We start from the raw sequence: 113,503 nt of genomic DNA, 5'->3' as shown, positions 1-113,503 counted from the left end.
GTGGGTGATCCCCTTGCCCATCGATCCGCAGACGGCCTTGACGTACAGGCCGCCGCCGATCAGCTCGCGCAGTTCCTCGCGGCTCCCCGGCGTGTACGCCCGGGGGGTCGGCACGCCCGCCTCGCGCAGCACCCGTTTCACCGCGAGCTTGTCGCGGGTGACGGCCACCGCCGCCGGCGGGTTGACGAACGACGCCCCGTCGAGCGCGGTGCCGACCCGGCCCAGGTAGTCCTTCAGCGCCTCGGCGTACGCCCGGGTGCCGTACACCGCGGGCAGCCGGCCCTCGATGGCGGCGTCCCAGTGGACGTACGGGAACCCGAGGAAGACGAGGACGCCCGGCTCCGGAGGGGCGGCCAGCACCTCCCGGTAGGTGGCCACCGGCCCGTCCGCCCAGGCCGGAGTGGTGTCCGCGACCAGCAGCGGAGAGGTCATGCGCGCACCCCCGCGACCAGCGAGAGCACCTTGCGGGCGACCTCCTCGGGCTCGCCGTCGCCGTCCACGACGACGCAGCCGGAGTCGGCCATGAGCCGGTCGTAGCGGGCCGCCAGGCGTTCGAGGTCGGTGAGCAGCTGACCGCGGTCCCAGTTGTCCACCGTCCAGTCGCCGCGGCACACCAGCCGCTCCAGCGCCACCGTCGGGGAGACCCGCAGGTAGCACAGCACGTCGGGCTGGGGGATGAACGCGGCGAACCGGCGATACCACTCCTCGTGCTTGCCGAGGTCGCCGCAGTACACCTCGTAGGTCGGCAGCCATCGGTCGAACAGCAGCCAGTCGTACTCGGCGTAGCGCGGCTGCCTGCAGCGGAACTGCATGATGGCGTCGACGATGTAGGAGGCGTACCGCACCTGCGACGGCACGACGTCCTGGTAGCGGACGAGCCAGCCGGTCGGCTCGTCGATGATCTCCCGGTAGACGTTGCCCATCTGCGGCGACAGCCGCTCCCTGAGCGTGAGTCCGGGAAGCGTCCGGTGGAGCGTGTCGATCAGCGTGCTCTTGCCCGCGCCGTCGATCCCCTCCACCGTGAAGATCTTGTACGGCCGGTCGTCTCGGCTATCCATACTGAGGGCTCTTCGCGAGAGTGGAGATGGCGGGGAAGGTCTCGTTGACCGCACGGCGGCCGGCGCAGGCGCCCACCGCGTACAGGCCGGGGATGGGCGTGCGGCCCTTGTCGTCCACCGGGATGGCGCCGGAGGCGGTGCGCGGCAGCCCGTCGAGCAACGCGCAGCGGGGATAGACGGGTTCGCTGCCGGTCGCCCAGACGACGGTGGTCTCCGCCGCCCGCCGCAGTTCGTGCCACGCGCCGTCGCCCAGTGGCAGCGCCTCGACGTGGTCGCACCGCGGCGGCATCGACCAGACGCCGAGCGGGTTGCGGTTGCGCTCTTCCCGGTAGGTGAGGCACACGTCGCCGTCCTCGATCGTGAGCGTGTCGTAGACGAGGTGCCGCACGCACGGGATCGGCACCCCCGAGCGGCACTCCCTGCCGCCCTTGACGACCAGTTCGCAGGTGAGCTGGGAGGGGGCCCGCCAGGCGAACCTGTCGGAGGTCTCGACGGGATAGGAGCCGACGTACCTGTTGGCCAGGACGACGACGTCGCGGGCGGCCGGGGCCATCAGCGCGGCGGTCTGCATGGCCGAGTTGCCCGCGCCCACCACCACGACCGAGCGGTCCCGCCACGAGCCGCAGTCGCCCTGCCGCTGCCGGAGGTAGACGTCGGCGTAGCTCAGCGCTCCGATCGCCTCCCACGCCGCCGGCGGGCGGCGCGGGGCCGAACCGGTGGCGAGGACAACCGACTCGGCGATCACGCGGTCGCCGCCGCGCAGCGACACCTCGAACTCCCCGTCCACCTGTCTGATGTCGACGACCGTGCCGGTCAGGAGTTCGCATCCGGCCCGCAGCAGGCGGGAGCGTACGTAGTCGTCGTAGACCGCCGCGCTCGGCCGCATGCCGCCGACCGGCAGCAGCCGGCCCACTTCTCCGCTGTCGGCGGAGACGGCCAGTTCGTGTGCGTAGGACTGGAGGACGGCCTCGCCAAGGAAGGCCATGCCGGTCCCCAGCCTGTCGCTGACGACGAGGATGTCCTCGGGCGGAGTCACCCCTTTGAGTACCTGTACTGCCGCGGCCGACCCTCCGCCTATGACGACCAGGGGCCAGCGAAATCGATCAGGCAAGTAGACCGTCCTCCGAAAATTGGATGAGGCCGTTTCCTGGACGCGAGAGCCGCGCAACAATTGTGAAACAAAAGGACGTTTTGGAATCTCGCGTCTGGTTCGAGAGTCTCCACAGTGCTCCCGCCGGACGTCCAGGGAGGCGAGCTGTCCGGATCCGGCACTGCCGAAAACGGCCAGCGCAATCCATGTACTACCTGTAGGTAATAAATAGAAGGGTGTCCCCTATCGGACACGCCGGTAACGGCCATAAGAAAATGCCGCCGGATCTTCTATACAGAAGGAGCGCATTTATATCTCATTATTTCCAGTTGAAGGCGGGAAATATGGCAGGAAGTCTGCGCATCGCCGTCCTGGCCAAGCAGGTGCCGCTGCACGACGACCTTTGTCTCGACTCGGACGGCCGCCTCCGGCGCGAGGGCCGGCCACTGGAGATGAATCCCTACTGCCGCAGGGCCGTCGCGAAGGGCGTGGAAACGGCCCGCGCGACCGGCGGCGCCTGCACGGTCTACACCCTCGGCCCGCCCGCCGCCGCGGAGGTGCTCAGGGAGGCGATCGCCTGGGGCGCCGACGACGGCGTTCTGATCACCGATCCCGTCCTCGCCGGGTCGGACACGCTCGCGACCGCCCGTGCGCTTGCCGCCGCCCTGCGCAGGGACGGGCCGTACGACCTGGTCGTCGCGGGCCTCGGCTCGGTGGACGCGGACACCGGGCAGGTCGCCCCGCAGGTGGCGGAACTGCTGGATCTCCCGCTGCTGACCGGGGTGCGCGACCTCACCGTCGAGGGGCGGACGCTGCACGCCCGCTGCGAACGGGACGACGGACACATGACCGCGTGGACCCGCGTGCCCGCCGTGATCAGCGTCGCCGAGCGGTCCTGCGACCCCTGCAAGGTGCCCCAGGACCGCCGCGCGGGCGACGACCGGATCACCGTGCTGACCTCGGCCGATCTCGGGCCGGGGCCGTGGGGCGCCGTGGGCAGCCCGACCCGGGTCGACGAGGTCCTTACGGCGGCGCCCCGCCGCGCGGGCGTGCGGCTGTCGGGCTCGGTGGAGCGCCAGGTCAGGAAGGCCGTCGCCCTGCTCGCCGCGAGCGGCGCGCTGTCGCGCCCCGCCTCCTTCCCGGGGCCCGGGGCCGCCACGCTCGCTCCCCCGGGCGGGACCGGCGTGGCGGGAGGTGTGGTGACCGTTCTCGCGGAGACCGGCCGCGAGCGGGTGACCCGCGAACTGCTGTCCGCCGCGGCGGCCCTCGGCGCGGACCGCACCGTGCTGCTGTGCGGGCGGCGGCCCGATCCGCACACCGCCTGGTCGTGGGGCGCGGACGAGGTCGTCGTGACCCGGCCGGAGGCCGAGGACCTCGCCACGGCCGCCGCGCTCCTGCTGGCGGACGCGGGGACGGGGACCGTGCTCGCGCCTGGCACGACCTGGGGACGGGAGGCGGCGGCGCGGCTGGCTGCCCGGCTCGGCGCCGGTCTCGTCGGCGACGCGGAGACGCTGGAGACGGCGGACGGGCGGCTGGTCTGCTGGAAGTCCACCGCCGCCGGCCTGGCCCGCGTCAGCGTGCACTCCCCCGTGCAACTGGCGACCGTACGGCCGGGCGTCCTGCCCGTGCTCCCGCCACGCGCCGCAGGCGCCGCCCCGATCACGACCGCGCACGTCGAGGCGCGGGGCAGGGTCACGGTGAGCGAGAGGGTGGCCGAGGACGACCCGGCGGACCTGGCCGCGGCCCGCGTCGTGGTCGGCGTGGGCCAGGGCGTGGACCCGGAGCGGTACGCCGAGCTGAAGCCGCTTCTCGACGTGCTCGACGCGGAGCTCGCGGCCACGCGCAAGGTGACCGACCGTGGCTGGCTGCCACGGTCCCGCCAGATCGGCATCACCGGCAGGGCCGTCGCACCCGCCCTCTACGTGCTGCTCGGCGCCTCGGGCAAGAACACGCACATGTCCGGCGTACGGCGGGCCGGGTTCGTGCTGGCGGTCAACCCCGACCCGCACGCCCCCGTCTTCTCCTGCGCCGACGCGGGGGTGGTCGCCGATTGGGCCGAGGCCGTGCCCGCGCTGGTGGGCGAGCTTCGGTCGTTGACCGGCTGATCCGGGCGGGTCCGGCCGTTACCGGCATGCCCGAAACGGCCACCGTACGGCCCTGGACGCCCAGGGGACGGCCTCACGAGACTCGCTCCATCCCCCCGCGCGATGATCTTCGATTCCCGCCCAAAGGATGTGATGTGACAGACGCCCTGCTGATCGCCGACCAGGCGCTGGCCAAGGTCGGCACCACGCTCGAGGAGCTCCGGCGGCACGGCGGCAGCCTCCTCACCACCGGGCCCGCGTATCTCGTGGGTTCGCTCGCGCAGGGATTCGGCAACCGGGGCAGCGACGTGGACGTCCACGTCTTCTCCCCGGAGGTGCCGAGGCCGGCGCCGCCCTACCTCTTCTTCATCGGCTCGCTGACCGTGGACGTCGAGCACTATCCCGCGACGTACGCCGAGGACGTGACGTCCCGCCTGCCGTCCGAGAGCGTCGTGACCAAGCTGGGCCGGATGACGCCGGAGGTGACGCTGGGCCATGAGGAGACGGGCCGGCTGACCCGCTGGTGCACCGCCATCCCCATCGACACGGGCACGCCCCCGATCCTGGACGACGAGCGGCGCCAGGACGCGCTGGCGTACCTGCTGCGCGTCGCGCTCACCGCCGTCGTGGCCGCGTGGGGCACGGCGGAGGTCGTCGCCCGCTCAGGCGCGGACGCTGGCCACCTGTGGCGCGTGTGCGGCAGGTCTCTGCTCAGCCTGTCCGCGGCGGCGGCGGGTTACCCGCCGATCGGCCGCAAGTGGCTGCCCGCCCGGGTGGCCAGGGCCCGAGTGCCCGAGGACTTCGTACGCGCCGCCATGTCCGCGGCCGGCGGCGGGGACGTGGCCGAACTGGTCGCCGGGCTCGGTCTCGACGGCCTCGACCCGCTTGCGCTGAGCCGCTTCGAGCCGGGGACGGGCACCGCGGACGTGCCGGTCGGCAGGCAGCTCCACCACCTCACCCCGCTCGGGCGGCTCGAACCCGGCCGCCGCCCGGCCAGCGGCCCCTGCGCCGAGGTCCTGGCCGCGACCGGCCCCGGCGAGGTCGCCGCGCTGCTCGGCGCCGGGCTGCTGCGGCTGACCGTGGACGAGCGGGCGCTGGCGGCGGCCCTGCGGGAGGTGGGCGCGTGACCACCACCGCGACCGGCTCGTACGACGCGCTGTGGTTCGCGACCCGGGCCGCCCCCGCCGCCTGGGTGTACGTGCTCGAAGTGCAGAGCTCGCTGGCCGACATCGAGGCCGCGCTCGCGGACGACGACTGGCCCACCTGCGTGGAGGCGGCCTCCGAGACGCTGCACGCGGTCGTCTACGCCCGCCTGATCCTCGCCGGTTATCAGGGCAAATGCCCAAGGGACGAGCTGGCTCTGCGCGTCTGCCTTGGCGACGTCGCGGAGGCCGCGCTCCTGCGCGACCTGCCCACGAGCTTCGGGGCGGGCCGGGCGGAGGCGCACGCGGCCAGGGAGACGGCGCTGCGCGCGGCGGCCGGGCTCGAAGGCGACCTGCCCATCAGGATGCCGGTGATCCGCACGGCCAAGGGCTTCTTCCCCAGCATCCGCATCGGGGCCGACATCGAGGCGCTGCGTACGCGTCTGGGTCTCGCCCCCATCGACTGGATGACGTGGCAGCTGTGAGGGGGCGGTCGTGAGGGGGCAACCTTGACCGGGCCCGCGGTCGCGAACGCGCAGGAGGCGACGGCCGGCCGCCCCCGCCTCACGCTCACGCTCATCCTGACCGTGACGGTGGCCTCGTTCGAGGCCACCGCGACCGCCACCCTCGCCCCCGCCGCGCTCGCCGAGATCGGGGGCCGGTCCCTGTACGTCCTGGTCTTCGGCCTGTTCGTGCTCGCCCAGCTCGTGGCGCTGGTGGCGGGCGGGATCCTGGCGGGAACGCTCGGGCCGCTGCGGGTCTTCGTCACCGGCGCGGCGCTGCACGGCGCGGGCCTGCTGGTCTGCGCCACGGCGCCGTTCGCCGGCTGGCTGCTGGCCGGGCGCGTCGTGCAGGGGATCGGGCACGGCCTGGTGTGGGTGTGCGTCTACGTCATCATCGGCCGCTACTACCCGAAGGCCCGCCGCGGCCGCCTGCTCGGCTGGCTGGCCATGGCGTGGGCCCTGCCCGCGCTGGCCGGTCCGCTGATCGCCGGCGTGGTGACCGACACGGTGGGCTGGCGGTGGGTGCTGGCGCCCGTGCCGGTCGTCGAGGCCGTCGCGCTGGCGCTCATCTGGCCCTCGATCGTGGGCCTGTGGCACGACCGGCCGGGCGCGCCCGGTGGGCTAGGCACGCTGCCCGCGCGCCTGGCCGCGGCGGGCCTGCTGGCCTGCGGCGTGGTGACGCTGATGAACCTCCGGCACCTGCCGCCCGCCTGGGCGTGGCCGGTGCTGGCGGCCTCGCTCGCGGCGGTCGTGCTCGGCGGGCGGCCGTTGCTGCCTCCCGGCGCGCTGCGCCTGGCTCCAGGCCTGCCCGCCGCCGTGCTGCTGCGCGGGCTCGCGGGCGGCCCGTGGGCCGGGCTCGCGTTCGTCCTGCCGCTCGCCCTGTCGGAGGGGCGGGGGCTGTCCCTGTCGGCCGCCGGGGCGGCGCTGTCGACCGGGATCGTCGGGTTCGCCGCCGGGGGCCTGCTGCACAGCACGCCGTGGCTCGCCCGCTTCGGCCGCCCGCACGTCGCGATCGCGGGGACCCTGACACAGGTCGCGGCCCTGGCCGTGACCGCCGCGGGCCTGGCCGGGCCGATCGCCCTGGTGTACGCCGGATGGGCGCTCACCGGCTTCGGCGCCAACCTCGTCATGATCGCGCTCAACGCGACGGTGCTCGACCTGGCGTCCCAGGCCGAGCAGGGCACGGCCTCCGCCGCGATGGCACTGGCCGACGCCGTGATGACCGCCCTCGCCACCGCCGCCGCCAGCCTCGCGCTGGCCGGCGCCGCCGGCCCGGCCGTCACCGGCCCGGCCCGGGCGCTGCTCGCCGGCTGCGCGCTCGCGTTGCTCGCCGTCGGCGCCGCCCTGACCCGCAGGAACAGTTTCGGCTAGGAGAGTGAAGATGCCCGTCGTGCGGACTCAGCACATCACCGACTGCCCGGTCGACCACGTGTGGAAGGTGTTACTCGACTGCGAGGCCTTCCCCGGCTACATGCCCGAGGTCCGGGAGATCGAGATTCTCAAGGAGGACGGCGAGCTGCGCTGGAGCCGGTGGGCGGTGCTGCTCAAAGGGTCGGAGCTGGAGTGGGAGGAACGCGAACGCATCGACCACGACGCCCACCGCATCGAATTCGAGCAGACCGAGGGCGACCTCGCCTACTTCAACGGCCACTGGCAGGTGACGGCCGGGCCTGAGGGGACCATGGTCGAGCTGAGCGTGGAGTTCGACATCGGCATCCCCCTGATGGCCGAGATGCTCAACCCGGTGGCCGCCCGCGCGCTTGAGGACAACTCCCGCGCCATCCTCGACCAGATCGGCCGCAGGGCCGGAGTGGCGGCATCGTGACGGGCGCCCTCACGACGGACGGCGCACGGACGGCGCGCGACCCGGGAAGGAGCGCGCTCGGCAACCCCGCGGGGAACGCCGCGAAGAACGCCTTCCGCCGGGTGCAGCGGCACTTCTCGCCCGCCGTCGCGCTGGCCGGGAAGTTCGCCGGGCAGGGCGCGGCCGAGGCCGCGGCGTCGGGCGCCGAGATCACGCTGACCGACGGCCGCAGGATGCTCGACTTCGGGTCGTACGCCGTGACGCTCCTCGGCCACCGGCACCCGGCCGTGACGGAGGCGGTACGCCGGCAACTCGACGCGATGCCGGTGTCGAGCAGGTCGCTGGTCAACCCCGTGACGGCGGAGGCCGCCGAGCGGCTGTCGGAGCATCTCGGCGGCTGGCTGCGGCGCGTCTACTTCGGGGTCAACGGCTCCGACGCCGTCGAGGTGGCCGTCAAACTGGCCCGGCTGGCCTCGGGACGGCCGCGCGTCCTCGCCGTACGCGGCGCGTTCCACGGCAAGTCGCTGGGCGCGCTGGCCCTGACCCACCACGAGCGCTTCCGCGCCGGGCTGGAGCCCGTCCTGCCGCACGCGACCCACCTCGACCCCCGCGACCCCGGCGCGGTGCTGCGCGCCTGCGCCGAGGGGGACGTGGCGGCCGTGGTGTTCGAGCCGGTCCAGGGCGAGAACGGCGTGGTGCCGCTCGACCCCGGCGTGCTGGCCCGGTGGTGCGAGGACGCGCACGCCGCCGGCGCGTTCGCGATCGCCGACGAGATCCAGACGGGCCTGCGCAGGGCGGGGAAGCCCTCGCTCGCGCTGCACGCGGGCCTGCCCGTGGACGCGGTGCTCCTCGGCAAGCCCCTCGGCGGCGGGGTGGTCCCGATCTCGGCCGCCGTCTGCTCCGACGAGCTCTACCGGCCGCTCCTCGACGACCCCTTCAGGCATAGCGCCACCTTCGCCGGGCAGCCGCTGTGCGCCGCCGCCGTGCCCGCCGCCCTGGCCGCGGTGGAGGGACTCGCCGGCCAGGGCGAGACGATCTCCGGCTGGATCCGCGCCGGGCTGGCCGAGTTGCGGCGCACGCACCCGGACGCCGTCACCGGCACCCGCGGGCGCGGCCTGCTGTGGGGGGTCGACTTCGCGAGCCCTGAGCTGTCGGGAGAGGTGCAGATCGGGCTGGCGCAGCGCGGCCTGCTGGTCTCCCCCTGCCTGAGCCGCCCGGAGACGCTCCGCCTCCTGCCTCCGCTCGTCGCCACCCGCGCCGACGTCGAGCGGGCGTTCGACGCGCTGTCGGCGGCGGTCGGGGCGGCGGCCGTGGAGGTGTCCCGATGACGACCGCGACCACCCGCACGCAGCCACCCGGCCTGTGGCCGGGCGGCTGGCCCGACACGAGCGCCTTCCTGCCAGAAGACGCCCTCGCGAAGATCGCGGGCCACGCCGCCGGGGCGGACCTGGCCGGGCGGCCCCCGATGGACAGCATCGCCCTCCTGAAGTCGCTCGGCTGGCCCGGCCTGCCCGTCCCCCGCGAGTTCGGCGGGGCCGGGCTGGGCCTGACGGAGTGCTGCGCCGTCCAGCGCGCGCTCGGCGCGGCCGATCCCGCGCTGGCCGTGGCCCTCAACATGCACCTGTTCTCCGTCGGCCTGATGGTCGAGCACTGGCGGCGCAGGACCGACACGTCCTGGCTGCTCATGGAGGCGATCGCCACCCAGAACCGGCTGCTCGCCTCGGCGTTCGCCGAGCCGAACCTGGGCGGGTCGGCCTCGCGCTCGACGCTGACCGCCGTCCCGGTGCCCGGCGGCTGGCAGGCCTCGGGGACCAAGCGGCCGTGCTCGCTCGTCAAGGAGGCCGACCTGGTCTGCCTCCAGCTCGCGACCGACAAGGGCGACGGGCCAGTGGAGGTGATCGTCGCCTTGCTCCCCACCACCGCGCCCGGCCTTTCCGTACGGGAGGACTGGGACACCCTCGGCATGCGGGGATCGGCGTCCAACACCCTGCTGCTCGACCGGTGCGTGATCCCCGACGAGCTGGTCTTCTACCGCGCCCCGGCCGGGGCCGAGGACGACGACATCCTCGCGGCCGGGGTGATCTGGTTCGCGCTCACCTCGACGGCCTGCTATCTCGGGCTCGCCCGGGCGGCGCTCGACGCCGGGGCCGGGCTGCTGCACCGCATGCGGATCGCCCACCTGGGAGCCGCCCGCGCCGAACTGCCGAGCTATCAGGCGACGCTGGGCGAGCACGTCGCCGCCCTGCTCACCCTGGAGGCGGGCTGCGCCGCCGTCGCGGCCCGCATGGACGCGGGGGCCGACCCGCAGGCCCTGCTCGCGGCGGCGCTGGCCGTCAAGCAGCAGGCCGTGCGTACCGTGCCCGACCTCGTCGCCGCCGTGGCCGAATGCGCGGGCGGCGTGTCGTACGGCAAGGGGGGCGTGCTGGAGCGCCTGTGGCGCGACGCGCAGGCGATCAGGTTCCACCCGCCCACCCCGGCGGCGGCCCGTCAGTATCTGGGGCGCCGCGCCCTGGGCCTGCGGGCCTCGCTCGACCTCGACGAACGCTCTCCCGGGCTGTGCGCGCCGGCCGATTCCCCAAGGAGCTGATGCTGTGGACCGCAGCGAGCTGTCGGCCCTCGTCCGGGCGAGGATCGCCTCGGTCATGGGCCTGCTGGAGACCGAGGTGACGGAGAAGACCGACCTCAGGGAGGAGTACCAGGTCGACAGCCTGGAGCTGATGGAGATCGGGGCCCGCCTCGAATCCGCCCTCGGCGTACGGATCAGGGTGGACGACCTGATGGAGATGAAGAACGTGGGAGACGCGGTCGACTCCCTGCACCGCCTGATCCTGGAGCGGGCGTGACCCCCCGGCGCCGCGTCGCGATCACCGGGCTGGGGGTCAAGTCGCCCGCCGGGCTCACCGTGGACGAGACCGTGGACACGCTCCTGGCCGCCAAGTCCACGGCGGCCACGCTGCCCGAGCTGGTCGAGGGGCGCTCGCCGGTCACCTTCGCCTGCCGGGTGCCGCACTTCGACCCCTCGGCGTACGTGACGGTGCGCGAGTCGCGGCAGATGGACCGCTCGGCCGTGCTGATGCTCGCGGCGGCGGTCGACGCCGTCCGGGCCGCCGGCCTCGACGACCCCGCCGGAGACGAGATGGGCGTGAGCGTCGGCATCGGCGCCGCCGGGCTGGACGTCGCCAGGGAGGTCGTGCTGGACCACGGCGGCGAGCCCGGCGAGATGCCCGTCTACACCGTGCTCCGGATCATGGCCAACGCCCCCGCCGCGCGGATCGGGCTGCGCCTGGGCGCCCGGGGGCCGTGCCTCACGTACTCGACCGCCTGCGCAAGCGGCGCGACGGCGATCGGCGAGGCGGCGCAGAAGATCCGCTCAGGGGAGCTGGAGCGGGTCGTGGCGGGAGGGGTCGACTCCGCGCTGTCCCCGCTCGTGCTCGCCGCGTTCTCCCGCATCGGCGCGCTGTCGCAGCGCGGCGACGACCCCTCGGCCGCCTCCCGTCCGTTCGACCGGGATCGCGACGGGTTCGTCATGGGCGAGGGCGCGGCGGCGATGGTCCTGGAACGCTGGGACCGCGCCGTGGCCCGGGGGGCGCCCATCCTGGGCGAGGTCCTCGGCTACGCCTCCACCTCGGACGCCCACCACATCGTCGCGCCCGTGCAGGACGGCTCGACCGCCGCGGCCTGCATGCGGCTGGCGCTGGCCGACGCCGCCCTGCAGCCCGCCGAGATCGGGCACGTGAACGCGCACGGCACCGCGACCGTGCTCAACGACCGGGCGGAGGCGCGCGGCATCGCCGCCTGCTTCGGCGGCGACATGCCCCCCGTGACGGCGAGCAAGGGCGTCACCGGCCACCTGCTCGGCGGCGCGGGCGCCTTCGAGGCGGTGGCGGCGCTGGCCTGCGCCTCGCGGGGGCTGGTCCCGCCGGTGGCGAACCTCGGCGGCGGGCCGGACGCCGACCTGCTCGACCTCGTCACGGCGGAGCCCCGGCGGATCGCGCCCGCGCCCGTGCTGTCCAACTCCTTCGGCTTCGGCGGCCACAACGCCTGCCTGGTGCTGGCTCCCCTCGCCTGGCAGGGCGGCGAGGGATGAGCGCCGCACGGGTCCTGTTGACCGGCGCGGCCGGGGTCGTCGGCTCCGAGACGGCCCGGCTGCTGGCCGGGCGCGACGGGATCGAGCTGACCCTCGCCGTACGCACGCCGCGCGAGCCCGGGCAGGTCGGGTGGTCGATGGGCGCGCAGCCCCCGCCGGCCGAACTGGCGGGGCCGTGGGACGTGATCGTGCACACTGCGGCGTCCACCCGGTGGACGATGACCCGCGAGGAGGCCGTGGCCGCCAACGTCGGGCCGACGCTCGGCGTGCTCGACCTGGCCGGCGAGGGCACCCACGTGGTGCACGTATCCACCGCGTACGCCGACGGGCGCGAGCCGGACGAGACCTTTCCGCCGTCGGAGTTCGGCCGCTACCGGAACGCCTACGAGTGGTCGAAGGCGCGCTGCGAACGGCTGGTGCTCGAACGGCACCGGGGGCCGGTGACCGTGGTGCGCCCGCCCCTCATCCTCGGCCGGCGCTCCGACGGCGCCATCGCGCGCTTCTCCGGCCCCTACACGCTGCTGCAGACGCTCGTGTCCGGGCTGGCCGCGGCGGTGGTGGGCGACCCGGAGGGGTACGCGGAGATAGCGCCGGTGGACCAGGTGGCCGAGGTGATCGCCGGCGCCGCCCTGGGCGACCCGCCTGACACCCCGGCGACCGAGGTCATCGCGGCTGGGGACGCCACCCTGCGCCTGGCCGCTCTCGTCGACGTCATCTGCGGCACGCTCAACGAGGTGCGCGCGGCGGCCGGGGCCGCCCCCATCGCCGCCCCGCCCTTCATCGCGACGGAGCGGTGGCACCGGTTCTTCCTGCCGCTGGCCCGCCGCCACCTGTCCCCGGTGCAGTCGCAGGCCGTCGAACTGCTCGGGATGTTCGAGAGCTACACGAGCATGCCCAAGCCGTTCACGCCCACCCGCCCGGTGCTCGACCCCGCCTCCGTGCTGGCCGAATCCGTCCGGTGGTGGGCCAGGACCCGCCCCAGGCTGGCCCTGCGCACCCCAGAGCCGTGGGGGCTCGTCGGCTGATCCCGGCCTCGACCCGCTGTCCACTAGGGGAAACGCCCCATCCGGCCAGTCGTACGGCGTGGACGGCGCTCGCGGGCCGCGGAAACAATCGTGATCGTCCGAAACCCCGGAGAGGAGGTGTGAGATGCACCTGACCACCGAGGAACTCGAGGGCCTCGCCGAGATCGTCGTGCGCGCCGAGAGCGCCGCGGACGACCTGCGGCCCGCGGTCGTCGAGTAACAGGGCACGCCGGGGTGCCGGGAGGCGCGCCTCCCGGCACCTCCCCCGACTGGCACCCGTGCACCCGACCCCGCTGGAGGAAGCGTGAGGCTCCGCCGGACGACACCGTTCCTTCTGGGTCCCGCAGCGGACCCGGCACTGCTGCTCGACCGCGCCGAGGTCCCCGCGACGGCGGCCGAGGCGCTGCTCGACAGGATCTCGCCCACCCTCGTCACCGGGGACGAGGCGGGCACGCTCACCGCCGAGGAGGCGCAGGCCCTGGTGCTCGGCCAGTACGAGGCCTGCCTGGAGCACGTCTACTCCCACCCCGCGTGGAGCGAGGTCAGGGCGGGCACGGCCGCCGCCTTCCTGCGGGCCTACCTGCTGGAGAACCGGCACTACCTGGCGGCGGCGCCGTTCCGGATGGCGCCCGGCGTCGGCGCGGGCCCCCGCCCCGACGCGCTGAACGAACTGCAGGCCAGGCACGTGGTCGAGGAGGCCGACCACGACACCTACTTCGAGAACGGCCTGGCCGCGCTCGGCTGCGACCGCGCCCTGGTCCGCGCCGCCCGGCCGTGGCCGGCCACGGTCGAGTGGATCCACCTGATGCGCACGGTCGCCGAGGCGGGCCCGCTGCCCGCCGCCCTGTGCTCCGGGCTGCTGGAGTTCACCGCGGGCAACCGGACCTCGGTGGCGGGCTGGCACGAGCACGTCGCCGCGAGCGGCCAGGTGGCCCCGGAGGCGATGAGCGCCATCTTCGAGCACGTCAAGACCGACCTCGGGCTCGGCCACGGCTCGAACTGGAAGGAGGCCCTCGAGGCCGCCGCGGTGGTGACGGCGTGGGACCTCGCCGACGCGCTCAACGAGATCACGCTCGTGGCCGAGGCGATCGTCCGCTGGCTCGACTCGCTGCACCGGGGCCTTTCCGGCGACCTGGTCGGGGTCATGCCGGAGCTGACCGCGGCCGGCGAGACGGCCCCCGCCGCGCTGGGCGGCGAGGCCGGCGGCCTGCCCGTGTGGCCCGCCGAGATCCTCCATCTCGCGGCGCACGGCGACCCCGGCCTCACCCCGGGGATGCGGGCCGCCGTCGCCACCGCGTACGCGTACGGGGAGGGCGTGCTCGACGACGCGCCCGAAGTGGCGAAGGCGGCGGCGCGCCTGGCCGCGCCGTACCGCCACAGGCCCGTGGACGGCGGCGGCGCGGCGCTGGAGAAGCTCGTCGGCACGTGGATGCGCGCCATCGACGGCCACCGCCTGTGGACGGAGATGACCGAGCGGCCAACGCTGCCCCTCGTGTACGGCTGGCTCGTCGAGAACCACCACTACGTGGCGGCCATCTGGCAGCACTGCGGGGCCGGCATCGCCGCCTGCCCCGACCCCCGGATGCGCCTGCACCTCGTGCACCACCTGGAGGAGGAGTTCGAGCATGGCGCGATGTTCCGCGAGGGCATCGACAAGGCGCGCGGGAGCGCGTTCGGCGGCCTCGCCGTCGAGCACATGCGCCCGCTGCCGAGCACCCGCGCCTTCACCGGCGCGCTGCGCGGCCTCGCCGGGCGCGACTGGAAGGCGTACGTGCTGGCGGTCGCCTTCCTGCAGCTCACGCTGCGCGCCGAAGGGGACGGCCCCGCCGACAGGCACGTGTCGTTCTACCGCACCGTCACCGAGCGGCTGCCGGACGCCCGGCCGCTGCTCGACGTGATGCGGCGGCACGACGCCGAGGACACCGACCTCGGGCACGCCCACGACGTGCGGGAGATGCTCGACCTGCTGGCGGAGCATCCGATCGGGCCGGACACCATCGCCTCCGCCGCCCTGGTGCCCCAGCTCACCTGGAGCTTCCTCGACGGCATCAGGGCGCACTACGCGTACGGCCCGGCCGCGGTGATCCAGCGCGTCGCCTGGCGCGCCGGCCGGTGACGCGCCCTGCCGCGCCCGGCGCCTCCACGGCGTCCCACGCCGGGTCCAGGCCCCGCGACCTGCCCTTCCTGCTGCTGTGGGGAGGGCAGAGCGTGTCCGCCGTCGGCGACGGCATGGCGCTGCTCGCGATCCCGCTGCTGGTGCTTCAGCAGACCTCCGACCCGGTGCTCGCGGCGCTCGCGGCCACCCCGCAGACGATCGGCTATCTGCTGTCGGGGCTGGTCGCGGGCGCGCTGGTGGACCGGCTCGACACCCGGCGGGTGATGCTGGCCTGCGACACCGCCAGGCTGGCCGTCTTCACGCTGCTCACCGCGCTCGCCCTGGCCGGCGCCGCCCCCGTCTGGGTCCTGCTCGGGCTGGCGGTGGTCGCCGCGGTGTTCGGCGTGCTGTTCGACACCGCGCACGCGGCCATGCTGCAGGGCATCCTCGCCCCGGCCCACCTGGTGGCCGGCAACTCCCGGCTGGAGCTCAGCACCCAACTCGGGGTGCTCGCCGGGCCCGCCCTGGCCGGGGCGATCGCCGCGGGCCCCGGCGCGGGCGTCTGCCTCCTCGTCAACGCCGCGTCGTACGGCGTCTCGGTGGTCACGCTGTGGCTGCTGCCGCGCGACGCCGTACGGCGGGAGCGGGGCAGCGGCCTGTCGGTGCGGCGGGCGGCGGGCGACCTGCGTGAAGGGCTGTCCTACCTGCGGCGGCACCGGCTGGTGCGGGCCGTGTGCGGGCTGCAGGTCGTGGTCAACCTGCTGCTCGCCGTCGAGACCCTGATCGTCTTCTTCGCCGTGCACACGCTGGGCGGCGGGCCGGCCGGGGCCAGCGTCGCGCTGGCCGCGGGCGCGGGCGGCGGGGTGCTCGGCGCCTCGATCGCCGGTCCGCTCGGCCGCCGCGTCGCCGCTCCCACCCTGATCTCCGGCGCGCTGCTCGTGCTGGCGGGCGCGCTGGCCGCCGCCTCGGCGGCCCCCTCGGTGGCCTGGCTGGCCGCCGCCAACCTCGTGATCGGGCTGACGAGCGTGCTGGCCACGGTGCACATCCGGGCCCTGCGCCAGCGGGTCGTGCCCCCCGAGCTGATCGGCAGGGTGACGGCGACGGCGCGCACGCTGGCCGTCGCCGCCTATCCCCTCGGCGCCGTGCTGGCGGGGCAGCTCACGGCCATGACCGGGCAGAGCCCCCGCGTGGCGTTCGCCGTCGCGGGGCTGCTCGGCGCCGGCGCGGTCGTCGTCGGCCACCGGACCGGGCTGCGGCCCGCCGCCCAGACCACCACGTGAAGGGAGCCGGAATGTACCCCGAGCCTCGGTTCTTCGGCGTCTTCGAGATGCTCCGCCGGATGCGCCTTCCGCTGACCGAGGTCATGCCGGTGTACACCGGCTACTTCGCCGCCCTCTACGACGCGCTCTCCCCAGGCGTACGAGTGGGACCTGGACGACTACCTCAAGCTGGCCGCGAACAGCCCGGGGCCGGTGCTCGAACTCGGCTGCGGCAGCGGACGGATCACGGTGCCGCTGGCCAGGCAGGGACACGAGGTGATCGCCCTCGACGCCTCGCCCGACATGCTCGCCCTGCTGCGCCGCCGCCTGGAGCGCGAGGACGAGAGCGTGGCCCGGCGGGTGACGATCGTCGAGTCCGACATGCGCGACCTGCGGCTGGACGAGCGGTTCGGCCTGGTGCTGCTGCCCGCCAACAACCTCGGGCTGCTCGCGGACGAGGCCGACAGGCACGAGGTCTTCTCCCGCGTCCGCGCGCACCTCGCGCCCGGCGGGCGGTTCGCGTTCGACAACGCCCTGGCCGAGCAGGACCGCCTGCTGGCGCAGAACGGCGACCTCGTCGCCTTCCCCGCCTCCTCGGGAGGAGAGGAGCAGTTCGTGCTGAGCGCCCACCGCTACCTCCCCGAGGAGGGCGTGCAGATCATGAACTACTACGCCGAGTCGGTCGACGCGACCGGGCGGACCCGGCGCTATCTCGGCGGCTGGACCAAGGCCGTGCTGCCCGACGCCGCCGTCGCCGGCCTGCTGGCCGCGACCGGGCTGCGGGCCGAGGAGACCCGGACGTACGACCTCGACTTCGACCGCCGCAGGATGATGCTCTACATCTGCTCCGCCGCCTGAGGGGCCCACAGGACCGGAGTGCCGGGAAAGTGCCGGGAAGCGCGGGACCGGCGCAGAGGAGAGCGCGGGACCGGCGCAGAGGAGAGCGCGGGCGCGGCGTGCGGGGGCACGCGGGGGCACGCCTGGCGGCGCGCTAACGTCGGAGCATGAGCACGCTACCCGTCCTCGGCGCATGTCCGCTCGACTGCCCCGACACCTGCTCCTGGGTCGTCGCCGTACGTGACGGCGAGGCCGTCGGGCTGCGTGGCAACCGCGACCACCCCTACACGCGCGGGGCGCTGTGCGTGAAGGTCAACCGCTACCTGGAGCAGGTGCGGTCGGCCGACCGCCTTCTCCACCCGCTGAAGAGGGTGGGGCCCAAGGGAGCCGGCCGGTTCGAGCGGATCAGCCTGGACCAGGCGCTCTCCGAGATCGCCGCCAAGCTGTCGTCGATCGTCGAGGAGCACGGCGGCGAGTCGATCTGGCCCTACCTGGGCACCGGCACGCTCGGCTTCGTCCAGGGCGAGTCTGGTCACGCGGGGCGGCGGTTCTGGAACATGCTCGGCGCGTCCCGCCACGACCCCAACATCTGCGCCAGGGCGGGCAACGACGGCCTCCGCTACACCAACGGCACGCCGGGCGGCATGGACCCGGAGAACTTCGCGCTCTCGCGGCTCGTCCTGCTGTGGGGCACCAACACGCTGACCAGCGGCCACCACCTGTGGAAGTTCATCCAGGACGCCCGTACGGCGGGGGCGTACGTCGTGGCCATCGACCCCATCCGCACCCGTACGGCCGACCAGGCGGACGAGCACCTGGCGATCAGGCCGGGCACCGACGCGGCGCTCGCCCTCGGCCTGCTGCACGTCGTGCTGGAGGAGGGCGCGGAGGACCGCGCGTACATCGAGGAGCACACGCTCGGCTGGGACGAGTTCGAGGCCGAGATCCGCAGGCATCCCCCGTCCCTGGTGGCCGAGATCACCGGGCTGCCCGAGGAGCGCATCCGCGCGCTCGGCGTACGGCTCGCGCACACCCGGCCGACCGGCATCCGGGCCACGATGGGCATCCAGCGGCACGAGGGCGGCGGGACCGCGATGCGGACGATCGCCTGCATCCCCGGCGTGACCGGCGACTGGCGCTATCCGGGCGGCGGCGTCGCCTACTCCACCTCGGCGTACGCGCCGCCTGGTCCCGACACCCGCGACGACCTGCTCCCCCACCCGGTGCGCACGCTGGCGATGACCCGGCTGGCCGACGGCCTGGACGAGTCGGTCAAGTGCCTGTGGGTCTACGGCGCCAACCCCGTGGGCTCCACCTCCGACCAGAACCGGATCAGGGCCGCGCTGACGCGCGAGGACCTGTTCACCGTGGTCATGGAGCACTTCCCGACCGACACCGCCGACTACGCCGACTACGTGCTGCCCGCCACCATGCAGATCGAGCACCTCGACGTGCACCACGGATACGGGCACATGTACATGGTGTGGAACGAGCCCGCCGTCGAACCGCCGGGCGAGTGCCTGTCGACGACCGAGACGTTCCGCAGGCTCGCCAGGAAGATGGGGCTGACCGAGCCGTCCCTGTACGACTCCGACCTCGAACTGGCCGAGCAGACGCTGGCCCAGGCCGGCGTCTCACTGGAGGAGATGCGCAAGCGGGGCTGGGCGCGGCTGCCGGTGGCCGAGCCCTTCGTGCCCTTCACCGAGGGCTTCCCGACAGCCAGCGGACGGCTGGAGTTCGCGTCGGAGCGGGCCGAGGCCGCCGGGCTGCCGCGTGTGGCGGGCTACATCCCCTCGCTCACGGCCCGTACGGCTCCCGCCGACCGGCCGTACCCGCTCGTGCTGCTCACCCCCGCCTCGCACACGTTCCTGAACTCGACGTTCGGCAACAACCCCGAACTGCGCAGGCGGTCGAAGGGGCCGCGGGTGCTGGTCAACCCGGCCGACGCCGCGTCGCGGGGCCTCGTGGACGGGCAGGCCGCCCGGGTCTTCAACCACAACGGCGAGTTCCGGGCGTACGTCGAGGTCAGCGACCGGGTGGCGCCGGGCGTGGTGGCGGCGCCGAAGGGGCACTGGCCGAAGTTCGCCGCGGGGGCCAACCCCAACGCGCTGGTGGACGAGCGGGACGCCGACATGGGCAGGGGCGCGGTCTACCACGACAACTTCGTCGACGTCGCCCCGCTGTCACAGGAGGAGCTTGAAACCCTCATGTGAGGCCGTGAAGCCGAGCGCGCCGTAGAAACGGTGGGCCTCGGTGCGGGCCTTGTCCGACGTGAGCTGCACCAGCGCGCAGCCGCGTTCCCTGGCCCGCTCGACGGCCCACCGCAGCATCGCCGTGCCGATGCCACGGCCGCGGAGCGGCACGGCGACCCTGACCGCCTCGATCTGCGCGCGCTCGCCGCCCCGGCGCGACAGCCCGGGAATGTAGGTGAGCTGCATGGTTCCGACGATCTCGCCGTCCGACTCCACGACGATCAGCTCGTTGCGCGGGTCGGCGTCCACCGCCTCGAAGGCGACGTAGTAGTCCGGCTCCACGGCGGATGACGGCCGCGAGGCGGTGACCGGGTCTTCGGTGATCATCGCCACGATGACGGGCACGTCCGCGCGCCTGGCCGTACGGAATTCGAGATCCATGCCGGGAGACTAACCGGGGCGGGTCAGGGGAGGGTCAGGGACTTCCCCGATGCCGCGGAACCGCCCAGAAGGGCACGCTTATGGCATGAACGAACTGACCCGAATGGACGAGATGTCCTTGGCCGGCGCGGCCCTGCGCGGCGCGCCCTGGCGGGCAGCGGCGACGTCCGGCGGGGCGGTCGCGGCCACCAGCTTCCTCCTGGGCGTCATCCTGCCCGGCCCGGCCGACCTGACCTGGGCCCTGTGCGTGGGCCTCACCGTGTTCACCCTGGTCGCGGCGATCGGCGCGATCTCCAAGCCCGACGCCGGCGACCGGGCGACCCGGCAGGCCCGTCTCTGGGCGCTGCGCCACCCCTGGCGCTTCTCGCTCTACCCGGCCCTCGGCGCGGCGGCGCTGATGTACCCGGTGCAGCTCGTGATCGACCGCGAGGGCGTCTTCGGCGCGGCCTGGGACGCGTTGCTGGGCGGCGCGCTCGTGCTGCTGATCACCGCCGTTCTCACGGTCTCGATGCGCGGGCGCGCCAGGGGCAACTGAGCCTCTACCCTGCGGACTCGGTCTTCGCTTCCCGCTCCGCCGCGCCGCGGCAGACGCAGAACTCGTTGCCCTCGGGGTCGAGGAGAGTGACCCAGCCCGCGCCGTCCGCGGTGCGGTGGTCCTCGTACGGCTTGGCCCCGAGCGCGAGCAGCCGCTCCACCTCCTGGTCGCGGGTGCCGTCCCCGGTCGGCCGCACGTCGAGGTGCAGGCGGTTCTTGACCGTCTTGCCGTCGGGCACCTGGATGAACAGCAGGTGCGGCGGGCCGTCCGGACGATCGAGCATGACCTCGTCGTCCTCCGGCTCCGAGTCGACGAGCGGCCAGCCCAGGGCCTCGCTCCACCACTGGGCCAGCTCGTACGGCCGGGCGCAGTCGATCGTCATCGTCTGGATCTCAATCATGGCGCCCACCCAATCGAGACACCGGCGAAGGTGTCAAGCGGGTTACGTGGCCGCCCGCCGGGGTCGCAGCGCCCGGAGGAGGCCGGCTCCGGACACCAGGGCCCAGACCCCCTCCAACAGCAGGAACCCCCAGTCGTCGTCCACGTACGCGAGCACCGCGAGCACCGCGGAGCCGGCGAGGTTGAGCACCAGGTAGATCTTCGAGCGGTTGTCGAGGACGTTCATCTGGGAGAGCAGGAACGCGCCGAGGATGAGGATGGCGCCGGCGATCTGCAGAACTTGGTCCATGTCCTTACGCCCACCGTCTTCGCTGGTCCGGGTACGGCGGGCACCTCGTCCGGGAAGGCCGCGGCTCGCGGTCTTCTCACAACGGGACTTTACCGTCTGTGCGTCACGAACCCGGCAATCTGTGGCCCAGGCCATGGATAAGTGGGGTTACCCATGGGTAGCATTCCTTTAGAGTTACCGACCAGTACGTTACCCCCGGGTTCGGTTCTAGGAGCGCACACAGATGGGTCACTACAAGAGCAACCTCCGCGACCTGGAGTTCAACCTCTTCGAGGTGTTCGGCCGCAGTGAGATCCTCGGCACCGGCCCGTTCGCCGACGTCGACGAGGACACCGCGCGAAGCGTGCTGGACGAGGTCAACCGGCTGGCCACGGGCCCGATCGCCGAGTCGTTCGAGGACGCCGACCGCCACCCGCCCGTATTCGACCCCGCCACCCACAGCGTGACCATGCCGGAGAGCTTCAAGCGCTCCTACCAGGCCTGGGTGGACGCCGAGTGGTGGCGCCTCGAACTGCAGCCTGAGCTCGGCGGCACGCCCGCCCCGCGCAGCCTCGTGTGGGCCATGGCCGAGATGGTGCTCGGCGCCAACCCCGCCGTCTGGATGTTCGCCTGCGGCCCCGCCTTCGCGCGCCTGCTGTTCGAGCTCGGCACCCCCGAGCAGAAGCGGTTCGCCGAGATGGCCGTCGAGCGGCACTGGGGCGCGACCATGGTGCTCACCGAGCCCGACGCCGGCTCCGACGTCGGCGCCGGCCGTACGAAGGCGGTCCGGCAGCCCGACGACACCTGGCACATCGAGGGCGTCAAGCGCTTCATCACCAGCGCCGAGCACGACATGGCCGAGAACATCTTCCACCTCGTGCTGGCCCGGCCCGAGGGCGCCAAGCCCGGCACCAAGGGCCTGTCGATGTTCCTCGTGCCGAAGTACCTGGTCGACCTGGAGACCGGTGAGCTGGGCGAGCGCAACGGCGTCTACGTCACCAACGTCGAGAAGAAGATGGGCCTCAAGGTCTCCACGACCTGCGAGCTCACCCTCGGCGAGAAGCACCCCGCCATCGGCTACCTGGTCGGCGACGCCCACGACGGCATCCGGCAGATGTTCATGGTGATCGAGCACGCCCGCATGATGGTGGGCGCCAAGGCCATCGCCACGCTCTCCACCGGCTACCTCAACGCGCTGGACTTCGCCAAGAACCGCGTCCAGGGCGCCGACCTCACCCGCTCGGGCGACAAGACCGCCCCGCGCGTCACCATCACCCACCACCCCGACGTACGCCGCGAGCTCATGCTGCAGAAGTCGTACGCCGAGGCGATGCGGGCGCTCGTGCTCTACACGGCGACCATCCAGGACCAGATCCAGATCGCGGAGTTCGAGGGCCGCCGCGACGAGGCCGCCGAGGCGCTCAACGACCTGCTGCTCCCGCTGGTCAAGGGTGTCGGCTCCGAGCGGTCGTACGAGCTGCTGGCCCGCTCGCTGCAGACGCTGGGCGGCTCGGGCTTCCTGCAGGACTACCCGATCGAGCAGTACATCCGCGACTCGAAGATCGACTCGTTGTACGAGGGCACGACCGCCATCCAGGGCCAGGACCTGTTCTTCCGCAAGGTCCTGCGGAACCAGGGCGCGGCGCTGGGATCGCTGCTCGGCGAGATCAACGAGTTCGCCGGCTCCGAGGCGGGCAACGGGCGGCTCAAGGTCGAGCGCGGCCTGCTCGCCGAGGCGGCGGTCGAGGTCAAGGCCATGGCCGACACGATGGCCGGGTGGGCGATCTCCTCGATGGAGACGCCGCAGGAGGTCTACAAGGTCGGGCTCAACACCACCCGGTTCCTCATGGCGCTGGGCGACCTGGTGCTGAGCTGGCTGCTGCTGCGCCAGGCCGAGGTCGCGCTGAACGCGCTGTCCGCCTCGGAGAAGGACAAGGCGTTCTACACGGGCAAGGTCGCCGCGGCCTCGTTCTTCGCGCAGAACGTCCTGCCCCGGCTGGCCGCCGAACGCCGAATCCTCGCCGCCACCGGCCAGGACCTCATGGACCTCCCCGAAGACTCCTTCTAATCCCCCACTTCAACCACCGTGATCTTGTAGTTTGTCGCAGCGACCCGCTCTGACCTGGGCGAAGACCCTGCGTGATCATGCAGATCTTGCCCAACTGCGCCACCTACCTGCAGAAACGCCCCCCGTGATCATGCAATTGCATGATCACGGGGGGCGTTTCTGCAGCTCAGACGGATATACGCACACCATCTGCATGATCACCAATGGTGTTTCCCCAGGCGGGAGGCCCTGGATGCGACAAACTACAAGATCACGCGGGGAGGGAATTGGACGGCGGCGCGGGCGGCGAGGATCGGGGCGATGCACTCGTCGACCACCGCCAGGTGGGCCGGGTGGTCCCGGTAGACCACGTAGTCCTCCGGGGAGTCGAAGTCGGCGACCACGGCGAAGGAGAAGTTGCCCTGGTTGACGCCCGCGTCCGGGCCGATCTGGTAGGAACGCAGCTCGGGGATGGCGTCCGGCAGCTCGCTCAGCCGCCTGGCCACCTCTTCGCGCTGCTCCTCGGTGGCGTCATCGGTCCACTGCAGCAACACGACGTGGCGGAACATGCTCTCCCCCTGGGATGGACGAAGCTCACGCGGCCTCCGTGGCCGCGCCGTTGACAGCGATCATCCTCTCATCCCCCACGCCGCGGATCGGATCCGCCGTCCCGCATGACGACTACTGCCAGTGCCACTCGACGGAGGCCCGCCTGCGCCGGGCGGCGAGCCATTCGCCGAACGCGGCCTCGCCCGCCGCGGCCAGCGTCTCCGCGTCACCGTCCCGCGCCGGCCGGCGCTCCAGCACGATCCCGGTCAGATAGCCCTCGCCGTACGTCATCGGGCCGACCAGGGCGCCGGGCACGGCGTGGCGCAGGGGCGCGGGCAGGTCCCTGACCCACCGTTCGCCCACGGTCACCATGGCCTCCCCGTTCCACACCAGGCCGTCCGGGCCGCGCAGCGACTCCCCGTTCACCGGCCGCGAGCCCGTCACCCACAGGGCGCGTACGCGGTCGAAGTCCGAGCGGTGGGCGGCGAGGTGGGCAGACGCGAGCTCGGCCTCCTTGCGCCGCCGGAAGCGCCGCCGCCGCGCGATCCCGGCGATGAACGCCTCGAACTGCTCGCCGGACAACGGCAGCTCCGCCAGCCGGGCCAGCGTGGACGCGCGGTCGCCCAAGCCGTGGCCGGCACGGAAATCCTCGGCTGCCGCCAGGAGTTCGGCGTCGTCGAGCGGTTCGCCGTCCTCCAGCGTCTCGTCCATCAGCAGGCACTGCTCGACGATCTCTTCGAGCGGGCAGCGCCCGGCACGGTCACCGTACGGCCGCCCGCGCACCAGCATGAGCGCGTCGGCGACGGGCAGGCGCACCCGGTCCACCGTGACCAGGTGACCTGCGGCCCGGAGGACCGGGCGCCCGTCCGGCGCGCGCACGCCCTCAGGCGACGGCCCGGGTACGGCCGTACGCCTGCCGAGCAGGCCACGCAGCAGTACGGCGGCGAACGCGGTGGCGGGCACGACGCTCATCGCGGCCCTGTCGGCGGCCCGGCGGGACATTCACTGTTGTCCCACCGGGTCGCGGGGACCTCCGGGCGCACGGTCTTCGGGAGGACGCGGCGCACGGTGACGTCCCGCCTGCCGCTCGGGATGAGGGTCACAGCCGAAAACCTAGGAACCGCCGCTTGGACCTCACTGGTCCGGATCTTGCAGTCGACTTGAGCGGGGCGATCAGCTCCAGGCGAGCATGCGGAGGGGGTCCTCCAGCATGGCGCCGACGTCACGCAGGACGTAGGAGCCGAGCTCGCCGTCGACCACGCGGTGGTCGAACGACAGCGCCAGGGTGGTGACCTTGCGGACGGCGAGCTGCCCGTCGACCACCCAGGGCATGTCCCTGATCTGGCCCACGGCGAGGATCGCCACCTCTCCGGGATTGAGGATCGGGGTGCCCGCGTCGACGCCGAAGACGCCCACGTTGGTGATCGTGATCGTGCCGCCGCTGAGCTCGGCCGGCTGGCACTTGCCCGTACGCGCCCGCTCGGTGAGCTCGCCGAGCGCCTTGGCGAGCATGGGCAGCGACATCGCGTCGGCGTCCTTGATGTTGGGCACGATCAGCCCGCGATCGGTGGCCGCGGCGATGCCGAGGTTCACGTAGTGCTTGACCACGATCTCGTCGCCGGTCCACGAGGCGTTGGCCATGGGGTGCCGCTTCACCGCCGTGATCAGCGCCTTCGCGACCAGGAGCAGCGGGGAGACCTTGACCTCGGCGAACTCGGGCAGCGTACGCAGCCGCCGCACCGCCTCCATCGTCTCTGTCACGTCGACCTGGAGCCACTCGGTCACGTGCGGGGCCGAGAACGCGCTGGACACCATCGCCTGCGCGGTCGCCTTCCTGACCCCTCTGACCGGGACGCGCTCCTCCCGTACGCCCGCCTCCCGGGTGGCGCTCGGGGCGGGGGCCGCGACCGCCGCTTCCACGTCCGCCCGGGTGATCGACCCCTGGGGGCCGGTGCCCGTGAGGGCGGCCAGGTCAACGCCGAGGTCCTTGGCGAGCTTGCGCACCGGCGGCTTCGCCAGGACGCGCACCCGTTCCCGCACACCGGAGCCGTTGCCCTGTGTCATCCCGGCACCTGGGGTTGTCCCCGCACTTGGGATCACCCCGGCAACCCGTACCGCAGAGACCGATGGAGCGGAAGGCGCGGGGGACGCCGGTTTGCGGGGACGGCGGCGGGTGGCGCTCGTCTTGACGCCGTATCCGACCAGCACCGGCTGACGCTGCTCCTTGGCGGGAGCCTGAGCCGACCCCTGCGCCGACCCCTCAGCCCGGGCGCCGTTCCCCACGTCGGGAACCAGGTCACCGGCCAGCGCCTCCTGACGCGAGCCGGCGGCATCGCCGCCCTCGCCGTCCTCCACGGAGATGATCGGGGCGCCTACGTCGACGGTCTGGCCCTCGTCGGCCATCAGAGCGGAAACGGTGCCCTCGTACGGGCACGGCAACTCGACGACGGCCTTGGCCGTCTCGATCTCCACGATCGTCTGGTTGATCTTCACAGAGTCGCCAGGGGCGACATGCCACCTGACGATCTCGGCCTCGGTCAGTCCCTCGCCCACGTCGGGGAGCCTGAACTCGCGCAGCATGGCAGATCCCTCCCCCTCAGTAAGCGAACGTACGGTCCACGGCGTCGAGCACGCGGTCCAGGTCGGGCAGGTAGTGGTCCTCCAGCCGGGACGGCGGGTAGGGCGTGGAGAACCCGCCCACACGCAGCACCGGTGCCTCCAGGCTGTAGAAGCAGCGCTCGGTGACGCGCGCCGCGATCTCGGCCCCGAAACCGGTGAAGACCGGGGCCTCGTGGACGACGACGCACCGTCCGGTCCGTGTGACGGACTCCGTCAGTACGTCCACGTCGAGGGGGTTGAGCGAGCGCAGGTCGACGACCTCGATGCTCCGCCCGTCCTCCTCGGCCGCCGCGGCGGCCTCCAGGCAGGTCTTCACCATCGGCCCGTACGCGACCAGCGTGACGTCACGGCCCTGCCGTACGGTGCGGGCGCGATCGAGCGGAAGGCCTGGGGCGGCGAGGTCGACGTCCGCCTTGTCCCAGTAGCGGCGCTTCGGCTCGAAGAAGATGATCGGGTCGTCGGAGCGGACGGCGTCCTGGATCATCGTGTACGCGTCCGCGGGGTTGGAGCACGCGACCACGCGCAGGCCCGCGGTGTGGGTGAAGTACGCCTCGGGCGACTCGGAGTGGTGCTCGACCGCCCCGATGCCGCCGCCGCAGGGGATGCGTACGACGACGGGCAGCTTGAGCGTGCCGAGCGACCGCAGCGGCATCTTGGCGAGCTGGGTGATGATCTGGTCGGCGGCCGGGAACACGAACCCGTCGAACTGGATCTCGCAGACGGGCCGGTAGCCGCGCAGGGCAAGACCGATCGCCGTCCCGATGATGCCCGACTCGGCGAGCGGCGTGTCGATCACGCGGTCCTCGCCGAAGTCCTTCTGCAGGCCGTCGGTGACGCGGAAGACGCCGCCGAGCTTGCCGACGTCCTCTCCCATCACGAGCACCTTGGGGTCGTCCTCCATGGAGCGGCGGAGGCCCTCGTTCAACGCCTTGGCGAGAGTCAGAGTGGTCATCGTTCGAACCCCGCCAGATAGGTCAGGTACTGCTCGCGTTCCTCGTCGAGAAGTGCGTGGGAGCCTGCGTACACGTGCTCAAAGATAGCCCCGGGCGGCGGGTCGGGCAGCGCCAGACACCGGCTGCGCGCGTCCTTGCCGAGCGCGTCGGCCTCGGCGTCGATCTTCTCGAAGAACTCCTGGTCGGCGAGCTGGTTCTTGAACAGGTACGCCTTGACCCGCTCGATGGGGTCCTTCAGCTTCCACGCCTCAAGCTCGTCCGCGAGGCGGTATCGGGTGGGGTCGTCCGAGGTGGTGTGCGCGCCCATCCGGTAGGTGAACGCCTCGATCAGCGTGGGCCCCTGCCCCTCGCGGGCGTTCTGCAGCGCTCGGCGGGTCACGGCGAGGCAGGCGAACACGTCGTTGCCGTCGACCCGGATCCCCGGGAACCCGAAGCCGGAGGCCCTTTTGTAGAGGGGGATCTTCGACTGCTTCTCCAGCGGCTCGGAGATGGCCCACTGGTTGTTCTGGCAGAAGAAGACGACGGGGGCGTTGAACACCGAGGCCCAGATGAAGGACTCGTTCACGTCGCCCTGGGAGGTGGCGCCGTCGCCGAAGTAGACGATCGTGGCCGCGTCGGCTCCGTCGCGCTGGACGCCCATGGCGTAGCCGACCGCGTGTAGGGTCTGGGAGCCGATGACGATCGTGTAGAGGTGGAAGTTGTGCTCGGCCGGGTCCCATCCGCCGTTGCTCACCCCGCGGAACAGGCCGAGCAGCTTGACCGGGTCGACGTCGCGGCACCAGGCCACGCCGTGCTCGCGATAGGTGGGGAAGGCCATGTCGGCGTCGGTGAGCGCCCGCCCCGAGCCGATCTGCGCCGCCTCCTGCCCGAGCAGGGACGCCCAGATGCCGAGCTCTCCCTGCCGCTGGAGCGCGACGGCCTCCAGGTCGATCCGCCGGACGAGGACCAGGTCACGGTAGAGGGAGCGGACCTCCTCAGCGGTCAGCTCGATGTCGTAGTCGGGGTGCTCGACCCGCTCCCCTTCCGGGGTGAGCAGTTGGACGAGCTCCGGGGGTGCGTCTACACCTCGAGGGGCGTCGGCTGTCACGTGCCACTCCTGTGCGTGTCGGGCCCCCCGCGGGAGGGGTCACCCCCGCAGCGAGGCCGGGTCGTGTGGCGTACGGCCGCTGGGGTGGACGACCGGGCGCATATGTGGACATCGTGGCAGAACTCGCACCCCCTAGCGCAAGCCCCGCCGTCTCGTCCACACTTCTCCGATTCCCGGACCACGAGACGCCACACCCGCGCCACCGGGGCCACAGGGGGCGCGACGGCGGGGCGGCACTAGGCTTGACCCAGGCGGACCCCCCGACACCGGCGGGCCATTTCGAACTGGAGGAACATCGTGGCGCGCGTGATCGTCGACGTCATGCTCAAGCCGGAGATCCTTGACCCGCAGGGCCAGGCGATCGCCCGGGCGCTGCCGCGACTCGGCTTCTCCGGGGTCGCCGGCGTGCGGCAGGGCAAGCGGTTCGAGCTGGAACTGGACGGCCCGGCCGACGAGGCCGCACTTTCGGACGTCCGAAAGATGGCCGAAACCCTGCTGGCCAACACGGTCATCGAGGACTTCTCGATCCACGTCGAGAGCTGAAGTGACGCATTTCACACCACTATTTCCGCCTCATATCAACCTCAAATGAGGCTTCGGTCCCTCTCGAACCCACCTATACGGCGCGCCCTGATTAACAGCAACGTGATTTTGCGGTTAGCCCTGATTCATCGGGGAAGCCTTCCTTGGTGACCTTCGACACCGGGAGGGGTCCGGTGGATATTGAGTTCTCACTGGCGATGCCACGGGACGCGATAGGCATCCCCATGGTGCGCCGGGTGGTGGGAGACGCGCTCCGGTCTCTCGGGGTGACCGAGGAGTGCGTGTCCGACATACTCCTGGCGACGTCCGAGGCGTGCGCGAACGCCGTACGGCACGGTGGTCCCGCCAACCGCTACGAGGTCATGGCGACCATCGGCAACGGCCGCTGCGAGTTGCGCGTCGCCGACGAGGGCGAAGGGCTGCACATGATCCCCCGGCAGTACCCGCCGGCGGAGACCGAGAACGGACGGGGCATCCTGATCATGCGGGCCGTCGTGGACGATCTTTCGTTCGACATCACGCCCGGGCGCGGCACCACGGTGCGCATGTGCAAGGAACTCGACTGGGACAAGAACGCCATCGCCCATCACCTCACCCTCGACCGTCACCTCGCCGGGGTCTGAGGACCGCCGAGGCACCGTTACCCGCCGGCCTCACCCGAGGCCGGCCTGGGCAGCCCTGGGGTCCCGCGCATCCCGCGCGGCCCTGATCCGGTCCCGCGCCCCCCGCCCCAGGCTTGCGAGAACCGTCGCGAGGCACCGCGCAGTGCCCGGGAACCCCGGCGGTGTGCGTGCGTGATCGGGACTGGCCGCCACGGGAGGAGCCTGTTTGGCGGCTCCGATACCCTGAGGTGTACCGCCACCGACCGCCGTCCGGCACATGAGACGGCGGCGTGCGCCTTGGAGGGAATACTGTCATGAGCGCTGCCCGGGTGGGCGTCGTCACCTTCCCCGGAACACTCGACGACCAGGACGCCGCGCGAGCCGTACGGCTGGCCGGAGCGGAGGCCGTGCCCCTGTGGCACGCCGACCACGACCTCAAGGACGTCGACGCCGTCTTCCTGCCGGGCGGGTTCTCCTACGGCGACTATCTTCGCTGCGGGGCGATCTCCCGGTTCTCCCCCCTCATGACCGAGCTGATCCCGGCCGCCCGGTCCGGGCTGCCCGTGCTCGGCACCTGCAACGGCTTCCAGATCCTCTGCGAGGCGCACCTGCTGCCCGGCGCGCTGACCCGCAACGAGGGCCTCCACTACATCTGCCGCGACCAGCGCATCCGGGTGGAGAACACGCGTACGGCGTGGACGGGGGACTTCACCGACGGCCAGGAGATCGTGCTGCCGATCAAGCACGGCGAGGGCCGGTACGTCGCCGACGCCGCCACGCTCGCGGCGCTGGAGAGCGAGGGCCGGGTGGTCTTCCGCTACGCGGGCGGCAACCCGAACGGCTCGCTCAACGACATCGCGGGCATCACCAACGAGGCCGGGAACATCGTCGGTCTCATGCCCCACCCGGAGCACGCGGTCGAGGAACTGACCGGCGCGCCCAGCGTGGACGGCCGCCACTTCTTCACCTCGATCCTCAAGAGGCTGGTGAACGCGTGATGCTCGACAGTGTGAGCCGTGCGCTGGAGACGCCGGACGAGCGCCAGCCGTACGCCGAGCTGGGCATGAAGGACGACGAGTACCAGCGCGTACGCGAGATCCTCGGACGCCGCCCGACCAGCTCCGAGCTGGCCATCTACTCGGTGATGTGGAGCGAGCACTGCTCCTACAAGTCGTCGAAGGTCCACCTGCGGCAGTTCGGGACCAAGGCGCCCGCGTCGGAGGCCCTGCTCGTCGGCATGGGCGAGAACGCCGGCGTGGTCGACATCGGCGACGGCTGGGCCGCCACCTTCAAGATCGAGTCGCACAACCACCCGTCGTACGTCGAGCCGCACCAGGGCGCGGCGACCGGCGTCGGCGGCATCGTCCGCGACATCATGTCGATGGGCGCCCGGCCGATCGCGGTCATGGACTCGCTGCGCTTCGGCGGGGCCGACCAGCCCGACACGCGGCGCGTGCTGCCGGGTGTGGTCGAGGGCATCAGCCACTACGGCAACTGTCTCGGTCTGCCCAACATCGGCGGCGAGGTCGCCTTCGACCCCTGCTACATCGGAAACCCGCTGGTCAACGCCCTGTGCGTCGGCCTGCTGCGCAAGGACCAGATCAAGCTGGCCACGGCGCCCGGGCCCGGCAACAAGGTCGTGCTGTTCGGCGCGCGGACCGGCGCGGACGGCATCGGCGGCGCGTCGGTGCTGGCGTCGGCCACCTTCGAGGACGAGTCGCAGGCCAAGCGGCCCGCCGTGCAGGTCGGCGACCCGTTCATGGAGAAGCTGCTGATCGAGTGCTGCCTGGAGCTGTACCAGGCGGACGTGGTCGTCGGCATCCAGGACCTCGGCGCGGCCGGGGTGTCGTGCGCCACGACGGAACTGGCCGCCAAGGGCACCGGCGGCATGGACGTCGACCTCAACCTCGTCCCGCTGCGCGACCCCACGCTGCGGCCCGAGGAGATCCTCATGAGCGAGTCGCAGGAGCGCATGATGGCGGTCGTCACGCCCGACGACATCCCCGCCTTCATGGCGATCTGCGACAAGTGGGATGTCCCGGCGACCGTGATCGGCGAGGTCACCGACACCGGCAGGCTCGTCATGACCTGGCACGGCGAAGTGATCGTCGACATCCCGCCGGGCACGGCCGCCGACGAGGGCCCGGTCTACGAACGTCCGTTCCACGAGCCCGCCGGGCAGGCGGCGCTCAACGCCGACGGCCCCGAGCGGCTGCCCAGGCCCGAGGACCTGCGGGAGACCCTGCTCACCCTGCTCGGATCGCCCAACCTCGGATCCAAGGAGTGGGTGACCTCCCAGTACGACCGGTACGTCCGGGGCAACACGGTCCTCGCCCAGCCCGCCGACGCCGGCATGCTGCGGATCTCCGAGGTCATGCCGGGCGCCCAGGAGACCACCCGGGGCATCGCGCTCGCCACCGACGGCAACGGCCGCTACGCGAAGCTCGATCCGTACACGGGGGCCCAGCTCGCGCTCGCGGAGGCGTACCGCAACGTGGCGGTGACCGGGGCGAAGCCGCTCGCCGTCACCAACTGCCTCAACTTCGGCTCGCCCGAGGACCCCGAGGTCATGTGGCAGTTCTCGGAGGCCGTACGCGGGCTCGCCGACGCCTGCCGGACCCTGGGCGTGCCGGTGACCGGCGGCAACGTGTCGTTCTACAACCAGACGGGTTCTACGGCGATCAACCCGACGCCGGTGGTCGGCGTGCTCGGCGTGATCGACGACGTGGCGCAGCGGGTGAGCTCCGGCTTCACGGCCCCCGGCCTGCGCGTCCTCCTGCTGGGCGAGACCCGCGAGGAGTTCGGCGGCTCCGAGTGGGCGCACGTCGTCCACGGCCACCTGGGCGGCCTGCCGCCGCAGGCGGACCTGGAGGCCGAGCGCTCCCTGGCGGCGGTGCTGTCGGAGGCGGCGGCCCGCGGGCTGCTGGAGGGTTCGCACGACCTGTCCGACGGCGGCCTCGCCGTCGCCCTGGCCGAGGCGTGCCTGGCCAGGGGCGTCGGCTGCACGGTGGCCCTGCCGGGCGAGGACGCGTTCGTCGAGCTGTTCAGCGAGTCGGCCGCGCGGGCGCTGGTGTGCGTGCGGCCGGAGGCGTTCGACGCCTTCGCCGAGCTGTGCGCCCGCCATGAGGTGCCCTGCTCCGGGCTCGGCCTCACCGGCGGCTCGGCGCTCACGGTCGAGGGCGTCCTCGACGTCCCGGTCGAGGAGCTCCGCGAGGTCCACGCCTCCGCGCTGCCGCGCGTCTTCGGCTGACCTCGAGTGATCTCGGGCTGATCCCGAGCGTACGAAGGCCCTTCCGGACGGATCGTCCGGAAGGGCCTTCTCATGTCACGCCGCCGGCGGCCGCCCTTCCGGGAGGGGGTGTCGGAAGGACGGCCGCCTCAACGTGCGTCAGTGCCGTCAGACGGCGTTGACGTGGCAGGTGGCGGTCATCGTCTTGGTCGGGTCGCTCTCGGAGGTGGCCGTGAGCTTCACCGTGGCGTGACGGCTGCCGCCCGCGGACTGCTGGGCGAAGACGGTGACGGTCTTCTTGGCGCCGAAGTCGACGGCCGCGAGGGCGTTGGGCGTGATCGTGGTCCAGCCGTTCCCCTCGACCTCGGCCTTCAGCCGGTAGACGTCACTGTTCAGGTACGCGCTGACGTCCTCGGGGTGCTGCGCGTCGGCGGGGGCGGCCTTGCCGGTGTTGGACAGCGGGAAGCTGCACATCGACACGCCCTTCTCGGCGGCGGGGACGCCGGCGCCCGGCAGCAGCTTCACGCCGCGCTTCTGCGGGCCCGAGCCGTCGAGGGACTTGATCGCCACCGTGTACGACAGGATCCCCTTGGCGTCGCGCTGCACGTCCGTGATGTAGAAGTGCAGGCGGTTGGCCTGGTCGACGTACTCGTACTGGCTGCCCGAGTCGGTGCCGGCGTGGAAGAGCGCGTCGGCGAGCTGCCGGTAGTCGCCGATCGTGATCGGGACCTTGGTGCCGTCGGGCAGGACGTAGTCGGTCATGTTGATGTCCTGCGGGTTGGCGTCGATCACCCACTCGAACGGCGCCCGGTCCTGGTTCTTGGTCTTGGCCAGGAGCACCCCGGAGTCGGGGGTGAAGGAGTCGGTGCCGATCCGGTCGACGACCTCCACGGTGTAGTTGTCGTAGGAGCCGCCGTCGCAGAGCGGGTCGGTCCGCTGGCTGCACGACCCGGTGGACTTGTCGCCGGTGTCGAAGGAGACGTTGACGCCCATCAGGCCGTTCTTGCCCGGCTGGATCGCGCGCGCGGTCACGTTGGCGACGACCACGCCGGAGTCGCGGAGCGCCTCACGCGACAGGCGCAGGACGTTCTGCTCGTCCACCATGTTCAGCTTGATCTTGTTGCGCAGCATGTGCTGGGCGCCCATCGACGCGCCCGCCGTCGGCGGGATCAGCCAGCGGCTGTGCGGGCCGCCGGGGCCGTTGAAGCTGCCGCGGCTGAGCATCTCCCAGACGCCGGTGTAGGCCCGGATCGGCGGGTTGCCGTACGGGTTGTTGTAGTTGTCGGCGATGCCCATGATGTGGCTGAACTCGTGGGCGAACGTCCCCATGCCGGAGCTCTCGGTCTGGACCGAGTCGACGCCGAAGCGCGCGTTCGGCCAGAACGACGAGCCCGCGGCCCACGACGTCCAGTCCACGTAACGCGTACGGGACCAGTTGGGCAGGTTCGGGTCCGGCGGGCCGAACTCGTCGGTGACGTCCTCCTTGGTGGGGAACTTCATCATGCCGAACTCCTGCCAGGTCGCCGACTCGTCCTGGCCGGCGCTCAGGTAGAAGACGAAGTCGAACTGACTCGCCACCTCCTGGCCGACGGCGTTCACCCAGGCGGTGTTGCCGTCCGTACGCAGGTCCCTGCTGCAGTTGTCCCCCGCCGGGCAGGCGTCCCGCTGATACTCCATGCCGTACTCGTACGACTTGCCCGGCATGGTGTACGGACCGAACGCGGTGAGGTCGACGCCGTACCGGCCGCCGGAGTCCTCCATCCAGTACTCGTGCAGGGTGTGGCCCTTGTTGAGCTGGTTGGGGGTGTTGAGGAAGTCCTGGTAGAACTTGGCGACCTTGTCACGGGGGATGTCGTGGGCCTCGGCGCTGGGGTTGCCGAACACGGTCGAGTTCTGCGGCTGGGTGACCACGAACGGCTGGTTGGGGTAGTCCACCAGCACGAGCGCGCCCTTGAAGGTCCGCGCGGAGCCCTTGACGGCCGGGTTGGCCCAGTCGGTGCCGGGGATCTTCTTGTAGTCCGACCACGTCATGTGGTCGGGGTTCTTCCAGTTCTGCGGATCGATCGGGGCGACGACCCGGGACGCGCGGCCGCGCAGGGCCTGCGCCTCGTCCGGCTGGTCGCGCTGCCAGGGCTGGGTCTGCGGCCAGTGGTCACGACGCCAGGGGAGACCGGGGTCCTCGCCGGGGGCCGCCGACGCGGGCGCCGCCGCCAGCGCGAGGGGGACGAGGGCGAGGAACGCCACGATGCCCGGGAACACCGTTTTTGAGAGTTTCACGAATTATGACGTTATAGAGACTCTTGACGTGGATCATCGGTCACTTGTAGGGAAGTCCGGTGGGCGCTTCTCCTACAAGTGTCGAATCGCCCACGTGGAGGCCGAGTGGTGGATCTGCAGCGAATCGTGGACGACCTCGCCCTCCGCCTCGAAAGACCTCTGCTGCTGGAGGACGGCCGCCAGCGCGTCGTCGCCTACAGTGAGCAGGACGGGCCGATGGACGACGTCCGCCGCCAGTCGATCCTGCGCCGCCAGACCACCTCCGACGTGCGCGACTTCCTGCGCGCCGCGGGCATCCACGAGGCGACGGCGCCGCTGCGCACGCCCGGCGCGCCCGAACTGGGCCTGCTGCCGCGCGTCTGCGTTCCCGTACGGCACGACGGCCTGTCGCTCGGCTTCCTCTGGTTCGTCGACGAGGCCCCGGCCATGACCGAGCCGGAGATCGCCATCGCGGCGGAGGCGGCGCCCACCCTGGCCCTCGCCTTGTTCCACGAGAGCCTGGTCTCGGAACTCGCCTCGCGGCGCGAACTGGAGGCCGTCACCGGACTGCTGCTCCGCGAGCCCGACGCCGGCAGGACCCTGATCGAGGCGGGCGCCTTCCCGCGCGGCGCGCCCGTGACCGTGGCGGTCGCCAGGGCCGCCGACGGCGAGGCCGGCGAGTCCCTGCGGCTGGCGCTGGAGCGCGGGCTGCTGGCCCTGCGGCGGCGCCTGTCCAGGCATCATCCCCTCCACCTGGTGCGCTACGACCACGCCGTCCTGCTCACCGCGGGCACCGGTGCCTTCCCCGAGGAGATGCACGCGGCCTTCGGGACGCCGGTCCTGGTCGGGATCGGCTCGCCACGCCCCTCGCTCTCCCTCGCGGCCGAGTCGTACGAGGAGGCGTTGCACGCCGCCGAGATCGCCGCGAAGGTGCCCGAGTTCGGGCGCTCGGCCGAGTGGGGCCGCCTCGGCGTCTACCGCATGCTGTCCGCGATGCCGCACGACCACCTCCACCCGGGGCTGGCACGGCTGCTGGACGAGGCACAGCACCGGCCGCTGCTGGAGACTCTGGAGGTCTACCTCGACCTCGCCGGCAACGCCCAGGCCGTCTCCCGCAGGCTCCGTCTGCACCGTACGTCGCTCTACTATCGGCTGCGGCGAGTGGAGGAACTGGCGGAGACCGACCTCAGGGACGGAGGGGAGCGGCTGAGCCTGCATCTCAGCCTCAAACTCGCCCGCCTCTCGGGCCGCTACCGCCGGTAGGACGGCCGGGGCGCGACCGGGCACCGCGAGGGTCGTGCCCGGCGGACCACCGCCGCTCGGGTGCCCGAACCGTGTCCGGCCGGTCACGGCCCCGTCCCCGGAACAACGAAGGCCCTTCCGGTAACCCCTCCGGAAGGGCCTTCGCCTCGCCGTACGCCAACGCCTCTTCGCGTACGGCAAGCAGGTGCGGCGCGCCGGCGGAGCCCCCACGGACTCCACCGGGACGCCCCTAGGAGGTCTTGGTGCAGATGGCGTAGACGAGACCGTTCCCGTCGCCGTCGCTCGCCAGCTCGACCCTCCAGCCGTTGCCGCTCATGTAGCTGCCCGTGACGGCCCTGCCGGAGCTGATCTTGAAGCCGCCGCCGGTGACCGTCTCTCCCGCCGCGCAGGAGACGGAGCCGATGTTCCCCGAGATGAACTGGCTCGCCATCCGCGAGCTCAGCGCGGGGGCGCCGCCGGAGCCACCCTGGCCCTTGAGCCACTGGAGGAAGTCGGCCTCGTCCTGGGCACTGCAGGCGCCCTCGTTCCAGATCTCGCAGGCGCTCTTGCCGTCCGTACCCGGGGCGCCGTCCTCGCCCGGGTCGCCCTTTGCGCCCTTTTCGCCCTGCGGACCGGCAGGACCGGCGGGCCCGGCAGGACCTTGAGGACCGGCGGGACCGGCGGGACCTTCGGGCCCGGCAGGACCCTGCACACCGGCCGGACCGGCGGGACCGGCAGGACCTTCGGGACCTTCGGGCCCGGCAGGACCTTCGGGACCCTGCGCACCGGCGGGGCCGACGGGACCCTGCGGGCCTGTCTGGCCCTGAGGCCCGGTCTGGTTCCACGACACCGCGGCCTCGGCCGGTCTGCATGCGGTGGGGGCGTCGACCAGACGCACGTCACCCGTGGTCTTGTGCGAACAGGCGTAGAGCACGACGTCACTCGCCGATGAAGCGGTGGCCGCGCCACCCAGGGCAAGGACCGACCCGGCCAGGGCACCGACCGTCATCAGACCGATAGTGCGCCCGCCCGGCAACTTGATAGCCACGGAACTTCCTTTCTGAGGCACACGAACTGCGTGGGCACGCAGGTTGTACGCATAAGACACGCATCACGAAATATGCCGGTTGTCATCCGGAAGATCACGTATGCGCATCTTCGCTACCGGTGAGTCCGAGTGGTCAAGAAAGGGCAGGACGCGAGCATGGCGGAGCCCCCACGGACTCCGCCATCCTCACCGGTCACGTCACAGGCAGAGCACGTAGACCGTGCCGCTGGCGTTCTTGCCCGAGACCTGCCAACCGGCCGGCTTGTTGTTCAGGAAGTACGGGCTGTTGACCGAGAGCTGCGCACTGGCGCTGCCGGAGGCGCTGTAGCCGCCGCCTGTGGCGACGCCGGTGGCGCACATGACGATCTTGGTGCCGCCCTGGCCGCCGAAGGAGAAGCTGTCCGACTTGTAGCTGGTGGTGGGAGTCCCACCGGAACCCGAGCCACCCGAGCCGCCCGGGTCGCCCTTGTCGCCCTTCTCACCCTTCAGCGACGCGAGGAACTGGGCGACCGACTTCCCGCTGTTGCCGGGCTGCGCCTTCCAGATCTCGTAGGCGCTCTTGCCGTCCTCGCCGTCCTTGCCGTCCTTGCCGTTCTTGCCGTCCGCGCCCGCCGGGCCGGCCGGGCCGGCCGGGCCGGCCGGGCCACGCTCGCCCTTGTCGCCCCTGATGCCCTGGGGGCCCGCAGGACCGCTCGCGCCGTCCTTACCATCTTTGCCGTCGGCGCCCTTCGCGCCCGGCGCACCGGGTTCGCCCTTCGGTCCCTGCGGGCCGATGTCGCCCTTGGGGCCCTGCGGACCGCGCATGCCCTGCGGACCACGCAGCCCCTGCGGACCCTGCGGGCCCTGGGGACCGGTGCCGCCGATGCCCACGGGACCCTGCGGGCCCGTCCTGTTCCACGAGACCTTCGTCTCGGTCGTCTTGCACTTGGTGGTCGCGTTCACCAGGCGCATGTATCGCGTGCTCTTGTTCACGCACGCGTAGTACACGGCATCGCTCGCCGACGAGGCGGTGGCCGCGCCGCCCAGAACCAGAACCGACCCGGCCAGGGCACCGACCGTCATCAGGCCGATGGTGCGCCCGCCCGGCAACTTGATAGACACGGGACTTCCTTCCTGAAGCACACGAAGCACACGGAGACAGAAGTTATTCATGTGATACACGCGCCATGCGATATGTCGGTTGGCACGTTAAACGTCACGGATGCGCATCTCCGCTATCAGTAGGGCGGCTTGTCAGAAAACCGCCGCAGCAGAGGGGTAGCCTGCGGCGATTCTCTAGTGGATACCTGGACAAACCATGACTTACTGCGCAGGCAAGAATCGACGGCATGGCCGACACCCCCCACGACCCCGGCTCCCCCGATCATGCGATGGCCCTCCGGTACGCCTGGAAGGTCTGCTCCGTCACCGGGCTCGGTCTCGTGCTCATCGGGCTCAGCTCCAGCACGCTGAACGTCGCACTCCCCTCGGTCGTACGGCACTTCGAGGCCGGGCCGCTGGCATCGAGCTGGATCCTGCTGTCGCACCTGCTGATCAGCACCGCGACGCTGGTGTTCTTCGGCCGCGTCGCGGACCTGCTCGGCAGGCGTGAGGTCTACCTCGTCGGTTTCGCCCTCTTCACCGGCGCGTCGCTGCTCGCCGGGATCGCGCCCGACGTCGGCGTGCTCATCGCCCTGCGGGGGGTCCAGGGGCTCGGCGCGGCCATGATCCTCGCCAACGGCACGGTGATCGTCACCGCCGCCTTCCCGCCCGACAGGCTCAGCCAGGGGATGGGCGTCTACATGGCCACGCTCTCGGTGGCCCAGCTCGCCGGGCCGACCCTCGGCGGCCTGATCGCCGACACGCTCGGCTGGCGGTGGATCTTCTGGATCAACGTCCCGGCGGGGGTCATCGCGCTCGTCTGGGGCGCCGTCGTGCTGCGGAAGGTCCCGGCCGGCCCCCGGCAGTCCGTGGACGCACTGGGCAACGTGATCGTGTTCGCCGCGCTGTCGGCCGTGCTGATCGCGATCAGCCAGGGCGAGCCGCTGCCCGGCCTGGTCGCCGCCGCGCTCGTCCCCGCGCTGTTCGCGGTGGAGCGCAGGGCGCGCAACCCGGTGCTCAACCTCACGTTGTTCGGCGGGCGCATGCTGATGTGCGCCAACCTCGCGTCGTTCGCCAACTCGCTGGCGCGCTCGTCGCTGATCCTGCTCGTCGGGCTCTACTTCCAGGCCGCGCGCGGGGCCGACCCGCTGTCCGCCGGCCTCGCCGTGCTGCCGGTCCCCGTGGGCATGACCCTCGCCTCTCCTCTGGCGGGCGCGCTCGGCCGCAGAGTGAGCCCGTACGCGCTGTCGGTGGGAGGGTGCACCCTGACGGCGGCGGGGCTGCTCGTCCTCACGCTCTCGTCCGGCCCCGCCACGCCCTACTGGGTGATCGGCGCCGGGCTCTTCGTGTGCGGATGCGGCAGCGGCGCCTTCCTCACCGGCAACACGACGCAGGTCATGGGCGCGCTGCCGGTGGAGAGCCGCGGGGTGGTGAACGGCTTCCGGGTGATGGTCATGAACGTCGGCATCGTGCTCAGCGTGGCGACCACGCTGAGCGTGCTGACCGCCTCGGTCGCCCCCGCGCTGCGGGACCAGGTCTACGCCGGGACGCTCTCCCAGGTGTCCCCCGGCGCGCTGCGGGAGCTCATGGCGGGGTTCCGCACCACCTATCTCGTGCTGTTCTGCGTCGCGCTGCTCGGCGTCCTCTTCGCGGCCATGGCCTCGACCCCGGACATCAGGAGATCCAGGCCGAACGCGTAGTAGGCGTCGACGTCGGGCTCCTCCTCCATCGCCCTCGCGTACTCGACGATGCGGGGGAACTGGCCGGCCGGGAGCGACTCCAGCGCCAGCCGCGTCTGGCGGCGCGACTCCGCCGCCTCCTCGGGGGTGCACGCCTCGGGGTGGCCGGGCTCGCTGTCCACCAGGGCCATGGCGCCGTGCAGCAGGTATATGGAGACGGAGTAGCCCTCGCTCAGCGTGAAACCCGCCTGGCACAGCAGGTCGAGCGCGGTGTCGGTGGCCCGCCTGAAGCTCGGCAGCTCCTGCTTCTCGACCATCGTGAACAGCCCCGGCATGTACCGGTGCCTGCGCATCACCCCGACCAGCGCCTCGACCATCACCCGCAGCCGCGCGTTCCACGGCGCGGCCGCGTCGAACTCGGCGGTGACCTCGGTCAGCAGATGGTCGGCGACGCAGACGAGCAGCTGGTCCTTGTTCTTGACGTGCCAGTAGAGAGCCATCGGGGTCACCCCCAGCTCCTGGGCGAGCCGCCGCACGGTGACCGACTCCAGGCTCTCGGCGTCGGCCAGCTCGACGGCCTTCTCGACCAGACTCAGGCGGCTCAGCCGCTCCGCGTTCGCCATGATCCGCAGCCTCCCCGCCTCCTCGGCACTTGACAACTATACGACGTACAAGGTCTCCTGTGCGAAGTACATGTACGCCGTACATGTACGACGTACATGAGGAGGACGCATGTCCGGACGGTGGTGGGCGCTGGTCGCGGTGTCACTCGCGACATTCGCGACTTACCTGGACAACAACGTGGTCAACGTGGCGTTGCCCACGATCCAGCGCGACCTGGCGCTGACGATCTCCGGCCTGGAGTGGATCGTGAGCGCGTACATCCTGGTCTTCGCGGGCCTCCTGCTCGCGGGCGGACGCCTGGCGGACGTCTTCGGCCCCAGGGCCGCGTTCTTCGGCGGCCTGGCGGTCTTCACACTCGCCTCGGTGGCGGCGGGCCTCGCGGGAAGCCAGGAGACGCTGATCGCGGCGCGGGCCGTGCAGGGGCTCGGCGCGGCGCTGGTGACCCCGTCGACGCTGGCCCTGCTGCCGCGGATCTTCCCGGATCCGCGCGAGCGGGCGACGGCCGTCGGCGTCTGGAGCGCGGTCGGCGCCCTGGCCCTCGCCATCGGCCCGCTCACCGGCGGGTTCCTCAGCGAGAACGCCCACTGGAGCTGGATCTTCCTGATCAACCTGCCGATCGGCCTGGTCGCGGCCGCGATCGGGCTGCGCTCGATCAGGGTCGAACGGGCCGCGCCCGGCCGGGTGCGCCTCGACCTGCCCGGCCTGGCCACCTCCGCCCTGGCGCTGTTCGCCCTCACCTACGCGCTCATCGAAGGCCAAGCGCGTGGGTGGACCTCGGCGCCGATCCTCGGGGCGTTCGCGGTCTTCGCCGTGGCCGCCGTCGCGTTCCTGGTCGTCGAGACCCGTACGGCGCAGCCGATGATCGACCTCACGCTGTTCCGTGAGCGGGTCTTCAGCGGCGGCCTGCTGGCGATGGGCCTGTGGTCGTTCGGCGTCTTCGGCATCTACTTCTTCACCGCGCTCTACCTGCAGAGCGCGCTCGGGTTCTCCCCGACGGAGGCGGGGGCTGGCTTCGTGCCCATGGCGCTGCTCATGGCGGTGATCGCGAGCGTCTCGCCGCGGATCGCCGAGCGCTTCGGCAACGCGGGCACGGTCGCCGCCGGGCTCGGCCTGATGGCGGTGGCCATCGGCGGGCTGTCGAGCGCGGGCGAGGGCTCCCACTACGGCGACCTGCTCCCCTGGTTCCTGCTGTACGGCGCGGGCGCCGGCCTGCTCGTCCCGCTGACCAACGTGGTGCTGAACGCGATGCCGCCCGCGAGAGCCGGTGTCGCCTCAGGCGTGCTCAACGTCTCCCGCGAGGTCTTCGGCCTGCTCGGCATCACGATCCTCGGCGCGATCCTCGCCGCCAGACAGAGCGCGGTGGGCGGCGCTCCGCTGCACGCCTTCCTCGATGCCTACCGGTTCACCCTGCTGATCGCCGCGGCGATCGTGCTGGTCGGCGTTCCCGTCAGCATCTACTCCCTGCGCCGCACCCGGGCCGCCGCCGCCGAGCCCGCCGAGCCCGGCGAACCCGCCGTCGCCGAGCCGGTCGCCTGACTCCCCGTACGGTGACGAGCACGCGGATCGGTGTCATCGGGTGTCATCGGGTGCCGTCGGGCACGAGCACGCATGGCTTCACCGGGTCGTTCATGAGGATCGTGCTGGTGCTGCTTCTGCCACCGGGCAGCGCGGTGACGGTCCAGACGAAGGTCTGGCCGGGCTTGAACAACCGGGTGTCGATGCGCATCTGCCAGCCATGCTTCGAGCCGGGAAGGTTGGTGGGCGGATAGTAGATGCCCCGGGGGACGTCCTCCACATAGGTGGCCCTCGGCTCTCGGCACTTCCTCCCGGCGGGCACGTAGTCGACGATGGCGGGGACGCCCAGGTCACGCAGTTGCCTCGCCAGCCCCGCGGCGTCGCGGAAGTCGCGGACCCTGACCCACACGACCCCGTCGGCGTCCTTGGTCAACGCGTAGGAGGGTGTGGTGAAGGGTCCGTCGTCGAGCAGGCTCGGGCCGACGACGATGCCCGTGGCGATCACGGCGGCGGCCGTCAGGCCCAGAGCCAGCCGGCGGGGGCCGCGACGCCTCGCCCGCGCGGGGACGGGCCGGCCGCCGCCGGGCGACTCGGCCGTGATCGAGGCCAGCAACGCCCGCGCCCCCGCGTCGGACGGGCGGCCACCCGGCGCACCGGGTTCGACCCGGGCCAGCGATCCGATCATCTCGTCGATGTCCTTCACAGCGACCTCCCCGACGGCGTCAGCCGGCTCTGTGACGTGCGATGGACGCCCGCCTCGGCGAGCGCGCGGGAAAAGCGCCTGCGGGCGCGGTGGAGCCGGATGCGTACGGCGTTGCGCGACAGGCCGAGCGCGGTGGCGATCTCCGCGCGGCCCAGCCCCTCCCATGCCACCAGCGACAGCAACTCACGGTCGTCGTCGGGCAGGCTCCGGAACGCCTCGCCGATCGCGGACAGTTCGAGCCCGCTGTCGGGAGAGTCCTCGTACAGGTCGGCGAGCTCGGCGTCGAGCCGCGCGCTGCGGGCCTGGCGGCGGACCTCGCCCCTGCGGTGGTTGGCCACCACGTTACGGGCCACGCCGTACAACCACAGGACGGCCTCGTCCCCCGCCGGTAACTCGTGCACCCGACGCCAGGCGACGGTGAAGACCTCGGCCACCACGTCGGCCGCGTCCTGCGGCGAGTCGCAGCGGCGCACGGCGTAGGCCGTGAGCCGGCCGTACGTCTCCCGGTAGACGGCCTCGAACCTGGCGGACGGTTCGTCATCCACGGGCGATTCCCATGATCGTTCCCCTTGCTCGATGCGACTGCGGACATCCCTCCCATGTACGGAGCCCGCCCATCATTTCCCGCGAGATCTCGACCGTCCGGGCGTTCCGCGTGGAGGGGGCGGCGCGGCGGATCCGGGACAATGGGCCGGTGCCGGCACGCAGACTCGACCCGGGGAAGATCAGAGAGGCGCTCGACGCCCAGCTCGCCGATCTCGGGAGGCCGCCGTTCGACGGCCCCGAGAGCGCGGCGGGGAACGCGTGCGTGCTGGCCGTGCTCGACGCCTACGAGGCCGGGCTCACGCCCGTCAGGGCCGCCGCCCGCGCCGCCGTACGGCACCTGCTGGAGGAGCTGGCCGCGCGGGCTCCCGGCCGGTCGGTGGAGGTGCGGGTCCCGCCGTACGCCGCGGTGCAGTGCGTGGAAGGGCCCCGGCACACCCGGGGCACCCCGCCCAACGTCATCGAGACCGACCCCCGCACCTGGCTCGAACTGGCCACGGGACGGCTCTCCTGGGCCGGGGCCACCGGCGCGGGGAAGATCTCGGCCAGCGGGGCCCGGGCCGATCTGTCGCCGCTGCTGCCCCTCTGGTGACCTCTCTGGTGGCCCTTCTGGTGGACGCCGTCCCGGCGGCTACCGGGGCCCGGTGAGCTTGTCCTCCACGCAGCGCTGCGCGTCCTCCTGCGTGGGGTAGCGCCCCCGGTCGAAGCACTCGCCGACGTTCCTCGTCTGGAACCAGCTGTAGAGGATCACGCCGACGACCAGGGCGATCAGCAGGGTCAGCGCGCTGAGCACCAGCCCGCCGATCGCCCTGCGCCTGTTGGAGTTCCTCGCCATCGCCACGATGCCGACGACGATCCCGGCCAGCGCCACGAGCGTGCCCGCGCCGCAGACCAGCAGCAGGACGACCGAGGAGATCCCGAGCACCAGCGCGGCGGTGCCGAGCCCGCCTCCCGGCTGCGGCCCCCATGGTCCACCGGGAGATCCGCCCTGTGCCGGAGGAGGCGGCAGCGGCCCCCCGTACTGCGGCTGTCCATACGGGGGCTGTCCGTACGGGGGCTGCCCATAGGGAGGCTGGCCGTACGGCGGGCCTCCTGGCGGTCCCCATGGCGCTCCGTACGGGCCCTCCCCGGGGGTCCCAGGGGGCCCGGACGGCTCTTCAGGCCGCCGTGGCTCGCCGGGTCCCGGCGGCGGCCCCTGTCCCTCAGGGCTCCCCTGGCCGTAGGGCTCCCGCGGCTGCCCGGGGTCCTGGGGTGTCGCCACGATGATCCCTCCCGTACCGATTCTGGGACCTGCCCGAAAGCTCAGACTCCCCCGAAATACGCGTGTGAGCAGGGACGACACGGCAAAGCGCGGGTGATGTCCCCGGCGCCTAACAGGCATCCCCCGGTTTGAGCAGCGCCAATGCCCAAATAGACTCAAGTACGTGTTGAAGGGCGACGGCCGGCTGGGCCATGACCTTGACCCCCAGGACCGCGCTCCGAAGGACGCCTGTGGCGTCTTCGGCGTATGGGCTCCCGGGGAGGACGTCTCCAAACTCACCTACTACGGCCTCTACGCGTTACAGCACCGTGGACAGGAGTCCGCGGGCATCGCGGTAAGCGAGGGCAGCCGCATCCTCGTCTACAAGGACATGGGCCTCGTGGCCCAGGTCTTCGACGAGTCGATCCTCGGCACCCTGCGGGGGCATCTGGCCATCGGGCACTGCCGTTACTCCACGACCGGATCGAGTGTCTGGGAGAACGCGCAGCCCACGCTGAGCTCGACCGACGGCGGCGGGCTCGCGCTCGCCCACAACGGCAACCTGATCAACACCGCCCACCTGGCGGAGCGCCTCGCGCCGGGCTCCACCCGCGCGACGACCGACACCGAGGTGCTCACCGCGCTGCTGGCGCAGGACTCCTCGCGGCCGGTCGACGACGTGGCGGCCGAGTTGCTCCCCGACATCAAGGGCGCCTACTCGCTCGTCTGGATGAACGAGACGACGCTGTTCGCCGCCCGCGACCCGCAGGGCATCCGCCCGCTGGTGCTGGGCCGGCTGGAGCGCGGCTGGGTGGTCGCCTCCGAGACCGCGGCCCTCGACATCGTCGGCGCGACGTTCGTCCGCGAGATCGAGCCCGGAGAACTGCTGACCATCGACGAGCGCGGCGTCCGCTCGCGCCGCTTCGCGGCGGCCGAGCCCAAGGGCTGCCTGTTCGAGTACGTCTACCTCGCCAGGCCCGACACCACGATCGCCGGGCGCGGCGTGCAGTCGACCCGGGTCGAGGTCGGCCGCGTGCTGGCCCGCGAGCACCCGGTGGAAGCCGACCTCGTGATCCCCACGCCGGAGTCCGGCACCCCCGCCGCCATCGGCTACGCCGAGGAGAGCGGCATCCCGTACGGCCAGGGCCTGGTGAAGAACTCCTACGTCGGCCGCACGTTCATCCAGCCGTCGCAGACGATCCGGCAACTCGGCATCCGCCTCAAGCTCAACCCGCTGCGTGAGGTCATCGAGGGCAAGCGCCTTGTGGTCGTGGACGACTCGATCGTCCGCGGCAACACCCAGCGGGCCATCGTGAAGATGCTGCGCGAGGCCGGGGCGACCGAGGTCCACGTGCGCATCTCCGCACCCCCGGTCGCCTGGCCGTGCTTCTACGGCATCGACTTCGCCACCCGCGCGGAGCTGATCGCCGGGTCGCTGTCGGTCGAGGAGATCCGCGCATCGCTCGGCGCCGACAGCCTGGGGTACATCTCCCTCGACGGGCTCACCCGGGCGACGACGCTGCCGGCCGACCGGCTCTGCCGCGCCTGCTTCACCGGTGAGTACCCCATCCCGATCGAGGACGACAGGGTGGGCAAGTTCGTGCTGGAGGCCCAGCGATGACCAGCTATGCCGACGCCGGCGTCGACATCGAGGCGGGCGACCGCGCCGTCGAGCTGATGAAGTCGCGCGTGGCGCGGTCCCGGCGCCCCGAGGTCGTGGACGACGCCAGCGGCTTCGCCGGGCTCTTCGACGCCTCGGCGTTCCTGCGCTTCCGCAGGCCGCTGCTGGCCACGTCGACCGACGGCGTGGGCACCAAGGTCATGCTGGCCCAGCGGCTCGGCAAGCACGACACGATCGGCATCGACCTCGTCGGCATGGTCGTCGACGACCTCGTGGTCTGCGGGGCCGAGCCGTTGTTCATGACCGACTACATCGCGTGCGGCAAGGTCGTCCCCGAGCGGATCGCCGACATCGTGGGCGGCGTGGCCGAGGGCTGCCGCCTCGCGGGCTGCGCGCTCGTCGGCGGGGAGACCGCGGAGCACCCCGGGGCGATGGGCCCCGACGAGTACGATCTCGCGGGCGCGGGCACGGGGGTCGTCGAGGCCGACGAGATGCTCGGTCCCGACCGGGTCAGGCCGGGAGACGTGGTGCTCGGGCTGGCTTCCAGCGGCATCCACTCCAACGGATACTCGCTGGTCAGGCACGTGATCAAGACCGCCGGGCTGGACCTGGAGCAGGAGTTGCCCGAGCTGGGCCGCACGCTCGGCGAGGAACTGCTCGAACCCACCCGCATCTACTCGCTGGACTGCCTGGCGCTCATCCGGGAGACCGAGGTGCACGCCCTGGCCCACATCACCGGCGGCGGGCTGGCGGCCAACCTCGCCAGGTCGCTGCCCGGCACGGTCGACGCCGTCCTCGACCGCGGCTCCTGGACGCCACCCGCGATCTTCGACGTGCTCTCCGGGCGCGGCGGCGTGCCCCAGGAGGAGATGGACAAGACGTTCAACCTCGGCGTGGGCATGTGCGCGGTGGTCCCCGCGGCGGAGGCCGACAAGGCACTCGCCCTGCTGACCGGGCGCGGCCTGCCCGCCTGGGTGCTGGGTGAGATCGTCCCCGGGGAGGGCCGAGCCCGTTTCCGCCAGTGAGGCGTGGGTTCGGCGGTCCCATCCATCCGGCTCTCGGCGCACGCGACGGCGGCATCGCCCCGGCTCACTCGCCTCCGTTACGCGCGCCGGGGCGCCTCGCCGGAGGGTTCACGCCCGGCTCATGTGCCCAAAGGAGAGCGGGTGAGTTCAGGGCCGGCTGCCTCCGGGAACGCGTGAAGGCGCCCACGGCACAGCCGCGGCGCCTCTGGCTTGACGCACCCCGTCTCTGGCCATATCCCCGCTGCCGCGCCCCCGTCGTCCGGCGGCATGACCGACAGACAATGACCACGGAACCGTCAGGTAACTCTCACGCGAGCGGTGAGGCTCATGGGAGCACCAGTCGCCGGACACAGGAGAGAGAACCCGGCGGGAACGTCCCCCGCCGGGTCTCACTTGGCGATCAGAACCGGGTCAACGCCGCCCACGGCGGTCGTCATCGCCACCGTCTTCGTCGTCGACGACCCCGTAATCGGCGTAGCGATCAGCCAACTCTTCGTAAGGGTCATGCTCGTCACTGTGGCCGGAATCGTCGGCGTCCACGACTCCGAGCTCCGCGCGCAGGCGCTCAAGATCCGTACCGCCGCTGTTGTACTTCAGCTGACGGGCGACCTTGACCTGCTTGGCCTTGGCTCGGCCGCGCCCCATTGGCTCGACCCCCTCATGCGGGGTCGTGCCCGACCCCTCGTCACTAACGCACCGCGCACTGACGCCACCTGACTCAGGCGTCAGTCTCTCGTTCGCCTATTACCGTACCTGGTTTGTGCGCCGCTCGGTACGTCGTACGAGCGGCGGCGGTCAGCGCCGGAGCCAAATACCCCTTAGCCGACCGATTTCCGACATTCTCCGCTCTGCAAGCCTATCCGCTGCGACCGCGGGAGGGACGCCTTCCTCCTCGGCGGAGCGGAAGATCTTCGAGGTCGTGTCGAAGATCCTCGCGGCCCGCGCCCGGGCCCGATCCATGTCGAAGCCCTCGATCTCGTCGGCCACCTGGATGACCCCGCCGGAGTTCACGACGTAGTCCGGGGCGTACAGAATGCCCCGCTCGGCGAGCTGCTTCTCGACGCCGGGATGGGCGAGCTGGTTGTTGGCGCCGCCGCACACGATCCTCGCCTTGATGCGGGGGACGGTCTCGTCGTCGAGCGCGCCGCCGAGCGCGCAGGGGGCGTACACGTCGATGTCGGACGCCGCGAGCGTGGCGGCGTCGGGCACGACCTCGACGGCGGGGTGGCGCTGCCGCACGCGTTCGACGGCCCGTTCGTCGACGTCGCAGATCACGACCTCGGCCCCGTCCTCGATCAGGTGGTCGACGAGGCGCCGGCCGACCTTGCCGACCCCCTCGACCCCGACCCTTCTGCCGCTCAGGGAGGAAGCGCCGTACGCGTGGTCGGCGGCGGCCCGCATGCCGTGGAACACGCCGAACGCGGTGAGGATGGAGGAGTCGCCCGCGCCGCCGTGGGCCTGCGTGCGGCCGGTGACATAGGAGCACTCGCGCGCCACCACGTCCATGTCCTCGCTGTAGGTGCCCACGTCGCAGGCGGTGTAGTAGCGGCCGCCCAGCGACTGGACGAACCTGCCGTAGGCCCGCAGCAGGGCCTCGCTCTTCCCGGTCGCGGGATCGCCGATGATCACCGCCTTGGCGCCCCCGTGGTCGAGGCCGGCCAGCGCGTTCTTGTAGGCCATGGCCCGCGAGAGGTTGAGCGCGTCGGCGAGCGCGGCCTGCTCGCTCTCGTAGGGATAGAACCGGGTGCCGCCGAGCCCCGGTCCGAGGGCGGTGCTGTAGATCGCGATGATGGCGTAGAGGCCGCTTCGCTCGTCGGAGCAGAAGACGACCTGCTCGTGTCGCACCGGCTGGACGGGGTTCGCGTCGTCGCCGGAGCCGGAGTCCTTGTGGGACAGCCCGAAAACGTCGGTCACGGTGGTGACTCCTGATCGTGTACGCCGCCTCGTTGCGGCGATCGGACCTCAGTTTATCCGATGCGCCCATAAAACGATCATGGAAAGCCGAGAGGGTGCTGCACAGGCGTCCTGCTCCGTGGCACGATTCTGGTGTGCTCCCCTACGCCGCCTATCTCCGTGTGTACGAGCCGCTGACCGCTTTCACCCCGCAGGATCAGGCTCGGTGGGCCCGCTACGCCGAATCACGCGACCGGCCGCGCCGGGCGCGAGCCCTCGCCGTCGAGCACGGCGAGGCGGTCCGCCGCCTGCTGCCGGTCCCGCCGCTGCCGGCCCCCGAGCGGGAGAGCCCCAACGCCTACCTGCGCCGGGTCGAGGAGACGTTGTACGTCTGCCCCTGGCAGAGCAGGCTGCGGTCGTGGCTGGCGTTCGCGTCGTTCCGCGGGAGCGTTCCGATGAAGCTGGCCTCCCGGTTCGTTCCCCAGGCGATCGCGGAGCAGACCGCCGACGACTTCGACCGCTTCAAGCGCGGAGAGCCGTCGCTGCGCACCCACATCCGTACGGGCGCCTGGCATGTGCCGATCTCGTGGTTCGTGCCGTTCGACTCGGCAGAGCGGTGGCTCGTGCTGGGCTCGGAGCAGCCGGCCGAGCCGGGCGCGCAGACCACCGCCGCCCCGCCCAGGAACATGCTGTACGTCACCTCGATGGCCCAGGCCCGCCGCCGGGTGGCGCGGGCGCTCGTGGTGATCCGCAGGCACGTGGGTCAGGTGGCGGCCCTCACCGAGGTCGAGGAGGTGGGCCGCTGGCTGGAGGAGTTCCACCCCCACTCGCTGGTGGAACTCGACTACGGCGGCCTCGTGCACCTCATGGACGACCGGACTCTCCAGGGCGACCAGTCGGTGGCCGAGGTCGCGACGGCCCTGGCGGGTTTGGACAACGGTCAGGAAGAACTTGCCTACGCGATGTATCAGCGGGTCATCCTCCGCTGGAGGTCGATCCGCGCCCTGGAATCGGCAAACTGACGGTCATGAAGACGACGTGACCTGCCGATTCTGGTCATGACATAGTCGATCTCACATCTACGAACTGAGTAGTTTGCCGTTTTCACTGCGATACCACGAAACGTGTCGCTAGAATCACCCAGCGTGACATCAACCCGTGGTCGAGACGTTGTGCCCTAAGGGCTCGCCAATCGCGCTACGTGGCTGTATGGTCACATCGGGTGATGCCGTAAATGGTCCTAGAAACCGCACGTTTTGGATCATTGAAGGACATCCGTGACAGTGCCATGACCGACAGGTTTTACCCGATCGGAGCGGTCCAGAGAGGTGCCCCACCAGGCGGTGGAGGAGGAGCCCGTAGCGGAGAGCTGCGAGCCCGTTCTCACCGCCGTCGGACGCCGCTCTGTGCGACGTGACGGGGAGCCTGCCGGCTTGTGCGCACTTGCGCCAGACAAGTCGCAGGATCGCTGCCGGCGGTCCACACGGAGGAGAGGCCGCACAAATGTCAGCTCGTACACCCGAGGCCGAGCCACTGCTCACCCCGGCTGAGGTCGCCACGATGTTCCGCGTCGACCCCAAAACCGTGACGCGGTGGGCGAAGGCGGGCAAGTTGACGTCCATCCGCACCCTCGGCGGACACCGGCGTTACCGGGAGACCGAGGTTCGGGCGCTGCTCGCGGGGATTCCGCAGCAGCGGTCCGAGTAGGACGTGGGCCGTCACGTCAGGGGGGAACAACGGCGCGCTCGCGTCGGGGATGTGAGCGCGTCCACCAACGGACACAGCGAGGGGATCGCCGGCCAGGACCGGCACGCGCTGTCCGCGTACGTCCCGTAGGGACAGCGGTCAGTGCCTTGCTCCTCTCGCCCGCTTCCGTCTGCCTCGGCCGGAAGCGACAGGCCGTCCCCCAGGGGACGGAGGTGTCACGCTCCCGTGGCCACTACCCCGTCACGGGAGGGTCTGGGGTCGGCGCCGCCCGCCCGGCGCCTCCCCGCCTGAACGACCATGTGGCGGTTCCCCCTTTCCCCACCGGTGCGCCTTGTCGTGCGTGCCCTCGGGCGTTCCCCGGACGCTCCCGAAGATCCGTCTCCCGGCTGATCAGGAAACGGCCTCACGGTTCGGTTCGGCCGGCAGGCTCTCCAGCAGCACCCTCACCCCGGGATCGTGCCCGCTCGCCGCCCGCAGGAGCGCGACCATCTGGTCCACCAGCAGGCGTTCCAGCTCGCCCCGATCCATGTCACGATGCTCCAGCCAGTCGAGGCCGGCCGTCTCCACCGAGGCGACCCACGACCTCAGCGTGACGCGCAACGCCGGGCCCGGCTCCTCGACCCCCATCTGGTGAACGATCATGCGCAGCATGCGCTGGCGCACCCCGTCGACGATCTCACCGACCTCCCCGGCACGGTTGGCCGGGCCTCCCCTGAGCAACGCCGCGAAGCCGGCCGCGTGCTCCTCGACGAAGTCGAAGTATCGCGTCAGTCCCGAGCTGAGCTGCTCCAGCGGCCCGCCCTCGCCCTGGGGCTGTAAGCGTGCCCGCAGTTCGGCCGCCGCGCTGCGCAGGGCCGCCACGTAGAGCTCCTGCTTGCCGCCGAAGTAGTGGTAGACGAGCGCCCGGGACGCCCCCGCGGAAGCCGCCACGTCGTCGATCGAGACGTCCTCCGCGTCGTGCCTGCTGAACAACTCGAGCGCGGCGGCGATGAGCTCCTCCCGCCGCCTGTCGACGCTGAGCCTGCGGCGCGCCGGTCGTGCACCGTCTTCCGCTTGGCGTGTGGCACCCACACTCCGCACCCTAGCGAATCGTCCCCAAACGATGGGGACCGGCCGGATCAAGGGTTTCTCCGCGAACCCCCTCCCGGCTCCACCGCCGTACCCGCCATAGGGCTAACCTTCCCAACGCCCGTTTAGAGGAACGATCGTGTCTTAGGACACTCAACCCGTACCCTCTGGGCAACTCGATCGTTTGGTGTGTCAGGTGCACGTCCACGCATCGTGGGGAGAACCATGTCAGGACCGTCCATGCAGACCACTGCCCGGAAAGACGTCGGGGTCGAAACCCCTGCCGGCGGACTGTCCGATGGGTTCAGCCCTCGGCCCCGCCCGACCATCCGCAACGTGGCCGAGCGGGCAGGAGTGTCCAAGTCGCTCGTGTCTCTCGTGCTGCGGGGCTCACCGCACGTGAGCGAGCACCGCAGGGAGGCCGTGCTCCAGGCCGCCCGGGAGCTCGGCTACCGCCCCAACGCGGTCGCCCGCAGTCTGGTCGAGGGGCGCACCCACCTGGTGGGCGCGCTCGTGGCCGACCTGCACAACCCCTTCTACGCGGAGTTCCTCGACGGCCTGCAGGAGAGCCTGCACGGCGACGGGCTGCGGCTGCTGATCGGCAGCGGCCGGTGGGACCCGGCGTTCGAGGACGAGGCCGTCGAGGCCTTCCTGGAGTTACGCGTGGACGGACTCGTCCTGCTCGGGGTCGCGCCGTCCAGCGACACGCTGGCCGAGGCCGCGGCCTACACCCCGACCGTGGTGGTGGGGGAACGCGACGTCGAACTCGAGGGCGTGGACATCGTCGTCGACGACGACCAGCTCGGCGCCCGCCTGGCCGTCGACCACCTCGTGGAGCTGGGGCACCGGCGCATCGCGCACATCGAGGGCGCGCCGTCGTCGGCCGCCCGGTGCCGCTGTGAGGGCTACCTGGTGGCCATGCGCCGCCACGCGCTGGCGCCGTACATCATGGTGGAGCACGGCGACTTCAGCGAGGAGGGCGGCCGGCGCGCGGCGCTGGCGCTGCTGAAGCGCGACCCCCGGCCGACGGCGATCTTCGCGGCGAACGACATGGTCGCCATGGGCGTGCTGACCGCGGCGAGCGAGCTGGGGCTGCGCGTGCCCGAGGACATCTCGGTCGTGGGGTACGACAACACGCACCTCGCGGCCGTCACCCACGTCTCGCTGACCAGCGTGGACCAGCCCAGGCGGGCCATGGGCCGCTCGGCCGCGGCCCTGCTCAGCGACCGCATCACCGAGCCGGGCAAAACCGCCAGGCTGCGGCAGGTGACCCCGCAACTCGTCGTACGGCGCAGCACCGGGCCAGTTCCAAGTAGTGGCCAAAGCTAGGTCAATGACCGACGTGTCCCCTCGCGGCGGGTGTTGACTGCAACGGTGGCGCCGGCCCCCGGCGGGTCGCGGAAGGGCTGCCCGCCGGCCGGCGACGTGAATCGGGGGGATTCATGCGTGATCCTGAGTTGGTCTCGTGCGCGCAGCGGGCCGCCGGCGAGCTGGAGCGGGCCTGGGCGCACTGGAGGGAGAGCCGGGGGCTCAACGGGGAGGACGTCGCCGAGTCGGTGGCGAGCTACGTCGCCCACTCGATCGACCACCCCTGGGGACGGCCCCGCGTGGTGCTGGGCCTCGACGCCGAGGACGCCCGTGAGCTGGCCGCTCTCCTGCACCGGCAGGAGGTGCCCGAGCCGGCATGGGCGGGCAGGTTTCCGGCATAACGGTCTGATCACAACGGTGTTCCGGTTAGGTTGGGGAGACCATACCTCCGGGAAGGGATTTCGACCGTGATCAGACGACCACTCGCCGCCGCAGCCCTGACCCTGTGCGGGGTCGGAGCCGTCGCCTGCGGCGGCGCTGAGGTCTCCGACACGGGGGCCTCCGCCCCCGCCACGCCCCAGGTGGGGCAGCCGGCCGCGACCCAGAACCGGGCATCCGGCACGTCGGAGCAGGGCGCGTCCGAGCCCGCCGGGTCCGAGACGGACATCACGACCGTCCCCGGCACCCGTACGGCCACCGCCTCCGCGACCGCCGCCGAGCCGCTGGCGGGCAGGACCGTCGTGATCGACCCCGGCCACAACGGCGGAAACTTCCGCCACGCCCGGGAGATCAACAAGCTCGTCGACATCTCCAACCAGAAGAAGGCCTGCGACACGACCGGCACGTCGACCAACGACGGCTACACCGAGGCGGCCTTCACCTGGGACGTGTCCAACAGGCTCGCGAAGCTCCTGAAGGCCAAGGGGGCCACGGTCAAGCTCACCCGGTCGAGCAAGACCGCGTGGGGCCCCTGCATCGACCGGCGGGCCGCCATCGGGAACGAGAACAAGGCGGACGCGGCCATCTCCATCCACGGCGACGGCGCGGCGGCGAACCTCCGCGGTTTCCACATCATCATGCCGAAGAAGATCGGCGGACCGGTCGACGCGGTGGTGGACAGGTCGGCGCGGCTCGGCAGGGACGTGCGGGACGCCTTCCATCAGGGCACCGGCCTGCCGTACTCGAACTACATCGGCAAGCAGGCGCTGAACTACCGCAACGACCTCGGCGGGCTCAACCTGTCGACGGTGCCGAAGATCTTCATCGAGTGCGGCAACATGCGCAACGCGACGGACGCCGCCAGGTTCAAGGACCGGGCGTTCCGCCAGCGCATGGCCGAGTCCCTGGCGCAGGGCCTCGAGAAATACCTCACCTCCACGCACTGACCCCCGTCGTCCGAGGGTCGTCCGGGGTCGTCCGGGGGTCGTCCGGGGACCGCCGCCCCGCCCTGACGGCTTCCAGGAGGGCTGTCGAGGGGTGGCGAGGTTGTCGGTGGGGTTTGGCATCATCGGCGGCATGGACCACCTGCTTCCCCGGCCGAGGCTGACCGAGACGGGCGCCGGGTCCGCCGAGATCGCGCCGGGTTCCGTCGTGTCGGGCCCCGCCCCGCTCGCCGACGCCGTACGGCTCGCGCTCCCCGTGCTCGGCCTGAGGCCCGGAGACGCCGCCACGGCGGCCGTACGGGTGGCGGAGGACCCCGGGCTCGGGCCGGAGGCGTACGCGCTGACGATCGCGGGAGACGGCGTCCGGATCACGGCCGCGGACCCGGCGGGGGCCTTCTACGCCGGGCAGACGCTGCGGCAGCTTCTGCCGGCAGAGGCGTTCAGGTCGGCTCTCGTGCCCGGAACGTCCTGGACGGTCCCCTGCGGCCGGGTGGAGGACGCCCCCGGGTTCTCCTGGCGCGGCGCCCACCTCGACGTGGCGCGCACCTTCCTGCCCAAGCGGGAGGTGCTGCGCATGATCGACCTGATGGCGGCGCACAAGCTGAACCGGCTGCACCTCCACCTGGCCGACGACCAGGGCTGGCGGGTGGAGAGCAGGGCGTTCCCGCTGTTGCACGAGGTGGGTTCGCACCGCCCGCGGACGATCACCAGCCACAGGGGCGAGGAACCGGCCTTCGACGACGTCCCCCACGGCGGCCACTACACCCTGGCCGACCTGACGGAGATCGCGGCGTACGCCCGGGCGCGGGCGGTCACGGTCGTGCCGGAGATCGACGTGCCGGGGCACGCCTCCGCCGTGCTGGCCGCCTACCCCGCGCTGGCCGCCCGGCCACGGGAGCGCTACGAGGTGCTGGACCGGTGGGGCATCTCGCCGGCGATCCTGTCCCCGCTTCCGGCGACCGTCGACTTCCTGACCACCGTGTTCGCCGAGATCTCCGACGCGCTGGGCGACGTGCCGTACTTCCACATCGGCGGCGACGAGTGCGTGCTCGACGACTGGGCGGCGTCGGCCGAGATCTCCGCCTACCAGGCCTCGCTCGGCCTGGAAAGCGTCGGCGACCTGCACGCGTGGTTCCTGCGGCGGCTCGCCGACGCGCTGGCCGGACGCGGCAGCCGTACGGTCGTGTGGGACGAGGCGTTCGTCAGCGGCGGGCTGCGGCCTGACACGATCGTCATGCCGTGGCGCGGCGAGCACGTCGGCCGCCGGGCCGCGGCGGCCGGGCACGACGTGGTGGCGACGCCGGTCTTCCCGATGTACTTCGACTACGCCGAGGCGGCCTCGCCGGAGGAACCGGCCGGTCTGGGCGACGCGATCACGGTGGCCGACGTGGCGGCCTTCGCCCCCGCGCCGCCGGCGTGGCTCGAGGAGGAGCGCGCCAGGGTGGTCGGCGTCCAGTTCCAGCTGTGGAGCGAGCACATCCCGGACGGGCGGGCGCTCGACTACCGCGCCTGGCCCCGGGGCTGCGCGGCGGCCGAGATCGCCTGGACCGGCGGCCCGGCCGCCGAGGACTTCTTACGCCGTCTCGACGCCCACCTCGCGCGGCTGGACGCGTTCGGAGTGGAGTATCGCCCGCTGTCCGGACCCCGGCCGTGGCAGCGGGGCGGCGCCGGATGGCGCCGCCACCGCCCCGGCGACGTCGCCGTGCAGGACGTGATGCGCCACCTGCACGAGCTCAGCCAGTCCGCCGACTCCACCCGCCCCAGCATGTGACGCCAGTCCACGCCCGCCGTCCCGCCATCCCTGAACCGCACCGTCCCAGCCGTCGCCTTCCGGTGATGTGCTCAGGTGACGCGTTCTGGTGTGCGGTGGGGCCGGTGTCAGGTTCCGTCGAGGACCTCGGCGACGATGGCGGCGGCGACCTTCTCCGCGTCCAGGCCCTGATGGGCGTCGATGACCTCGCGGATCCGCGTGGTCAGGCTCAGGTCGGCGGCCTCGGCGTCGCCGATGTGGCGGGCGGCCACCGCGACGGCGGCCGCGAATTCGTAGGCCTCGTCCGGGCCGAGACCCTGCGCGTCGGCCTCCACGAGAACGCGTGCGCCGTTCTTGGGCGAGACGCGGACCTTCCAGCGTCCGGAGGGGGCGGAGACCGACAGGGTGTCCTTCCGCAGGGCGGGCGGGAACAGGACGACGGCCATCCGGCCCGCCGCCGCGAGGACCCGCTCGGCGAGGCGGCGGGCGTCCTTCTTCGCGATGACGATCCTCGCGGAGCGGTTGACGATGCTCACGGAGTCACCGCTGTCCGCCACGGCGATCCGCTCGCCGTCGGCCTGGTCGTAGATCGCGCTCATGCGTGGGGGCCGCTCGCTTGACAGTGCTTGTCGGTGCGGGCCGTGCTGCTCCCGCCCCCGCATGATCTCGTACTTTCCACGCACATGAGCGGCGTGCCGTCAGCCCGGCCGGTCACGGCAAGGGCACGGCAAGGGCGCGGCCGGGCTCAGGCGAGGGTGTAGCCGGCCTCCTCGACGGCCTTGCGCACGGCGTCGTCGGCGACGTCACCGGAGACGTCGAGCCGGCCGCTGTCCAGGTCGACCTCGACGCCGGTGACGCCGGGGATCTCGCCGACCTCCTCCTTGACCGAGCTTACGCAGTGGCCGCAGGTCATGCCCTGCACGGTGTAGGTCTTCACGCTCATGGCGATCTCCATATCCGGGATGAGGGAACTCAGGCGGTGCGGCCGACGAGCTCGCGGACCGAGCCGTAGCCGTGCCGCCGCAGCCTGCGGGCGAGCTGGCGGTTGATCCGCGACGGCCACAGGGGGCCCTCGTAGATCAGGCCGGTGTATCCCTGCACGAGGGTGGCGCCGGCCAGCAGCCGCTCCCAGACATCGTCGACGTCCTCCACGCCGCCGACGGAGACCAGCGTGAGCCGGTCGCCCGCCTTCTGGCGCAGGCGGCGCAGCACCTCAAGGGAGCGGGCCTTGAGCGGCCGTCCGGACAGGCCGCCCGTCTCGGTGCTCTCGACCCCTTCGCGGCTGATCGTGGTGTTGGTCGCGATGACGCCCGCCAGCCCGAGCTCCACGGCGAGCTCGGCCACGGCGTCCACGTCCTCGTCCGCCAGGTCCGGCGCGATCTTCACGAGCAGCGGGGTGCGCCCGGCCGCCTCCTTGACCGCCGCGAGCAGCGGCCGCAGGCGGTCCACGGCCTGCAGGTCGCGCAGGCCCGGGGTGTTGGGCGAGCTCACGTTGACCACGAGATAGTCGGCGAGCGGCGCCAGCTCGCGGGCGCTGGCCACGTAGTCGCGCACGGCCTCGGACTCGGGCACGACCTTGGTCTTGCCGATGTTCACGCCGACCACGGCCGGAATGTGCCGCACCCTGCGCAGGCGCTTGGCGGCCGCCGCCGCGCCCGCGTTGTTGAAGCCCATCCGGTTGACGATCGCCCGGCTCTCCGTCAGGCGGAACAGCCGCGGCCGAGGGTTGCCCGGCTGGGCATGCGCGGTGATCGTGCCGACCTCGACGTACCCGAAGCCGAGCGCGGAGAGCGGCTCGGCGCATCCGGCGTCCTTGTCGAACCCGGCGGCGAGCCCGAACGGCGAGGCGAAGTGGACGCCGAACGCCTGCACGCGCAGCGACTCCGCCCTCGGCGCGAGCAGCCGGTGCAGCAGCCGCACGAGAGGCGGGAACATCCCGAGCAGGCGGAGCAGCCTGACCGTGAGATGGTGGACGGTCTCCGCGTCGAGGCGGCTCAGGACCTGCGTGAACACGAGTCGATACATCACGGCAAGACTATCGCCCGGTCACGCCTCGTCCGGGCCGCGGCCCGTCATGTGGCGTACCGCCGTGACGCGACGTACGCCCGTGACGCCACATACAGCCGGTCATGCGGCGTACGGCCGGTCAGCCGGGCCGGGGGCCGGCCTCGGCCGTGGGCTGGGGACGCGGCACGGGCGGCACCACGGGCGGCACCACGGGCGACGCCACGCGGACGGACAGCACCGCGTCGAACCCCAGCAGTCGCAGCAGCCGCAGCACGAGCGGGGCGGGGCGGACGAAAACCACCCCGCCGCCCCACTCCCGTACGCACGCGTCGGCCCACAGGAGGCTCCGCGCGCCCGCGCAGTCGAGGAAGCCGACGCCGGCCAGGTCGACCTCGACGCGCCCTGGCCGGTGCGTCTCCAGCGTCAGCCGCAGGCGGGCGCGGAACTCCGGCACGCTCAACGCGTCGAGGTCGCCGCTCACGGAGACGAGGATGCCGGCCTCAGACGACGTGGTCTGGATTCGCAAGATTCCTCGGGTTCTGCTCGCCCAGCAGCTCCGCCGCGAGCTCGGACACCTTCCGCCTGCTGTCCCTGGCCTGCTTGCGAAGCCCGGTGAACGCCTGCGAGGCCGTCAGATCGTGCTTGCCCATGAGATAGCCGACGGCCCGCTCGATCACGACGCGGTAGTCCAGCGCGTACTGGAGCTGGTCGGCGAGCACCGCCTTCTCGTCCGCCTCCATGGACGCCACGAGGACCTGCTCGATCACGTGGGCGTACGCGTGGAGTGCCTGGGTGTCGGTCTCCTGCCACTCGTGCGGCGCGTCCTGGTAGACGTTCAGGGTGCCCACCGGCACGCCGCCGAGCCTGATCGGCACTCCCGCGACGCCGCGCACCTCGGGGTGCAGCAGTTCGGGCAGGACCGGCCAGCGGCGGTCGGTCCGTACGTCGGACGACGTGACCGCCGTGTCGCCCACGTACGCCGCCACGCACGGGCCCTGGCCCGTCACCGCCTGGGCGCGTTCGAGGCTGCGGCCGCGTTCGTCGGTCGCGACGAGGTAGCGGAGTGTGCGGTCCTCCTCGGCGAACATCAGTCCGGCCCCTGAGTATCCGAAAAGCCGGTCGACCACCTGGACGATGCGCTCAAGGTGGTGCACGATCCCGGTCGCGGCCCTGTCCTTCTGCAGACGTCTCAGGCTGGTGAGCAGAGCCTCAGGATCGATATGGGTCATTCCGTATCCTCTCGTGAACCTCACCTCGCACCGCCGTGGCCCGTGGGAGAGGCGCCGATTCGGTCATCACAACTGCCCGGAGAGGGCTCGATCAGTCCTGCTCTCTGCCAGGACCCGGAGAACGATGACCATCAGCTCGCCGAGACGGGAACCGGCCTGCGTCTCCGACCGGCCCCAGACGCGCCCGTCACGGGCGTAGAAGTCGAGGACGCCGATGAGTTCGCAGTCCTCGATGAGCGGTACGGACAGGACGGCCCGGACCGGCGGGGCGTGGACGGCCACGTGCGGGAACCCCATCGGGCTCTCGGCGTGCAGATCGTGGATCGCGACGAGGCCGCCGCTGGCGGCGCTCTCGATGGCGGGACCGTCGCCCACGGCCTCCTGGGCGGACTCCAGCAGTACGCCGTCGTCGTCGGTCGCTCCGACCGCGCGGAGGCGGTCCTGACCGTCGAGCAGCATCAACGCGGCGCCGTCGACCCCGAACAGGCCGGCCATGCCGGTGAGGACGTTCTCCAGAACGGACAACGCGTCCGATGCCATCGCGAGCCCACTTTCAAATGATGAAGCGGCCGCGGACACAGGGCGGAGTGGTCCTAAGCCTAGTGGTCTCCGCGCGCTTTTGACGCGCTCCCTGATCCGAAGACAGACGAATCCGCCCTCCCGTACGGCTGACCGGAAGCCGTACGGGAGGGCGGATCGCGTGGAGAGGGAGTGGAGATGAGGTCATTCGCCCCGGAAGGCGCCGGCCTCGTGCTGGTCGCGGCTCGGCCGCGGTCCGGGACGCGCGAGGCGTCAGCGCTTGGCCTTCTTGCCCTCGGGCGTGACGGCGTACCACTCGCCGCCGAAGTCGTGCAGGTCCTGGCCGAGCACGTCGCCCGCCTTCTGGTCCTTCGCGTAGTAGTAGAGCGGGTGCTTGTTGTAGGTCACCTGAGTGCTGCCGTCCTCCAGCCGGATCGTCCCGAGGCGGTCGGCGCGGGTGCCCGTGCCGGCCTGGGGCGCGCCCGCGGTGAGCACCGGCGGCCACGCGGCGGCGCAGGCCTTGGTGCAGGTGCTGACGCCGCCCTTGTCCTTGGTGAACAGGTAAACCGTGCGGCCCTCCACGCCGACCAGCACGGTGCCGAGCGAGGTGGACGCGGCGTCGATGCGCGCGGGCCCCGAGGGGGACACCTGGATGGGGGAGGTCGGCGACGCGGGAATTCCGGCGGACGGCGTCGTCCCCGTGGGGGACTCGTCGGGCTCGGGCGTCTGCGACTCGTTGAGCTGGTTGTTGGCGACGCGGCTGGCGTCGTCGCCCGCACCGCCGCATCCGGCGGCCAGCAGGCTGATCGCGACCGCGCCGGCATACAGCAGTTTCCTCATGTTCTGCCTCCTGGTGAGTGAGCGAGTCGGCTCCCAGGAGACATGCGGCGACGCCGGCCCCGCCGCAGGACGAGAAGATGCAGGACAGGCCTTTGCCGTTTCGTGGGCTCGCCTGACGGACCTGTCGTCACCCTCTGGATATACGGCCGATTTGTCCGGATCTGCTGACGTACCCGGAGAATCCGGGAGCAAGGCGTACGGTGGTGAGGTTGCGTGCCGACACGTGAGCCGATCACGAGGGAGGTGCCGAGCCCACGGGCACGTGCGATGCGATGCTGGGCTGCGATGCGCCCGCCGGCGAAGCCGTCCGGCCGTGGAGAGGCGCCCGCCCGGCGAAGCGGACCGGCCGTGGGGGCGTGCCCGGGGACCGCCCCCGCCCGATCTCACGACAGACGTCATGGCACATCTCACGACAGGCAAGGAGCCTTCGGATGACCGAGCGCACGCGACCGCCCACCGTCGGAGCCGCCGAGCTGAGGCGCCGCCTCGGCCGTACGGGTGTGTGGCTGTCCTCGCTGGCGGTGACCCCTGCGGCCCGGGTCAGGAAGGCCGCCGCGGAGATCGAGGAACTCGGATATCCCACCCTGTGGGTCGGCGAGACCCCCACGGGACGGGAGGCGTTCACGCACTCCGCGCTGTTGCTGTCGGCGACCGAGCGGCTGGAGGTCGCCACCGGCATCGCCAACATCTACGGCCGCGACGCCGTCGCCGCCGCCAACGGCGCGGCGACCCTCGCGGAGGCGTGGGACCGGCGGTTCGTGCTCGGCCTGGGTGTGAGCCACAAGCCCATGGTCACCGGCCGGGGCCACGAATACTCCGCGCCGCTGTCGTACATGCGCGACTACCTCGACGCGATGAGCCGGACGTCCATCGACGTGCCGCTCGCCGAGACGCCGCCACTGCTGCTGGCGGCGCTGCGGCGCGGGATGCTCGAACTGGCCGCGGAGCGCGCTCAGGGGGCGCACCCCTACTTCGTGCCGCCGGAGCACACCGCGAAGGCGCGCGAGATCCTCGGCCCCGATCCTGTGCTGGCGCCCGAGCAGGCGGTGGTGCTCGAGACCGACGCGGGCCGCGCGCGGGAGATCGCCCGCGCGTACACCGCCGCCTATCTGTCCCTGCCCAACTACGTGAACAACCTCCGTGACCTGGGCTTCTCCGACGACGATTTCGCGGACGGCGGAAGCGACCGGCTCGTCGACGCCATCGTGGCCCAGGGCGATCCCGAGAAGATCGCCAAGCGGATCCGCGCCCACCACGACGCGGGCGCGGACCACGTGTGCGTCCAGCCGCTCGCGGACTCGGTCGACCTCCAGCTGGAGCACCTGCGGCTGCTGGCCCCCGCGCTCCTGGCGTGACGGCGTGACCGCGGCCGCTCCCGGGCGGGGGCCCGGGGAACCCGGCCGGCAGGACCCACTCGCGCCGCCGGACCCGACGGGCCTGGAGGCGTGGATACGCCAGGTGCTCGGCCTGGCCGGCGCCCGGGCCTCGTCGTTCGCGCCTCCCCTGCCCCCCGCCCCCGCCGCGGGACGGGGACACGGGGAGGAGGAGGCCGACGACCCGGGCGCGGCCGAATAGGCGCGGGTGGTCAGGCCGCCTGGCGCACCTGCTCGGCCAGCCGTTCGAGGCTCTCGTCCAGGGCCCGCTCGACCGTCTCCGCCGGGGGCGTGTGCCCCTCGTCGAAGAAGGACAGGTGGACCGTCACGTCGCTGCTGTCGTCGTCGATGCCGGCCACCTGCAGCCATCCGGCGTACCGGTCCACGTCACGCGTGCCCCACTCCATCCGCAGCTGCTCCCGCTCGGCCCGCAGCAGCGCGCGTTCGTCCTGCCCGGTCGCGTCCTCGTGGACGGTGACCGCCGGCGGCTCCTCCGCGTGCACGTGCAGGTCGCGGGGCATCCAGAGATCGAGTCCGCCGATGTCGGACGCCCGGCTGAAGACCTGGTCGGCCGGCGCGGGCATCCTGCGCGAACGCTCGAACTCGCTCATGGTCCGTCACTCCTCCCTCTGGTCGGCGTACGTCGCCCTTACCCGCGGCGGCCCGGTCCATCCGGCGCCGCGATGGGACGGCCCCCGCGCGGGCCGGACCGTCCCGGCGGCGTAGGGTCCGGTACATGACCGATCATTACGATGTCGTGGTCCTCGGCGCCGGGCCCGGCGGATACACCGCCGCGGTCCGCTCGGCCCAGCTCGGGCTCAGCACGGCGGTCGTCGAGGAGCGTTACTGGGGCGGGGTCTGCCTCAACGTGGGCTGCATCCCTTCCAAGGCGCTGCTGCGCAACGCCGAGCTCGCCCACATCCTGACGAACGAGACCAAGACGTTCGGCATCCAGGCGGACGGCCCGATCACCCTCGACTACGGCGCGGCGTTCCGCCGCAGCCGCCAGGTCGCGGACGGGCGGGTCAAGGGCGTCCACTACCTGATGAAGAAGAACGGCATCACCGAGTACGACGGCCGGGGCGCGTTCACCGGGCCGGACTCCATGGAGGTGCGCGGCGCGGACGGCTCCGTGCGGACGGTCACGTTCGACCACTGCATCATCGCGGCCGGGGCGACGACCCGCCTGCTGCCCGGCACGTCCCTGTCCGAGCGCGTGGTGACGTACGAGGAGCAGATCCTCAGCGAGACGCTGCCGGACAGTGTGATCATCGCGGGCGCCGGGGCCATCGGCGTCGAGTTCGCGTACGTCCTGCACAACTACGGCGTGAAGGTCACGATCGTCGAGTTCCTCGACCGGATCGTCCCGCTGGAGGACCAGGAGGTGTCGGCGGAGCTGGCGCGGCGCTACCGGCGGCTCGGCATCGAGGTGCTGACGTCAACCCGGGTCGAGTCGATCGACGACAGCGGCGACAGGGTGCGGGTAACGGTGTCGAGGAACGGCGAGACCTCCGTGCTGGAGGCCGGCAAGGTGCTGCAGGCCATCGGCTTCCAGCCGCGCGTCGAGGGGTACGGCCTGGAGAACACCGGCGTCCAGCTGACCGAGCGCGGCGCGATCGCCGTGGACGGCCGCTGCCGCACGAACGTGCCGCACATCTTCGCCATCGGGGACGTCACCGCGAAGCTCATGCTGGCCCACGCCGCCGAGTCGATGGGCATCGTCGCCGCCGAGACGATCGCGGGCGCGGAGACGATGGAGCTCGACTACGTGATGATCCCCCGGGCGACCTACTGCCAGCCGCAGATCGCGAGCTTCGGCTACACCGAGGCCCAGGCGCGCGAGCAGGGCTTCGACGTGAAGGTGGTCAAGTTCCCGTTCACCGCGAACGGCAAGGCGCACGGCCTGGGCGACCCGACCGGGTTCGTCAAGGTCCTCAGCGACGCGAAGTACGGCGAGCTCCTCGGCGCCCACCTCATCGGGCCCGAGGTGACAGAACTGCTGCCCGAGCTGACCCTGGCCCAGCAGTGGGACCTCACGGTGCACGAGGTGGCGCGCAACGTGCACGCCCATCCGACGCTGGGCGAGGCGGTGAAGGAGGCGATCCACGGCCTGGCCGGGCACATGATCAACATGTGAACGGGCACTACATCTACCAGCCGGTCCGCTGAACCGGGGGCGGCTCATGCGCGGGCGAGCAGACCGGCGAGGGTGGTCTGCAGGATCTCGCCGTACATGGTGGCGAAGTCCACCCGGGAGCCCGCGAGCCGGGGGTCGGACGTGGCCTCGACGATGGTCGGGGTCGGGTTGCTGAACGACCACAGGCCCACCAGCGCGACGACGGCGTACTGCGTCAGCGTGAGAGCGTCACCCGCGCCGAGGGCCGGCACCCGCTCCCTGACCAGCCCCGCCAGCCGGGTGCGGTGCTCCAGGTCGTTGAACTTGTAGGCGCGCACGGTGCCGGCGGAGACGTTCCGCTCCAGGACGGCCGGCAGCAGGCTCCACAGCTGGCACAGGACCGGCCGGGCGGCGAGCGAATCGGCCCAGGCCCGCATCACCTGGTCGGGCTCGCACGGCGGGGCCGGCCACTCGTCCGCCAGCGCGTCGAGCCAGGCCAGCCGGAGCCTCGCGAGCAGCCCGAGGAAGACGCCCTCGCGGCTCTCGAAATAACGCACCACATGCGTCTTGGACACCCCGAGCCGGCGCGCGAGCTCGCGGAGGCTGATCTCTTCGGCGGGCATCTCGGCCAGCAGCGCCTCCGCGGCGTCCAGGATCTCCTGCTTGCGGAGCTCCCGGTGCTCGGGCCGCCGGGCCCGCTGGAAGGACGGCGCCTCCACCTCGTCCATCGAACCTCCTCGCGCATCGCGGATCACGACTGCTCCCACATTAGCGGTCCATCGGACACTTGATACGTGTCCACTGGACCGCTATAGTCGTAAAGGTCCGGTGGACACCTATCCGAGGAGCGTTTCCGTGATCACTTACCCGAACCTGTACATCGGCGGCCAGTGGGTCGCCCCGGCCACCGCGGACGTCCTGGAGGTGCATTCCCCGCACGACCGCTCGCTGGTCGGGACCGCGCCGCACGCCGCCCCCGCCGACGTCGACCGGGCGGTCGCCGCCGCCCGCCGGGCGTTCGACGAGGGCCCCTGGCCCCGGATGAGCCCGCAGGAACGGAGCGCCGTCGTGGAGCGGTTCTCCAAGCTCTACGCGGTCCGCGCCGAGGAGTTCGCGGCCCTGGTCACCGCCGAGAACGGCTCGCCGCTGTGGTTCACCCGCTGGACGCACCTGCAGTCCCTCCCGGAGATGACGGAGGCGTACGTGCGCGCCGCCGCCGCCCTCGGCTGGGAGGAGGAGGTGGGCGCCGTCGGCGACGCCACGACGCGGCTGCGCCGGGAGCCCGTCGGCGTGGTGGCGGCGGTGATCCCGTGGAACGCCCCACACCAGTCGGCCCTGGTCAAGCTGGTTCCCGCGCTGCTCGCCGGCTGCACGGTCGTCCTGAAGGCCTCCCCGGAGACGGCGCTGGACGCCCTGGCGCTCGCCGAGGTCTTCGACGCGGCCGGGCTGCCCGAGGGAGTGGTGAGCATCCTGCCGGCGGGCCGCGAGACCAGCGAGTACCTGGTCGCCCACCCCGGCGTCGACAAGATCGCCTTCACCGGCTCCACCGCGGCCGGCCGGCGCATCGCCTCCGTCGCCGGCGAGCAGCTCAAGCGGGTCAGCCTGGAGCTGGGCGGCAAGTCCGCCTCGATCATCCTTGAGGACGCCGACCTGACGGCGGTCGTGGCCGGCCTGCAGGCCCTGTCGCTGGGCAACAACGCCGAGAACTGCGTGGCCCACACCCGCATCCTCGCCCCGCGCAGCCGCTACGAGGAGGTCGTCGCGGCGCTGGCCGCCATGATGGAGGACGTCCGGGTCGGCGACCCCTCCGACCCGGAGACCTTCATCGGGCCGATGGTCCGCGCCGACCAGCTGGAGCGGGTGCGCTCCTACATCGAGATCGGCATCGCCGAAGGCGCCCGGCTGGTCACCGGCGGCCTGGAGACGCCTGACGGGCTGGAGGGCGGGTACTACGTCCGTCCGACGCTGTTCGCCGACGTCGACAGCGACATGCGGATCGCCCGCGAGGAGATCTTCGGCCCCGTCCTGGTCGTCATCCCGTTCGACGACGAGGACGACGCCGTCCGCATCGCCAACGACTCCGAGTACGGCCTCGGCGGCGGCGTGTGGACCGCCGACCGGGAGCACGGCATCGAGGTCGCCCGCAGGATCCGTACCGGGTGGTTGACCGTCAACGGCGCCGCCCCGACCTTCGACGGCGCCTTCGGCGGCTACAAGAGCAGCGGCATCGGCCGCGAGTTCGGCGTCGCGGGCCTCGCCCAGTACGTCGAGTACAAGACCATCGCCGCCTGAAAGGGAGGACCATCATGCGCGAAGCCCGCATCACCCTCGGGCACACCGACATCTCCGTCCGGCCGATCGGCCTGGGCTGCATGGGGATGTCGCAGTTCTACGGCGACGCCGACGAGGCGGAGTCCATCGCCACGATCCACGCCGCCGTCGACGCCGGCATCGACTTCTTCGACACCTCCGACATCTACGGCGCGGCCGGCGCGGCCACCGGACAGTCCCAGAAGGGCTTCGGCCACAACGAGGAACTGCTCGGCCGCGCCGTGCGCGGGCTGCGGGACCGGGTGGTCCTGGCCACCAAGTTCGGGGCGCGGCCCTCGGACGGCGGCGTGGTCTTCGACGGACGCCCCGAGTACGTGGCCGCCGCCTGCGAGGCCAGCCTGCGCCGCCTCGGCGTCGACCACATCGACCTCTACTACGTCCACCGCCACGACACCACCGTGCCGATCGAGGACACCGTCGGCGCGATGGCCGAGCTGGTGACCGCGGGCAAGGTGCGCGCGATCGGGCTCAGCTCGGTCGGTCCGGACATCCTGCACCGGGCGTCCGCCGTGGCGCCGATCTCGGCCCTCCAGAGCGAGTACTCGCTCTGGGCCCGCGAGGTGGAGCAGGAGGTGCTGCCCGCCTGCCGCGACCTGGGCATCACCTTCGTCCCGTTCAGCCCGCTGGGGCGGGCCGCGCTTGCCGGCCGTTTCACCAGCCAGACCTCGTTCGACGGTGACGACTTCCGCTCGACCCTGCCCAAGTTCCAGGAGGAGAACTTCGCCGGCAACCTCCGCCTCGTCGAGGGGCTGAAGGCGTTCGCCGCCGAGCGCGGGCACGCCCCGGGCCAGGTGGCCCTGGCCTGGCTCCTCGCCCAGCCGTACGACATCGCGCCCATCCCCGGCACCAAGCGGCCGGAGTACGCGCGCCAGAACGCCGCCGCGACGGCCGTTCCGCTGAGCGCGGACGACGTCGCCTACCTGTCGGGCCTGTTCGACCCCGCGCAGGTGCTCGGCGGCCAGTATGGCGCGCTCAACGCGCGCCCCCAGCACTGATCCGGAAGGCATCACCATGACCGACACCCTGCGGGAACCCGGCTACGAGGCAGCGCTCGACACCGCCGCGCGCCTGCTCGGCGGGAGACTGGAGCCGTTCCTGGAACCCGGCCCGGGCGAGCCGGCCAACGCCGCGGACTTCATGCGCCTGGCCACCCTGCACACCTTCGGCGACGCGTGGCCGCGTACCGACGTCCTCGGCACCCGCACCCGCGCCCTCGTCTCCGTGACGATCGCCGCGACCCTGGGCACGCTCGAACCGCTGCGCGGGCAGTTGCGCATCGCGCTCAACAACGGCGTCACCCCGGAGGAGATCGTGGAGGCGTTCGTGCACATCGAGGCGTACGCGGGCGCGGCCCGGGCGTTCGACAGCTATCGCGTCGCCCGTGAGGTCTTCCAGGAGGCCCGCGGAGCGTGAGCCCGTTTACGGGGGCGGCCTCATGATCGACGCTGGCAGGTGATGGGACTTGGAGCGGGTCAGGTGTTCGTGCACCTGGCCCGTTCGCTTGCCACAGCCGTATGGCTCATCTAATGAGATACGGCGAGACCGCATTTCCCCAGGCCAAAGGCCATACGCCCGCGTCGCTGCAGGTCAGAGAAGCGCCCTGTCAATAGATCAACATGTAGGCCGCCGGCGCGAAGGAGCCCGGGGCGGCCGTCCCGATATCGCCCCGGGATTATGCGGCCCGAAATGCGGAACTGCCGATTACCGAACTGGTATTCGGCTTTTCGCGACCATTCATTGGAAACACTCCGCGCTGCGTTGTCGAATGCTCCGCTACTCTGACGACAAGGCCGTGCGCGAAACGCCGTGGCCGCGTACGGGCGAAACAATGCGAGGCGGCCCGATGGCGAGGGACGACGCGAATAACACCGGCTCCCGGGTCGGCGCGAGCACGCTGATGGCCCTCATGCGCGAACTGGTATTCCCTCCGTACGCGATCGAACGGTCCTCGGTGGTGCCGCAGGACGTCACCCGGCAGGAGAACGACGCGGAGCACTCCTTCGCCCTGGGCCTGGCCGCGGTCTGCCTCGCCCCGCTGGTCGACGAGACCCTGGATCCGGGGAAGATCGCCAGGTACGCGCTGGTCCACGACCTGCCCGAGGTCCACGCGGGGGACGTCTCGGTCTACGCCGGCCCGGCGGAACGCGAGAAGAAGGCCGTACGCGAGGAGGAGGCGCGGGAGATCATCAGCCGTGACTTCGGCGGGACGTTCCCCTGGCTGGTGGAGGACCTGTACGGCTACACGGCGCAGCACGACCCCGAGAGCAGGTTCGTCTACGCCCTCGACAAGCTGCTCCCCCACGTCAACGTGCTGCTGGCCGACCACCACCCGCTGCGGCCGACCTGGGCCGCGTACAAGCGCACCGAGATCACGGCCAGGCGGAAGATCCGCATGAGCTGCCCGGCACTGCTGCCGTTGTTCGACGAGCTGTGCCGGGAGTTCGCACGGCGCCCGCACCTGTTCTCCGGCGGGGTGTCACCGGCCGTGGGAGATGACGATGTTCGCGACGGCGAGCAGGGCCGCTCCGCAGACGGCGTACAGCACCCGCCAGGGCAGGTCGGCGCCCGGCCCGAGTATGGCGGGCAGGGCGACGAGGAAGGCCCCGGCGGCGCTGGCCGACACCCGCGTGAGGAGCCGCGACCGCGAGCGGCGCACGACCACGGGAAACCCGGCGCTCGTCGTCAGTGAGTCGCCCTCGGGAGCCGTGCCCGCCCTGGTGTCGACGGCCAGCCTGATCCCGACCCGCGCGAGCGCGTCGTAGGCCAGCGTCTCGGGCCTCAGCCAGAACTCGACCGTGTCGTAGCGCGACGCCACGTCGTAGGAGTCGTCCGACGCGATCTTCAGGAAGGTGCCGTCGGTCGCGCAGACGAGCCGTTTCTGGGCCGGCGTGTAGCCCTCGGAGTAGAAGCTGACCCGCATCTTCACCGTGTCGCCGTCGCTCAGGAGCAGGCGGCCCTCGGCGTCGAGCGCGCCCGTCCTGTCCCTGCCGAGCAGCGGTTTCTCGGTGCGGACGAAGCAGGAGGACCGGAAGGTGGGGTGCCGCGCGAGCCGCCGGGCCACCCCGAGCCATGCGACGGGGTCGTCGCCGGGTCTGTCGTGCAGGTGGAGGTCGGGGAACCTGGTGGTGGCCGGATACCAGCGCCCGCCGTTGGCCTCCGCGAGCCTGTCCACGAACCAGCCGCCCTTGGCCCTGATCTCCGCCTCGGCCAGCGGGAACTCCTCCAGGTTGGCGTAGTCGTCCACCCTGAGCCGGAACACGGCCATGTCGGCGACGCAGGCGGTCGTCACGACCGTGGCGAAACGCACGGGCACGACGAACGGCTCCGCCACGGGCGACTCCCGGTCCGCCAGGAAGGCCACGAGGCAGCGCCTGCCGACGGCGGAGCCGTCCGCGATCGCCTGTTGCAGGACGCCCGCCACATAGTCGGTCTCGTACCTGAACTGGATGATCGCCCCTCTGGGCAGGGCCAGCGCCGTCAGGACGTCCTCCGCGTACCTCCTCCTGCTGTCGGACGACAGCAGCAGCACCGAGGGCCTGACCCCGGCCGTGCCGGGAGGCCTCTCCGCGACCCGCGCCCTCATCTCTCGGCCTCCCGCAGCCGGTCCTCCATCGCCAGGAAACGCGGCCAGACCCGGTCCTTCGGCAGTTCGTCGAGGCGCAGGCGCGCCGCCGCCTCGTACCGCAGGCCCCGGCCGGCGAGCGCCCGGTGCTCGCCCAGGACGATCGGCTCGCGTACGCCCTCCGACTGGTCGCCGGTGAGGTCGAGGACGAACCGCCGGGGGTCGTGGGAGGGGCCGATCTCGACCCAGCAGTGGTGGCTCACGTCCTCGGCGTCGTCGCGGCCGACCCGCAGGCGCCCGTAGCAGTACACGGGTTCGAGCAGCAGGTCGGTGCGCAGCCTGCGGGCGAGCCAGACGGAGGTGACGCCGCACTGCCCCCGGGGGTCGCCCGCCGCGACCGTCGGCTCCTGATACCGGGGATGGGCCGTGCGGTCCGACCAGCAGGGCTCCAGGGTCCTGCGGTAGCCGAGCAGGCGCTCGGTCCACTCCGGCGCGGTGAAGTCCGTCTTGACGGGTCGCACGAGGTCGCCGCCGGAGTGGATCCGGTGCGACACCCTGATCAGGTCTCCGATCCCGGCGACGTTCCGCTTCGCCGCCGCGGTGACGCCGAGGACCATGAGCACGTTGTCCGGGGTGTCCAGGAGTTGGGGCACCGAATCACCGGATATCCGGCGTGTTTGGAAAAGGCCTTTGTCGTCGTAGCGATAGGCCACCGGTGAAAGGGCGATCGGCGTGAAACCCGACGCGAGAAACGCGGTGCCGTCGAATCCGAGCATCGGGTTGTATGCCGTGATGACATAATCCCCGGCGTTTTCCGCCCTGATCCGCCGGGCCGCGTGGGCGATCGTCAGGCTCATCAGGTTCGCCGGAATTCCCGCCAGCCCGTGCATTCTCGTCAGGACCATTATCCGGTCCGGACTCACGTCCAGCCCGTGCCCGGTGAGCGCGTCCAGGACGTACTGACGGTCGCAGCGCGAGAAGGCGACGTACGTGAGCGGCAGCGTCGCGCCCGGCAGGAACAGCCCGAACTGGGCGACGGTGTCGGCCCTCTCGCTGTGCAGGTAGTGCAGCCTCGACTGCACGAGATGGCCCACGCTCGGCCTGACCTCGGCGAAGCGCAGGCGGGTGCGGTAGCCGTCGGTGAACGACAGGCTCAGGTCGCGGTGTGCCTTGTGCACGTTGAGGAGCACGGAGGCGTGCGCCTGGTCCGCCGCGTCCTGCGCGGACTGACGCACCTGGGCCGCCCTGACGACGGCCTGCAGCCGTATCTCCTCGTACACCTTGTCCGGAGACCAGCCGGCGATGGCCGGCCTGCTCAACCGGGGCAGGTGCAGTCTTACCTGGATCTCCAGCGTCCGGAGGTCGACTCCGACCGTCTCGGCGTCCGCGCGGATGCGCGTCCCCATCATGCCGACGAAGGTCTCGACATCCGGATCACGAAGCCCGTCCACTCGCGCGCCCTCGCTTCGCGCTTTCTCCCTTCGCGGCGTACGCGTGGTTCTGGGCACTTTTTCTCCCGCAATCGCGAGAAGTCTGTCAGTGACGCCGTCAAGGATAGAACTCGAACCGAACCCTGTCAGGGCGCTCGCCGAGTTGGTATCACCTTCTATCGGGGCCGATCTCGAATTAAGGCCGCTTTTCATCATCAAAGCCGCGAAGGCGGCAGATAGAGGGCCGCGAGCGCCCGCGCGGTCGCCTCCATCTCGTCCCGCAACTCGGCCGGTTCCAGGACCTCCACCTCGGCCCCGAGCTTGAGGAACTCGGTCCGCGCGTGCGTCACCGACTCGATGGGCACGGTGGCGGTGACCCAGCCCCGCTCGTCCGGCGGGCCCGCCGTCCCGGCCACGGCGGTGGCGACCACCGAGCTCATGACCTCACCGAGCCGCTCCCTGCCCCGCTCGGACAGCCGGATCACCGCGTGCCCGCGCACCAGCCGCGACCGGAAGCCCGCCAGGTGCTCGCGCCAGTGATCCGCCAGGTCGAAGCCCTCCGGGCGCTCGAACGTCTCGCCGGTCACCGTGAGCGCGAGGATCTGGCCGACGCGGTAGGTGCGCAACGCGCCGTCGCACCGCGCCACGACGTACCACTTGCCCGCCTTCAGGACCAGCCCGTACGGCTCCAGCCGCCGCTCGACCTCTCGGGGCTCGGTCCAGCGGCGGTAGCGGACGCGGACGACCCTGGCGTTCCAGACGGCCTCGGCGACCTCCGGCAGGTGGGGCGACCGGTCGCCGTCGTAGTACCAGCCTGGCGCGTCGAGATGGAAGTGCTCACGCACGAGCCGCGCCTGCTCACGCAGACCGGCCGGGAGCGCTGCCTCGATCTTCAACTCGGCCGCGGCCAGCAGAGCGCCGAGGCCGAGGTCCGCTGCCGGCCCCCGGAGCCCGGCCAGGGACAGCGCGCCCGCCTCCCCCTCGGTCAGGCCGGTGAGCCGGGTCCGGAAGCCGTCCATCAGGCGATAGCCGCCCTCGTGCCCGGCCTCGCCGTACAGGGGGATGCCCGCCGCGTGCAGCGACTCGACGTCCCGGTAGATCGTGCGGACGCTGACCTCCAGCTCGGCGGCGAGCTGCCGGGCCGTCAGCCGGCCGCGCGACTGCAGCAACAGCAGGATCGACAGCAACCGGGACGCGCGCACAGCGCAACCATTCCACTGCCGGAAGGTGTCGTGAAGCGGGCCTGAGCGTGGGACAACGCCCTGCGCTACGCCTACGCGGTCGCGTCAGCGGGTGACGCGTAGCTTGGACTGCTTGTGCCGGGTCCGCTCCCAGTCGTCCATGAACCTCGCCGTGAGGCCGTACCGCGCGGCGAGGTCCACGAGCGTCTCCGTCCGGTAGTAGAAGTCCTCGCGCAGCACGTGGTGCTCGGCCTTCTCCGTACGGTCGAAGGTGAAGTCGAAGAACCCGTCGGGATGCAGGACGCGGCCGACGTGCCGGAGGCACTCGTCGATCACCTCGATCGGGCTGTGGGAGAACACGCTGTGCGCGTGGATCACGGTGAAGTGGTCGTCGGGCAGGAAGGCGAAGGTGAGGTCGTCCACCACGGTCAGGTGCGGCAGGCGTGACTGCAGCCCGCGCCGGGCGACGGTGTCCGCGGCGGCGAGCAGGATCTCGGGCGAGATGTCGACGCCGTAGTAGTTGCCAGGCTCCAGATACTCGATCAGCCGCCAGCCGAGGCGCAGGTTGCCACAGCCGATGTCGAGGACGCGGTCGCGCGGCGTGAGGCCGTGCGCGCGCAGGTAGTCAAACTGCATCTTGCCGATCCGCAGCCAGCTCTCCCTGCCGTGGCTGCCGATCGCGGCGTCCGCGCTCATCTCGGCGATGTCGGCGCGCATGACCTCGCGGTAGTAGGACACGTGATCCGGGGTCGTCATCCGCAGTCGCGCGTCACGGGTCATCCGCCGCAGGTGCGGCAGGACCCGGCCGGGGTGGCGCAGAGCGTAGGTCAGCTGGTAGGTGAGGCCTGACCGCCGCCGTTTCACGTAGGGCTGTCGCTGCATGCCCCAACCGTAGGGGGGCACACGCGGGGTCATCCGGATTCGCCCGGGGCCTCACAAAGACTTTGCCGAAACGGATCTCCAGGAGCGGACACCGCTCACGACGCAGGCGGCTTTTGCGCGATCGGGGCGGTTTGTTGCATCTGGCGGCATCGAGCGTTCGGCCACGACATGAGAGGCTTTATGGCAAGCGCCTGACCACGTCAGGCGCAACCCCGCGGCTCATCGCCATGAATGCCGCCCGGTGTGGTTACGGCGAAAACCGCTAGAAGCCCGCCCTCCTCGTCTTCCGCGACGAGGAGGGCGGTGCCCATTTCCCTGGCCATCTCGCCGCCCCCCGGAATGCGCGCGGCACCCAGCACGAGCAACACCACATGCCGGACTTATCATCAGGTGTCGCTTTCCGGAGCCAACCGGACGAGGCGCGGCGGGAAGGATGGTTCCGGGGTGGTGGGCGCGGAGCGTCGTGAACGTGTCACGAGCCGGTCGGGAACACGCGGCGGGTCCGGACGATGAGCGAAGCCCACCCGGGCGGGTCACGGCCCGGCACCCGCCGCATCGGCGTCCTCGTCACGGGAAACCTGCTCGGCGGGGTCGCGGTCGCCTCCGGCTTCGCGGTCGGCGGGCTGCTCGTGGAGCGGATCGGCGGCACCTCCGTCGCCGGGCTCGGCCAGGCCGCCGGCGTCCTCGGGGCGGCCGTCGCCGCGGTGCCGCTGGCCGGCGTCGCGGCCAGGCATGGGCGGCGCCGCTCGCTCACCCTGGGGTACGCCATCGCCGTGCTCGGCGGCGCGCTGATCGTCACCGCCGCCGTCGTCTCCCAGCTCGTCGTGCTGCTGGCCGGGTTGGCCATGTTCGGCGTCGGCCAGGCGGTGAACCTGCAGTCCAGGTACGCCGCCGCCGACGGCGCGGCCCCCGCCTCCCGGGCCAGGACGATGTCGATCGTCATCTGGGCCACCACGATCGGGTCCGTAGCCGGCCCCAACCTCAGCGACGCGGCCGACCGGTTCGGCAGCCGTCTCGGGCTGCCCGCCCTCGCCGGGCCCTACCTGGTCTCCGTCGTGTCCTTCGCCCTGGCGGGCACGGTGATCGCGCTGTTCCTCCGGCCCGCCGCACGGCCGTCCGCGCCGGCCCCTGCCGAGGCGGGCCACCGCCGTACGCGGACGGCGGGCGCGGCGACGGCGCTGCGGTGGGCCGCGGCCCATCCCGTGGCGCGGTTCGCGGTCGTGCTCGTCGCGGTCGCGCACGCGATGATGGTGATGGTCATGGTGATGACGCCGCTCCACATGCAGCACCACGGCATGTCGCTGCGGCTGGTCGGCGTCGTGATCAGCCTGCACGTGCTCGGCATGTACGCCTTCAGCCCGGTCTTCGGGTGGCTGGCCGACCGGCTCGGCGCGGTCAGGACCGCGTGCGCGGGAATGCTGATGCTCGTCGCGGCCGTCGTGCTCGGTTTCGTGGCCGCGTCCGACCCCGAGGGCAGCGCGCTCACCGCGCTCGCGCTCACCGTGCTCGGCATGGGCTGGTCGGCGTCGATGATCTCAGGGTCCGCGCTGCTCACCGGCGTCGCGCCGGACCACGTACGGGTGCCGTTGCAGGGCGCGACGGACGCCGGCATGAACTACGCGGGCGCCGCGGCGGCCGCGCTGGCCGGGCCGATCCTCGCCGCGGGCGGCTTCCGCGCGGTCAACGTCGCGGCGGCGGTCATCCTGGTGCCCGCCGTCGTGGCGGTGGCCGTCCTGCGCGGGGGCGGGACCCCCGCCGGCGGCGCCGGCGCCGGGGTTGGGGCCGGGGGACGGCAGGGCCGGGCGGTGGAGCGCGGCGCGCAGGGCGCCGACACCGGCTCGGGGTGACCGGCCGTCCCCGCGCGGCCGGTCTTCACTCACGAGATCAGGACTCCCGCTTCGGGATGATCCGCTTCACCGCCACGGCGGCCGACACCAGCGTGAACAGGCCCAGGGCGAACCATAGAGCGTTCCAGCCGACGAACGGCGCGGTCAGCGCCGCACCACCGAAGCCCGCAGCGACGCCCCCGATGGGCGGGTTGTTGTACATATTCACCATTTCCTTTCCCGACGCCATGCGGCGTCCCAGAAGGCTTTCGCCTGTGCTATTTGCAGGTAGACATCGAAGATCATTTCGACGAACAGCAGCCCGGCTATGGCCATCTGCCTGCCGCCCCTGCTGCGTACGGTCACGATCCGCTCGATCATGAAAATGACCGTGACCCCAAGCCAGAGCGGGTGGAGGTTGAGCGCGCCGGCCACCACGATCGACCATGCCGTGGCGCCCAGGTACGTGAAGATCACGATGATGCCGATCAGCGACAGGAGCTGCCGGCCCCAGTAGGGCAACGTGACGCGGGTCCAGCCGTAGTCGGTGAGGTTCTCCAGCGCCCCGCGCTTCCACCGCAGCCGCTGCTTGAACAGGTCCTTCCAGGTCTCCATGACCTCGGTGGTGAGCGTGCAGTCCGCAGGACACAGGATGCGGAACCTCAGGTGCAGCAGCGCCAGGGTGAGCTCGTTGTCCTCGGTCAGGACGCGTACGTCGTACACCTGGTCGCGGCCGGGGAGACGGCCGCCGCGGCGGGCCCTGACGACCTCCTTGAGCGCGTCCGCGCGGAAGAGCGTCGCCGTCCCGGTGAGGACCAGCGCCTTCCCGCGCAGCCGCCGCACGTCCCTGGCGTAGCGCGCGTACTCGTTGCGCTGGAACATGCCCACCAGCCCGCCGCCCGGCTTGCCGGTGAAGGTGCCTCCCACCGCGGCCAGCTCGCCGGTGGCCAGCCGGCGGACGGCGTTGTCGATGAAACCGGCTTCGAGCGCCGAGTCCGCGTCCATGACGAGCACGGCGTGCCGGGGTCCCAGCTGGGGCAGCAGGACTTCGAGCACCTGGTTGAGCGCGCCCGCCTTCTTGTGGCGGTTGCCGACCGTCCTGATCACCTCGGCGCCGTGCGCGGCGGCGATCTCCTCGGTCCTGTCGGTGCAGTTGTCCGCGATCACGATGAGGCGGTCGGGCCTGCGCCGCTGGCCGTGCAGGGAGACGATCGTCTCGGCGATCTGGTCCTCTTCGTTGTGCGCCGGGACCAGCACGGTGACGTGCATCCGCGCGGGGTCGACCGCCGGCAGGTCCCGCTTGCCGTCTCCGCGGATCTTGGCGCGGCGCCTTCCGGTCCGGGCTTGCGTGAGGGCTTCCACGGGGGCCTCCGCGGGGGCTTCCGCGGGGGCCGAGGTGCGCGCCTGGCCGGGGTGGGCCGGCCCGTGCCCGTCGTCATGCTGGGTACGCGGGGGTGTGCGCAGAGTTGACTGAACCATTGAAAAACCGTCCAGCTCCCTGCAAACTACCCCAGATGCCTAATAACCTCCTATAGGTTACATGGGTGACGGAGGGGGCCGTACTGCATCAACCTGCAATCCACTGTGATGATGGCCTCGTATACAGGACGTGATCGAATGGGTAAGGCCACCGTCGCCGTCCTGCTGGGCCTGACCTCGGTCGCCGCCACCGCCGCCGTCGCGGTCACGGTCGCCGCCGGCCTCGCGGGTGACGATCGGGCGGCGCCGCCGCCCGCTCCTCCCGCCAGTGTCTCGACCCCGCGCGCGCAGCCGAAGAGCACGACGCGGGCGCTGCCGCCGTCGCCGCCGGTTCTGCTGGAGATCCCCAAGATCGGGGTTCGGACCACGCTGATGAGCTTGGGAAAGAACCCCGACGGGACGCTGGAGGTCCCGCCGCTCGACCGGGTCGACGAGGCCGGCTGGTATCGGCTCGGGCCGTCGCCAGGCGCACGCGGTCCCGCCGTCATCGCCGGTCACGTCGACTCGACGAAGGGGCCGGGCGTCTTCTTCAAGCTGGGGGCCCTGCGGCCCGGCGACACGGTGCGGATCTCCAGGAAGGACGGCACGCGGGCGGTCTTCGAGGTGGACTCCCTGGAGAGCGTGCCCAAGGACAGCTTCCCGACCCGCAAGGTCTACGGGATGGTCAAGACCCCCGTCCTGCGCCTGATCACGTGCGGCGGCGACTTCGACAGGGCCGGCGGGCACTACCGCGACAACATCATCGTCTACGCCCGCCTCGTCGCCACCCACCGCCCGAAGGCCGTCGCGCCCTCCACCCGGTCGGCCTCGGGCAGATGACGCGGCCCCGGGTGCGCGTACGCAGAGACGGAAGGCCGCGGGGAGCGGCGACGACCGGGGACACGAGCGGGCCGGAGTCGCGGGGACTCCGGCCCACCGGGCTTACCGGCTACAGGGCTACTGGGCCGCCGGGGCCGGGTAGTCCACGATGAACTGCGGCGCGCCGACCTTGGTCGTGTCGGCCGCGTCGCCGACGCCGTTGACGACGTGGTCGATCGTCCCCGCGTCGAGGTTGACGGTCATGATGTGGTGCAGCTTCACGCCCGGCGTCCGCGGGACCTCGAAGCCGTTCTCGGTGTGGATCTGCGGATTGTTCCGGTTGTAGACGTAGACGCCCGCGCCGTAGAGCTGGTGCCTCTTCACCCGGTCGCCGACCTTGTAGCCGGCGTAGCCCTCGACGTCGCCGTTCATCCAGTCGGCCTGGGTGGGCGGGTCGTACGGCAGTTCGTTCTGGTAGAGGATCGTCGTGCCGTCCTCGCCGTTCCACACCGTGTTGTAGCGCTGGAAGTGCTCGACGAACAGGCCGGTCGCCGTCACGCGGTCGCCGTTGACGACCGCGCCGTAGCGGCCGATGTTGGTGTTCCAGCGCTCGGTGTCGGTGAAGCCCTCGACGCCGTGGTCGGCGCGCCACACCCAGGTGTGGTCGATCAGCACGTCGTCGCTGTTGACCTCGAGAGCGATCTCGGTCTTGCCGACGTGCGGGCCGCCGACGCGGAAGTACACGTCGGACAGGGTCGTCGGGTCGTTCCCCGGCGCCCGATGGCCGTGCTTGCCGCCTGGCCCACCGTGCTCCTTGCCCACCAGCAGCAGCACCGGCGACTTCTGCGTGCCCGCGTCGATGGTGACTCCGGCGACGACCGCGCCGGGGACGTCGGCGACGTCGACCGGGACCGCGCCGCCCACCGCGGTGAGCGTGGCGTGCCCGATGCCGAGGACCACCGTGCCGGGCCGCTTGACCTCGATGCTCCGCGCGACGTCGTACACGCCCGGCGTGAGCAGCAGGTTCTTGCCCCGCGCGAGCTGGCTGTTGATGACCTGCACGGAGTCGGACGGCTTCGCGACGAAGAAGTCCGACAGCGGGACCGTACGGCCCGGCGTCATGCCCTCGGCCCACGTGACGCCGCTCGTGTTCCGCGCGGCGGCCGGCACGCGGACGGCGAGCCTGCCCTGCGGGTCGGTGAACAGGAAGGGCTTCTCCCGGCTGAGCGGGGTCTTCTCGATCGTCGTGTACGGCGGGTCGGGGAAGCCGGAGTCGTCGGGCGCGCCTGTGACGCCCGAGAAGACCTGGTTCCACACGGCGTTGGACCACCCGGCGACCTCGGTGTTGCGGGTCAGCCACTGCTGCTGTGAGCCGTTGGTGACGGACGGCAGCCGGGAGTCGGCGATGAAGCCGCCACTGGCGTACTGCGGGCCGGCCGTGCAGTAGTCCATCAGCGACAGACTCCCGCCCGTGACGTTGAGGCGGCGCATGGAGACGGCCTGGGAGACGGCCCAGAAGTTCGCCGACTGGCGGCAACCGTCCTGGCCCGCCGCGTTGACGTTGATCGAGAGATTCGACAGCGTGCGCCAGAAGTTGACGAGCGCGAGGCAGTTGCCTGTGCCGTTGTTCTCCAGGCAGCGGTTGTAGACCTCGACCTTGCCGTTGATGACGACGTCGGTGGGCGAGGCGCCCAGGCCGGCGATCTCGGTGTAGTAACCGACCTTGATCTGGAGGGGGCGTTCGGCGGTGCCGTACGTGCCCGGCCTGAAGAGGTAGGCGTGCCGCTCGGTGCCCATCTCGTCGTCGACCCTGGCGGCGTGCGCCGCGTCCAGGGTCGCCTGGATCTGGTCGACCGGCATGCTCGGGTCGAAGACGGTGACGTTCGGCCCCAGGTCGACGGGTCCGTGGTTCCCCGGACCCCCCGGACCCCCCGGACCCCCCGGACCCCCGGGACCCCCTGGACCCGCCGGACCGGCGGGGTTGCCGTGCGCGCCTTGGCCGGCCTGGTCGCCGTGGCCAGGCGCGGCGCCGGCGGCCGTCGCTCCCGCCGTCACGACGGCGGTCGCCAGCACGAGACCGGCCGCGAACGCGCGACCGATCAGCCGGGGGCCGGAACGCCGCCTCGTTGGACTCCCAGTGTCAGGATTCCGGGTCGTCATACGGGTCGTCCTTTCCGCTGCGCACGCAGCGAGAGAGCGCTCTCTCGCGGGCCCGGCGTCTAACAGGGCGATGCGAGAGGTGTGGGACGTTTGTACCGCGCGAACCGGCTCCCGCGCTAGATCGTGTCCGACGAATCAGGCCCTCCCCCACGTTCCGGGAGGCAGCGCACCGCCCCGGAGCCTGCCGGCGTCCGGGGCGGTGCGGGAGCGGATCAGGCGGTCTCCCGCAGATACCGCGCGTGGGCCGCCGCCAGCCGGCCGCCGACCTCGGCGGTGCTGACGAGCACGGACATGTTCGCCCTGGACGACCGGCCCTCGGTGGCCGCGTCCACGGCGCGCATGAGGTACTTCGTGATCGCGTTGCCGCGGACCCCGTCCCGCTCGGCGGCGGCGATCGCGCCGGTGATGACGGCGTCCACCTCCGACGCGTCGATCGCGTCCTCCTCCCGCACGGGGGTGGTGATCAGGAAGGAGCTGTGGTTGCCCAGCGCCCAGTGGTTCTCCACCGCCCGGGCGATCACCGCCTCGTCGTCCAGCCGCTGCGGGCTGCGGATGCCGCTGGACACGCAGTAGAACGCGGGGAAGTCGTCCGACCGGTACGACACCACCGGCACGCAGTGGGTCTCCAGGAACTCCATGGTCAGACCCAGATCGAGGATGCTCTTGGCCCCCGCGCAGACGACCGCCACCTTCGACCGGGTGAACTGGATCAGGTCGGAGGAGACGTCCATCGTCTTCTCCGCGCCCCGGTGCACACCGCCGATGCCGGCCGACGAGAAGAACGGGATGCCGGCGATTTCCGCCGCCACCACCGAACTGGCCACCGTCAGCGCGCCGAGCCCGCCCTGGGCCAGGACCACCGGCAGGTCCCTGCTGCTGACCTTGGGGATTCCGGGCGTCGAGGCGAACCGCTCGACGTCCTCGTCCGTCATGCCGGCCCTGATCCTGCCGCCCTCGACGCAGATCGTGGCCGGGACCGCGCCCCCGGCGCGCACCGCGTCCTCGACCTTGCGCGCGGTGGCGGCGTTGTCCGGATAGGGCAGGCCGTGGGTGATGACGTTCGACTCCAGCGCCACCACCGGCCGGCCCTCGGCGAGGGCGTCCGCGACCTCCTCGCTGAACACCAGCGGGACGCGCCCGTGATTGCGAGTCATCGTCGCCCCTCAGTTCCCGGCCGGGCCGTAGTTGGGCAGCTTGTTCAGCCGGTGCTTCTGGTTGAGGATCTCCGGGATGTAGACCTTCTCGTCCCACAGCTCCTTCGCGACCGGCTCCAGGATGATCGACACCGAGCCCTCCTCGCATCCGAAGGCGCTCGTCATCGCCTTGGTCACGGCCGCGACCAGCTCGGAGTGCTGCTGCTCGCTGAGGGGCACGGGGAAGTGCTTGATGCTCACGTGCGGCATGATGATCTCCTTACGGTGGGTCCCGAGACGATCCCCGATGGCCTCGGCCAGCTCGTCGATGTCCGGCTCCCTGAGCAGGCCGTAGTGATCGGCTTCCAGGTCGACGACCACCGGCGGCGTCGCCGAGTAGCCGCTGCTGTTCTCCAGGAACGAGTAGTCGTCGCCCCTGGCCTTGAAGATGGTGATCGGCGCGGCGATCCGCCGCCTGGCCAGCTCGCGGAAGGTGTAGCTGAACTCGAACGTCTCCGCCACCACACGCGTGATCCGGCGCACCAGGTCGACGTCCAGTTCGGGGAAGTTGCGGTGGACGAAGGCCGCGAAGCTCTCCTCGTCCACGGCCTCGGCCAGGCACCGCTCCAGCAGCGGCCCGCTGATCGTGCCCGCGAAGACCGAGAAGAGGATCGTCACGTACGCCGGGTCGCCGAAGCCCGCCTCGCGCTCGTGCCCGGCGGCGCTCGCCGAGCCGACCTTCGGCGAGCCGGGCGCGATCAGGAACAGGTGGTCCACCCGCTCGCCGGCCTGCTCCAACTGGTGGGCGGCCTCGAACGCGACGCGCGCGCCGAAGGAGTAGCCCCACAGTGTGTACGGCCCGGACGGCTGCACCCGCCGGATCGCCTTGACGTCCTCGGCCGCCATCTCGCCGATGGTCGCGTACGGGACCTCCTCGGGGTTGATCCCGTACGCCTGGACGCCGTAGAAGGGCCGGGCGGCGCCCATCCTGGCGGCCAGCGTGCGCAGGTTCATCGTGTATCCGCCGAGGCCGGGCCAGCAGTAGACGGGCCGTCCCGCGCCCTCCCCCTGCAGCGGCACCAGCCGTGAGCACGCCTCGGAGCCGCCTCCGTCGACCCGCCTGGCGAGCTTCTCGATCGTGGGGCAGTCGAACAGCACCTGGAGGGGCAGCGAGCCGCAGAACTCACGGTTGATCTTGTTGATCAGCCCGACGGCGATGAGCGAATTCCCGCCCGCGGCGAAGAAGTCGTCCTCAATCGACACGGTCTCCCGCTTCATCGCCTTCTTCCACAGCTCGGCGATCCGGCGTTCCGTGAGAGTCCGCGGCGCGACGTACGGCCGGTCGTCGTTGTCCACGTTAGTCGCGTCGGAATCGGCCAGCGCCTTGGCGTCGATCTTCCCGTTCGGCGCGAAAGGGAGCCGGTCGAGCACGACGACCTTGTTCGGGATCATGTAGTCCGGGAGGAAGTTGATCAGGTCGTCCCTGATCATCTCCGCCGGTCCCTTCATGTGGACTGCGTCCTCCTTCATCCCCTCGCTCAACCGCTGCTCGTCGCTCACCCGGCCGCCGATGAAGAAGTAGGACGGGCCGACGGGCCGGCCGAGCGAGCGCAGGATGCCGTCGATCCTGCGGGCCGAGGGCAGGTCGTCGCCGGACTTCGAGCTGTATCCGGACGACATGAACCCGATGTTGACGTCGTTCATCGACAGGCGCTGCAGCACGCGGCCGAGGTCGATGTAGCGCAGCCAGTCCTCGTCGTTCCTGCTGACCACCGAGACGCCGATGGACGCCCGGTCGTAGACCTGCTGGTTGATCGCGATGACCTGCTTCTTGAGTATGAGCTCGTCGGAGATCAGCCGCAGCCGCCCGTTCTCGTAGGCGTACTGCCCCGCCCGCAGGTCGGGGACCTTGCCGGGATGCGCCTGGACGTAGAGGTCGACCTCGTCGGGGCGCGGCCCGGCGTACGGGACCAGTTCGAACGTGCCGAGGTAGTAGTCGTCGGCGGCGGCGCAGTCCAGGCGGTCCTTCGTGGCCGGCGCGTACTCCAGGGCTTCGATGTCCAGGCCGTGCGCGGGCAGCACGTCCTCGAAGAGACCGACCATGTGACCGGTCTCGATCTCCAGGACCTCCCGGATGTTGTTCTTGTAGACCGGTTCTATCGCCCGCTTCTTGCCGACGAAGTGCAGCTTCACCCGAGGCTCAGGGCCTCCGGCGGCCGGCCCGACCAGCACGAGCCTGTGGTGCACGGGGTGGTGGTAGTAGCAGCCGGACGGCAGGCCGTCCATCCCGGTGATCTCCAGGTACAGCTGCGTCGCGTACAACGCCCCGGGCGAGGCGTACGCGTACTTCGGCAGCAGCCGCTCCTCGCTGATGTGCTGGCCGAAGTGGCGCAGGATCTCGCCGAGCTCCGCCAGGCCGAGGGTGTCCAGCCCGCGGGACTCCGCGCCCTCGGCCCGCCTGGCCAGCAGCTTCAGGATGTCGCCCCGGCCGACCTCCCCTCCCTCGTAGAACCGGTAGGTCTTGCGGGCGAACGCGAGCGCGCGTTGCCGCGCGGTCGCCTGCCTGCCCGGCAGGTCGACGACCGGCCTGCCGTCGAGTTCGGCGGCGTCCCGGACTCCGGGGTTGGACAGCTGCGCCTTGACCTGGAGCCTGCTCGCCTTGGACTGGTGGTGCGCGCCGTGGTTGCCCTGGTCCATCAGGGCCGCTTCCTTGGGATTCAGCTCGACGCAGGCGATCAGGTTCTGGAATCCGGTGCGCGGGTCGTCCTTGACGATGACGGCGGCGTGCTTGACCCACTCGTGGGTCTCGATCGCCAGCTTGATCTCGTCCAGCTCGACCCGGAACCCGCGCAGCTTGATCTGGTTGTCCGCGCGGCCGACGAACTGGACGGTGCCGTCGGCGTTCCAGTACGCGAGGTCGCCCGTCCTGAACAACCTGCCCTCGCCGAACGGGTTGTCCACGAACCGCTCGGCGGTCAGCTCTGGCCTGTGCAGGTAGCCGCGGGCGACCTGCACGCCGCCGATGAACAGCTCGCCGATCTCGCCGACCGCCACCTCGGACCCGCCGAGATCGAGGATGTGGTAGGCGGTGTGGTCGACCGGCGCGCCGATCGAGATCGCGTGCGGGCCCTCGCCGACGCTCTCCCCGTCCACGGTGTACGCGGAGGAGTTGATCGTGCACTCCGTGGGCCCGTACAGGTTGACCAGCTCGCACCCGGGCAGTGTGTCGAAGAAGCTCGTCGCCAGCGTCTTCGACAGGACCTCGCCTCCGGTGAAGACCTGCGTCAGCGACGTGCAGCGGTGCAGTTCCTCGGTGTCCACGAGCGCCGTCAGCAGCGTCGGCACGCACTGCAGCGTGGTGACGTCGTGCGTCCTGATGACGTCGATGAGCCGCTCCGCGTCCCGGTAGACCCCCGGCGGGCCCACGACGACCACCGAGCCGCAGACCGGCGCGAGGATCTCCCACTGCGCCGCGTCGAAGCTCATCGGCGTCTTCTGCAGGATGGTCCTGCCGGGGCCGATGCCGTAGCCGGAACGCAGCCACCGCATCTGGCTGACGATGCTGCGGTGCTCGATCATCACCCCCTTCGGCTTGCCGGTGCTGCCGGAGGTATAGATGACGTAGGCCAGGTTGCCCGGCCGCAGGCCGGGGTGACGGTCGCCTCCCGGCGAGGTGGCGGACCGCGCCGCGTCCTTGAGGGTGACGATCCTCGTCCCCGCGGGCGCCAGCTCGGTCAGCCTGCCCGTGAGCTCGTCCTGCGTGACGACGACCCGCACGCCGGCGTCCTCGATCATGTAGCGGAGGCGCTCTTCGGGATACTCGGGGGACAGCGGGAGATACGCGCCGCCCGCTCGCAGGATGCCCCACACCCCGACCATCAGGTCGATCGACGGCTCGACGAACAGTCCCACGCATTCGTCGAGGCCGACGCCGAGCTCCCGCAGGTGGGCGCCGAGGGCCGCGCCGCCCTCCGCCAGTTCGCGGAAGGTCAGCCGCCGGTCGCCGCAGACGACCGCGGTCTCGTCAGGGCGCGCCTCGGCCTGTGCTTCGAGCAGATCGGGAAGGCAGACGTCCTCCTGTGATTGCCGCCTCGCCTCAGTGACTGAAGTGATGATCATTTGTTCCCCCGGCGTTCATCGCGTGATGTCCGTGCCGAAGTACCGGTCGCCGAAATCGCCGATGCCGGGGACCATGTAGGCGTTCTCGTTCAGCCGTTCCTCGACGGCCGACGTGACGATCCGCAGGCCGGGGTGGCGCGCGTGGACCGCCGCGATGCCCTCCGGCGCCGCCAGCAGGGTGACGAACACCATGTCGTCCACCTCGACGCCCCGGCCGAGCAGGACCTCGATCGCGGCCAGCGCGGTGCCGCCGGTCGCCAGCATCGGGTCCATCAGCAGCACCTGCCGCCGGTCGATGTCCGCAGGCAGCGCGGAGTAGTAGAGCCGCGGCAGCTTCGTCACCTTGTCGCGCTGGATCAGGATCTTGCCGATCGGCACTCCCGGCATGATCGCTCGCAGCTCGGGCTCCATGCTCTCCCCCGCGCGTACGACCGGCACGCCGCAGATCGCCGACGCGTGGCGCAGGCCGGGGTAGGTGCGGCCCACCGGGGTGGGGACATCCCACGGCTCGTACGGCAGGAGGTCGAGCGCCGTCTCCATGAGCTGGCGGATGATCCGGCCCGACGCCGCGACGAACTGCTCGCGCGCCACGTGCCGGTCCCTGATGATCGTGTGGAGCGCCCGGAGCTGGCGGGTCTGCGGCAGCAGGTGCACGGTGCCGAGCGCGGGCGCGGCCGTCATCGTCATGCCTTCTCACCCGCCCCCAGCTCCGCGAAGGCCCTGCGGGCCTCGTCGACGAACGTGCGCACCTTCTGCCGGTCCTTCCGGCGGGTGACCGGGTCCTCCAGGCCGGTGTGCGCGTCCACGGCGGCCGGGCGGACCTCGGCGATCGCGGCGGCGACGTTGTCCGGGTTCAGCCCGCCGGCGAGCATCAGCGGCTTGGGCGAGATCCTGACCAGTTCCGCGCTGACCGACCAGTCGTGCAGCAGTCCGGTGGCGCCCTTGGCGCCGGTGGCCGGGTTGAAGCTGTCGGTGATGAACATGTCGACCCACTCGGCCGCCTCGTCGACGATCGTCCGCAGCTCGTCGAGGTTGTCCTTCTTCACTACGAGGCTCTTGAGCACGTACAGGTCGGGCGCGATGCGCCGGAGGGTGCGCAGTTCCTCCACGGGCACGTCTCCGTGCAGCTGGATCGCGGTGACGCCGAGCTCCTCGCAGAAGGTCTTGATCTCCTCCGCGTCGGTCAGATAGGTGATCACCACACCCCTGTGCTCCGGCTGGATCTCGTCGATGATCGCCGCGGCGTCCGCCTCCGACAGGTCCTCGTTCTTGGCCGGCAGCCGCAAGGCGAAGCCGAGCCAGTCCGCGCCTTCCTCCCGGATCAGGTCGGCCTCGGCCTGATCGATGACACCGGCCACCTGGATAAGTCCCTGCATGTTGACCCGCCTTTCGAACCGGCCTGAGCGGCCTCGGTCGGAAACGAATTGCAATCGGCCATGAAACGATGGCATCGAGCTGCCCGCGACAGTGCGGCCTTTTCGCGCTGGAATTCGTATCGGCGCGAATTTCCCGGCCTTGCGAGGCATATTCAGAATTGGCTTCCGCGCGCTTTTCTCACAACCCCTGTCGGCCCCACAAGCATGTCAGGACAATCCAGGACACCTGAGGACTTTTCGGGTGCCCCGATCCGGGCGGGAGAAATAGCGCGGGCAACCCCGCCCGACCCCTACCGGAAAACGGCCGGCCCCCGGCGATTGACAGATTTCGTTGACCCGGCGAAAAACGCGGAACTAGCCTTCGTTTTCGGAGTGCCCGATGAGGCCGCCTCCCGCCGTCGCCGGCCGTTCGCCTGGCGCTCCCCCGCACGGACCCCCAGCCCACGCGCACAGGAGGAACCAGATGACCGTCATCGAGTCCGTCTCCGCCGGCACCGACAGACCGGATCGCGTGCCCATCAAGAACTGGCTCGCCGTGATCGCCGTCGCGCTGGGGACCTTCCTGGTGGTGACCGTCGAGAACCTGCCCATGGGCCTGCTCACCGCCATCGGCGGCGGGCTGAGCGTCTCCGACGGCGAGGTCGGCCTCATGGTGACCGTGTCCGGCCTGGTCGCCGCCGTCACCGCCCCGCTGCTGCCCGTGGCGATCCGCGGGCTGGACCGGCGGGTGGTCCTGCTCGGCCTGATCCTGCTGGCGCTGGTGGCCAACGTCGTGTCCGCGCTGACTCCCTCGTACGCCGTGCTCATGGTGGCGCGGCTGTTCGTGGGCGTCAGCATCGGCGGGTTCTGGGCGCTCGCCGCGGGGCTCGGCGTCCGCCTGGTCCCGGCGGCGCACGTCGCCAAGGCCACCTCGCTGATCTTCTTCGGCGCCATGGCCGCCAACGTCCTCGGCGTCCCCGCCGGCACGCTCGTCGGCGAGCTCACCGGCTGGCGCGTCGCCTTCGGCGCGGTCGCCGTGGTCGCGCTCCTGCTGGTCATCGCACTGGCCGTGCTGCTGCCGCGGATGCCGGCGTCCGAGCCGGTCAGGCTGCGCACGCTCGGCGAGCAACTGCGCACGCCCGCCGTACGGGTCGGCGTCATCGCCACGTTCCTGCTGGTGTCCGGGCACTACGGCGCGTTCACGTTCGTCAGCCCGATCCTGCAGGACGTCTCCGGGGTCGGCGCGACGTTCGTCGGCCCGCTGCTGCTGGCGTACGGCGTGGCCGGGATGGCCGGCAACCTCATCGCCGGCTCCTGGGCGGGCCGCGACGTGCGCGGCACGATCATCGTGGTCAGCGTCGCGCTCGCGGCCATCCTGGCGGCGTTCCCGTTCCTCGGCGGCACCCCGGTCACCGGCTCCGTCCTGCTGATCATGTGGGGTTTCGCGTTCGGCGGCCTGCCGGTGAGCGTGCAGACCTGGATCATCAAAGCGGCGCCGCAGGGCATCGAGGCCGCCACCGGGCTCAACACCTGCATGTTCAACCTGGCGATCGCGCTGGGCGCGCTGTTCGGCAGCGTCATCGTGGGGATGGTCGCCGTGACCGGCGTGCTGTGGGCCGCGGCGGCGCTCGTCGTCCTGACGTCGCTCGTGGTGTCCGCCGCCAAGCGGGTCTAGCCGGTTCGGACCACCCGGATTCGAGAAGGAGTGTCAGGCATGCGCATCACGGTGTTCGGGGCGACGGGGAACGTGGGCAGGCGGGTGGTCGCCGAGGCCGTGTCGCGCGGACACGAGGTGACCGGCGTGGCCAGGACCGCGGTGCGGCTGATCGGGCTGCCCGGCGAGGGGCCCGGCAGCCTGCGCGTGCGCGCCGGCGACGCGACCGACGTCGACGACGTCGTCGCGTCGATCACCGGGCAGGACGTGGTCATCACGGCGACCTGCCCGTCCCCCGGCGACGAGGCCGGGCTGGTCGCCGTCGCCACCACGCTGCTCACCGCGTCCGCCAAGACCGGCGTACGGCTGCTGCTCGTCGGCGGCGCGGGCAGCCTGACCGTCGAGGACGGCGGCCGCCTGATGGACCGGCCGGGCTACCCGCCCTTCCTGCTGCCCATCGCGTCGGCCTGCGTGGACCAGCTCGCGGCCTGCCGGGCCCACCCCACCGCGGACTGGTCCTACCTGAGCCCGCCCGACCTGCTCGTCCCCGGCGACAGGACCGGCCGGTACCGCGTCGGCGCCGACGAGCTCCTGGTCGACGCCGACGGCGAGTCCCGGATCTCGATGGAAGACCTCGCGGTGGCGCTGCTCGACGAGGCGGAACGGCCGCGCCACCACCGGACCCGCTTCACCGTGGCGTACTGACCGTCACGCCGCCATGAGTCCCGTTCGCCGGACTTCCGGTGGGTAGGGTCGGTTCATGAGGGCTACCACGAACACCGACGTACGCCGCGTGTTCGACCGGATGGCGGACAGGTACGACGGCGCCATGCTGGCCTGGGAGCGCCGCCTCTTCCCCGGCAGCCGGGAATGGGCCGTCGGCCAGGCGCGCGGTCACGTCGTGGAGATCGCGGTCGGCACCGGGCTCAACCTCCCCCTGTACGACGCCGATGCCACGGTCGTCGGGATCGAGTTGTCCGCGCGCATGCTGGAACTCGCGCGGCGGCGGGCGGCGCGGGACGGCCTCGGTGAGCGGGTGGAGCTGCGGCAGGGCGACGCGCAGCGCCTCGACCTGGCCGACGGCGTCGCCGACACGGTGGTGTCCACGTTCGCGATGTGCACGATTCCGGACCCGGCGGCCGCCGCGCGCGAGGCCCACCGCGTGCTCAAGCCCGGCGGGCGGTTCGTGCTGGCCGAGCACGGGCCGTCGAGCAACCCGGTCATCCGGGCCGGGATGCGGCTGGCCGAACCGCTGTTCCTGCGGTCCGCGGCCGACTATCTCACCCGCGACCCCGTGCCGTACCTGCGGCAGGCCGGTTTCGACGTCGAGTCGGTGACGCGCACGGCACGCGGGATCGGCTTCCGGGTGCTGGCCGTCCGGCCGTGATCCTGGCGGAACTCGTCCCCCGGCCCTGATCGCGCTTGGCCGGGTCGGTCACTGCGCCGGGAAGGAAGCTCCGCTCCCTCCACCCTGGTGAGCGTTGATGGACAGCGCAACTAGTCGAGCCAGAGCACGATGCCGGTCATGCCGGTGAGCACCGCCGTGACCCCGGCCCGCAGGGCACGCCCGGCGCGCTCGGGAGTGAAGCTGGCCGGGTCGTACGTCGAGGACATGCCGAGACCCTCGCCGCGGAACGACGCACCGGCCCAGTCGGCGGCGGTGACGTTCGCGGTGGGCTCGGCCAGTTCCGCGCCGACCACGAGGAAGCGCTGGTCGAGGTGGTTGGGGGTGACCAGGGCCAGTGCGTCGACGAGGTCCTGACCGGCGCTGACGATGAGGTCGGGCTTCATCTCCATCGCCCTGCCGATGCTCGGCACGTACTGGTCCGGCCGCGTGGCCGTGACGGTCCTGAGGCTGACGCGCTCCTCCTCGGCCCACTCCTTCACCGCGTCCACGAGCGTCCTGGTCTGGCGGTCCTCCCCCGCGGTGAGCAGCACCACGCGGTAGCCCTCCGGCGGGCGGACCCCGCTCCACGAGCCGGGCCCCGGTGTGATCGTCGCCTCCGGCGCGGGTGACGCGGCCGGGAAGAAGCCCGCGCCGGGGGTGCCGACGGCGGTCGGCTTCGCGTGCGGCCGCGACCAGTCGTCGCCTGAGCCGCATCCGCTGACCAGCAGGGTGGTCGCCGCCACTGCCACGGCCAGGGTGCGGGCAGGCAGAAGCCGAGAGCGCATGCGGATCGTCCTTCGAAGGCGGCTGCGGGGAACTGCGCCTATTTCCTACCTCATGTCCGATGCGCTGGCAGCGTCCGCCGGACGTGATTCGCCATGGGTTCGTGCCGGCGATACCGGCTGTTCACCCCAATCAACCAGATTTCGTACACCAATCCCCAAAGGAGTCATATGTCCCCCGCCGCTCGGCGTCGTGTTTGTGCTGCCATCGCCGCCGCAGCCGTGGCCGTCCTGTTCAGCGCCCTGTCCGCCCTGCCGGCTCTCGCCCACGGCTTCACCTCGACGGTCTACGTCGACCTCGCCTCGCCCGCGAGCGGGCACGTCCGCGCCGGCATCCAGTTGGAGTACGACCTGCTCGTCGTCTCGGCCGCCGACGCGGCGAAGGACGACCCGCTCTTCAGGGCCGGCACCGCGGCGTTCGACGCCGGTGACACCGCCCAGCAGGCCGCGGCGCTAGAAGCCCATGCCGGCTCGGTCGTCACGTACGTGACCCAGCGCTTCGGCGTCACCGCAGGCGGCGCGGCGTGCGCCCCCGTCAGGGATGGCGGCTTCACGATCGGACAGCGCGAGGGCGTCCCGTACGCGCGTGTGGTGCTCGACTACCGGTGCCCGGAGTCCACGTCGGGAGCGCACGAGGTGCGCAGCGCGCTGTTCCCCGGCTCCGAGGGCTACGTGCGCGACAGCAAGACGATCGTCACCTACGACCTCGACCTGACGTCGGGCAGCACGGCCCTCGACGCCCAGCACCGATCCTTCTCCACGCAGCAGTCGTGGTTCGAGCGGTTCTGGGAGTTCTTCCGGCTCGGGGCCGAGCACCTGCTCGGCGGGCTCGACCACATCCTGTTCCTGCTGGCGCTCATCGCGGGGTCACGCCGCCTGCGCGAGATCGTGCTGGCGGCCTCGACCTTTACGCTGGCCCACTCGGTGACCTTCGTCTTCGCCGCCCTCGGCCTCGTGGAGGTGCCCGCGGCGTTCGTCGAGCCCGTCATCGCCCTGTCCATCGCGGTCGTCGCGGGCTGGCACCTGTGGCGGATCTGGCGGCGCCGCTCGCACGCCACGGATCTCGAGACGACAGGGCACGGCCGCCTCGGCCTCGACCGCGCGGGCTGGACGCGGCTCGCGGTGGTCTTCTGCTTCGGCCTCGTGCACGGCCTCGGCTTCGCCGCGGCGCTGGGCATCGACCAGGCCTGGTCGTGGACGCTCCTGGGGTCGCTGCTCGTCTTCAACGTGGGCATCGAGGTCGTCCAACTGGCGATCATCGTGGCCGTCTTCCCGCTGCTCGCCCTGCTGCGTCACCGCCGGCCGATCGCGGGCCTGTGGGCGACCGGGGCGATCGCGGCGGGGGTGTCCGCGATGGGGCTTATGTGGTTCGTGCAGCGAATCCTCGGGGTTTGAGATCTTCCATCACGCGCAACGGTCCGCCTGCCCGCCGTTCATCTCCGTGACACCAAGCCCCGAAATCGTGCAAATCGCTCCAATACGAACAAACGGATGGGAAGCAATGAAGCTCGACAAGGGGACTCAAAACCCCGGGTACATCCTGCGCCGGGCAGCCCTCGGCGCCGCAGCGGCGGCCCTCACCGCGACCACCGTTATCGGCGGCGGCCTCTCGACCGCGGCCCACGCCGACTCCGGCGCGACGGTCACCGGCATCGTCCTCGGCGTCGGCGCCGACCAGGCGCAGCGGGTCGTGTCGTGGTACGCCTCGGCCGGCACCGCCCAGGTGGTGCAGGTCGCGCCGACCAAGCAGCTCGTGCGCGGGGAGTTCCCCAAGAACTCCGTCACCTTCCCCGCCACCGTGGCGGCGAACACCGTCAACGGCGGCTACAACGGGCACGCCACGATCGACGGCCTGAAGCAGAACACGGAGTACTCCTACCGCGTCGGCACCCCGGGCGCCTGGTCCGCGACGTACTCCTTCACGACCCAGAACTTCAACGGCAACAACTTCGACTTCCTGTTCTTCGGCGACCCGCAGATCGGTTCGTCGGGCGACGTGGCGAAGGACGGCGCCGGCTGGGCCGACACCCTGAACGTCGCCCTCGCAAGCACCCCGAAGGCCGAGCTGCTGGTCTCGGGCGGCGACCAGATCGAGAGCGCCAACAACGAGACGCAGTGGAACGCGTTCCTCGCCTCTGACAAGCTGCGCCAGTATCCGTGGGTCGCCACCATCGGCAACCACGACGTCGGCGGCAAGGCGTACGAGCAGCACTTCTGGACGCCGAACACCGACCGCTCCACGCCGTACTACAACGGCGACGCGGCCACCCGGTCGGGCGGCGACTACTGGTTCAAGTACAAGAACATCCTGTTCATCGACCTCAACAGCAACGCGTACGCCAACGGGTCGGACGCCGCGCACATCAACTACGTCACCGACGTCGTCAACAAGCACGGCCAGGACGCCAAGCACACCGTGCTGATCTACCACCACGCGATCTACTCGCCCGCGAGCCACGCGAACGACGGCGACAACAAGCTGCGCCGCCAGGACTTCCCGACGGCCTTCTCCAACCTCGGCGTCGACCTGGTCCTGCAGGGTCACGACCACAGCTACTCCCGCAGCTACGTGATCAAGAACGGCCAGAAGGCGAACAAGGACGAGCAGCCGGGCGCCACCGAGGTGACCCAGGGCCCGGGTGGCGTCATCTACGTGACGGCCAACTCGGCGTCGGGTTCGAAGTACTACGACCTGACCGCTCCTGACACCACCAAGGACCCGAACTACGGTCCCGACCCGCTGAACCCCAAGAGCCACTGGGCCAACTCGGTCGAGAACCAGGAGCACGTGCGCACGTACGTGCGGGTTCAGGTGCGCGGCGACAAGCTCGTGGTCGAGAACATCCGCAGCGGCACCTGCGCCGCCCCCAACGCCGCGGTCGAGCTCGGCCAGGAGTCGTGGTGCGGCCCGGACAACGGCGCGACCGCCGCTCCGCCGGTCGGCTCCCTCGTCGACCAGGTCGTGATCCACACGAACAACGGCAAGCCCGAGCCCGGCAAGCCCGGTGAGCCCGGCAAGCCCGGTGAGCCTGGCAAGCCCGGTGGACCCGCCCAGCCCGGCAAGCCCGGCAAGCCTGGCAAGCCTGGCAAGCCGGCCGTGGCCGAGTCCGACTGGCTCCAGTAAGACGACCGAGGGCGAGTGGGGCCGGCCCGCTCAGCCGATCCGGCCCCACTCCCCCGAAACCACCCGAGGATCATGCAGATGCGCCCGCCGAGACCCCGTACGACAGCCGCAGCAGGCTCCCTGACCCGCGCCGTCGTCGCGGCGCTGCTCGCCGCGCTCGGCCTCCTCTCCCTGGGGGCGGCCCCTGCCGCGGCGGCGGACGGCGAAACCTCCTGGACGGTCACCACCGCCTCCAACGACTTCGGGTCCGGCCGGCCGAACTACAGCTACACCCTGGACCCGGGCGGGCGGATCCAGGACGGTCTCGTGATCACCAACCACGGCACGACCCCGCTCCACCTCCTCGTGTACGCCGCGGACGGGTTCACCACGGCCCAGGGCCGGCTCGACCTGCGCGGCAGGGACGCGAAGCAGGCCGGGGTGGGCACGTGGGTGCGGGTGGACCGGCCCGACGTGACCGTCCCGCCCGGCGAGTCGGCCGAGGTGCCGTTCGCGGTCACCCTTCCTGACGACGCCGCGCCCGGCGAGCACATGGGCGGCATCGTCACCGCACCGGCCTCGGCGGGAGCGGCGGACGGGCCCCGTCTCGGCATCCGCCTGCGGCTGCGCGTGGGCGGCCCGCTGAGGCCGAGCCTGTCGGTGGAGGACCTCCGCGTCGGCTATTCGGGCACGCCCAGCCCGCTGGGGAAGGGCGACGCCACCGTCACGTACACGATCCGCAACACCGGCAACCGCATCGTCTCCGCCCGGCAGGCGGTGTCCGTGGCCGGGCCGTTCGGCCGCTGGGGCGTCCGCGCGGAGGGGGTCGCCGATTCGCCGCAGTTGCTCCCTGGCGAGGCCTGGCGGGTCTCCGTGCCGGTCCACGGGGTGACTCCCGCGCTGAGACTGACGGGGACGGTCACCCTCGTCCCGCTGCTCACCGACGCGGCCGGTTCCGTCGCCCCGCTCGCCGCCGTGGAGAGCGCCACGGACGCGTGGGCCCCGCCGTGGGCGCTGCTGCTCGTCCTGCTCGTCGTCTGCCTGCTCGCCGTCTGCCTGCTCGCCGTCGCGGCCGTCGCCGCCCGGCGCCGGCGCGGGCCCGGCAGCCGTCCTGGCCGGATCCCGCGGCGTTCCGCCGTCGTCTCCTGACGGCGTACGGCGGGAGGCGCGGCCTCTGACCGGCGATCCCCCCTTCGAAGCCCCGGACGGGCAGGTGAAAACCTGTAGAGGTCCATCGGCCGACGGAACGGGGCCATCACCATGGGGGATATCGGTGCGGGGAGCCGTCGTAGCGGGACCGAAGACCTCGACCAGGCGGCGGCCACCTTCGAGAGCGTGCGGCCACGCCTGTTCGGCATCGCGTACCGGATCCTGAGCAGTTCCACCGAGGCGGAAGACCTGCTGCAGGACGTCTGGCTGCGCTGGCAGGCGTACGACCGCGACACCGTGACCGACCCGGCGGCGTTCCTCGCGACGGTGACCACGCGCCTCGCCATCAACGCCCTGCAGTCCGCCCGGGTCCGGCGCGAGACGTACATCGGCCCGTGGCTCCCCGAACCCGTAGCCACCGGCGACGACCCGCACCTCGGCGCCGAGCGAGGCGAAGCCCTCGGCTTCGCGGTCCTGCTCCTGCTGGAGAGGCTCACGCCCACGGAACGCGCGGCCTACGTGCTGCGTGAGGCGTTCGACTATCCCTATCGGCAGATCGCCGAGATCATCGAGACGAGCGAGGTCGCGGTGCGGCAACTCGTCAGCAGGGCGCGCAAGCACATCGCCTCCGGGCGCCGGGCACCCGTGAGCCGAGCGGAACAGCGCAGGCTGCTCACCGCCTTCGTCGTCGCCGCCCGCTCGGGCGACCTCGCCGCGCTGGAAGAACTGCTCGCGGCGGACGTCGTCAGTTACTCCGACGGCGGCGGCGCGGTCCGGGCCTCGCGCATCCCCGTGGTCGGCGCGTTCCGGGTCGCGAAGTACGTCAGGGCGTTCGCGGACCGGTTCTGGGCCGGGGTCGAGGTGGAGTGGGCCGACGTGAACGGGCAGGCGGCCGCGCTGCTGAGCCGCGACGGCGAACCGTTCACGGTCCTCACCGTCAACGCCTCCGGCGAGGGCATCGACCAGGTGCTGTGGCTGATGAACCCCGCCAAGATCGCCGCGTTGTCCTGAGCCGGCCCGTCCTCTTCTCAGACGGGGAACTCGACCCGGGCCAGCCGCTCGGAGACGGTCCACAGCCGGGCCGCGTCCCGCTCGACCTGGACCGACTTGTAGAGGGACAGCTCCGTCGGCCCACCGGTGAACTGGCCGAAGCCGTCGGGGCCGTAAAAACGGCCGCCCCGCGCCTGCGGACTGGTGGCCGCGTACAGGGCCGGCCGCAGCCCCGCGTCGACCGTCTGCACGAACAGGCCCAGCCGGAGGAGCCCTTTCATGATCTTTTCGTACGGTGCGGGGCGCGTGCGGCCCAGGTTCGGGCCGGACGCGTAGAGATTGGTCAGGGTCGTGCCGGGATGGGCGACGTTGCTGACGACGCCCCACCCGCCGGCCGTGCTACGCCGATCGAGTTCGAGCCCGAAGAGAAGGTTGGCCAGCTTCGACTGTCCGTACGCGCGGACCGGCGAGTATTTCCGTTCGCTCTGCGGGTCGGCCCAGTCGATGGCGGCGGAGCGGGCGGCGCTGCTGGACATCGTGGTGACCCGTGCCCCTCGCAGGCGCAGCAGCGGCAGGAGTCGTGCCACCAGCGCCATGTGGCCGATGTGGTTGGTGCCGAACTGCAACTCCAGGCCGTCCGCGGTGGTCTGCCGGGTGGCGGGGGCCATCACCCCCGCGTTGTTGACGAGGATGTCGATCGGGCGGGCCTCGCGCCGAAGGGTGGCGGCGAGCGCCTCGATCGACTTCAGCGACGCCAGGTCGAGCTCGCGAGTGGAGACGGCGGCCCCCGGCACCGCCGACTGGATTTGCTTGACGGCGGCGTCTCCCTTGGCGGGATTGCGGACCGGCAGCACGACCTCGGCCCCGGCTCGGGCCAGACGCGTGGCCAAGCCGAGACCAAGACCGTCGCTACCGCCCGTCACCACGGCCACCTTGCCGGTCAAATCGGGCACTCTTACGGCATCCACAGCACACCTCCTGGTCAACAGAGAGTTCCGGTCTGCCGACAAGACAGGACAGACCCCCCATCTGTGACACGCGCGAGCCGCCGACCAGCGACGTCGCGGACAGCCGCGCGCATGGAGCAGGAGAGAGTGAACTCGCGGAGCCGGCCCCGGCTACTCCACCAGTGCGCCGAAGACGTAGCTGCCGGGAGCGTTCGGGTTGTCGCCCGCCCAGAACTCCGTCCAGTGGGTGCGGAACTCGTCGCGGGTGAGGTGGCCGTCGCCGTCCAGGTCCAGGCGGGGGAAGATCTCGTCGGTCGCCGTCGGCGTGCCGTTCCACGTCTCGATGAGCGCGCCGTACTCCGAACGCGAGATCAGGCCGTCTCCGTCGAGGTCGACGGCCTCGAACATCACGTCGGCGGTGGCGGAGACGGCGTCCGCCCGCTCGTCGAGGGCGTCCACGACGACGAGCACCTCGTCGAGCGTGACCGCGCCGTCGCCGTTCCGGTCGGAGGCGGCCCTGAGCACCGGCCACCACCCGGTCATGACGGAGGCGAGCAGCTCCGGATCGGCGGGTCCCGCGACGGCCGTCCAACGGTGGGCGAGCGCCTGGAAGTCCGCCTCGGTCAGCCGGCCGTCGCCGTCCACGTCCATCGCCCGGAAGACTCCGCTGACCTTTCTCCGCTGGAACTCACTGGCCACATGCGTCTCCGTTCTCTCGGGGAGACTCCATGCTGCCGAGAGGTCACCGTACGCGACCATATACGTAGGGTGACTAATCCATTACGCCACCCACGTCCCATGACTACTCGTGGGGCAGCAGGTAGCGCCAGGACAGCACCACGACGGTCCCAGAACCGGTCGTGAAGAGCGACCGGCCATACTCCTGCCCGGCGGGAACCGCCTTGGTGATCGCATCCACCGCCGCCCCCTCGACGTCCTCCTGCCAGACCGGGTCCACCGCGCCGGGAGGCTCCGGAACGCCCACGGGCCAGGGCGACGGCGTGCCCTCCGCCGACGGGGCCCCTTCGGCGACGATCCGGACGCGACCGGCGACATAAGCGGCGCCCTCCTCGGCGGCCCTGGTCGCCAGGCCTTCCATCAGCTTCTTCGCGTCCACCAGCCCTTTCGGGTAGAAGTCCGCGAGCTGTTCCAGGGCGGGGACCCTGACCTCCAGCATCTTCCCGTCCTTCCCCCGCACGCCGAGGACGGTGTCCGGCACGTCCGACACCGAGGGAGCACCCGGCTTCGGCTCCGCCGTCGGCGGCTGCCCGGTCAGGTCCGTCTCCATCCGCGCGACCACCTCGCCCGCCTCGGCATCGGTGAGCGTCAACTGCCTGCTCGCGTCGACGACCACCAGGCCGTCGTCGTACAGCACCACCCTCGGCGGACGCAGCACGTTCATCGTCGCGGTCACGAACCCGCCTTCGGCGCCCCACAGGGCGACCGGCTTCGGCGGCCCGTCGTCCGCCGCGGCCGCCGACGTGTCCGGCTCCGCTCCTCCACAGGCCGCGGTCAACGCCATCACCGCCACGAGCAGGATCATCCGTAGTCTCATGCCCCACACCACGTAAGCACGCCCGCCTTGGTTCACCCTCGCGCGGATCGGCGTCGGGAGTGCCCACGCCCGCCTAAGCGGGACAGACCTGCTGGTAGCCCGGGTCTGTCCCCACGTGCTCGCGCCACTCCTCCGGTGTGAGCGGGCGTCCCGCCCGTTCGCACACGGAAGGGACGGCCTTCGCGGGGTCGACCGGCAGTTCCTGGAACGCGCCGTCGTGTCCTACCACGCGGAGGAGCGAGCCGTCGGCCGTGAAGGCGAGAGCGGGCATGAATTCGGCCGCCGCGTCCGGATCGAACGCGCCGGTGGTCACCGTCCAGCCGGAGCCGAGTTGGCGGCCCGCGGTTACGTCGAACAGCGTCACCCTGGTGTCGTGTGCGACGGCCAGGATCCGCCCGTCGGGGGAGAATTCGGCCCCCTCCACGTCTCCCGGCACCCGGAACACCCGGCCCGTCGTACGCCAGGTGCGGGTGTCCCACAGGACCACCGCTCTGCTGCCGTACGGTGAGGCGCCCAGCGAGCCCTTCGGCGCGAGCGTCATCCATCTCTCGGCCAGCGTCCCTGGGCCTTCGTCAGGGGGAAGGACCCTGCGGGCGACGAGGTCGATGACGTCGGCGCCTCCCGGGTCGGCGGTCACGAGGAACCTGCTGTCGGCACTGAAGGACAGCCGGCCTCCCGCGACGGAGCCGAACCGCATCACCTGCCGACGCCGCGCGAGGTCGGCGATGACGACGCTGCCCTGGCCGTAGTAGTCGCTGGGCAGTGCGTGACTGATGGCGAGCAGGCGTCCGTCCGGGCTGATCTGCATGTCCGCCCTTTCGGGCTCCGGGGTGAAGGGCACCTCGCCCAGCTTTCGCCCGGACTCCGCGTCCCAGATTGCGGGGCCCTTGAGGTCGGACGGGGAGAGGGTGACCACGGTCCGCCCGTCGGGGCTGACCCGCATGATCAGTGCCTCCCTGTCCCGTCCACGGAGTGCGAAGCGTTCGCCGAGCCGCCCGCTCTCCGTGAAGCCGGGCACCGACCATCCGCGCACGGTGTCGCCCGTCAGGGCGAACAGCGCGTCTCCCGAGGCGGTGAACCTCGGGTGCAGAGCATCGGGAGGCAGGACGCGCCGGGGTCCGGTCAGCCGGCTGACGTCGTAGGTGGTCACCCGGCCCGCGTCGTCCAGGATTCTCAGCGTGCGGCCCGCGGAGTCGAGCCGCGGGGATCCGATGATCCTGGAGGCGACGGTGAGCCGGAGGATCGGGGCCGCGTCCTCCAGCCGCCACAGCGTGAGGCGTCCGCCCGCCTCGTTCACGAAGGTGATCAGAAAACGGCCGTCGGGGCTGAAGACCGCGTCAGAGGAGAGCCCGGGGAGCACCCGCGGGTCCCACGTGCCGGTGGACAGGTTCCACAGCCTGGTTGCGGTGTCCTGCACGACGGCGAGTTCGCCGTCGGGGCTGAAGGCGTGGACCGGCCCCTGCAGGTCGCGGGGAAGCCTCTTGCCCGCCGGTGTTCCCCCGCCGGGAAACCTCCGCAGCACACCGTTGACGACCCCGAGGCGGTCGCCAGGCCCGAGCCGCGCGTCGCCCGGCCCGCCCTGGTTCTCCAGCGCCCGCCGAGCCACGTTCCACAGCGCCGTGTACGGCCCGCCGAGATTGTCCCGTACGACGATGTAGCCCCCGCCGGGGCTGAACTCCACGCTGTCAGGGCGGCCGTTGTCACCCCTCATCTCCTCCGGCCCCCACCGGCCGACGCCCAGCCGCTCGCCGGTCCGCAGGCTCCACAGCTCCATCGTCTTGCCTCGCGCGAGTGCCAGCGTGTCACCGTCCGGGCCGATCGCGGCGGTGACGGGCGCCTCGCCGATCCCGCCGAAGGTCCTGACGGGCCGTCCGGTCACCACGTCGTAGGCGGTCACCCGGCCGGCGCCGACGCTGACCAGCGTCCGGCCGTCGGGGCTCAGCGCCCGACCCTCGTTGGCCGGGGCGGGATCCACGAAGACCGACTGCTCCTGCTGGGCGAGCGAGCTCAGCACGGCGGATCCGGCCTCGGGGACCGGCGCGACGCGGTAGGCGGCCACGCTGAGCAGCATCGCCTTCGCCGGGTCCGTCCCGCGCAGCGCGTCCGCCTGCAGGGCCACCCGCCGGGCCGTGGCTCTTGCCCGCTCGTCGGCCAGGCTCCTGCCGGTCTCGTCGCTCCTGACCGACTGCTGCCAGGCCAGGCCGCCGGCGGTGAGCGAGGCGACGAGCAGCACCGTCAGGCCGGTGGTGACCAAATGGCGCCGCCTGGTCTGCCGCACCGACGCGGCCCTGCTCACCTCGACGAACGTCCGCTCGGTGGTGTTCAGCGTCAGACGCGTGGTGGCCGTCCACTCCAGCGCCTGGCGCAGCGCGGTGCCGCGAAGGAGGTCTTCCGTACGCCGGCCGTTCCGCGCCCACCGCCGGGCGGCCTCGCCCAGCTCGCGATGACGGCCGAGCGCCTCGCGGTCGCCGGTCACCCATGCGTGCAGCCTGGGCCAGGCGTACAGCAGGGCGGCGTTCCCGATGACGACCGTGTCCCCCTCGCGGCGGACCACCATGGCCTCTTCGAGTGCCGCGAGCACCCGCTCGGCGTGCCGCACCTCGACCAGTTCGTCCAGGGCGGCGACGCGCGGCGCCTCGTCGCGGTCACGGACGTCCACCAGGCGCAGCAGCAGGTCGCGTGCCACCTGGCGCTCGGACGGCGACAGCCCGGCGTAGCACTGCTCGGCCACCGCGCCGAGCGTCGGCTCGTCGGCCAGCCCACCCGGTGGCCGCACGACGGCGGCGGCCTGGGCGCCCTCGGCCAGCGCCGCGCGTCCACCGCCGTCCGCTTCACCACCGCCGCCTTCACCACAGCCGCCGACTTCGTCACCGGCCTCGTCGCCGCTTCCGGCGAGCAGGGCCAGCAGCAGAGCCTGCGCGGACGGACGCGCGGACGGGTCCTTCGCCAGCGCGGCGCGCACCAGTTCCCGCAGCCTCCCGGGCAGGACGTCGACGTCGGGGTCGTGGTTGAGCAGCCGGTTGATGACCGCGAACGTCGTCGGGGCGAGGAACACGTCGCGTCCCGTCGCGGCGAACAGGACCACCGCGCCCCAGGCGAACACGTCGGCCGCCGGCTCCGCGCGTCCTCCGGAGAACAGCTCCGGCGCCATGTACATCGGGGTGCCGGCCAGCTCCCCCAGCGAGGTCAACGACAGGCCCGCGGCCCTGGCGATGCCGAAGTCGATGACTCGTGGCCCGCCGGGCCCCAGCAGGACGTTCTCCGGCTTGAGATCACGATGAACCACCCCCGCCTGGTGGATGGCGGCCAGCGCGGTGGCGATGCCCACCGCCAGCCGGTGCAACGAGTCGCCCGAGAGCGGGGCCTCCTCCCGCACCGCCGCCCGCAGGCTAGGACCGGGGACGAACTCGGTGACGATGTAGGGGCGCTCGCCTTCGAGGTCGTGGTCCAGGATGCGGGCCGTGCAGAACGACGCCACCTGCCGCGCCGCGGCGACCTCCCGGGTGAAGCGGCGGCGCAGGAGAGAGTCGCCGGGCAGGTAGGCGTGCAGGACCTTGACCGCCACGCGGTTGGCCACCTCGTCGTAGCCCTCGTAGACGACGCCCTGGCCGCCCGCGCCGAGCCTGCCGGCCAGCCGGTAGCGACCCAGCCTCGCCGGATCCCCCGGGCGCAGCGCGTCTGCTGTCATGGTCCGTTAGATGGCGGATCACCGGATTCGGTTCTGCGGCGGGTCTCGACCGGGTCCGAGGGTTTCAGGGCGCCCCGCGGCGTGGCCGCCCGGGGCGTCCGCCGTTCACGGGCGACAGCGCCGCGACGACCGGCCAGCGGTCGTTCAGTGGTCGTTCAGTGGTCGTTCAGTGGTCGTTCAGTGGTCGTTCAGTGGTCGTTCGACCGGGGGTCTGCCACGTGCACAGGCAGACCCGGTTGCCCTCGGCGTCGGCGAGCACCCAGAAACTCGGCGCCTCCTCGTCGCTGACCAGCGTGCCGCCGCCGGCGAGCGCCGCGTCGATCCGGGACCGGACCTGCGCGGGGTCCACCCACACGTCGAGATGCCAGCGCTGGCGGGGCTCCTCGCCGCCTGACGTCTGGAACCACACGGTCGGCAGGACGCCGGCCGAGTCGCGGATCTCGTCTCCGGCGTCAGGGCCGGACGGATCCATCGCCAGCACCGCGGCCCAGAACGGCATGACCGACTCTCTGGCCGGGGTGTCGAGGGCGAGTTCGAGCCGGGACACGCTCGACGCCTCCAACCGCACTCCGGCGTCGGCCGCGATGGAGGAGACGACGCGGGCCAACCGGATGTCGCGTTCTGTGACCGCGTGCGCGTCGTGGCTGGTCAACCGGACGTCCACATGGGTGTAACGCAGGTCGAGGTCGGGATGGTGGTCCATCTCCTCGGCCGCCGCGCCGATGGCGTTGACGACAGAGAGCCCTGTCGCGAAGTTCTTCGTGTGGATGCGGGTCTGCAGGCCACCGAGCAGGTAGGCCCACCCGTCCAGCCCTTCGTCCGCGATCTGCTGTCCGGTCATCTTGCTCATGAGTCATCCTTACACGGCAAGGATCTCCCGCGAGCCGGTGCGGATCTCCCCCGGCAGCCGACGCGTCCGGGCCGGGCACAGGGTCCCCCGCGCGGGAGACCCTCCGCTTCCCCGCGCCCCCCGGATAGGCGCGGGGAAGGGGATCACCTGGGTCCGGCCGGACCCGGCGGGGTCTTCGGACCGTGCGGGGAGGACTGCCGGCCGACGACGAGACGGTCGGGCCGGTAGCGGACGAAGGCGGCCCCGCCGAGGTTCAGCGACAGAGCGGAGCGCTGCAGGGCCGCGGGCTCTGCGACGTCGCCCCAGTGGCCGGTCGTGACCCGCTTGTCGATCGCCCGCACGCCCGCGACGATCTCCGCCGTGGTGAAGTTGCAGTGACCCTGGCGGGCGACGTACGCCTGCCGGAGCAGCCGCTCGTCACCGGCCGCCCTGATCCGTTCTGCGAACTTCGCCTCCTGCTCCACCGGGACGAGTTCGTCGGCGATCGTGTGCAGGTTGAGCAGCGGCACCGCGAGGCCCTGACCGGCGGTGGAGGACGCCTCCAGCCTGCGCCGCGCCTCCGGGTCGGCCTGCAGGGTGGCGCCGCGGGTCAGCGTGTCCAGGTCGGCGCGCAGGTCGAGTCCGGCCTTGCGATACAGGGCCCGCACCTGGGCGGCGTGCTTGGAGTCGCGCAGCAGCGCCGCGTAGTCGAGCCCGGCGTTCCAGGAGGTGTTGCCCCCTGCGGACCGCTCGATGGACCAGCGGCCATGCTCGATGAACCCGAGCACCCCCTGGGCGAGCCAGGCGTACTGCTGGGCCTCCTGCCCCTCGTAATCGTGGGGCGCCGGCTGACTCTGGCCGGGAGCCCAGTCGGTCTGGTTGAGGTAGGCGGCGGCGAGCGCGATCCTGGCCCGTCCCTGCGGGGTGGCCTGCGCGGCGATCACCGCGTCGGTCAGCCGCTGCGCCGTGGCGCCCGCGTCCGCTTCGTCGGCGAACCCGGTGAGCTTCACATCCTGGCCGGGCAACAGCAGCGAGGCGATCGTGTACTCGGCGTCGTACTGGTAGTCGTCCAGGTCGACGCCACCCGCGACGAGGCTGCACAGCCCGAGCGCCCCGTCGACGCGGCCGGCTCCGTCGCGGGCGATCTGGGCGTTGACCAGGCCGCCCATGGACAGCCCGACCGACAGGGTGCGGGACGGCCGGCGAACCGCACTGCTGAAGGCGTCGAGGGTGGCGAACTGGTCGCGTGCGGCGCTCTCCAGCGCCCACCACGAGCCCTGCGGGTCGAACGAGGAACCGGCGAGCGCGTAGCCCGCCGCGAGCAGGGCCGTACGGGCCTCGTCGGAAGGCGCGTTCTGCGCGACGAGCGGACCATAGCCGTGGCTGTACAGCAGGAGCGTGCCGTTCCAGTTGGCGGGCACGTCGGCGATCCAGGTGGCGCCGTCGGCGAGGGTGCCGGACAGGTGCGAGGGGATGGTGGCCGCGGCGGTGACGCCGGTCGCGGCCCGGGTGTCCGTCGCGGCCCCGGCGGTTCCGGTCAGGGTGACCGCGGCGAGGGCGAGAGAGCCGACGACGGCGGTCGGAATGCGAAGGAGGCGGCGTCGAGGCACGAAAAGCGCTCCGTTCCCGGGAGGGGGCTGGTCCTGTGAACGCGGAACCCCACGAAGCTATGGCACTGTTTTGACGATCGTCAAGAGAATGCCGAATGTCGGCGGCCCCGCCGAGCGGGTGGTCACTCGGCCGGCCTGTCGCGTTCCTTGTCGTCGCCCCGCCGGCGGAACGCCAGGTCGGCGAGCCCGCTGGGGAGCCCGCTGGAGAGCTTGCCCGTCACCGATCTGGCCCGGTCGAGGGTCTCGTTGCCGAGGTGGATGGCGGCGTCGACGCCCTCTGCTCCTGTTTCGAGCACCTTGTCCCGTACCTCCACGGCGGCGTCCACCCATCGCCTCGCCTCCAGCGACAGCCGATCGCGCTCGATCCCGAGCAGCCCCTGGAAGCCGACGACGGCGACGGCGACCTGGTCGCTCGACTGCACCACGGCCCGCGACGTGGTCGGATGCAGCAGCACCTTCGTGTTGGCCAGGACGGCGGCCGCCTCCATGCGGGCCATCAGACGTTCGGTGCTCCGTGAGATGAGCTCCAGCCGGTTCTGCCGTGCGGCCCGAAGCGCGAGGCGATGCCGGTCCAGTTCCTCCGGAGACTCGTCCAGCACCCGGTCGAGTTCGAGCACGGCGAGCGCGTCCTGAAGCTGGAAGCAGCGAGCGAGAACCGCGAGCCATTCCTGGATCCTGAGCTCGGCCTCCCTGGAGATCTTGGCCAGATCACCGATCCTCGTCTCGCGCTCCGCCTTCTCGGCAAGCGCGTCGAGCTGCCGCAACGCGTACGCCTGGGTTCGCGCGATCGTCATCGACGTGGCCTGCACCTTCGACCACGTGACATCGGAGACCCGGCCCACCCGCTCCCGGATGAGCATCGCCTCCTCGATCACGAGGTCCACTCCGATCATGTCCGCCAGCACGGCGTCCTTCTGGGCGCGGAGCACGTCGTCGACCTTCTCGTCGATCGCGGCGAGATAGTCGGTGATTTCCTTCATGGTCTGCTGCATCGCGAGCTGCGCCATGATGCCCGCGGCGCCGGCCAGAATCGCCGGGTTGGTCGCGATCGATCCAGGCGACTTCGCGAATTCGACGAACCCCTTGATCTGGCCGTTCTTTCCCTTCAGCACACCGGATTTGAGACCCGACTTCGAACTTTCCCGCAACCCGTACTTCTCGACGAGCTGCGCGGACTCCTTGGTCAGCTTCACCCAGCGACCCGAGTCGGCGGCGATCTCGGAACCCGCCCGTGCGACCCCGCCCCCGGCCTTGAGAACGAATCGAAGCCGCCGCAGACCGAGATCCTTCGACGGCAGCCCTTCGGAGACCAAAAAACGTTCGACAGCCGTCGGATGCCCGATGACCGCCAGTCCTTCGCCGTCACTGATCAGCTGAATCTCGTTGTCCATCGTCGGCTCCTGACGAGTGCGCCGTGGGCGGGCAAGCGGCTCTTAAGAGTTGGGGTTCGAGCCGGGAGCACGCGCGGTGGCGCGAGTGGGGGTGAGCCCCCCAGGATAGGAGTTCCCGCGCTTAACGTCCCGTGAAATAGATCAACGTTTCCCGGCGATACGGCGACATTTCGCCATTCGGGCAATACGCGGCAGACCGCTGCGACAGCCAATGGGGCGGCTCGGCAAAGCCGGCATTCCCTCCGGCTTCAGAGCCGCCTGCCCCGTTGGGCGGGCCCCAGCCACAGAAGGCCGGCACTCCGAAACAGGTGCGCGTTCTGGACCCGCCGTCGTGTCCGTTGTCGTTTTCGTCCAAGACGGCCGCCGCGAATGCCTCTAACGTGGACCCAGCAGTTCGCCTGAACGTGAGGAGACGGCACGATGCGTAATCTCGTTTACACCGGTTTCATGTCGCTGGACGGCGTCGTGGACTCCCCCGGCGGCGGGCCGGGGGAAGAGCACCGCAGCGGCGGATGGGTGTTCAAGGACCTCGATTTCGTCCCGGAGGCGTGGTCGCTGAAGGGCGAGGAACTCGCCGACACGACGGCGCTGATGTTCGGCCGCCGCAGCTACGAGGCGTTCGCGCCGGTCTGGCCCGGCTCGGAGGACCACGCCGACTACAAGGATCTGCCCAAGTTCGTGGTGTCGGCCACGCTGTCCGACGACGACCTCGTCGACGGGTGGGGGCCGACGACGATCCTGCGCTCGACCGAGGACGTCGCGGCACTCAAGGAGGGCGAGGGCGGCGCGATCTTCATCCACGGGAGCGCGGAGCTCGCCCGGCGGCTGTCCGACGCGGGCCTGATCGACCAGTACAACCTGCTCGTCTTCCCCGTGCTGCTCGGCGCGGGGAAGAGCCTGTTCGGCCGGGCCGACCGGGACAAGCACATGCTGACGCTGCGGGAGTCGGAGAGCTACTCGAACGGGATCCTGAAGCTGGTCTACGACGTCAGGCGTTGACCCAGGTCGAGGGCGATCGCGCCGCCCGAGCCCGCACGCAGTTGCCTCGCGGTGCGTCCGACGTAGGAGCGCAGCGCCCGGGCCAGGTGCGGCTCGTCGAAGTAGCCGAGCTTGGCGACGACGTCGGCGGCCGCGTCGCCCGCGGCGAGCAACCCCGCCGCCGTGCGGGCCTTCTCGATCCGCTGGATTTCGCCCCGCGTCAGTCCGGTCGCGGCGCGGAACCGGCGTTCGACCGTACGCCCGGAGACGGCCGGACGGTGGCCCCCCAGCACCTCGGCGACGAGCGGGTCACGGACCACCACCCCGGCCCGGACGAGACCGTCGACCAGGGCCTCCGCGTCGTCCAGACCTGGCATCTCCCAGCACGCGCCGTCCAGCAGGAACGTCCGGCGTGCGGTGCCGGTGGGGAGCCGAACGCCGCCGTCGACCAGCGCCGGCGTAGGCACGGCCCGCAACGAGACGCCCACGGCGAGATCGATGCCCATGAAGGTCGCGTCCTCCGGGACCGGGGCGGTGCCTGTCCGGGTCTCGGGACCGGTGATGCCGGCGTACGTCCGGCCGGCCTGTTCCCAGAACACCAGGCCGCACCACACCCCCGCGACGGACGTCATCGCGGTGACCTGCTCGCTCGTGCACGTCCACACGGTCTCGACCCACGGCGAGTCGGACCGGCGCGTCTCGAACCGCAGTCCCACGGGCGAAGGATACGCCGCGTCCCGTTCCGCACGCGCGCTGGGCGATGCGGCGGCCCCCCCACCTCGTCATCGAAAGGACATCCGTGATGCTCGACTCCGAGGCGACCGCCGGCCGCGTGCCGCTAGCCGCCCTGACCGTCCCCCGCAGGTCGGGCGCCGAGCCTTTCACGCGGGGCGGCGCGGCGGCCGGCGCCTCCCTGAAGGACTTCTGGGCGTGGGCGTGCTCCGACGTGATGAGCAACAGCCTGCGTGGTGTCCTCGCCGAGTACATCGTCGCGTTGGCCATGGACGCCGCCGACGGTGTCCGTACGGAATGGGACGCGGTCGACCTGCGGCTGCCCGGCGGGCTGGACATCGAGGTCAAGTCGGCGGCCTACCTGCAGTCGTGGAGCCAGCAGCGGCCCTCACGCATCGGGTTCGATGTCGCCCCGGCCAGGGGCTGGGATGCCCGTACGGACAGCGTCGCGGCCGTACCCGTCCGGCCGAGCCGCGTCTACGTCTTCTGCCTCCTCCACCACACCGACAAAGCGACGGTCGACCCGCTCGACCTGGACCAGTGGGAGTTCTACGTCACGCCGACCACGACCCTGGACGCGACGTTGGGCGCCCAGACGCGGGTGTCGCTGGCGCGGCTGCGGACCATCGTCCCCACCCCCGTGGCGTTCGGCGAGCTCAGAGCCCGCATCATCGCGTGCGCCGCGACGCCGCCCTGACCCGTGCCGTACGTCCGCGGCTCAGGTCAGGTGGCGAGGCGTGTTCCCGCTCGCCGCAGTGACGGTGAACGGTCGAGCGGCTGAGGCGATGGGGCGTCGTCAGGCTGCCGGACCGTCAGCGCGTCGAGCAGGGCGGACAGTTCGTCGATGCGGTCGGTCAGCGTGGTGCGCAGGTGGGCGGCCAGTCGTTCCCAGTCCTGACGTGTCGGCGGCTGCCCTGGCGGCAACGCGTCCAGGGCCGCACGGATCTCACCGAGGCTGAGCCCCACCTTCTGCGCCGCGCGGATCATCGCGACCCTGCACAACACGTCGGCGAAGAAGCGCCGTTGGTTGCCGGCCCTCCGCTCGTGGGGGAGCAATCCCTGGTCGGCGTACCACCGCACGGCCGACGGGGCGATCCGCATGTGCTCGGCGACCTGGCCGACGGTCAGTCCGGTGACGTGCCAGTCGAGACTCATCCGTCAATCGTGTCGAGTGCGGAGCTTGCCTTCAAGTGCACGTGAACCCCTAGCGTCCAGGACGTCCCGCGGCTGCGGGCCACCGGAGGACGGGAACGGGAGCTGATCGACATGACGAGCGAGCAGACGGTTTTGGTGACCGGGGCGACCGGTCGGGTGGGCGGACAGGTCGTCGCCCAACTGGCCGGTGCGGGAGACGTGCGGATACGTGCGTTGTCCCGCGATCCGGCGGCCGCGTCGGCGGCCCTCGGCCCGAAAGCCGAGGTCGTCGGCGGCGACCTCGCCATCCCCGACACGCTGAGTGCCGCCCTGGACGGCGTGGACGCGGTCTTCCTCGTCTTCCCGTCCGTGGCGGCCGACAGGGCGGCGCGCAACCTGGTGCCGACGCTGACCGCGCGTGCCCGGCGGATCGTCTATCTCTCCGCCCACGGCGTGCCGGACGAACCAGACCATCGTGCCGAGCCTGACGGGGGCATCATCGGCTCCCATGCCCATCTGGAGGGCCTGATCGCCGCCTCGGCCGCCGAGTACACGTTCTTGCGGTCGAGCGGGTTCGCCGCCAACACACTGGCCTGGGCGTGGCAGATCCGCCGGTCTGACGTGCTGCGCTGGTTTCTCCCCGATGCCAGGCGCGCCCTGGTGCACGAGGCCGACCTCGCCGCGGTGGCGCTGCGCGCCCTGACCGAGGACGGGCACCACCGCATGGCCTATCACCTGACCGGCCCAGAACAGCTGACGCAGGTCGAGCAACTCGCCGCCATCGGCGCGGCGCTCGGCCGAGCGCTGCGCTTCGAGGAGATCGACTCCGCCGAGGCCGCCGCTGAGCTGTTTCCCGGCCTGCCCGTGGAGATGGTCGCCTCCATCATCACCGGTCAGGCCGCTATGGTGGCCAATCCCGAGCCGGTCACCGACACCGTGGCACGGCTGACCGGCCGGCCCGCGTTGCCGTTCGCGCAGTGGGCCAGGGACCACGTCGGCGACTTCACGGAACCGGCGCGGTGAACCGTCAGCGGTTCTGGTTCTGATGCGGACGGCTCGGCAGGCAACGGTCACAAGACGCGCCTCCGGCGTACCGGTGGCTACCCGGTGAGCGACTGGGTGCCGAGCACGGTGAGCAGCGCGAGTCGCTCGGCGTCCTCGCTTCCGGGCTCGGCGGTGTAGACCATGACGCGCAGGTCGCTGCCCGCCACCGTGAGCACGTCGCAGTCCAGGGTCACGGGGCCGACGTCCGGATGGTCGATGGTTTTGCGTCCGGACTGGTGCTGCCCGACGGTGCCGGAGTCCCACAACTCGGCGAATCGGTCGCTGCGCGCGTGCAGATCCGCGACCAGCCGCCGCAACCGCTGGTCGGCCGGGTAGCGGTCGCAGGTCGCGCGCAGGTCGGAGACCAGGGCCGTCTCGAACGCCCGCAGCGACTCCGGGGTGTGCCGGGCCCGGCTTCCGGGGCCGAGGAAATGCCGCCACACCGCGTTGCGCTCGTCCCCGCGCCATCCGGACGGATCCCCCATCAGCGCGGCGTACGGCGGGTTCGCGATGAGCAGAGTCCAGCCCGCGTCGTAGACCGCGACGGGTGTGCCGGCCAGCCGGTCGAGCATCCGCTGCACGCCGGGGGTGACGTACGCCGGCACCGTCTCAGGGCCGGGCGGCGCCAGCCCGGCCAGCCGGAACAGGTGCGCGCGCTCGGCGCCGGACAGCCGCAGGGCCCTCGCCAGGGCCTCGACGACCTGCGCCGACGGGTTGGACGCGCGGCCCTGTTCGAGCCGCGTGACGTAGTCGACGGAGATCCCGGCCAGCATGGCCAGTTCCTCCCTGCGCAGCCCGGCCGCGCGCCGGTGCCCGCCGCCGGGCAGCCCGGCGGCCTTGGGTGAGGCGCGGTCGCGCCAGCGGCGCACCGCTCCGCCGAACTCCGTCGTCGCCATGCACCCAAGTCTGCACCGCCGGGCGCGGTCCTGCCTGGTACCGGAAGTCCCAGGAAGCGGGGGTCACTGGCAGGCCGTACGGCCCGGGCGGACGCTGGAGCCATGACGACAACACTGATCACCGGAGCGAACAAGGGACTCGGCTTCGAGACCGCCCGCCGCCTCGTCGCGGCGGGTCACACCGTCTACATCGGCAGCCGGAACGCCGAGCGCGGGCGCCGGGCCGCCGAACGGCTGGGCGCGCGCTGGGTCCTCCTCGACGTCACCGACGAGGCGTCCGTGGCCGCCGCCGCGAAGACCGTCGAGGCGGACGGCGGGCTGGACGTGCTGGTCAACAACGCCGGCATCGAGGAGCGCACGGAGACGAACGCCGTCACCGGCGCCGCGCGAACTACCGCCGACATGATGCGGCACGTGTTCGAGACGAACGTCTTCGGCCTGGTGCGCGTCACCCACGCGTTCCTGCCCCTGCTGGAGCGGTCCGCCGCGCCGGTCGTGGTCAACGTCAGCAGCGGCCTGGCCTCGCTCTCCGTCGCCGCGACCCCCGGCTCACCGGCGTACGCGTATCCGGGAGTCGCCTACCCGGCGTCGAAGGCCGCGGTCAACATGATCACCGTGCAGTACGCGAAGGCGTTCCCGGACATGCGGATCAACGCGGTGGAGCCCGGATACACCGACACGGACCTGAACGGGCACACGGGCACGCAGACCGTCGAGGAGGGCGCCGAGATCATCGTCCGCATGGCGCAGGTGGGCCAGGACGGCCCCACCGGGGGCTACTTCGACGCCGAGGGCCCTCTTCCCTGGTGAGTCGCGTCAACGCCGGCCCTGCCCGAAAGCCATCGCCGGAATACTGAGGTGCATGGCTGCGGAATCACGGCACATCAGCGAGCGAATCAACCGGCCGGCGGACGAGGTCTACGAATACGCGTCGGACCCGGCCAACCTCCCCACGTGGGCTCCCGGGCTCGGCGAGGCGGTGGAGAACGTCGATGGGCAGTGGTTCGTGGAGACCCCGTCGGGACGGGTCGGCTTCGCCTTCGTGGAGCGCAACACGTACGGCGTCCTCGACCATGAGGTCACGCTGCCCTCCGGAGAGGTCGTCCACAACCCGATGCGGGTCATCCCGGACGGCGACGGCTGCGAGGTGGTCTTCACCCTGCGTCGCCTTCCGGGCGTGAGCGACGAGGACTTCACCCGCGACGCGGGCCTCGTGCAGGCCGACCTCACCCGGCTGAAGCAGGTGCTCGAAGCGCCAGGCGCCTGACCCGGCGCCGGAATCTCGTCCGGCACGCGGGCTAAGCTCGCCGCGGCTGCTGTTCCGCGATGACCGCCCAGTCGTCCGCCCCGCGACCGTCGGCGATGGCCTGATCGAAGACAGTCCGCAGGAGTTCACCGATCGGGAGCGGAATGTCGTGGTCGTCCGCTGCGTCGAGCGCGAGGTGGACGTCCTTGCGGCCCAGGACCGTGGTGAATCCGGGCGGCTGGTAGCGCCGTTCGGCGATCATCGACCCGTAGCCGGTGTAGACGACTCCCGGGAAGAGCGTCGAGGTCAGCAGTTCGACGAACTGCTCCGAGTCGACACCGGCGCCTTCCGCGAGGCTGACAGCCTCGCCCAGCGACTGGATCGCGCAGGCGATCAGGTAGTTCCCGAGAATCTTCACGATGTTGACCTGCTCCGGACGGTCGCCGAGTCGCCAGGTCCGCGAGCCGATCACGTCGAAGAGCGGCTGCACGCGGTCGATCAGCTCCTGCTCGCCCGCCGCGAGGATGTTGAGTGCTCCGGCTTCGGCGACCGGAACACGGCCGAAGACCGGTGCCGCGACATACCCGACACCATGCTCAGCGTGCGCTGCGCCGGCCCGGCGAGCCAGGCCGGCGCTCACCGTCGCGAGGTTGACGTGGATGGTCCCGCCCGGGGCCTGAGCGAGAACACCGGAGTCGATGAACGTCTCGGCGACGGCCCGGTCATCGGCCAGGACCGAGAAGACCACCGGCGATTGCATGGCCTCCGCGACCGAGGCGGCTCGACGGGCACCGGCCGCGACAAGCTCGTCCGCGGGCCCGTCGGAGCGGTTCCACACCACGACGTCGTACCCGGCTCTCAAGAGGTTGCGTGCGATGGGCCGTCCCATCGCTCCCAGGCCGACGACCGCGATGTCACTCATGGGAGGACCCTCTCTGTGAACCACCTTAGACAGTTCCACGATGTCATGGGGATACCCTATTGTCGAACCGGCTAAGACGGTTCAAATGTGCTGTTGCTCACCCCGGAGGCTGGAATGACCGAGGACGTACGTCGCGTGTTCCGCATGGACAACGAGGTCCTGGCTTTCCGGTTCACCGCCACTGTCAGCGATCGCGCCGGCATGGCTCCGCGAGAGCGGCTGACCGACCCCGCACGACTGAAGATGTGGCTGCAGGCGACAGGGCTTGCAGTGACGGACGTGTCGCCGACCGATTTGAAGGACGCAATCGAGTTGCGCGAGGCGATCTACCGCATCGGATCGGCGATCGTCGCAGATGAACAGCCCGATTCGAAGGATGTCCGCACTCTCAACACGGTCGCGGCCGATGGGCACGCGAAGGCCGCGCTCGAAGGCGATCTCGCACGATGGCACCTGACCAAGACGACGCCTGTCGGTGACGCCCTCGGGATCCTGGCCACAGATGCCATCCACATCATCGGGGGCCCCGACCGCAACCGCATCAAGAGCTGCGAAGGCCCCGGATGCGCGGGGCTCTTCCTTGACACCAGCCGCGGAGCCAACCGCCGTTGGTGTTCCATGAACACCTGCGGCAACAAGGTCAAGAAGGCACGACTCGCCGAGAGTTGACCCAACAGCCCGTCCGACTACCGGCTACCTCTCGATCCGCCCTCGTCTCACGCCCGATAGCGCCGAGCGGGTCGTCCAGCCCAATGACTTCACCGACCTCGGCGCGGTTCAAAAGACGTTGCTGTCACTGTTGCTGTCAGCGCAAAACAAAAAGCCCCGGCCGTGATGGGCTCGGGGCGTTTGGGCTGTTCAAGGGTGGTGGTCAGGGGCAGGGTCGAACTGCCGACCTTCCGCTTTTCAGGCGGAGCAATCACCCTGCTCCCCCGGTCCGCGCCGAGGTCAGCGGTGCTGCCTGGATGCCGACGTGCGCTGGTGGTGGCCGACG

The 113,503-nt window shown here is 71.5% G+C and carries 106 protein-coding genes, 1 tRNA gene and 1 riboswitch (1 of these 108 cut by a window edge); of the genes, 54 read left to right on the top strand and 53 right to left on the bottom strand.

The window, feature by feature from the left end; all coding sequences use genetic code 11:
* The 3 genes in view from HHX31_RS30560 to HHX31_RS30550 are tightly spaced (each overlapping or abutting the next) and all read right to left on the bottom strand, a layout consistent with a single transcriptional unit that may run on beyond the window.
* Positions 1-432, bottom strand: partial view of a RimK family alpha-L-glutamate ligase gene (locus HHX31_RS30560; protein ID WP_169952719.1) — the beginning only. It extends 480 nt beyond the left edge of the window; the window shows 432 of its 912 coding nt (coding positions 1-432); it begins with the start codon at positions 430-432; its stop codon lies beyond the left edge, outside the window.
* On the bottom strand, positions 429-1,058 hold the full coding sequence (locus tag HHX31_RS30555) for a hypothetical protein (protein ID WP_169952717.1): 630 nt from the start codon (positions 1,056-1,058) through the stop codon (positions 429-431). Before HHX31_RS30555 ends, HHX31_RS30560 begins: the two co-directional genes overlap by 4 nt.
* A complete protein-coding gene (locus HHX31_RS30550) occupies positions 1,051-2,169 on the bottom strand; it encodes an FAD-dependent oxidoreductase (protein WP_169952715.1) in 1,119 nt (372 codons plus the stop codon). Before HHX31_RS30550 ends, HHX31_RS30555 begins: the two co-directional genes overlap by 8 nt.
* Before the next feature lie 323 nt (positions 2,170-2,492).
* On the opposite strand from HHX31_RS30550, the gene HHX31_RS30545 reads away from it, so the two are divergent.
* From HHX31_RS30545 to HHX31_RS30480, 14 genes are all read left to right on the top strand, one after another.
* Positions 2,493-4,253 (top strand): FAD-binding protein, encoded by a 1,761-nt coding sequence (locus HHX31_RS30545; protein WP_169952713.1) that lies wholly within the window; start codon positions 2,493-2,495, stop codon positions 4,251-4,253.
* A gap of 134 nt (positions 4,254-4,387) precedes the next feature.
* Positions 4,388-5,359, top strand: a complete 972-nt coding sequence (locus tag HHX31_RS30540) for a nucleotidyltransferase domain-containing protein (RefSeq protein ID WP_169952711.1) — start codon at positions 4,388-4,390, stop codon at positions 5,357-5,359.
* Positions 5,356-5,859 carry a hypothetical protein gene (locus HHX31_RS30535; RefSeq protein WP_169952709.1) on the top strand — a complete coding sequence of 168 codons (504 nt, stop codon included), beginning with the start codon at positions 5,356-5,358 and terminating at the stop codon, positions 5,857-5,859. The genes HHX31_RS30540 and HHX31_RS30535 overlap by 4 nt, the downstream gene beginning before the upstream one ends.
* A gap of 24 nt (positions 5,860-5,883) precedes the next feature.
* Entirely contained in the window at positions 5,884-7,248 is a 1,365-nt protein-coding gene (locus HHX31_RS30530) for an MFS transporter (RefSeq protein WP_169952706.1), read from the top strand.
* 10 nt (positions 7,249-7,258) lie between these two features.
* The gene (locus HHX31_RS30525) at positions 7,259-7,702 is read left to right on the top strand and encodes a type II toxin-antitoxin system RatA family toxin (protein WP_169952704.1); all 444 of its coding nucleotides are present in this window, start codon (positions 7,259-7,261) and stop codon (positions 7,700-7,702) included.
* Entirely contained in the window at positions 7,699-9,009 is a 1,311-nt protein-coding gene (locus tag HHX31_RS30520; protein ID WP_169952702.1) for an aminotransferase class III-fold pyridoxal phosphate-dependent enzyme, read from the top strand. The genes HHX31_RS30525 and HHX31_RS30520 overlap by 4 nt, the downstream gene beginning before the upstream one ends.
* The gene (locus tag HHX31_RS30515; protein ID WP_169952700.1) at positions 9,006-10,268 is read left to right on the top strand and encodes an acyl-CoA dehydrogenase family protein; all 1,263 of its coding nucleotides are present in this window, start codon (positions 9,006-9,008) and stop codon (positions 10,266-10,268) included. The genes HHX31_RS30520 and HHX31_RS30515 overlap by 4 nt, the downstream gene beginning before the upstream one ends.
* Before the next feature lie 4 nt (positions 10,269-10,272).
* On the top strand, positions 10,273-10,524 hold the full coding sequence (locus HHX31_RS30510; protein ID WP_169952698.1) for an acyl carrier protein: 252 nt from the start codon (positions 10,273-10,275) through the stop codon (positions 10,522-10,524).
* Positions 10,521-11,768, top strand: coding sequence for a beta-ketoacyl synthase (locus tag HHX31_RS35865; RefSeq protein WP_169952695.1), 1,248 nt, complete (start codon positions 10,521-10,523; stop codon positions 11,766-11,768). The genes HHX31_RS30510 and HHX31_RS35865 overlap by 4 nt, the downstream gene beginning before the upstream one ends.
* The gene (locus tag HHX31_RS30500; RefSeq protein WP_169952693.1) at positions 11,765-12,793 is read left to right on the top strand and encodes an SDR family oxidoreductase; all 1,029 of its coding nucleotides are present in this window, start codon (positions 11,765-11,767) and stop codon (positions 12,791-12,793) included. The genes HHX31_RS35865 and HHX31_RS30500 overlap by 4 nt, the downstream gene beginning before the upstream one ends.
* Before the next feature lie 304 nt (positions 12,794-13,097).
* The gene (locus tag HHX31_RS30495) at positions 13,098-14,909 is read left to right on the top strand and encodes a hypothetical protein (RefSeq protein ID WP_169952691.1); all 1,812 of its coding nucleotides are present in this window, start codon (positions 13,098-13,100) and stop codon (positions 14,907-14,909) included.
* Positions 14,906-16,168: an MFS transporter gene (locus HHX31_RS30490; protein ID WP_169952690.1), complete on the top strand. Its 1,263-nt coding sequence runs from the start codon at positions 14,906-14,908 to the stop codon at positions 16,166-16,168. The genes HHX31_RS30495 and HHX31_RS30490 overlap by 4 nt, the downstream gene beginning before the upstream one ends.
* Before the next feature lie 150 nt (positions 16,169-16,318).
* Positions 16,319-17,005: a trans-aconitate 2-methyltransferase gene (locus tag HHX31_RS30485; protein ID WP_283244681.1), complete on the top strand. Its 687-nt coding sequence runs from the start codon at positions 16,319-16,321 to the stop codon at positions 17,003-17,005.
* 146 nt (positions 17,006-17,151) lie between these two features.
* Positions 17,152-19,197, top strand: coding sequence for a molybdopterin-dependent oxidoreductase (locus tag HHX31_RS30480; protein ID WP_169952686.1), 2,046 nt, complete (start codon positions 17,152-17,154; stop codon positions 19,195-19,197).
* Here the strand turns inward: HHX31_RS30480 and HHX31_RS30475 are convergent.
* Positions 19,168-19,617, bottom strand: coding sequence for a GNAT family N-acetyltransferase (locus HHX31_RS30475; RefSeq protein WP_169952684.1), 450 nt, complete (start codon positions 19,615-19,617; stop codon positions 19,168-19,170). The genes HHX31_RS30480 and HHX31_RS30475 overlap by 30 nt on opposite strands.
* An 85-nt stretch (positions 19,618-19,702) precedes the next feature.
* Here HHX31_RS30475 and HHX31_RS30470 point away from each other — a divergent pair, with 85 nt between their 5' ends.
* Positions 19,703-20,152 (top strand): hypothetical protein, encoded by a 450-nt coding sequence (locus tag HHX31_RS30470; RefSeq protein ID WP_169952682.1) that lies wholly within the window; start codon positions 19,703-19,705, stop codon positions 20,150-20,152.
* 4 nt (positions 20,153-20,156) lie between these two features.
* Here the strand turns inward: HHX31_RS30470 and HHX31_RS30465 are convergent, their stop codons facing one another.
* Positions 20,157-20,552, bottom strand: coding sequence for a VOC family protein (locus HHX31_RS30465; RefSeq protein ID WP_169952680.1), 396 nt, complete (start codon positions 20,550-20,552; stop codon positions 20,157-20,159).
* Positions 20,553-20,594: 42 nt separating this feature from the next.
* Positions 20,595-20,840 carry a hypothetical protein gene (locus HHX31_RS30460; protein ID WP_169952678.1) on the bottom strand — a complete coding sequence of 82 codons (246 nt, stop codon included), beginning with the start codon at positions 20,838-20,840 and terminating at the stop codon, positions 20,595-20,597.
* Positions 20,841-20,845: 5 nt separating this feature from the next.
* A riboswitch (guanidine-III (ykkC-III) riboswitch) is annotated at positions 20,846-20,916 on the bottom strand.
* A gap of 147 nt (positions 20,917-21,063) precedes the next feature.
* Here HHX31_RS30460 and HHX31_RS30455 point away from each other — a divergent pair.
* Positions 21,064-22,887 (top strand): acyl-CoA dehydrogenase, encoded by a 1,824-nt coding sequence (locus HHX31_RS30455; protein ID WP_169952676.1) that lies wholly within the window; start codon positions 21,064-21,066, stop codon positions 22,885-22,887.
* A gap of 242 nt (positions 22,888-23,129) precedes the next feature.
* Here the strand turns inward: HHX31_RS30455 and HHX31_RS30450 are convergent, their stop codons facing one another.
* From HHX31_RS30450 to pdhA, 5 genes are all read right to left on the bottom strand, one after another.
* A complete protein-coding gene (locus HHX31_RS30450) occupies positions 23,130-23,435 on the bottom strand; it encodes a Dabb family protein (RefSeq protein WP_169952674.1) in 306 nt (101 codons plus the stop codon).
* Positions 23,436-23,547: 112 nt separating this feature from the next.
* Complete coding sequence (locus tag HHX31_RS30445) at positions 23,548-24,417, bottom strand: hypothetical protein (protein ID WP_169952672.1); 870 nt, start codon at positions 24,415-24,417, stop codon at positions 23,548-23,550.
* 171 nt (positions 24,418-24,588) lie between these two features.
* Entirely contained in the window at positions 24,589-25,995 is a 1,407-nt protein-coding gene (locus HHX31_RS30440; RefSeq protein ID WP_169952670.1) for a dihydrolipoamide acetyltransferase family protein, read from the bottom strand.
* Positions 25,996-26,011: 16 nt separating this feature from the next.
* Positions 26,012-26,986 (bottom strand): alpha-ketoacid dehydrogenase subunit beta, encoded by a 975-nt coding sequence (locus HHX31_RS30435; RefSeq protein ID WP_169952668.1) that lies wholly within the window; start codon positions 26,984-26,986, stop codon positions 26,012-26,014.
* Positions 26,983-28,074, bottom strand: a complete 1,092-nt coding sequence (gene pdhA / locus HHX31_RS30430) for a pyruvate dehydrogenase (acetyl-transferring) E1 component subunit alpha (RefSeq protein WP_169952666.1) — start codon at positions 28,072-28,074, stop codon at positions 26,983-26,985. The genes HHX31_RS30435 and pdhA overlap by 4 nt, the downstream gene beginning before the upstream one ends.
* 297 nt (positions 28,075-28,371) lie before the next feature.
* On the opposite strand from pdhA, the gene purS reads away from it, so the two are divergent.
* From purS to purL, 4 genes are all read left to right on the top strand, one after another.
* On the top strand, positions 28,372-28,617 hold the full coding sequence (gene purS / locus HHX31_RS30425) for a phosphoribosylformylglycinamidine synthase subunit PurS (RefSeq protein WP_169952664.1): 246 nt from the start codon (positions 28,372-28,374) through the stop codon (positions 28,615-28,617).
* Positions 28,618-28,790: 173 nt separating this feature from the next.
* A complete protein-coding gene (locus tag HHX31_RS30420; protein ID WP_169952662.1) occupies positions 28,791-29,240 on the top strand; it encodes an ATP-binding protein in 450 nt (149 codons plus the stop codon).
* A 293-nt stretch (positions 29,241-29,533) separates the two neighbouring features.
* Positions 29,534-30,217: a phosphoribosylformylglycinamidine synthase subunit PurQ gene (purQ, locus tag HHX31_RS30415; protein WP_169952660.1), complete on the top strand. Its 684-nt coding sequence runs from the start codon at positions 29,534-29,536 to the stop codon at positions 30,215-30,217.
* Positions 30,217-32,469, top strand: a complete 2,253-nt coding sequence (gene purL, locus HHX31_RS30410) for a phosphoribosylformylglycinamidine synthase subunit PurL (protein ID WP_169952759.1) — start codon at positions 30,217-30,219, stop codon at positions 32,467-32,469. Before purQ ends, purL begins: the two co-directional genes overlap by 1 nt.
* A 147-nt stretch (positions 32,470-32,616) precedes the next feature.
* Here purL and HHX31_RS30405 read toward each other — a convergent pair whose 3' ends face one another.
* Positions 32,617-34,725 carry a M6 family metalloprotease domain-containing protein gene (locus HHX31_RS30405; protein ID WP_169952658.1) on the bottom strand — a complete coding sequence of 703 codons (2,109 nt, stop codon included), beginning with the start codon at positions 34,723-34,725 and terminating at the stop codon, positions 32,617-32,619.
* 108 nt (positions 34,726-34,833) lie between these two features.
* Here HHX31_RS30405 and HHX31_RS30400 point away from each other — a divergent pair, with 108 nt between their 5' ends.
* The gene (locus HHX31_RS30400) at positions 34,834-35,967 is read left to right on the top strand and encodes a CdaR family transcriptional regulator (protein WP_169952656.1); all 1,134 of its coding nucleotides are present in this window, start codon (positions 34,834-34,836) and stop codon (positions 35,965-35,967) included.
* A gap of 229 nt (positions 35,968-36,196) precedes the next feature.
* On the opposite strand, the gene HHX31_RS30395 is transcribed toward HHX31_RS30400, so the two are convergent.
* Positions 36,197-36,955 (bottom strand): hypothetical protein, encoded by a 759-nt coding sequence (locus HHX31_RS30395; protein WP_169952654.1) that lies wholly within the window; start codon positions 36,953-36,955, stop codon positions 36,197-36,199.
* A gap of 237 nt (positions 36,956-37,192) precedes the next feature.
* The gene (locus HHX31_RS33905; protein WP_249347057.1) at positions 37,193-38,095 is read right to left on the bottom strand and encodes a collagen-like protein; all 903 of its coding nucleotides are present in this window, start codon (positions 38,093-38,095) and stop codon (positions 37,193-37,195) included.
* Positions 38,096-38,322: 227 nt separating this feature from the next.
* Between HHX31_RS33905 and HHX31_RS30385 the strand changes: the two genes are divergently transcribed.
* Positions 38,323-39,774: an MFS transporter gene (locus HHX31_RS30385; protein WP_169952652.1), complete on the top strand. Its 1,452-nt coding sequence runs from the start codon at positions 38,323-38,325 to the stop codon at positions 39,772-39,774.
* On the opposite strand, the gene HHX31_RS35420 is transcribed toward HHX31_RS30385, so the two are convergent.
* A complete protein-coding gene (locus tag HHX31_RS35420) occupies positions 39,681-40,376 on the bottom strand; it encodes a TetR/AcrR family transcriptional regulator C-terminal domain-containing protein (RefSeq protein WP_169952651.1) in 696 nt (231 codons plus the stop codon). The two genes, HHX31_RS30385 and HHX31_RS35420, sit on opposite strands and share 94 nt — an antisense overlap.
* 109 nt (positions 40,377-40,485) lie before the next feature.
* On the opposite strand from HHX31_RS35420, the gene HHX31_RS30375 reads away from it, so the two are divergent.
* Positions 40,486-41,913 carry an MFS transporter gene (locus tag HHX31_RS30375; RefSeq protein WP_169952649.1) on the top strand — a complete coding sequence of 476 codons (1,428 nt, stop codon included), beginning with the start codon at positions 40,486-40,488 and terminating at the stop codon, positions 41,911-41,913.
* 43 nt (positions 41,914-41,956) lie between these two features.
* Here the strand turns inward: HHX31_RS30375 and HHX31_RS30370 are convergent, their stop codons facing one another.
* Entirely contained in the window at positions 41,957-42,595 is a 639-nt protein-coding gene (locus tag HHX31_RS30370; protein ID WP_169952648.1) for a hypothetical protein, read from the bottom strand.
* Positions 42,592-43,140, bottom strand: a complete 549-nt coding sequence (locus HHX31_RS30365; protein ID WP_169952646.1) for an RNA polymerase sigma factor — start codon at positions 43,138-43,140, stop codon at positions 42,592-42,594. Before HHX31_RS30365 ends, HHX31_RS30370 begins: the two co-directional genes overlap by 4 nt.
* A gap of 149 nt (positions 43,141-43,289) precedes the next feature.
* Between HHX31_RS30365 and HHX31_RS30360 the strand changes: the two genes are divergently transcribed.
* Complete coding sequence (locus tag HHX31_RS30360) at positions 43,290-43,730, top strand: sterol carrier family protein (protein WP_311932339.1); 441 nt, start codon at positions 43,290-43,292, stop codon at positions 43,728-43,730.
* 39 nt (positions 43,731-43,769) lie between these two features.
* Here the strand turns inward: HHX31_RS30360 and HHX31_RS33900 are convergent, their stop codons facing one another.
* Entirely contained in the window at positions 43,770-44,063 is a 294-nt protein-coding gene (locus HHX31_RS33900) for a DUF4190 domain-containing protein (protein WP_211590543.1), read from the bottom strand.
* Between the two features lie 499 nt (positions 44,064-44,562).
* On the opposite strand from HHX31_RS33900, the gene purF reads away from it, so the two are divergent.
* Complete coding sequence (gene purF, locus HHX31_RS30350; protein WP_169952642.1) at positions 44,563-45,999, top strand: amidophosphoribosyltransferase; 1,437 nt, start codon at positions 44,563-44,565, stop codon at positions 45,997-45,999.
* On the top strand, positions 45,996-47,024 hold the full coding sequence (gene purM, locus HHX31_RS30345) for a phosphoribosylformylglycinamidine cyclo-ligase (protein WP_169952640.1): 1,029 nt from the start codon (positions 45,996-45,998) through the stop codon (positions 47,022-47,024). The genes purF and purM overlap by 4 nt, the downstream gene beginning before the upstream one ends.
* A gap of 411 nt (positions 47,025-47,435) precedes the next feature.
* On the opposite strand, the gene HHX31_RS30340 is transcribed toward purM, so the two are convergent.
* Entirely contained in the window at positions 47,436-47,669 is a 234-nt protein-coding gene (locus HHX31_RS30340) for a DUF3073 domain-containing protein (protein ID WP_169952638.1), read from the bottom strand.
* A 150-nt stretch (positions 47,670-47,819) separates the two neighbouring features.
* Positions 47,820-48,938 carry a Glu/Leu/Phe/Val dehydrogenase gene (locus tag HHX31_RS30335; protein WP_169952636.1) on the bottom strand — a complete coding sequence of 373 codons (1,119 nt, stop codon included), beginning with the start codon at positions 48,936-48,938 and terminating at the stop codon, positions 47,820-47,822.
* A 134-nt stretch (positions 48,939-49,072) separates the two neighbouring features.
* Here HHX31_RS30335 and HHX31_RS30330 point away from each other — a divergent pair, with 134 nt between their 5' ends.
* Both HHX31_RS30330 and bldC read left to right on the top strand, forming a co-directional pair.
* A complete protein-coding gene (locus HHX31_RS30330) occupies positions 49,073-49,939 on the top strand; it encodes a hypothetical protein (RefSeq protein WP_169952634.1) in 867 nt (288 codons plus the stop codon).
* 481 nt (positions 49,940-50,420) lie between these two features.
* Complete coding sequence (gene bldC / locus HHX31_RS30325; RefSeq protein ID WP_013133571.1) at positions 50,421-50,624, top strand: developmental transcriptional regulator BldC; 204 nt, start codon at positions 50,421-50,423, stop codon at positions 50,622-50,624.
* A 390-nt stretch (positions 50,625-51,014) separates the two neighbouring features.
* Here bldC and HHX31_RS30320 read toward each other — a convergent pair whose 3' ends face one another.
* On the bottom strand, positions 51,015-51,695 hold the full coding sequence (locus HHX31_RS30320) for a TetR/AcrR family transcriptional regulator (protein WP_311932338.1): 681 nt from the start codon (positions 51,693-51,695) through the stop codon (positions 51,015-51,017).
* Positions 51,696-51,917: 222 nt separating this feature from the next.
* Between HHX31_RS30320 and HHX31_RS30315 the strand changes: the two genes are divergently transcribed.
* The 4 genes from HHX31_RS30315 (at position 51,918) to HHX31_RS30300 (ending at position 56,153) form a co-directional block, all read left to right on the top strand.
* Positions 51,918-53,021 (top strand): LacI family DNA-binding transcriptional regulator, encoded by a 1,104-nt coding sequence (locus tag HHX31_RS30315; protein ID WP_169952632.1) that lies wholly within the window; start codon positions 51,918-51,920, stop codon positions 53,019-53,021.
* Positions 53,022-53,134: 113 nt separating this feature from the next.
* Positions 53,135-53,401 carry a hypothetical protein gene (locus HHX31_RS30310; RefSeq protein ID WP_169952631.1) on the top strand — a complete coding sequence of 89 codons (267 nt, stop codon included), beginning with the start codon at positions 53,135-53,137 and terminating at the stop codon, positions 53,399-53,401.
* Between the two features lie 66 nt (positions 53,402-53,467).
* Positions 53,468-54,385: an N-acetylmuramoyl-L-alanine amidase gene (locus tag HHX31_RS30305; RefSeq protein WP_169952629.1), complete on the top strand. Its 918-nt coding sequence runs from the start codon at positions 53,468-53,470 to the stop codon at positions 54,383-54,385.
* A gap of 130 nt (positions 54,386-54,515) precedes the next feature.
* Positions 54,516-56,153, top strand: coding sequence for a beta-N-acetylhexosaminidase (locus HHX31_RS30300; RefSeq protein ID WP_169952627.1), 1,638 nt, complete (start codon positions 54,516-54,518; stop codon positions 56,151-56,153).
* Between the two features lie 107 nt (positions 56,154-56,260).
* Here the strand turns inward: HHX31_RS30300 and HHX31_RS30295 are convergent, their stop codons facing one another.
* From HHX31_RS30295 to HHX31_RS30265, 7 genes are all read right to left on the bottom strand, one after another.
* On the bottom strand, positions 56,261-56,731 hold the full coding sequence (locus HHX31_RS30295; protein ID WP_169952625.1) for a hypothetical protein: 471 nt from the start codon (positions 56,729-56,731) through the stop codon (positions 56,261-56,263).
* 146 nt (positions 56,732-56,877) lie between these two features.
* A complete protein-coding gene (locus HHX31_RS30290) occupies positions 56,878-57,075 on the bottom strand; it encodes a heavy-metal-associated domain-containing protein (protein WP_169952623.1) in 198 nt (65 codons plus the stop codon).
* Positions 57,076-57,104: 29 nt separating this feature from the next.
* Positions 57,105-58,157: a quinone-dependent dihydroorotate dehydrogenase gene (locus HHX31_RS30285; protein WP_169952621.1), complete on the bottom strand. Its 1,053-nt coding sequence runs from the start codon at positions 58,155-58,157 to the stop codon at positions 57,105-57,107.
* Positions 58,158-58,278: 121 nt separating this feature from the next.
* The gene (locus HHX31_RS30280; protein ID WP_283244676.1) at positions 58,279-58,665 is read right to left on the bottom strand and encodes an STAS domain-containing protein; all 387 of its coding nucleotides are present in this window, start codon (positions 58,663-58,665) and stop codon (positions 58,279-58,281) included.
* Positions 58,640-59,368 carry a GAF and ANTAR domain-containing protein gene (locus tag HHX31_RS30275; protein ID WP_169952617.1) on the bottom strand — a complete coding sequence of 243 codons (729 nt, stop codon included), beginning with the start codon at positions 59,366-59,368 and terminating at the stop codon, positions 58,640-58,642. The genes HHX31_RS30280 and HHX31_RS30275 overlap by 26 nt, the downstream gene beginning before the upstream one ends.
* A gap of 66 nt (positions 59,369-59,434) precedes the next feature.
* Positions 59,435-59,908 carry a GAF domain-containing protein gene (locus tag HHX31_RS30270; RefSeq protein ID WP_169952615.1) on the bottom strand — a complete coding sequence of 158 codons (474 nt, stop codon included), beginning with the start codon at positions 59,906-59,908 and terminating at the stop codon, positions 59,435-59,437.
* Positions 59,909-60,160: 252 nt separating this feature from the next.
* The gene (locus tag HHX31_RS30265; RefSeq protein WP_169952613.1) at positions 60,161-60,727 is read right to left on the bottom strand and encodes a hypothetical protein; all 567 of its coding nucleotides are present in this window, start codon (positions 60,725-60,727) and stop codon (positions 60,161-60,163) included.
* A 431-nt stretch (positions 60,728-61,158) separates the two neighbouring features.
* On the opposite strand from HHX31_RS30265, the gene HHX31_RS30260 reads away from it, so the two are divergent.
* Together HHX31_RS30260 and HHX31_RS30255 are read left to right on the top strand one after the other, a co-directional pair.
* Entirely contained in the window at positions 61,159-62,082 is a 924-nt protein-coding gene (locus HHX31_RS30260; protein ID WP_169952611.1) for a TIGR03620 family F420-dependent LLM class oxidoreductase, read from the top strand.
* A gap of 4 nt (positions 62,083-62,086) precedes the next feature.
* On the top strand, positions 62,087-62,302 hold the full coding sequence (locus tag HHX31_RS30255; RefSeq protein WP_169952609.1) for a hypothetical protein: 216 nt from the start codon (positions 62,087-62,089) through the stop codon (positions 62,300-62,302).
* A gap of 10 nt (positions 62,303-62,312) precedes the next feature.
* On the opposite strand, the gene HHX31_RS30250 is transcribed toward HHX31_RS30255, so the two are convergent.
* Positions 62,313-62,711, bottom strand: coding sequence for an SRPBCC family protein (locus tag HHX31_RS30250; protein ID WP_169952607.1), 399 nt, complete (start codon positions 62,709-62,711; stop codon positions 62,313-62,315).
* Positions 62,712-62,836: 125 nt separating this feature from the next.
* On the opposite strand from HHX31_RS30250, the gene lpdA reads away from it, so the two are divergent.
* Positions 62,837-64,237: a dihydrolipoyl dehydrogenase gene (gene lpdA / locus HHX31_RS30245; protein WP_169952606.1), complete on the top strand. Its 1,401-nt coding sequence runs from the start codon at positions 62,837-62,839 to the stop codon at positions 64,235-64,237.
* Between the two features lie 44 nt (positions 64,238-64,281).
* Here the strand turns inward: lpdA and HHX31_RS30240 are convergent, their stop codons facing one another.
* On the bottom strand, positions 64,282-64,944 hold the full coding sequence (locus HHX31_RS30240) for a TetR/AcrR family transcriptional regulator (RefSeq protein WP_169952604.1): 663 nt from the start codon (positions 64,942-64,944) through the stop codon (positions 64,282-64,284).
* A gap of 127 nt (positions 64,945-65,071) precedes the next feature.
* Between HHX31_RS30240 and HHX31_RS30235 the strand changes: the two genes are divergently transcribed.
* The 4 genes from HHX31_RS30235 (at position 65,072) to HHX31_RS30220 (ending at position 69,236) form a co-directional block, all read left to right on the top strand.
* Complete coding sequence (locus HHX31_RS30235) at positions 65,072-66,508, top strand: aldehyde dehydrogenase (protein ID WP_169952602.1); 1,437 nt, start codon at positions 65,072-65,074, stop codon at positions 66,506-66,508.
* A gap of 14 nt (positions 66,509-66,522) precedes the next feature.
* The gene (locus HHX31_RS30230; protein WP_169952601.1) at positions 66,523-67,542 is read left to right on the top strand and encodes an aldo/keto reductase; all 1,020 of its coding nucleotides are present in this window, start codon (positions 66,523-66,525) and stop codon (positions 67,540-67,542) included.
* A 16-nt stretch (positions 67,543-67,558) separates the two neighbouring features.
* A complete protein-coding gene (locus HHX31_RS30225) occupies positions 67,559-67,960 on the top strand; it encodes a carboxymuconolactone decarboxylase family protein (protein WP_169952599.1) in 402 nt (133 codons plus the stop codon).
* Between the two features lie 430 nt (positions 67,961-68,390).
* The gene (locus tag HHX31_RS30220; RefSeq protein WP_169952598.1) at positions 68,391-69,236 is read left to right on the top strand and encodes an HD family hydrolase; all 846 of its coding nucleotides are present in this window, start codon (positions 68,391-68,393) and stop codon (positions 69,234-69,236) included.
* An 890-nt stretch (positions 69,237-70,126) separates the two neighbouring features.
* On the opposite strand, the gene HHX31_RS30215 is transcribed toward HHX31_RS30220, so the two are convergent.
* From HHX31_RS30215 to HHX31_RS30205, 3 genes are all read right to left on the bottom strand, one after another.
* Positions 70,127-71,560 (bottom strand): hypothetical protein, encoded by a 1,434-nt coding sequence (locus HHX31_RS30215; RefSeq protein WP_169952596.1) that lies wholly within the window; start codon positions 71,558-71,560, stop codon positions 70,127-70,129.
* A gap of 194 nt (positions 71,561-71,754) precedes the next feature.
* Positions 71,755-72,741 (bottom strand): YafY family protein, encoded by a 987-nt coding sequence (locus HHX31_RS30210; RefSeq protein WP_169952595.1) that lies wholly within the window; start codon positions 72,739-72,741, stop codon positions 71,755-71,757.
* An 84-nt stretch (positions 72,742-72,825) separates the two neighbouring features.
* Complete coding sequence (locus tag HHX31_RS30205; RefSeq protein ID WP_169952593.1) at positions 72,826-73,602, bottom strand: class I SAM-dependent methyltransferase; 777 nt, start codon at positions 73,600-73,602, stop codon at positions 72,826-72,828.
* Positions 73,603-74,111: 509 nt separating this feature from the next.
* Here HHX31_RS30205 and HHX31_RS30200 point away from each other — a divergent pair.
* A complete protein-coding gene (locus HHX31_RS30200; RefSeq protein WP_169952591.1) occupies positions 74,112-75,449 on the top strand; it encodes an MFS transporter in 1,338 nt (445 codons plus the stop codon).
* Positions 75,450-75,486: 37 nt separating this feature from the next.
* Here HHX31_RS30200 and HHX31_RS30195 read toward each other — a convergent pair whose 3' ends face one another.
* Positions 75,487-75,660: a hypothetical protein gene (locus HHX31_RS30195; RefSeq protein ID WP_169952515.1), complete on the bottom strand. Its 174-nt coding sequence runs from the start codon at positions 75,658-75,660 to the stop codon at positions 75,487-75,489.
* Entirely contained in the window at positions 75,654-76,790 is a 1,137-nt protein-coding gene (locus HHX31_RS30190) for a glycosyltransferase family 2 protein (RefSeq protein WP_211590540.1), read from the bottom strand. The genes HHX31_RS30195 and HHX31_RS30190 overlap by 7 nt, the downstream gene beginning before the upstream one ends.
* Positions 76,791-77,045: 255 nt before the next feature.
* On the opposite strand from HHX31_RS30190, the gene HHX31_RS30185 reads away from it, so the two are divergent.
* Positions 77,046-77,726, top strand: a complete 681-nt coding sequence (locus tag HHX31_RS30185) for a class F sortase (protein ID WP_169952590.1) — start codon at positions 77,046-77,048, stop codon at positions 77,724-77,726.
* Between the two features lie 117 nt (positions 77,727-77,843).
* Here the strand turns inward: HHX31_RS30185 and HHX31_RS30180 are convergent, their stop codons facing one another.
* From HHX31_RS30180 to HHX31_RS30160, 5 genes are all read right to left on the bottom strand, one after another.
* Positions 77,844-79,565 carry an adenylyl cyclase gene (locus HHX31_RS30180; RefSeq protein ID WP_249347054.1) on the bottom strand — a complete coding sequence of 574 codons (1,722 nt, stop codon included), beginning with the start codon at positions 79,563-79,565 and terminating at the stop codon, positions 77,844-77,846.
* Positions 79,566-80,077: 512 nt separating this feature from the next.
* Positions 80,078-81,019, bottom strand: coding sequence for a pseudouridine-5'-phosphate glycosidase (locus tag HHX31_RS30175; RefSeq protein ID WP_169952587.1), 942 nt, complete (start codon positions 81,017-81,019; stop codon positions 80,078-80,080).
* A 9-nt stretch (positions 81,020-81,028) separates the two neighbouring features.
* Positions 81,029-85,117 (bottom strand): amino acid adenylation domain-containing protein, encoded by a 4,089-nt coding sequence (locus HHX31_RS30170; RefSeq protein WP_169952585.1) that lies wholly within the window; start codon positions 85,115-85,117, stop codon positions 81,029-81,031.
* A 15-nt stretch (positions 85,118-85,132) separates the two neighbouring features.
* Positions 85,133-85,804: a uracil phosphoribosyltransferase gene (gene upp, locus HHX31_RS30165; RefSeq protein WP_169952584.1), complete on the bottom strand. Its 672-nt coding sequence runs from the start codon at positions 85,802-85,804 to the stop codon at positions 85,133-85,135.
* Positions 85,801-86,493 (bottom strand): phosphoribosylanthranilate isomerase, encoded by a 693-nt coding sequence (locus HHX31_RS30160; RefSeq protein ID WP_169952582.1) that lies wholly within the window; start codon positions 86,491-86,493, stop codon positions 85,801-85,803. Before HHX31_RS30160 ends, upp begins: the two co-directional genes overlap by 4 nt.
* 463 nt (positions 86,494-86,956) lie before the next feature.
* On the opposite strand from HHX31_RS30160, the gene HHX31_RS30155 reads away from it, so the two are divergent.
* Genes HHX31_RS30155 through HHX31_RS30145 form a run of 3 tightly spaced genes read left to right on the top strand, consistent with a single transcriptional unit; the run spans position 86,957 to position 89,513 of the window.
* Entirely contained in the window at positions 86,957-88,147 is a 1,191-nt protein-coding gene (locus HHX31_RS30155; RefSeq protein WP_169952580.1) for an MFS transporter, read from the top strand.
* Positions 88,148-88,186: 39 nt separating this feature from the next.
* Positions 88,187-88,831 carry an NAD(P)-dependent oxidoreductase gene (locus tag HHX31_RS30150; protein ID WP_169952579.1) on the top strand — a complete coding sequence of 215 codons (645 nt, stop codon included), beginning with the start codon at positions 88,187-88,189 and terminating at the stop codon, positions 88,829-88,831.
* 55 nt (positions 88,832-88,886) lie between these two features.
* On the top strand, positions 88,887-89,513 hold the full coding sequence (locus HHX31_RS30145; protein WP_169952577.1) for a class I SAM-dependent methyltransferase: 627 nt from the start codon (positions 88,887-88,889) through the stop codon (positions 89,511-89,513).
* Positions 89,514-89,623: 110 nt separating this feature from the next.
* Here the strand turns inward: HHX31_RS30145 and HHX31_RS30140 are convergent, their stop codons facing one another.
* A complete protein-coding gene (locus HHX31_RS30140) occupies positions 89,624-90,298 on the bottom strand; it encodes a hypothetical protein (protein WP_169952576.1) in 675 nt (224 codons plus the stop codon).
* A gap of 219 nt (positions 90,299-90,517) precedes the next feature.
* On the opposite strand from HHX31_RS30140, the gene HHX31_RS30135 reads away from it, so the two are divergent.
* From HHX31_RS30135 to HHX31_RS30120, 4 genes are all read left to right on the top strand, one after another.
* On the top strand, positions 90,518-91,690 hold the full coding sequence (locus HHX31_RS30135) for a HupE/UreJ family protein (protein ID WP_211590539.1): 1,173 nt from the start codon (positions 90,518-90,520) through the stop codon (positions 91,688-91,690).
* Between the two features lie 106 nt (positions 91,691-91,796).
* A complete protein-coding gene (locus HHX31_RS30130) occupies positions 91,797-93,419 on the top strand; it encodes a metallophosphoesterase family protein (protein ID WP_169952572.1) in 1,623 nt (540 codons plus the stop codon).
* A 78-nt stretch (positions 93,420-93,497) separates the two neighbouring features.
* Positions 93,498-94,547, top strand: coding sequence for a WxL protein peptidoglycan domain-containing protein (locus HHX31_RS30125; RefSeq protein ID WP_169952570.1), 1,050 nt, complete (start codon positions 93,498-93,500; stop codon positions 94,545-94,547).
* Between the two features lie 111 nt (positions 94,548-94,658).
* Positions 94,659-95,558, top strand: coding sequence for an RNA polymerase sigma-70 factor (locus HHX31_RS30120; RefSeq protein ID WP_169952568.1), 900 nt, complete (start codon positions 94,659-94,661; stop codon positions 95,556-95,558).
* Positions 95,559-95,575: 17 nt separating this feature from the next.
* Here the strand turns inward: HHX31_RS30120 and HHX31_RS30115 are convergent, their stop codons facing one another.
* From HHX31_RS30115 to HHX31_RS30085, 7 genes are all read right to left on the bottom strand, one after another.
* On the bottom strand, positions 95,576-96,505 hold the full coding sequence (locus tag HHX31_RS30115; protein ID WP_169952566.1) for an SDR family oxidoreductase: 930 nt from the start codon (positions 96,503-96,505) through the stop codon (positions 95,576-95,578).
* 150 nt (positions 96,506-96,655) lie between these two features.
* A complete protein-coding gene (locus tag HHX31_RS30110) occupies positions 96,656-97,183 on the bottom strand; it encodes an EF-hand domain-containing protein (protein WP_169952564.1) in 528 nt (175 codons plus the stop codon).
* 103 nt (positions 97,184-97,286) lie between these two features.
* Positions 97,287-98,039, bottom strand: a complete 753-nt coding sequence (locus HHX31_RS30105) for a hypothetical protein (protein WP_169952562.1) — start codon at positions 98,037-98,039, stop codon at positions 97,287-97,289.
* Positions 98,040-98,112: 73 nt separating this feature from the next.
* Positions 98,113-101,727 (bottom strand): WD40 repeat domain-containing serine/threonine protein kinase, encoded by a 3,615-nt coding sequence (locus HHX31_RS30100; RefSeq protein ID WP_169952561.1) that lies wholly within the window; start codon positions 101,725-101,727, stop codon positions 98,113-98,115.
* A 166-nt stretch (positions 101,728-101,893) separates the two neighbouring features.
* Entirely contained in the window at positions 101,894-102,577 is a 684-nt protein-coding gene (locus HHX31_RS30095; RefSeq protein WP_169952559.1) for a 4a-hydroxytetrahydrobiopterin dehydratase, read from the bottom strand.
* 143 nt (positions 102,578-102,720) lie between these two features.
* Positions 102,721-104,166 (bottom strand): alpha/beta hydrolase, encoded by a 1,446-nt coding sequence (locus HHX31_RS30090; RefSeq protein WP_169952557.1) that lies wholly within the window; start codon positions 104,164-104,166, stop codon positions 102,721-102,723.
* A 122-nt stretch (positions 104,167-104,288) separates the two neighbouring features.
* Positions 104,289-105,557, bottom strand: coding sequence for a hypothetical protein (locus HHX31_RS30085; protein ID WP_169952555.1), 1,269 nt, complete (start codon positions 105,555-105,557; stop codon positions 104,289-104,291).
* A gap of 420 nt (positions 105,558-105,977) precedes the next feature.
* Here HHX31_RS30085 and HHX31_RS30080 point away from each other — a divergent pair, with 420 nt between their 5' ends.
* A complete protein-coding gene (locus HHX31_RS30080) occupies positions 105,978-106,556 on the top strand; it encodes a dihydrofolate reductase family protein (RefSeq protein ID WP_169952553.1) in 579 nt (192 codons plus the stop codon).
* Here HHX31_RS30080 and HHX31_RS30075 read toward each other — a convergent pair.
* Positions 106,538-107,251 (bottom strand): helix-turn-helix domain-containing protein, encoded by a 714-nt coding sequence (locus tag HHX31_RS30075; protein WP_169952551.1) that lies wholly within the window; start codon positions 107,249-107,251, stop codon positions 106,538-106,540. The genes HHX31_RS30080 and HHX31_RS30075 overlap by 19 nt on opposite strands.
* A gap of 86 nt (positions 107,252-107,337) precedes the next feature.
* Between HHX31_RS30075 and HHX31_RS30070 the strand changes: the two genes are divergently transcribed.
* Positions 107,338-107,964: a hypothetical protein gene (locus HHX31_RS30070; protein ID WP_169952549.1), complete on the top strand. Its 627-nt coding sequence runs from the start codon at positions 107,338-107,340 to the stop codon at positions 107,962-107,964.
* Positions 107,965-107,990: 26 nt separating this feature from the next.
* Here the strand turns inward: HHX31_RS30070 and HHX31_RS30065 are convergent, their stop codons facing one another.
* Positions 107,991-108,422: a MerR family DNA-binding protein gene (locus HHX31_RS30065; RefSeq protein WP_169952547.1), complete on the bottom strand. Its 432-nt coding sequence runs from the start codon at positions 108,420-108,422 to the stop codon at positions 107,991-107,993.
* A gap of 111 nt (positions 108,423-108,533) precedes the next feature.
* Between HHX31_RS30065 and HHX31_RS30060 the strand changes: the two genes are divergently transcribed.
* Entirely contained in the window at positions 108,534-109,424 is an 891-nt protein-coding gene (locus HHX31_RS30060) for an SDR family oxidoreductase (RefSeq protein ID WP_169952545.1), read from the top strand.
* Positions 109,425-109,501: 77 nt separating this feature from the next.
* Here HHX31_RS30060 and HHX31_RS30055 read toward each other — a convergent pair whose 3' ends face one another.
* The gene (locus HHX31_RS30055) at positions 109,502-110,341 is read right to left on the bottom strand and encodes a helix-turn-helix transcriptional regulator (protein WP_169952543.1); all 840 of its coding nucleotides are present in this window, start codon (positions 110,339-110,341) and stop codon (positions 109,502-109,504) included.
* A 102-nt stretch (positions 110,342-110,443) separates the two neighbouring features.
* Here HHX31_RS30055 and HHX31_RS30050 point away from each other — a divergent pair, with 102 nt between their 5' ends.
* The gene (locus HHX31_RS30050; RefSeq protein WP_169952541.1) at positions 110,444-111,151 is read left to right on the top strand and encodes an SDR family NAD(P)-dependent oxidoreductase; all 708 of its coding nucleotides are present in this window, start codon (positions 110,444-110,446) and stop codon (positions 111,149-111,151) included.
* Positions 111,152-111,203: 52 nt separating this feature from the next.
* Complete coding sequence (locus HHX31_RS30045; protein WP_169952539.1) at positions 111,204-111,608, top strand: SRPBCC family protein; 405 nt, start codon at positions 111,204-111,206, stop codon at positions 111,606-111,608.
* Positions 111,609-111,639: 31 nt separating this feature from the next.
* On the opposite strand, the gene HHX31_RS30040 is transcribed toward HHX31_RS30045, so the two are convergent.
* On the bottom strand, positions 111,640-112,509 hold the full coding sequence (locus HHX31_RS30040; RefSeq protein ID WP_169952537.1) for an NAD(P)-dependent oxidoreductase: 870 nt from the start codon (positions 112,507-112,509) through the stop codon (positions 111,640-111,642).
* Between the two features lie 114 nt (positions 112,510-112,623).
* Here HHX31_RS30040 and HHX31_RS30035 point away from each other — a divergent pair, with 114 nt between their 5' ends.
* Positions 112,624-113,178 (top strand): ABATE domain-containing protein, encoded by a 555-nt coding sequence (locus HHX31_RS30035; RefSeq protein WP_169952535.1) that lies wholly within the window; start codon positions 112,624-112,626, stop codon positions 113,176-113,178.
* Positions 113,179-113,374: 196 nt separating this feature from the next.
* Here HHX31_RS30035 and HHX31_RS30030 read toward each other — a convergent pair.
* Positions 113,375-113,440: transfer RNA gene (locus tag HHX31_RS30030), tRNA-Phe, on the bottom strand.
* Between the last annotated feature and the right edge of the window lie 63 nt (positions 113,441-113,503).

Origin of the sequence: Microbispora sp. H11081 (assembly GCF_012999535.1) — a bacterium.
GTDB lineage: Bacteria > Actinomycetota > Actinomycetes > Streptosporangiales > Streptosporangiaceae > Microbispora.
The sequence above is the reverse complement of the archived record's forward strand: the minus strand, read 5'-3'. Positions and strand labels throughout refer to the sequence as shown.

Coding starts and splice junctions, on each gene's coding strand:
- HHX31_RS30205 (WP_169952593.1), bottom strand. CDS start 73,602: ATGCAGCGACAGCCCTACGTGAAACGGCGGCGGTCAGGCCTCACCTAC.
- HHX31_RS30055 (WP_169952543.1), bottom strand. CDS start 110,341: ATGGCGACGACGGAGTTCGGCGGAGCGGTGCGCCGCTGGCGCGACCGC.
- HHX31_RS30555 (WP_169952717.1), bottom strand. CDS start 1,058: ATGGATAGCCGAGACGACCGGCCGTACAAGATCTTCACGGTGGAGGGG.
- HHX31_RS30230 (WP_169952601.1), top strand. CDS start 66,523: ATGCGCGAAGCCCGCATCACCCTCGGGCACACCGACATCTCCGTCCGG.
- HHX31_RS30095 (WP_169952559.1), bottom strand. CDS start 102,577: ATGAGCAAGATGACCGGACAGCAGATCGCGGACGAAGGGCTGGACGGG.
- HHX31_RS30440 (WP_169952670.1), bottom strand. CDS start 25,995: ATGCTGCGCGAGTTCAGGCTCCCCGACGTGGGCGAGGGACTGACCGAG.
- HHX31_RS30275 (WP_169952617.1), bottom strand. CDS start 59,368: ATGACCCATATCGATCCTGAGGCTCTGCTCACCAGCCTGAGACGTCTG.
- HHX31_RS30260 (WP_169952611.1), top strand. CDS start 61,159: ATGACCGAGCGCACGCGACCGCCCACCGTCGGAGCCGCCGAGCTGAGG.
- HHX31_RS30105 (WP_169952562.1), bottom strand. CDS start 98,039: ATGAGACTACGGATGATCCTGCTCGTGGCGGTGATGGCGTTGACCGCG.
- HHX31_RS30545 (WP_169952713.1), top strand. CDS start 2,493: ATGGCAGGAAGTCTGCGCATCGCCGTCCTGGCCAAGCAGGTGCCGCTG.
- HHX31_RS30460 (WP_169952678.1), bottom strand. CDS start 20,840: ATGGACCAAGTTCTGCAGATCGCCGGCGCCATCCTCATCCTCGGCGCG.
- HHX31_RS30395 (WP_169952654.1), bottom strand. CDS start 36,955: ATGACGGTCGGTGCCCTGGCCGGGTCGGTCCTTGCCCTGGGTGGCGCG.
- HHX31_RS30525 (WP_169952704.1), top strand. CDS start 7,259: ATGCCCGTCGTGCGGACTCAGCACATCACCGACTGCCCGGTCGACCAC.
- HHX31_RS30295 (WP_169952625.1), bottom strand. CDS start 56,731: ATGAGCGCGATCTACGACCAGGCCGACGGCGAGCGGATCGCCGTGGCG.
- HHX31_RS30500 (WP_169952693.1), top strand. CDS start 11,765: ATGAGCGCCGCACGGGTCCTGTTGACCGGCGCGGCCGGGGTCGTCGGC.
- HHX31_RS30435 (WP_169952668.1), bottom strand. CDS start 26,986: ATGACCACTCTGACTCTCGCCAAGGCGTTGAACGAGGGCCTCCGCCGC.
- purL (WP_169952759.1), top strand. CDS start 30,217: ATGCTCGACAGTGTGAGCCGTGCGCTGGAGACGCCGGACGAGCGCCAG.
- lpdA (WP_169952606.1), top strand. CDS start 62,837: ATGACCGATCATTACGATGTCGTGGTCCTCGGCGCCGGGCCCGGCGGA.
- HHX31_RS30140 (WP_169952576.1), bottom strand. CDS start 90,298: ATGCGCTCTCGGCTTCTGCCTGCCCGCACCCTGGCCGTGGCAGTGGCG.
- HHX31_RS30155 (WP_169952580.1), top strand. CDS start 86,957: ATGACCGTCATCGAGTCCGTCTCCGCCGGCACCGACAGACCGGATCGC.
- HHX31_RS30040 (WP_169952537.1), bottom strand. CDS start 112,509: ATGAGTGACATCGCGGTCGTCGGCCTGGGAGCGATGGGACGGCCCATC.
- HHX31_RS30240 (WP_169952604.1), bottom strand. CDS start 64,944: ATGGACGAGGTGGAGGCGCCGTCCTTCCAGCGGGCCCGGCGGCCCGAG.
- HHX31_RS30195 (WP_169952515.1), bottom strand. CDS start 75,660: ATGGTGAATATGTACAACAACCCGCCCATCGGGGGCGTCGCTGCGGGC.
- HHX31_RS30160 (WP_169952582.1), bottom strand. CDS start 86,493: ATGCAGGGACTTATCCAGGTGGCCGGTGTCATCGATCAGGCCGAGGCC.
- HHX31_RS30170 (WP_169952585.1), bottom strand. CDS start 85,117: ATGATCATCACTTCAGTCACTGAGGCGAGGCGGCAATCACAGGAGGAC.
- HHX31_RS30045 (WP_169952539.1), top strand. CDS start 111,204: ATGGCTGCGGAATCACGGCACATCAGCGAGCGAATCAACCGGCCGGCG.
- HHX31_RS30070 (WP_169952549.1), top strand. CDS start 107,338: ATGCTCGACTCCGAGGCGACCGCCGGCCGCGTGCCGCTAGCCGCCCTG.
- HHX31_RS30035 (WP_169952535.1), top strand. CDS start 112,624: ATGACCGAGGACGTACGTCGCGTGTTCCGCATGGACAACGAGGTCCTG.
- HHX31_RS30060 (WP_169952545.1), top strand. CDS start 108,534: ATGACGAGCGAGCAGACGGTTTTGGTGACCGGGGCGACCGGTCGGGTG.
- HHX31_RS30450 (WP_169952674.1), bottom strand. CDS start 23,435: ATGTTCCGCCACGTCGTGTTGCTGCAGTGGACCGATGACGCCACCGAG.
- HHX31_RS30475 (WP_169952684.1), bottom strand. CDS start 19,617: ATGGATCTCGAATTCCGTACGGCCAGGCGCGCGGACGTGCCCGTCATC.
- HHX31_RS30150 (WP_169952579.1), top strand. CDS start 88,187: ATGCGCATCACGGTGTTCGGGGCGACGGGGAACGTGGGCAGGCGGGTG.
- HHX31_RS30385 (WP_169952652.1), top strand. CDS start 38,323: ATGGCCGACACCCCCCACGACCCCGGCTCCCCCGATCATGCGATGGCC.
- HHX31_RS30080 (WP_169952553.1), top strand. CDS start 105,978: ATGCGTAATCTCGTTTACACCGGTTTCATGTCGCTGGACGGCGTCGTG.
- HHX31_RS30100 (WP_169952561.1), bottom strand. CDS start 101,727: ATGACAGCAGACGCGCTGCGCCCGGGGGATCCGGCGAGGCTGGGTCGC.
- HHX31_RS30480 (WP_169952686.1), top strand. CDS start 17,152: ATGAGCACGCTACCCGTCCTCGGCGCATGTCCGCTCGACTGCCCCGAC.
- HHX31_RS30175 (WP_169952587.1), bottom strand. CDS start 81,019: ATGACTCGCAATCACGGGCGCGTCCCGCTGGTGTTCAGCGAGGAGGTC.
- HHX31_RS30130 (WP_169952572.1), top strand. CDS start 91,797: ATGAAGCTCGACAAGGGGACTCAAAACCCCGGGTACATCCTGCGCCGG.
- HHX31_RS30310 (WP_169952631.1), top strand. CDS start 53,135: ATGCGTGATCCTGAGTTGGTCTCGTGCGCGCAGCGGGCCGCCGGCGAG.
- HHX31_RS30125 (WP_169952570.1), top strand. CDS start 93,498: ATGCGCCCGCCGAGACCCCGTACGACAGCCGCAGCAGGCTCCCTGACC.
- HHX31_RS30185 (WP_169952590.1), top strand. CDS start 77,046: ATGGGTAAGGCCACCGTCGCCGTCCTGCTGGGCCTGACCTCGGTCGCC.
- HHX31_RS30085 (WP_169952555.1), bottom strand. CDS start 105,557: ATGGACAACGAGATTCAGCTGATCAGTGACGGCGAAGGACTGGCGGTC.
- HHX31_RS30200 (WP_169952591.1), top strand. CDS start 74,112: ATGAGCGAAGCCCACCCGGGCGGGTCACGGCCCGGCACCCGCCGCATC.
- purQ (WP_169952660.1), top strand. CDS start 29,534: ATGAGCGCTGCCCGGGTGGGCGTCGTCACCTTCCCCGGAACACTCGAC.
- HHX31_RS30065 (WP_169952547.1), bottom strand. CDS start 108,422: ATGAGTCTCGACTGGCACGTCACCGGACTGACCGTCGGCCAGGTCGCC.
- upp (WP_169952584.1), bottom strand. CDS start 85,804: ATGACGATGACGGCCGCGCCCGCGCTCGGCACCGTGCACCTGCTGCCG.
- HHX31_RS30455 (WP_169952676.1), top strand. CDS start 21,064: ATGGGTCACTACAAGAGCAACCTCCGCGACCTGGAGTTCAACCTCTTC.
- HHX31_RS30250 (WP_169952607.1), bottom strand. CDS start 62,711: ATGAGCGAGTTCGAGCGTTCGCGCAGGATGCCCGCGCCGGCCGACCAG.
- HHX31_RS30220 (WP_169952598.1), top strand. CDS start 68,391: ATGGCGAGGGACGACGCGAATAACACCGGCTCCCGGGTCGGCGCGAGC.
- HHX31_RS30515 (WP_169952700.1), top strand. CDS start 9,006: ATGACGACCGCGACCACCCGCACGCAGCCACCCGGCCTGTGGCCGGGC.
- bldC (WP_013133571.1), top strand. CDS start 50,421: ATGTCAGCTCGTACACCCGAGGCCGAGCCACTGCTCACCCCGGCTGAG.
- HHX31_RS30375 (WP_169952649.1), top strand. CDS start 40,486: ATGTCCGGACGGTGGTGGGCGCTGGTCGCGGTGTCACTCGCGACATTC.
- HHX31_RS30265 (WP_169952613.1), bottom strand. CDS start 60,727: ATGAGGAAACTGCTGTATGCCGGCGCGGTCGCGATCAGCCTGCTGGCC.
- HHX31_RS30270 (WP_169952615.1), bottom strand. CDS start 59,908: ATGGCATCGGACGCGTTGTCCGTTCTGGAGAACGTCCTCACCGGCATG.
- HHX31_RS30470 (WP_169952682.1), top strand. CDS start 19,703: ATGAACGAACTGACCCGAATGGACGAGATGTCCTTGGCCGGCGCGGCC.
- HHX31_RS30300 (WP_169952627.1), top strand. CDS start 54,516: ATGGACCACCTGCTTCCCCGGCCGAGGCTGACCGAGACGGGCGCCGGG.
- HHX31_RS35420 (WP_169952651.1), bottom strand. CDS start 40,376: ATGGCGAACGCGGAGCGGCTGAGCCGCCTGAGTCTGGTCGAGAAGGCC.
- HHX31_RS30050 (WP_169952541.1), top strand. CDS start 110,444: ATGACGACAACACTGATCACCGGAGCGAACAAGGGACTCGGCTTCGAG.
- HHX31_RS30285 (WP_169952621.1), bottom strand. CDS start 58,157: ATGTATCGACTCGTGTTCACGCAGGTCCTGAGCCGCCTCGACGCGGAG.
- HHX31_RS30180 (WP_249347054.1), bottom strand. CDS start 79,565: ATGCCGGTCGACCAGATCCAGGCGACCCTGGACGCGGCGCACGCCGCC.
- HHX31_RS30340 (WP_169952638.1), bottom strand. CDS start 47,669: ATGGGGCGCGGCCGAGCCAAGGCCAAGCAGGTCAAGGTCGCCCGTCAG.
- HHX31_RS30465 (WP_169952680.1), bottom strand. CDS start 20,552: ATGATTGAGATCCAGACGATGACGATCGACTGCGCCCGGCCGTACGAG.
- HHX31_RS30120 (WP_169952568.1), top strand. CDS start 94,659: ATGGGGGATATCGGTGCGGGGAGCCGTCGTAGCGGGACCGAAGACCTC.
- HHX31_RS30315 (WP_169952632.1), top strand. CDS start 51,918: ATGTCAGGACCGTCCATGCAGACCACTGCCCGGAAAGACGTCGGGGTC.
- HHX31_RS30290 (WP_169952623.1), bottom strand. CDS start 57,075: ATGAGCGTGAAGACCTACACCGTGCAGGGCATGACCTGCGGCCACTGC.
- HHX31_RS30445 (WP_169952672.1), bottom strand. CDS start 24,417: ATGTCCCGCCGGGCCGCCGACAGGGCCGCGATGAGCGTCGTGCCCGCC.
- purM (WP_169952640.1), top strand. CDS start 45,996: ATGACCAGCTATGCCGACGCCGGCGTCGACATCGAGGCGGGCGACCGC.
- HHX31_RS30145 (WP_169952577.1), top strand. CDS start 88,887: ATGAGGGCTACCACGAACACCGACGTACGCCGCGTGTTCGACCGGATG.
- HHX31_RS30225 (WP_169952599.1), top strand. CDS start 67,559: ATGACCGACACCCTGCGGGAACCCGGCTACGAGGCAGCGCTCGACACC.